General features: G+C 73.5%; 96 protein-coding genes (1 of these 96 cut by a window edge). 52 read left to right on the forward strand and 44 right to left on the reverse strand.

All coding sequences use genetic code 11. The features are described from left to right. Window positions 1-180 precede the first annotated feature (180 nt). Both AC4BDD_RS01975 and AC4BDD_RS01980 read right to left on the reverse strand, forming a co-directional pair. Window positions 181-498 carry a hypothetical protein gene (locus AC4BDD_RS01975; protein WP_490689209.1) on the reverse strand — a complete coding sequence of 106 codons (318 nt, stop codon included), beginning with the start codon at window positions 496-498 and terminating at the stop codon, window positions 181-183. Window positions 499-745: 247 nt separating this feature from the next. Beyond that, a complete protein-coding gene (locus AC4BDD_RS01980) occupies window positions 746-3,055 on the reverse strand; it encodes a SpoIIE family protein phosphatase (RefSeq protein WP_490689210.1) in 2,310 nt (769 codons plus the stop codon). Between the two features lie 252 nt (window positions 3,056-3,307). On the opposite strand from AC4BDD_RS01980, the gene AC4BDD_RS01985 reads away from it, so the two are divergent. Next, window positions 3,308-4,768: an AlkA N-terminal domain-containing protein gene (locus tag AC4BDD_RS01985; RefSeq protein ID WP_490689211.1), complete on the forward strand. Its 1,461-nt coding sequence runs from the start codon at window positions 3,308-3,310 to the stop codon at window positions 4,766-4,768. 116 nt (window positions 4,769-4,884) lie between these two features. On the opposite strand, the gene AC4BDD_RS01990 is transcribed toward AC4BDD_RS01985, so the two are convergent. After that, the gene (locus AC4BDD_RS01990; RefSeq protein ID WP_490689212.1) at window positions 4,885-6,114 is read right to left on the reverse strand and encodes an acyl-CoA dehydrogenase family protein; all 1,230 of its coding nucleotides are present in this window, start codon (window positions 6,112-6,114) and stop codon (window positions 4,885-4,887) included. 170 nt (window positions 6,115-6,284) lie between these two features. On the opposite strand from AC4BDD_RS01990, the gene AC4BDD_RS01995 reads away from it, so the two are divergent. Further along, window positions 6,285-6,941: a TetR/AcrR family transcriptional regulator gene (locus tag AC4BDD_RS01995; RefSeq protein ID WP_490689213.1), complete on the forward strand. Its 657-nt coding sequence runs from the start codon at window positions 6,285-6,287 to the stop codon at window positions 6,939-6,941. Between the two features lie 28 nt (window positions 6,942-6,969). Here the strand turns inward: AC4BDD_RS01995 and def are convergent, their stop codons facing one another. After that, complete coding sequence (gene def, locus AC4BDD_RS02000) at window positions 6,970-7,509, reverse strand: peptide deformylase (protein WP_490689214.1); 540 nt, start codon at window positions 7,507-7,509, stop codon at window positions 6,970-6,972. A gap of 231 nt (window positions 7,510-7,740) precedes the next feature. Between def and AC4BDD_RS02005 the strand changes: the two genes are divergently transcribed. From AC4BDD_RS02005 to AC4BDD_RS02025, 5 genes are all read left to right on the forward strand, one after another. Beyond that, window positions 7,741-8,979, forward strand: a complete 1,239-nt coding sequence (locus AC4BDD_RS02005) for a Mur ligase family protein (RefSeq protein WP_490689215.1) — start codon at window positions 7,741-7,743, stop codon at window positions 8,977-8,979. Window positions 8,980-9,022: 43 nt separating this feature from the next. Further along, window positions 9,023-9,751 carry a type 1 glutamine amidotransferase gene (locus AC4BDD_RS02010; protein WP_490689216.1) on the forward strand — a complete coding sequence of 243 codons (729 nt, stop codon included), beginning with the start codon at window positions 9,023-9,025 and terminating at the stop codon, window positions 9,749-9,751. A 130-nt stretch (window positions 9,752-9,881) separates the two neighbouring features. Continuing rightward, window positions 9,882-10,907 carry a 6-phosphofructokinase gene (locus tag AC4BDD_RS02015; RefSeq protein WP_490689217.1) on the forward strand — a complete coding sequence of 342 codons (1,026 nt, stop codon included), beginning with the start codon at window positions 9,882-9,884 and terminating at the stop codon, window positions 10,905-10,907. 148 nt (window positions 10,908-11,055) lie between these two features. Further along, a complete protein-coding gene (locus AC4BDD_RS02020) occupies window positions 11,056-12,024 on the forward strand; it encodes a cytochrome c oxidase assembly protein (RefSeq protein ID WP_490691619.1) in 969 nt (322 codons plus the stop codon). A gap of 89 nt (window positions 12,025-12,113) precedes the next feature. Continuing rightward, entirely contained in the window at window positions 12,114-12,269 is a 156-nt protein-coding gene (locus AC4BDD_RS02025; RefSeq protein ID WP_490689218.1) for a hypothetical protein, read from the forward strand. Window positions 12,270-12,387: 118 nt separating this feature from the next. Here the strand turns inward: AC4BDD_RS02025 and AC4BDD_RS02030 are convergent, their stop codons facing one another. The 7 genes from AC4BDD_RS02030 to AC4BDD_RS02060 form a co-directional block, all read right to left on the reverse strand. Continuing rightward, entirely contained in the window at window positions 12,388-13,965 is a 1,578-nt protein-coding gene (locus tag AC4BDD_RS02030) for an alpha/beta hydrolase (protein ID WP_490691620.1), read from the reverse strand. 125 nt (window positions 13,966-14,090) lie between these two features. After that, window positions 14,091-14,957, reverse strand: coding sequence for an urease accessory protein UreD (locus tag AC4BDD_RS02035; protein ID WP_490689219.1), 867 nt, complete (start codon window positions 14,955-14,957; stop codon window positions 14,091-14,093). Then, window positions 14,954-15,649, reverse strand: a complete 696-nt coding sequence (gene ureG, locus AC4BDD_RS02040; protein ID WP_490689220.1) for an urease accessory protein UreG — start codon at window positions 15,647-15,649, stop codon at window positions 14,954-14,956. Before ureG ends, AC4BDD_RS02035 begins: the two co-directional genes overlap by 4 nt. 54 nt (window positions 15,650-15,703) lie before the next feature. Further along, window positions 15,704-16,435: an urease accessory protein UreF gene (locus AC4BDD_RS02045; protein ID WP_490689221.1), complete on the reverse strand. Its 732-nt coding sequence runs from the start codon at window positions 16,433-16,435 to the stop codon at window positions 15,704-15,706. 8 nt (window positions 16,436-16,443) lie between these two features. Next, on the reverse strand, window positions 16,444-18,156 hold the full coding sequence (locus AC4BDD_RS02050; RefSeq protein ID WP_490691621.1) for an urease subunit alpha: 1,713 nt from the start codon (window positions 18,154-18,156) through the stop codon (window positions 16,444-16,446). Between the two features lie 5 nt (window positions 18,157-18,161). Continuing rightward, window positions 18,162-18,491 carry an urease subunit beta gene (locus tag AC4BDD_RS02055; protein ID WP_490689222.1) on the reverse strand — a complete coding sequence of 110 codons (330 nt, stop codon included), beginning with the start codon at window positions 18,489-18,491 and terminating at the stop codon, window positions 18,162-18,164. A 15-nt stretch (window positions 18,492-18,506) separates the two neighbouring features. Further along, on the reverse strand, window positions 18,507-18,809 hold the full coding sequence (locus AC4BDD_RS02060; protein WP_490689223.1) for an urease subunit gamma: 303 nt from the start codon (window positions 18,807-18,809) through the stop codon (window positions 18,507-18,509). 310 nt (window positions 18,810-19,119) lie between these two features. Here AC4BDD_RS02060 and AC4BDD_RS02065 point away from each other — a divergent pair, with 310 nt between their 5' ends. From AC4BDD_RS02065 to AC4BDD_RS02080, 4 genes are all read left to right on the forward strand, one after another. Further along, a complete protein-coding gene (locus AC4BDD_RS02065) occupies window positions 19,120-20,073 on the forward strand; it encodes a M28 family metallopeptidase (protein ID WP_490689224.1) in 954 nt (317 codons plus the stop codon). A 602-nt stretch (window positions 20,074-20,675) separates the two neighbouring features. Then, the gene (locus tag AC4BDD_RS02070; protein WP_490689225.1) at window positions 20,676-21,146 is read left to right on the forward strand and encodes a C40 family peptidase; all 471 of its coding nucleotides are present in this window, start codon (window positions 20,676-20,678) and stop codon (window positions 21,144-21,146) included. A gap of 134 nt (window positions 21,147-21,280) precedes the next feature. After that, window positions 21,281-22,486, forward strand: coding sequence for a nucleotidyl cyclase domain-containing protein (locus AC4BDD_RS02075; RefSeq protein WP_490689226.1), 1,206 nt, complete (start codon window positions 21,281-21,283; stop codon window positions 22,484-22,486). A gap of 93 nt (window positions 22,487-22,579) precedes the next feature. Beyond that, window positions 22,580-23,083 carry a DUF6328 family protein gene (locus AC4BDD_RS02080; protein ID WP_490689227.1) on the forward strand — a complete coding sequence of 168 codons (504 nt, stop codon included), beginning with the start codon at window positions 22,580-22,582 and terminating at the stop codon, window positions 23,081-23,083. Window positions 23,084-23,106: 23 nt separating this feature from the next. Here AC4BDD_RS02080 and AC4BDD_RS02085 read toward each other — a convergent pair whose 3' ends face one another. Beyond that, the gene (locus AC4BDD_RS02085) at window positions 23,107-23,535 is read right to left on the reverse strand and encodes an ATP-binding protein (RefSeq protein WP_490689228.1); all 429 of its coding nucleotides are present in this window, start codon (window positions 23,533-23,535) and stop codon (window positions 23,107-23,109) included. Between the two features lie 256 nt (window positions 23,536-23,791). After that, window positions 23,792-24,961 carry an 8-amino-7-oxononanoate synthase gene (locus tag AC4BDD_RS02090; RefSeq protein ID WP_490689229.1) on the reverse strand — a complete coding sequence of 390 codons (1,170 nt, stop codon included), beginning with the start codon at window positions 24,959-24,961 and terminating at the stop codon, window positions 23,792-23,794. A 211-nt stretch (window positions 24,962-25,172) separates the two neighbouring features. Here AC4BDD_RS02090 and bioB point away from each other — a divergent pair, with 211 nt between their 5' ends. The 3 genes from bioB (at window position 25,173) to bioD (ending at window position 28,527) form a co-directional block, all read left to right on the forward strand. After that, window positions 25,173-26,414, forward strand: a complete 1,242-nt coding sequence (gene bioB / locus AC4BDD_RS02095) for a biotin synthase BioB (protein WP_490689230.1) — start codon at window positions 25,173-25,175, stop codon at window positions 26,412-26,414. Then, the gene (locus tag AC4BDD_RS02100; RefSeq protein ID WP_490689231.1) at window positions 26,407-27,723 is read left to right on the forward strand and encodes an adenosylmethionine--8-amino-7-oxononanoate transaminase; all 1,317 of its coding nucleotides are present in this window, start codon (window positions 26,407-26,409) and stop codon (window positions 27,721-27,723) included. The genes bioB and AC4BDD_RS02100 overlap by 8 nt, the downstream gene beginning before the upstream one ends. Window positions 27,724-27,813: 90 nt before the next feature. Then, on the forward strand, window positions 27,814-28,527 hold the full coding sequence (bioD, locus tag AC4BDD_RS02105; protein WP_490689232.1) for a dethiobiotin synthase: 714 nt from the start codon (window positions 27,814-27,816) through the stop codon (window positions 28,525-28,527). Between the two features lie 166 nt (window positions 28,528-28,693). Here bioD and AC4BDD_RS02110 read toward each other — a convergent pair whose 3' ends face one another. Then, window positions 28,694-29,092: a fic family toxin-antitoxin system, toxin component gene (locus AC4BDD_RS02110; protein WP_490689233.1), complete on the reverse strand. Its 399-nt coding sequence runs from the start codon at window positions 29,090-29,092 to the stop codon at window positions 28,694-28,696. After that, window positions 29,089-29,316, reverse strand: coding sequence for an antitoxin (locus AC4BDD_RS02115; protein ID WP_490689234.1), 228 nt, complete (start codon window positions 29,314-29,316; stop codon window positions 29,089-29,091). The genes AC4BDD_RS02110 and AC4BDD_RS02115 overlap by 4 nt, the downstream gene beginning before the upstream one ends. A 158-nt stretch (window positions 29,317-29,474) precedes the next feature. Between AC4BDD_RS02115 and AC4BDD_RS02120 the strand changes: the two genes are divergently transcribed. The 5 genes from AC4BDD_RS02120 (at window position 29,475) to AC4BDD_RS02140 (ending at window position 36,331) form a co-directional block, all read left to right on the forward strand. Then, entirely contained in the window at window positions 29,475-30,308 is an 834-nt protein-coding gene (locus AC4BDD_RS02120) for an ABC transporter ATP-binding protein (protein ID WP_490689235.1), read from the forward strand. Window positions 30,309-30,318: 10 nt separating this feature from the next. After that, window positions 30,319-32,895, forward strand: coding sequence for an FtsX-like permease family protein (locus AC4BDD_RS02125; protein ID WP_490689236.1), 2,577 nt, complete (start codon window positions 30,319-30,321; stop codon window positions 32,893-32,895). A gap of 89 nt (window positions 32,896-32,984) precedes the next feature. Beyond that, on the forward strand, window positions 32,985-33,887 hold the full coding sequence (locus AC4BDD_RS02130) for an LLM class F420-dependent oxidoreductase (protein WP_490689237.1): 903 nt from the start codon (window positions 32,985-32,987) through the stop codon (window positions 33,885-33,887). Between the two features lie 99 nt (window positions 33,888-33,986). Then, window positions 33,987-35,330, forward strand: coding sequence for a hemolysin family protein (locus tag AC4BDD_RS02135; protein WP_490689238.1), 1,344 nt, complete (start codon window positions 33,987-33,989; stop codon window positions 35,328-35,330). Further along, on the forward strand, window positions 35,327-36,331 hold the full coding sequence (locus AC4BDD_RS02140; protein WP_490689239.1) for a hemolysin family protein: 1,005 nt from the start codon (window positions 35,327-35,329) through the stop codon (window positions 36,329-36,331). Before AC4BDD_RS02135 ends, AC4BDD_RS02140 begins: the two co-directional genes overlap by 4 nt. Window positions 36,332-36,349: 18 nt before the next feature. Here the strand turns inward: AC4BDD_RS02140 and AC4BDD_RS02145 are convergent, their stop codons facing one another. Further along, entirely contained in the window at window positions 36,350-36,628 is a 279-nt protein-coding gene (locus AC4BDD_RS02145) for a hypothetical protein (RefSeq protein ID WP_490689240.1), read from the reverse strand. 175 nt (window positions 36,629-36,803) lie between these two features. Beyond that, complete coding sequence (locus tag AC4BDD_RS02150) at window positions 36,804-37,058, reverse strand: hypothetical protein (RefSeq protein ID WP_490689241.1); 255 nt, start codon at window positions 37,056-37,058, stop codon at window positions 36,804-36,806. A gap of 87 nt (window positions 37,059-37,145) precedes the next feature. On the opposite strand from AC4BDD_RS02150, the gene AC4BDD_RS02155 reads away from it, so the two are divergent. Continuing rightward, complete coding sequence (locus tag AC4BDD_RS02155; RefSeq protein WP_490689242.1) at window positions 37,146-37,940, forward strand: SGNH/GDSL hydrolase family protein; 795 nt, start codon at window positions 37,146-37,148, stop codon at window positions 37,938-37,940. Window positions 37,941-37,992: 52 nt separating this feature from the next. Here AC4BDD_RS02155 and AC4BDD_RS02160 read toward each other — a convergent pair whose 3' ends face one another. Continuing rightward, on the reverse strand, window positions 37,993-38,706 hold the full coding sequence (locus AC4BDD_RS02160) for an SDR family oxidoreductase (protein ID WP_490689243.1): 714 nt from the start codon (window positions 38,704-38,706) through the stop codon (window positions 37,993-37,995). Window positions 38,707-38,818: 112 nt separating this feature from the next. On the opposite strand from AC4BDD_RS02160, the gene AC4BDD_RS02165 reads away from it, so the two are divergent. The 3 genes from AC4BDD_RS02165 (at window position 38,819) to AC4BDD_RS02175 (ending at window position 42,813) form a co-directional block, all read left to right on the forward strand. Beyond that, window positions 38,819-39,646: a helix-turn-helix transcriptional regulator gene (locus AC4BDD_RS02165; RefSeq protein WP_490691622.1), complete on the forward strand. Its 828-nt coding sequence runs from the start codon at window positions 38,819-38,821 to the stop codon at window positions 39,644-39,646. Window positions 39,647-39,835: 189 nt separating this feature from the next. After that, window positions 39,836-41,680, forward strand: coding sequence for a thiamine pyrophosphate-requiring protein (locus tag AC4BDD_RS02170; RefSeq protein ID WP_490689244.1), 1,845 nt, complete (start codon window positions 39,836-39,838; stop codon window positions 41,678-41,680). Continuing rightward, window positions 41,677-42,813 (forward strand): enolase C-terminal domain-like protein, encoded by a 1,137-nt coding sequence (locus AC4BDD_RS02175; protein WP_490689245.1) that lies wholly within the window; start codon window positions 41,677-41,679, stop codon window positions 42,811-42,813. The genes AC4BDD_RS02170 and AC4BDD_RS02175 overlap by 4 nt, the downstream gene beginning before the upstream one ends. Here the strand turns inward: AC4BDD_RS02175 and AC4BDD_RS02180 are convergent. Next, window positions 42,795-45,839 carry an FAD-binding and (Fe-S)-binding domain-containing protein gene (locus tag AC4BDD_RS02180; protein WP_490689246.1) on the reverse strand — a complete coding sequence of 1,015 codons (3,045 nt, stop codon included), beginning with the start codon at window positions 45,837-45,839 and terminating at the stop codon, window positions 42,795-42,797. The two genes, AC4BDD_RS02175 and AC4BDD_RS02180, sit on opposite strands and share 19 nt — an antisense overlap. 220 nt (window positions 45,840-46,059) lie before the next feature. Here AC4BDD_RS02180 and purB point away from each other — a divergent pair, with 220 nt between their 5' ends. Together purB and mug are read left to right on the forward strand one after the other, a co-directional pair. Then, window positions 46,060-47,493: an adenylosuccinate lyase gene (purB, locus tag AC4BDD_RS02185; RefSeq protein WP_490689247.1), complete on the forward strand. Its 1,434-nt coding sequence runs from the start codon at window positions 46,060-46,062 to the stop codon at window positions 47,491-47,493. Continuing rightward, complete coding sequence (gene mug, locus AC4BDD_RS02190; RefSeq protein WP_490691623.1) at window positions 47,490-48,023, forward strand: G/U mismatch-specific DNA glycosylase; 534 nt, start codon at window positions 47,490-47,492, stop codon at window positions 48,021-48,023. Before purB ends, mug begins: the two co-directional genes overlap by 4 nt. Before the next feature lie 18 nt (window positions 48,024-48,041). Here mug and AC4BDD_RS02195 read toward each other — a convergent pair whose 3' ends face one another. Beyond that, the gene (locus AC4BDD_RS02195) at window positions 48,042-48,482 is read right to left on the reverse strand and encodes a hypothetical protein (protein ID WP_490689248.1); all 441 of its coding nucleotides are present in this window, start codon (window positions 48,480-48,482) and stop codon (window positions 48,042-48,044) included. 171 nt (window positions 48,483-48,653) lie between these two features. Between AC4BDD_RS02195 and AC4BDD_RS02200 the strand changes: the two genes are divergently transcribed. Then, window positions 48,654-49,868 carry an ROK family protein gene (locus AC4BDD_RS02200; protein WP_490689249.1) on the forward strand — a complete coding sequence of 405 codons (1,215 nt, stop codon included), beginning with the start codon at window positions 48,654-48,656 and terminating at the stop codon, window positions 49,866-49,868. 107 nt (window positions 49,869-49,975) lie between these two features. Here the strand turns inward: AC4BDD_RS02200 and AC4BDD_RS02205 are convergent, their stop codons facing one another. Further along, entirely contained in the window at window positions 49,976-50,728 is a 753-nt protein-coding gene (locus tag AC4BDD_RS02205; protein ID WP_490689250.1) for a GntR family transcriptional regulator, read from the reverse strand. A 256-nt stretch (window positions 50,729-50,984) separates the two neighbouring features. Here AC4BDD_RS02205 and AC4BDD_RS02210 point away from each other — a divergent pair, with 256 nt between their 5' ends. The 3 genes from AC4BDD_RS02210 to AC4BDD_RS02220 all read left to right on the forward strand — a co-directional run bounded on the left by AC4BDD_RS02210 (window position 50,985) and on the right by AC4BDD_RS02220 (window position 54,280). After that, window positions 50,985-51,731 carry an SDR family oxidoreductase gene (locus tag AC4BDD_RS02210; protein ID WP_490689251.1) on the forward strand — a complete coding sequence of 249 codons (747 nt, stop codon included), beginning with the start codon at window positions 50,985-50,987 and terminating at the stop codon, window positions 51,729-51,731. Window positions 51,732-51,861: 130 nt separating this feature from the next. Continuing rightward, window positions 51,862-52,692: an alpha/beta fold hydrolase gene (locus tag AC4BDD_RS02215; protein WP_490689252.1), complete on the forward strand. Its 831-nt coding sequence runs from the start codon at window positions 51,862-51,864 to the stop codon at window positions 52,690-52,692. A gap of 142 nt (window positions 52,693-52,834) precedes the next feature. Next, a complete protein-coding gene (locus AC4BDD_RS02220) occupies window positions 52,835-54,280 on the forward strand; it encodes a glyceraldehyde-3-phosphate dehydrogenase (RefSeq protein WP_490689253.1) in 1,446 nt (481 codons plus the stop codon). A 66-nt stretch (window positions 54,281-54,346) separates the two neighbouring features. On the opposite strand, the gene AC4BDD_RS02225 is transcribed toward AC4BDD_RS02220, so the two are convergent. Both AC4BDD_RS02225 and AC4BDD_RS02230 read right to left on the reverse strand, forming a co-directional pair. Then, window positions 54,347-56,431, reverse strand: coding sequence for a HelD family protein (locus tag AC4BDD_RS02225; protein WP_490689254.1), 2,085 nt, complete (start codon window positions 56,429-56,431; stop codon window positions 54,347-54,349). Window positions 56,432-56,478: 47 nt separating this feature from the next. Continuing rightward, complete coding sequence (locus AC4BDD_RS02230; protein WP_490689255.1) at window positions 56,479-57,123, reverse strand: TetR/AcrR family transcriptional regulator; 645 nt, start codon at window positions 57,121-57,123, stop codon at window positions 56,479-56,481. A 250-nt stretch (window positions 57,124-57,373) separates the two neighbouring features. Here AC4BDD_RS02230 and AC4BDD_RS02235 point away from each other — a divergent pair, with 250 nt between their 5' ends. From AC4BDD_RS02235 to AC4BDD_RS02245, 3 genes are all read left to right on the forward strand, one after another. Next, window positions 57,374-58,954: an alkaline phosphatase D family protein gene (locus AC4BDD_RS02235; protein ID WP_490689256.1), complete on the forward strand. Its 1,581-nt coding sequence runs from the start codon at window positions 57,374-57,376 to the stop codon at window positions 58,952-58,954. A gap of 132 nt (window positions 58,955-59,086) precedes the next feature. Continuing rightward, complete coding sequence (locus AC4BDD_RS02240; RefSeq protein WP_490689257.1) at window positions 59,087-60,361, forward strand: GNAT family N-acetyltransferase; 1,275 nt, start codon at window positions 59,087-59,089, stop codon at window positions 60,359-60,361. A gap of 207 nt (window positions 60,362-60,568) precedes the next feature. After that, window positions 60,569-62,248: a DUF885 domain-containing protein gene (locus AC4BDD_RS02245; RefSeq protein ID WP_490689258.1), complete on the forward strand. Its 1,680-nt coding sequence runs from the start codon at window positions 60,569-60,571 to the stop codon at window positions 62,246-62,248. Between the two features lie 103 nt (window positions 62,249-62,351). On the opposite strand, the gene AC4BDD_RS02250 is transcribed toward AC4BDD_RS02245, so the two are convergent. From AC4BDD_RS02250 to AC4BDD_RS02260, 3 genes are all read right to left on the reverse strand, one after another. Then, window positions 62,352-62,723 carry a toxin Doc gene (locus tag AC4BDD_RS02250; protein WP_490689259.1) on the reverse strand — a complete coding sequence of 124 codons (372 nt, stop codon included), beginning with the start codon at window positions 62,721-62,723 and terminating at the stop codon, window positions 62,352-62,354. Further along, complete coding sequence (locus tag AC4BDD_RS02255) at window positions 62,723-62,956, reverse strand: hypothetical protein (RefSeq protein ID WP_490689260.1); 234 nt, start codon at window positions 62,954-62,956, stop codon at window positions 62,723-62,725. The genes AC4BDD_RS02250 and AC4BDD_RS02255 overlap by 1 nt, the downstream gene beginning before the upstream one ends. A gap of 79 nt (window positions 62,957-63,035) precedes the next feature. Further along, a complete protein-coding gene (locus tag AC4BDD_RS02260) occupies window positions 63,036-63,524 on the reverse strand; it encodes a rhodanese-like domain-containing protein (protein WP_490689261.1) in 489 nt (162 codons plus the stop codon). A 94-nt stretch (window positions 63,525-63,618) separates the two neighbouring features. Between AC4BDD_RS02260 and AC4BDD_RS02265 the strand changes: the two genes are divergently transcribed. After that, complete coding sequence (locus AC4BDD_RS02265; RefSeq protein ID WP_490689262.1) at window positions 63,619-64,065, forward strand: Lrp/AsnC family transcriptional regulator; 447 nt, start codon at window positions 63,619-63,621, stop codon at window positions 64,063-64,065. Window positions 64,066-64,089: 24 nt separating this feature from the next. On the opposite strand, the gene AC4BDD_RS02270 is transcribed toward AC4BDD_RS02265, so the two are convergent. From AC4BDD_RS02270 to AC4BDD_RS02280, 3 genes are all read right to left on the reverse strand, one after another. Continuing rightward, window positions 64,090-67,224: an AAA family ATPase gene (locus tag AC4BDD_RS02270; RefSeq protein ID WP_490689263.1), complete on the reverse strand. Its 3,135-nt coding sequence runs from the start codon at window positions 67,222-67,224 to the stop codon at window positions 64,090-64,092. Further along, window positions 67,221-68,387: an exonuclease SbcCD subunit D gene (locus AC4BDD_RS02275; RefSeq protein WP_490689264.1), complete on the reverse strand. Its 1,167-nt coding sequence runs from the start codon at window positions 68,385-68,387 to the stop codon at window positions 67,221-67,223. The genes AC4BDD_RS02270 and AC4BDD_RS02275 overlap by 4 nt, the downstream gene beginning before the upstream one ends. Before the next feature lie 180 nt (window positions 68,388-68,567). Then, window positions 68,568-69,245 (reverse strand): CBS domain-containing protein, encoded by a 678-nt coding sequence (locus AC4BDD_RS02280; protein WP_490689265.1) that lies wholly within the window; start codon window positions 69,243-69,245, stop codon window positions 68,568-68,570. A gap of 222 nt (window positions 69,246-69,467) precedes the next feature. Here AC4BDD_RS02280 and AC4BDD_RS02285 point away from each other — a divergent pair, with 222 nt between their 5' ends. Then, a complete protein-coding gene (locus AC4BDD_RS02285; protein WP_490689266.1) occupies window positions 69,468-70,148 on the forward strand; it encodes a protein-tyrosine phosphatase family protein in 681 nt (226 codons plus the stop codon). A gap of 43 nt (window positions 70,149-70,191) precedes the next feature. On the opposite strand, the gene AC4BDD_RS02290 is transcribed toward AC4BDD_RS02285, so the two are convergent. From AC4BDD_RS02290 to AC4BDD_RS02320, 7 genes are all read right to left on the reverse strand, one after another. Then, entirely contained in the window at window positions 70,192-70,737 is a 546-nt protein-coding gene (locus tag AC4BDD_RS02290; protein WP_490689267.1) for a DUF2231 domain-containing protein, read from the reverse strand. A gap of 146 nt (window positions 70,738-70,883) precedes the next feature. Then, window positions 70,884-71,510 carry a YigZ family protein gene (locus tag AC4BDD_RS02295; protein WP_490689268.1) on the reverse strand — a complete coding sequence of 209 codons (627 nt, stop codon included), beginning with the start codon at window positions 71,508-71,510 and terminating at the stop codon, window positions 70,884-70,886. An 85-nt stretch (window positions 71,511-71,595) separates the two neighbouring features. After that, on the reverse strand, window positions 71,596-72,030 hold the full coding sequence (locus tag AC4BDD_RS02300) for an ester cyclase (protein WP_490689269.1): 435 nt from the start codon (window positions 72,028-72,030) through the stop codon (window positions 71,596-71,598). Window positions 72,031-72,070: 40 nt separating this feature from the next. Continuing rightward, window positions 72,071-72,700, reverse strand: a complete 630-nt coding sequence (locus AC4BDD_RS02305) for a TetR/AcrR family transcriptional regulator (RefSeq protein WP_490689270.1) — start codon at window positions 72,698-72,700, stop codon at window positions 72,071-72,073. A gap of 75 nt (window positions 72,701-72,775) precedes the next feature. Next, complete coding sequence (locus tag AC4BDD_RS02310) at window positions 72,776-74,392, reverse strand: DHA2 family efflux MFS transporter permease subunit (RefSeq protein WP_490689271.1); 1,617 nt, start codon at window positions 74,390-74,392, stop codon at window positions 72,776-72,778. A 170-nt stretch (window positions 74,393-74,562) separates the two neighbouring features. Continuing rightward, window positions 74,563-75,933, reverse strand: a complete 1,371-nt coding sequence (locus AC4BDD_RS02315) for a salicylate synthase (protein WP_490689272.1) — start codon at window positions 75,931-75,933, stop codon at window positions 74,563-74,565. Between the two features lie 71 nt (window positions 75,934-76,004). Continuing rightward, complete coding sequence (locus AC4BDD_RS02320; protein ID WP_490691624.1) at window positions 76,005-77,636, reverse strand: (2,3-dihydroxybenzoyl)adenylate synthase; 1,632 nt, start codon at window positions 77,634-77,636, stop codon at window positions 76,005-76,007. Between the two features lie 445 nt (window positions 77,637-78,081). Between AC4BDD_RS02320 and AC4BDD_RS02325 the strand changes: the two genes are divergently transcribed. The 15 genes from AC4BDD_RS02325 to AC4BDD_RS02395 all read left to right on the forward strand — a co-directional run bounded on the left by AC4BDD_RS02325 (window position 78,082) and on the right by AC4BDD_RS02395 (window position 106,191). Beyond that, window positions 78,082-78,858 carry a thioesterase II family protein gene (locus AC4BDD_RS02325; protein WP_490689273.1) on the forward strand — a complete coding sequence of 259 codons (777 nt, stop codon included), beginning with the start codon at window positions 78,082-78,084 and terminating at the stop codon, window positions 78,856-78,858. Between the two features lie 39 nt (window positions 78,859-78,897). Further along, window positions 78,898-79,782 (forward strand): hypothetical protein, encoded by an 885-nt coding sequence (locus AC4BDD_RS02330; protein ID WP_490689274.1) that lies wholly within the window; start codon window positions 78,898-78,900, stop codon window positions 79,780-79,782. Beyond that, entirely contained in the window at window positions 79,779-80,372 is a 594-nt protein-coding gene (locus AC4BDD_RS02335) for a hypothetical protein (RefSeq protein WP_490689275.1), read from the forward strand. The genes AC4BDD_RS02330 and AC4BDD_RS02335 overlap by 4 nt, the downstream gene beginning before the upstream one ends. Continuing rightward, the gene (purF, locus tag AC4BDD_RS02340) at window positions 80,365-81,837 is read left to right on the forward strand and encodes an amidophosphoribosyltransferase (protein WP_490689276.1); all 1,473 of its coding nucleotides are present in this window, start codon (window positions 80,365-80,367) and stop codon (window positions 81,835-81,837) included. Before AC4BDD_RS02335 ends, purF begins: the two co-directional genes overlap by 8 nt. Continuing rightward, the gene (locus AC4BDD_RS02345; protein ID WP_490689277.1) at window positions 81,834-82,484 is read left to right on the forward strand and encodes a class I SAM-dependent methyltransferase; all 651 of its coding nucleotides are present in this window, start codon (window positions 81,834-81,836) and stop codon (window positions 82,482-82,484) included. Before purF ends, AC4BDD_RS02345 begins: the two co-directional genes overlap by 4 nt. A gap of 42 nt (window positions 82,485-82,526) precedes the next feature. Beyond that, window positions 82,527-84,290 (forward strand): fatty acyl-AMP ligase, encoded by a 1,764-nt coding sequence (locus tag AC4BDD_RS02350; protein WP_490689278.1) that lies wholly within the window; start codon window positions 82,527-82,529, stop codon window positions 84,288-84,290. Next, entirely contained in the window at window positions 84,287-85,930 is a 1,644-nt protein-coding gene (locus AC4BDD_RS02355) for a type I polyketide synthase (protein ID WP_490689279.1), read from the forward strand. The genes AC4BDD_RS02350 and AC4BDD_RS02355 overlap by 4 nt, the downstream gene beginning before the upstream one ends. Window positions 85,931-85,944: 14 nt before the next feature. Further along, on the forward strand, window positions 85,945-90,066 hold the full coding sequence (locus AC4BDD_RS02360) for an SDR family NAD(P)-dependent oxidoreductase (RefSeq protein ID WP_490689280.1): 4,122 nt from the start codon (window positions 85,945-85,947) through the stop codon (window positions 90,064-90,066). Beyond that, window positions 90,063-93,086, forward strand: coding sequence for a type I polyketide synthase (locus AC4BDD_RS02365; protein ID WP_490689281.1), 3,024 nt, complete (start codon window positions 90,063-90,065; stop codon window positions 93,084-93,086). The genes AC4BDD_RS02360 and AC4BDD_RS02365 overlap by 4 nt, the downstream gene beginning before the upstream one ends. A 78-nt stretch (window positions 93,087-93,164) precedes the next feature. Next, the gene (locus AC4BDD_RS02370) at window positions 93,165-94,877 is read left to right on the forward strand and encodes an MFS transporter (RefSeq protein WP_490689282.1); all 1,713 of its coding nucleotides are present in this window, start codon (window positions 93,165-93,167) and stop codon (window positions 94,875-94,877) included. 382 nt (window positions 94,878-95,259) lie between these two features. Then, window positions 95,260-95,751: a helix-turn-helix transcriptional regulator gene (locus AC4BDD_RS02375; RefSeq protein ID WP_490689283.1), complete on the forward strand. Its 492-nt coding sequence runs from the start codon at window positions 95,260-95,262 to the stop codon at window positions 95,749-95,751. 383 nt (window positions 95,752-96,134) lie between these two features. Further along, on the forward strand, window positions 96,135-99,626 hold the full coding sequence (locus AC4BDD_RS02380) for an amino acid adenylation domain-containing protein (protein WP_490689284.1): 3,492 nt from the start codon (window positions 96,135-96,137) through the stop codon (window positions 99,624-99,626). Next, window positions 99,623-103,666: a non-ribosomal peptide synthetase gene (locus AC4BDD_RS02385; RefSeq protein WP_490689285.1), complete on the forward strand. Its 4,044-nt coding sequence runs from the start codon at window positions 99,623-99,625 to the stop codon at window positions 103,664-103,666. The genes AC4BDD_RS02380 and AC4BDD_RS02385 overlap by 4 nt, the downstream gene beginning before the upstream one ends. Before the next feature lie 51 nt (window positions 103,667-103,717). After that, window positions 103,718-105,424: a condensation domain-containing protein gene (locus AC4BDD_RS02390; protein WP_490689286.1), complete on the forward strand. Its 1,707-nt coding sequence runs from the start codon at window positions 103,718-103,720 to the stop codon at window positions 105,422-105,424. Continuing rightward, the gene (locus tag AC4BDD_RS02395) at window positions 105,421-106,191 is read left to right on the forward strand and encodes a thioesterase II family protein (protein ID WP_490689287.1); all 771 of its coding nucleotides are present in this window, start codon (window positions 105,421-105,423) and stop codon (window positions 106,189-106,191) included. The genes AC4BDD_RS02390 and AC4BDD_RS02395 overlap by 4 nt, the downstream gene beginning before the upstream one ends. A 46-nt stretch (window positions 106,192-106,237) precedes the next feature. Here AC4BDD_RS02395 and AC4BDD_RS02400 read toward each other — a convergent pair whose 3' ends face one another. Together AC4BDD_RS02400 and AC4BDD_RS02405 are read right to left on the reverse strand one after the other, a co-directional pair. Further along, window positions 106,238-107,176 (reverse strand): M56 family metallopeptidase, encoded by a 939-nt coding sequence (locus AC4BDD_RS02400; protein ID WP_490689288.1) that lies wholly within the window; start codon window positions 107,174-107,176, stop codon window positions 106,238-106,240. Beyond that, a complete protein-coding gene (locus AC4BDD_RS02405; protein ID WP_490689289.1) occupies window positions 107,173-107,571 on the reverse strand; it encodes a BlaI/MecI/CopY family transcriptional regulator in 399 nt (132 codons plus the stop codon). The genes AC4BDD_RS02400 and AC4BDD_RS02405 overlap by 4 nt, the downstream gene beginning before the upstream one ends. Window positions 107,572-107,682: 111 nt before the next feature. On the opposite strand from AC4BDD_RS02405, the gene AC4BDD_RS02410 reads away from it, so the two are divergent. Both AC4BDD_RS02410 and AC4BDD_RS02415 read left to right on the forward strand, forming a co-directional pair. Continuing rightward, window positions 107,683-108,090, forward strand: coding sequence for a CoA-binding protein (locus AC4BDD_RS02410; RefSeq protein ID WP_490689290.1), 408 nt, complete (start codon window positions 107,683-107,685; stop codon window positions 108,088-108,090). A 129-nt stretch (window positions 108,091-108,219) separates the two neighbouring features. Next, complete coding sequence (locus tag AC4BDD_RS02415) at window positions 108,220-109,590, forward strand: phosphatase PAP2 family protein (protein ID WP_490689291.1); 1,371 nt, start codon at window positions 108,220-108,222, stop codon at window positions 109,588-109,590. A 58-nt stretch (window positions 109,591-109,648) separates the two neighbouring features. Here AC4BDD_RS02415 and AC4BDD_RS02420 read toward each other — a convergent pair whose 3' ends face one another. After that, window positions 109,649-110,203 (reverse strand): YbaK/EbsC family protein, encoded by a 555-nt coding sequence (locus AC4BDD_RS02420; protein WP_490689292.1) that lies wholly within the window; start codon window positions 110,201-110,203, stop codon window positions 109,649-109,651. A 43-nt stretch (window positions 110,204-110,246) separates the two neighbouring features. After that, window positions 110,247-110,819, reverse strand: coding sequence for a helix-turn-helix domain-containing protein (locus AC4BDD_RS02425; RefSeq protein WP_490689293.1), 573 nt, complete (start codon window positions 110,817-110,819; stop codon window positions 110,247-110,249). Window positions 110,820-110,934: 115 nt separating this feature from the next. Between AC4BDD_RS02425 and AC4BDD_RS02430 the strand changes: the two genes are divergently transcribed. Beyond that, entirely contained in the window at window positions 110,935-111,804 is an 870-nt protein-coding gene (locus AC4BDD_RS02430; protein ID WP_490689294.1) for an EamA family transporter, read from the forward strand. Between the two features lie 25 nt (window positions 111,805-111,829). Here AC4BDD_RS02430 and AC4BDD_RS02435 read toward each other — a convergent pair whose 3' ends face one another. The 4 genes from AC4BDD_RS02435 to AC4BDD_RS02450 form a co-directional block, all read right to left on the reverse strand. Beyond that, window positions 111,830-112,609: an acyltransferase gene (locus AC4BDD_RS02435; protein WP_490689295.1), complete on the reverse strand. Its 780-nt coding sequence runs from the start codon at window positions 112,607-112,609 to the stop codon at window positions 111,830-111,832. Between the two features lie 179 nt (window positions 112,610-112,788). Then, window positions 112,789-113,319, reverse strand: coding sequence for a gamma carbonic anhydrase family protein (locus AC4BDD_RS02440; protein WP_490691625.1), 531 nt, complete (start codon window positions 113,317-113,319; stop codon window positions 112,789-112,791). A gap of 142 nt (window positions 113,320-113,461) precedes the next feature. After that, window positions 113,462-114,139, reverse strand: coding sequence for a DedA family protein (locus AC4BDD_RS02445; RefSeq protein ID WP_490689296.1), 678 nt, complete (start codon window positions 114,137-114,139; stop codon window positions 113,462-113,464). Window positions 114,140-114,206: 67 nt separating this feature from the next. Beyond that, window positions 114,207-115,343: the end of a beta-glucosidase family protein gene (locus tag AC4BDD_RS02450; RefSeq protein ID WP_490689297.1), read on the reverse strand. 1,377 nt of this gene lie beyond the right edge of the window; the window shows 1,137 of its 2,514 coding nt (coding positions 1,378-2,514); its start codon lies off the right edge, out of view; its stop codon occupies window positions 114,207-114,209.

Genomic DNA, 115,343 nt, shown 5'->3' on the forward strand with positions numbered 1-115,343 from the left:
GGCATTGTGAACGGTGCTGCCGTCGGGGGTCGGTGCCACCGGGGCGTCTCTCCCCCAGCGCTGCCGCTGGGAGGTGCCCCCACGAACAGTGAAGAATCCTGGTCGATCGCTGCGTGCGGCTTCGTTTACCTCACTGTCCTGCGGGGAGCGCCCCGGTGTCCCCTCCCGGCGGGACGCGGCTCAGCGCCGGCGGGCGGTCCAGTGGCGCAGGCGCGCTGATGACCGGCTCAGCAGGGCGACCAGCAGGGCCCGCCGGCGGGTGCCGAGCCGGGAGGTCAGCAGCACCAGGAGCAGCGACAGCCGGAGCAGGCTCCACCAGGCGGCGCCTCCCGGCGCGAGGGGGCCCCGACCACTGACCTGGCGGCGGAGAGCGCCGCTCGGCAGCAGTGCGGTCCACCGGATCCGCCACCTGGCCGACGCCGCGTCCGCCGCCGCGCCGCACCGGTCGGCGGGGCGGGCCAGACGGCCGGGCAGGCCACGGCTCCAGCGGGTCAACACCCGTGCGGAGTACCTCAGCTGAGGGAGCGGCAGCCACCCCAGCCTCCGGCCGGGGGGACCCCCGCCTCTCCCCCGGCCTTCGGCCGGGGGGACCCCCAATCTCGCTTCGCTCGCCGCTCGCCAGGTTCTCGCCGCCAACGCCGATACCGCCCTTCCACCGCCCGGGAAGATCCGCGGTCGCCCGGGAACATCCGCGGGCCTTACCTCACCACCTCCACCGGTGCCGTGTCCCGCTCCGGCGCGCCGATCAGCGGCCGGCCGCGCGGGGGCGGCGGCGGACCAGGACGAGGGCCACGTCGTCACCGGTGCTGGCGCTCACGGCGGGGTTGATGGCCTGCTCGCCCAGCCGGTCCAGGTCCGGCACCCCGTCGGGCCCGCCTCCGGCGCCGGCCCAGTGGCCGATCCGCCGGGCGAGTTCGGCCACCCCGTCGTCGTAGTCCGTGCCGGGCTTCTCGATCAGGCCGTCGGTGTAGAGCAGCAGTGTGCCGCCCTCGGGGAGGGTGGCCTCGGTGACCGGGTAACTCTCGTCCGGGAAGATGCCCAGCGGCAGGCCGCCGGGGCCCTCCAGCACGGTGACGCTGCCGTCCGGGGCGAGCAGCAGGGGGTGCGGGTGCCCGGCGCGGACCACCTGGAGCCGGCCGGACGCCGGGTCGATGGCGACGATGCAGCAGGTGGCGAAGAGGTCGGTGTCCATGTCGTGCAGGGTGTGGTTGCCGCGCTCCATCAGCGCGGCGAGCTGGTGGCCGTCGGCGGACTGGGCGCGCATCGCGATGCGCAGCTGGCCCATCACCCCGGCTGCCCGCGCGCTGTGTCCCTGGACGTCGCCGATGATGACGCTGACCCGCCCGTCCGGCATCGGCAGGGCGTCGTACCAGTCGCCGCCGACGTCCAGGCCGTCCGAGCCCGGCCGGTAGCGCACCCGGACGTCGAGACCGGGCAGCAGGGGCAGGCTGCTGGGCAGCATCGCGCGCTGGAGTTCGGTGAGATAGCCGCGCCGCTCGTCGAAGTTCCGGGCCCTGGCCAGTGACTGGGCGAGGATGCCGGCCACCCCCGCGGCGACCAGCTGGTCGTCGGCGGTGAAGACGCGCGGGTGGTGGTAGATCACCACGCAGGCGCCGAGGATGCCGTCGGAGGTGAACAGCGGCAGCATGGCCCAGGCGTGGAGCCCGGCGAGCGGGGCCATGCGTTCGTCGGCGATGCGGTCGAGGAAGTCCTGGCGGGATTCGAAGAACATCGGCTCGCCCCGCTTGAGGTCGGACAGCGAGGACATCTCCAGGCCCATCCGGCCCATCTCGCGCAGCCGCTCCTGGTCCTCCTCCGCGTAGCCGTGGGCGCCGACCAGGTGGACTTCCCCGTCGGCGCCGAGGAGGTAGAGCACCATCCGCTGGGCGCCGAGCATCGGCAGCACCGTGGTGACCACGGTGGCCACGACGTCCTCGGTGGTGGAGGCGGCGGTGAAGGCGCGGGTGATGTTGAGTACGGAGTCCTTGCGGGCCTGCCGCTCGTCCTCGCGGTTCTGCTCCTCGGTGCAGTCCCGGCCGACGCCGATCATCCCGCGCGGTTCGCCGGAGGGGTCGTAGAGCACGCGGCTCTCGGCGTCGATCCACCGCACGGCCCGGTCGTCGCGGCGCACGATGCGGTAGCGGACGTGGTAGCGGCCGCTGACGTAGCTCTCCTTCGCGGCGGCGTCGACTTTGGGCCGGTCCTCCGGGTGCACGGCCTCGACGAAGGTCTCGATCCGCCCGTCGAACTCGGCCGGGGCGATGCCGAACAGCCGGCACAGGCGCTCGTCCCACACCAGGTGGCCGGTGGGGAAGTCCCACTCGAAGGAGCCGATGGCCGCGTTGGCCATGGCCATCTCCAGCATGGTGGCGCGGTCGCGGGCCTGGAGCGGGAGGACCTGCCGGTCCCGGCCGGGGGCACGCCCCTCTCGCGTCACTCGCCGCTTTCCGGCCCCTGCCCCGGGCGTCTCCGCGGGGCGGGGCGCGCCGCCCGGCTCCTCGTCGAGCAGTTGGTCGAAGCGGTGCGCGCACAGGGCGGCGAGGGTGAGGAAGGACCGGTGCCGGGCGAGCGAGACCGGCCCGTCGCAGCTGAGGTCCAGGGCGATCGCGCCGATGCAACGGGTGCCCACCAGCAGCGGCAGCACGGCCAGTTCGGCGGGCATCGCCTCGGTGGGCACACCGGCGTCGCAGGTGTCACCGGCGTCGCCGCGGACGGCGTCGTACTCGCCGGGCGCGGTGTAGACCGGCTCGTGCTCCCGGGTCACCTGGGCGACCGGCAGGTCGGCGTCGGCCGAGATGATCCGGTAGCGGTCCCGCAGCCCCTCGTCGCCGCCGTGCGCGGCGGCCAGGCGGAGCATGCCGTCGGCGTCGAGCCGGTAGAGCAGCCCGACGCCGCCCGCGGAGGGCAGGAACGTCCTGGCAGCCCGCAGCGCGGCGGCCAGCAGCGAGTCGGCGTCGGGCGCGGCGAGCAGCGCCAGGACGGCCTGACCCTCGAGGCTGGGTGCACCGCCGCCGTCCTGTCGGCTGCCGTCCCCCGGCCCCGGCCGTCCGGCCATCGTCCCTCCGTATCGCGTCCTCCCCCGGACGTCGTCCGCCGGGGCCCCAGGGCGGGGTCCCCGGGCGGAGTCAGGGGGAGTGCCCCAGGCCACCGCACCGCCGCACCGGGGCGCTGCCGCGGCCGTCGCGCAGGGCGCTGTCGATCTCGCGCTCCCATGGTCCCCCAGCCCGCCGGGGTGCGCATCAGCAGCGGGCCGATGTCCGAATTCCGCCAGCACCCGGCTGCCGGGATCGCGCACAGTGGAGGCGTGATGGACGAAGACAGCAGGTACGAGGCGGTGTGCAGCCGGGACGCCCGGTTCGACGGCGAGTTCTTCTTCGCGGTCGCCACGACCGGGATCTACTGCCGGCCGAGCTGCCCCGCGGTCACCCCCAAGCGGCAGAACGTCCGCTTCTATCCGACGGCGGCCGCCGCCCAGGGCTCGGGGTTCCGCGCCTGCCGCCGCTGCCGGCCGGACGCGGTGCCCGGCTCGGCGGAGTGGAACGCCCGCGCCGATGTGGTGGGGCGCGCCATGCGGCTGATCGGGGACGGCGTGGTGGACCGGGAGGGAGTGGCCGGGCTCGCGGTGCGGCTGGGCTACAGCGCCCGGCAGGTGCAGCGCCAGCTCAACGCGGAGCTGGGCGCGGGGCCGGTGGCGCTGGCTCGCGCACAGCGGGCGCACACCGCGCGGGTGCTGCTGCAGACGACCCGGCTGCAGACCGCGGACGTCGCCTTCGCGGCCGGTTTCGCCAGCGTGCGCCAGTTCAACGACACGATCCGGGAGGTCTACGCGGCGACCCCCACCGAGCTGCGGGCGACCGCCGGACGGGAGTCGAGGCCCGGCAAGGGCCAGGCGGGCGGGGTGCCGCTGCGGCTGGCCTACCGCGGGCAGTACGCGGCGGCCGGGCTCTTCGACTACCTGCAGCGGCGGGCGATCGCCGGGGTCGAGGAGGTGACCGGGGCGCGCGGGCGGCGGGTGTACCGCCGTACGCTGCGGCTGCCGCACGGGGCGGGAGTGGCCGAGGTGGCCGAGGGGCCGCGGGACCAGGGCTGGCTGGAGTGCCGGCTGCACCTGGCCGAGCTGCGGGACCTGACCTGTGCCACCCAGCGGATGCGGCGGCTGTTCGACCTGGACGCCGACCCGTACGCGGTGGCCGATCGGCTGGGCGGCAATCCTGTGCTGGGTCCGCTGGTGGCCCGTCGGCCGGGGGTACGCGCGCCCGGGGCGGCCGATCCGCAGGAGCTGGCGGTGCGGGCCGTACTGGGCCAGGACGTCTCGGTGGCCGCCGGCCGGCGGCTGGGCGAGGCCCTGGTCGCGGCGTACGGCGAGCGGCTGCCCACCGCCGACGGGGGGCTGACCCACCTGTTCCCGCGGGTGGACGTGGTGGCCGAGGCGTCGCTGGAGGAGATCGGCGTGGAGCAGGCCCGGCGCGAGGCGCTGCGGACCCTTGGCACCGCCCTCGCCGACGGCTCGGTGAGCCTGGACGCGGGGGTGGACCGGGAGGAGACCGAGCGGCAGCTGCTGGCGCTGGCCGGGATCGGCCGGTGGACGGCGGGCTACATCCGGATGCGGGCCCTGGGCGACCCGGACGTGCTGCTCGACGGGGATGCCGCGGTGCGCGCCGGGATGCGGGAGATCGGCGCGGACGCGGCGGACGCCGAGGGCTGGCGGCCCTGGCGGTCGTACGCCACGCACCTGCTGTGGGGCCGGGACGGCGAGCCGGACGCCTGAGGCAGGGCGCGGAGCCGGGGAAAGGCGGAGCCGGGGGAAGGGCGGAGCCGGGGAAAGGGTGGGGCGGACTCCGCGGCCCCCACAGCCGCGGAGTCCGCCCCACCCGCCAAGGGGGGTCAGCGGATGTGGACGCCGGAGAGGGTGCGGGCGATGACCAGCCGCTGGATCTCGCTGGTGCCTTCGAAGATCGTGTAGATCGCGGCGTCGCGGTGCATCCGCTCCACCGGGTACTCGCGGGTGTAGCCGTTGCCGCCGAGGATCTGCACGGCCTGGGCGGTGACGGACTTGGCGACCTCGCTGGCGAACAACTTGGACATGGAACCCTCGGCGGCGTCGAACCTCTTGCCGCTGACCGCCATCCAGGAGGCGCGCCACACCATCAGCCGGGCGGCGTCGATCTGCGTGCGCATGTCGGCGAGCTGGAAGGCGATGCCCTGGTTGTCGATGATCGGGCGGCCGAACTGGGTGCGCGTACTGGCGTAGTCCAGGGCCACCTCGTACGCGGCGCGGGCGGTGCCCACCGCCATCGCGCCGACCGCCGGACGGGAGGCCTCGAAGGTCGCCATCGCGGCGTTCTTCACCTTCTCACCACCGCCCGCCTTGGCCTTCTCGCGGGCGCGGGCCAGCCGCTCGTCCAGCTTCTCCTTGCCGCCGAGCAGGCAGGAGCCGGGGATCCGCACGTCCTCCAGGACGACCTCGGCGGTGTGCGAGGCACGGATGCCGTGCTTCTTGAACTTCTGCCCCTGGGACAGGCCCGGGGTGTTCGGCGGGATGATGAAGGAGGCGTGGCCCTTGGAGCCCAGCTCGGGGTCGACGACCGCCACGACGACGTGGACGCCTGCGATACCGCCGTTGGTGGCCCAGGTCTTGGTGCCGTTCAGCACCCACTCGTCCTTGGCCTGGTCGTAGACCGCCCGGGTGCGCATGGAGGCGACGTCGGAGCCGGCGTCGGGCTCGGAGGAGCAGAAGGCTGCGACCTTCACGTCGTGGACGTCGCCGTACATCTGGGGGATCCAGGTGCCGATCTGCTCCTCGGTGCCGTTGGCGAGGACGCCGACGGCGGCCAGACCGGTGCCCACGATGGACAGGGCGATGCCCGCGTCACCCCAGAACAGCTCCTCCATCGCCATCGGGATGCCCAGGCCCGTGGGGTCGAAGTACTGCTGAGCGTAGAAATCGAGCGAGTAGATGCCGATCTTGGCGGCTTCCTGGATGATCGGCCACGGCGTCTCCTCGCGCTCGTCCCACTCCGCGGCGGCCGGGCGGATGACGTCCGCGGCGAAGCCGTGGATCCAGTCGCGTACGCCCTTCTGGTCGTCGTTGAGCTCGAACGAGAACTCAGCCATGGCCCCTCCAACAAAGCTTGTTACTAGCGGTAACGTGAGTCTGTTACCGACGAGTAGTCCATGTCAACTCCCCCCGCCATCGAGCCCCTCACCTGCACAGAGGTGTTACGTTGCGCAGGCACCCCAGAAACACCGGGGGCATGGAACGTAAGGGGCGGGGAGGCCACCTCATGAACACCGGGACCAGCCAGCGCGAGGACCAGCGGCAGGCTGCGCTGACACGCCGCAGAGAGCTGCTGGAAGCGGCGGACCGCGTCGTGCTGCGGGACGGACCGAGCGCCTCGATGAACGCCATCGCCGCCGAGGCGGGCATCACCAAGCCGATCCTCTACCGCCACTTCGGCGACAAGGGCGGCCTGTACCGCGCGCTCGCCGAGCGCCACACCGACGCGCTGCTCGCCTCGCTGCGCGCGGCGCTGGACGCCCCGAGCGACCGCCGCGAGCGCGTGGAGTCCACGCTGGACACCTATCTGGCGGCGATCGAGGCGCGTCCCCAGGTGTACCGCTTCCTGATGCACCCCGCCGAGGACGGACAGCAGACCGAGTCCGAGCGCGCCTTCGAGGTCGGGCTGCACTCGGCGCCGCTGCTGCGCCGGATGGGCGAGGAACTGGCCGAGGTGATCATCGAGCGCGTCGACCTCGGAGAGGGCGGCACCGCCACGGCCCGGGCCTGGGGCCACGGGATCGTCGGCATGATGTACGCGGCGGGCGACTGGTGGCTGCGGGAGCGGCCGTGCCCGCGCGCCGAGCTTGTGCGCAATCTCACCGATCTGCTGTGGGGCCGCCTGGCCGCCGCCGGCGACCGCCAGGACGGTCCCGGCTTCTGAGCCGGCGGGCCGGGCGGCGAATCCCGGGTCAGCGGGCCCAGGAAGCCCTGCGGGCGGCCCGCAGGGCCCGGTACCGCCGCAGTCCGGTGAGCCGGTCTACGTAGAGACCGCCGTCGAGGTGATCGCACTCGTGCTGGAGGCAGCGCGCGAAGAACCCGGTGCCCTCCACCCGTATCGGCTCCCCGGTCATGGTCACCCCCTCCACGACGGCGCGGTCCAAACGCGGGGTGCCCGCCTCCAGACCGGGCAGCGACAGACAGCCCTCCGGGCCCCGGATGACGACCCCGTCCGCCTCGACCAGCCGCGGATTGACGATGTGACCCAGGTGGCGCCGGTCCTCGTCGTCCGGGCAGTCGTGGACGAAGACCCGCAAGCCCACCCCGATCTGATTCGCCGCCAGACCCACGCCCTGCGCCGCGTACATGGTGGCGAACAGGTCCTCGACCAGCCGGGCCAGCGAGGCGTCGAAGACCGTCACCTCCTCGCAGGGGGTGCGCAGCGCCGGGTCGCCGAGCAGCCGCATCGGGTGCACGGTGCCTGAGCTGCCGGGGATCGCGCTGTTTCGCATGCCCGCAAGGGTACGGGCCGTGGGATGGCGTACCTCCCACGGCCGAAGACCCGTGGGTGGGGCTCCCCCGCGGCCGGGGGCTGGTGGGGGAGGATTCGGGCCGAGGGCCGTCTCTCGATAGGCTGATCCATGACCGTTGCCTCCCGACTGGCGATGCGGCACGGAGGGACGTATCCACCCGGCGGCCCTGGGGGGAGGGCGCGGCGCTGGACGCAAGGAGGATCTAGGACGATGGCAGGCAATTCGGCGCCGCTGTCGCCGCGGGCCAAGCTGGCCGTGACGGCGGGCAAGGCCGCGGCTGCGGTATCGAAGGCCGCGGGCCGCGGCAGCGGCTCGGTGATCGGCGGCAAGGTGGCCCTCAGGCTCGACCCCGAGCTGCTGAGCCGGCTCGCTCAGCACCTGGACGTGACCCTGGTCTCAGCGACCAACGGCAAGACGACGACCACCCGGCTGATCGCCGAGGCGCTGCGGGCCGCCGGCCCGGTCGTCTCCAACGCGCTCGGTGCCAACATGCCCGCGGGCATCACCTCCGCGCTGGCCGGTGGCTCCGACGCCCGCTACGGCGTCATCGAGGTCGACGAGAAGTATCTGGCCGGTGTGGCCCGGGACACCGAGCCCAAGTGCATCGCGCTGCTGAACCTCTCCCGCGACCAGCTCGACCGGGCGGCGGAGACCCGCATGCTCGCGGAGAAGTGGCGCGAGGGCCTGAACGGCAGCAAGGCCGTGGTGGTGGCGAACGCGGACGACCCGCTGATCGTCTGGGCCGCGTCCTCCTCCCCCAACGTGGTGTGGGTCGCCGCCGGTCAGGAGTGGAAGGACGACGCGTGGTCCTGCCCGTCCTGCGGCGGGGTGCTCCAGCGTCCGGGTGACGACTGGGGCTGTGCCCAGTGCGGTTTCCGCCGCCCCACCCCCAGCTGGGCGCTGAACGGCGACTACGTGCTCGACCCGCAAGGCTCGGCCTGGCCGATCCACCTTCAGCTGCCGGGCCGCGCCAACAAGGCCAACGCCGCCACCTCGGCCGCCGTGGCCGCGGTCTTCGGGGTGCCGCCGCAGGTGGCGCTGGAGCGGATGTACCAGGTCCAGGCGGTGGCCGGCCGGTACGACGTGGTGACCTTCAACGACCGCCAGCTGCGCCTGCTGCTGGCGAAGAACCCGGCCGGCTGGCTGGAGACCTTCTCGCTCATCGACGGCCCGCCGGCCCCGGTGATCCTCTCGGTGAACGCGCGCGGCGCCGACGGCACGGACACCTCCTGGCTGTGGGACGTGGACTACACCCGGCTCGCCGGGCACCCGATCTGCGTCATCGGGGACCGCAGGCTGGACCTCGCGGTCCGGCTGGAGGTCGCCGGCCTGGACTTCCGGGTCTGCGAGAGCGTGGACGAGGCCGTCCAGCTGTGCCCGCCCGGCCGCATCGAGACCATCGCCAACTACACCGCCTTCCAGGATCTGCGTCGTCGTGTCGGCAACTGACCCCTACGGAGCCCCGTCCGCAGCACGGAGAAGGAATCGGAGCATGAGCCAGAACAGTCTGCGCCTGGTGTGGGTCTATCCCGACCTGCTCAGCACGTACGGAGACCAGGGGAACGCGCTGGTCGTGGAGCGCCGGGCGCGCCAGCGCGGGCTGGACGTCTCCCGGCTGGACGTCCGCTCCGACCAGCAGATCCCGACCTCCGGGGACATCTACCTGATCGGCGGCGGCGAGGACCGGCCGCAGCGGCTGGCCGCCGAGCGGCTGCGCCGCGACGGCGGGCTGAACCGCGCGGTGGCCAACGGCGCCATCGTCTTCTCGGTGTGCGCCGGGTACCAGATCCTGGGCCACGAGTTCATCAACGACCTGGGGCAGCGTGAGCCGGGCCTGGGGCTGCTGGACGTGGTGTCCACCCGCGGCGAGGGCGCCCGGTGCGTCGGCGACGTGCTGGCCGACATCGACGAGCGACTGGGGCTGCCGCCGCTGACCGGCTTCGAGAACCACCAGGGCGTCACCCACCTGGGCCCCACCGCCCGCCCGTTCGCCAAGGTCCGCTTCGGCAACGGCAACGGCACCGGTGACGGTTACGAGGGCGCGTACAACGACACCGTCTTCGGCACCTACATGCACGGCCCGGTGCTGGCCCGCAACCCGCAGATCGCGGACCTGCTGCTGAAGCTGGCGCTGGATGTGAACGCGCTGCCGCCGGTCAACGACCAGTGGTACGAGGCGCTGCGCGCCGAGCGCATCGCCGCGGCCTCGCAGTCGGCCTGAGTCCCCGTCGTGTCCGCCTGCCGGACGGGCTTGAGCTTCAAGCCCGTCCGGCGCTTGTATGGTTGCCTGATCCGAACCGGACGACGGGGTCCGGCCCTGTCCGTCCGAGTTGCAGAGGTATCACGGACACATGCGTATTGGTGTGCTCACTTCCGGCGGCGACTGCCCCGGTCTGAACGCCGTCATCAGGTCGGTCGTGCACCGCGCCGTCGTCGACCACCACGATGAGGTCATCGGTTTCCACGACGGCTGGAAGGGCCTGCTGGAGGGCGATTTCCGCAAGCTCGACCTGGACGCCGTCGCCGGCATCCTGGCGCGCGGCGGCACGATCCTGGGCTCCTCGCGGGTGCAGCCCGCCCATCTGCGGGACGGCGTCGAGCGGGCCCGGGGCCATGTCACCGACCTCGGTCTGGACGCCATCATCCCGATCGGTGGCGAGGGCACCCTCAAGGCCGCCCGGCTGCTGTCGGACGCCGGACTGCCGATCGTCGGCGTGCCCAAGACCATCGACAACGACATCGCCTCCACCGATGTGACCTTCGGCTTCGACACCGCCGTCGGTGTCGCCACGGAGGCGCTGGACCGGCTCAAGACCACCGCCGAATCGCACCAGCGGGTGCTGATCGTGGAGGTCATGGGGCGGCACACCGGATGGATCGCGCTGCACTCGGGCATGGCCGCGGGCGCGCACGCCATCGTGGTGCCGGAGCGCCCGTTCGACATCGAGGAGCTGACCGAGGTGGTGGGGCGGCGCTTCGAGGCGGGCAAGAAGTTCGCGATCGTGGTCGCCGCCGAGGGTGCCAAGCCGCGCGCCGGGACGATGGAGTTCGACACCGGCGGCAAGGACATCTACGGCCATGAGCGGTTCGCCGGGATCGCCCGCCAGCTCTCCGTCGAGCTGGAGCGGCGCCTGGGCAAGGAGGCGCGGCCGGTGATCCTGGGCCATGTGCAGCGCGGCGGCACGCCGACCGCGTACGACCGGGTGCTGGCCACCCGGTTCGGCTGGCACGCGGTGGAGGCCGCGCACCGGGGCGAGTTCGGGATGATGACGGCGCTGCGCGGCACGGACATCACCCTGGTGCCGCTGGCCGAGGCGGTCGAGCATCTCAAGACGGTGCCCGCCGAGCGGTACACCGAGGCCGAGTGCGTGCTGTGAGCTGACGCACCTCCCGAGGCGCACGGCCCTTCGAGGCGTACGAGAACCGCCCCCGCCCACGGCACCGATATGCGGCCCTGCCGCGTGGTCCCGGCGGGGGCGGTTCTAGTCTGGTGCGGACGCACCGGTGCGAAATGGGAGAGAGCGGATGGAGCACGGCGGCCACGGCGGCCATGGCGGGCACGACATGATGATGGATCTGCCGCCGTTCACGCTGTCGAGAGGGCTGGAGTTCAGCGGGGATCCGTTCTTCCTGATCAGCTGCTCGCTGGGGATCGCCCTGTACGGCTGGGGGGTGTTCCGGCTGTGGCGGCGTGGCGACCGCTGGCCGGTGGGCCGGGTCATCGCCTTCGTCACCGGCGTGCTGAGCGTGGCGCTGGTGATGTGCACCAAGCTCAACGACTACGGCATGGTCATGTTCAGCGTGCACATGGTGCAGCACATGGTGATCAGCATGCTGTCGCCGATCCTGATCCTGCTGGGCGCGCCGGTGACCCTGACGCTGCGCGCGCTGCCGGCGGCCAGGCGCGGGCGCAAGGGCCCGCGGGAGCTGCTGGTGGCGCTGCTGCACAGCCGCTACATGCGGGTGATCACGCATCCGGTGTTCACCATTCCGCTGTTCATCGCCAGCCTGTACGCGCTGTACTTCACCCCGCTCTTCGACACCCTGATGGGCAGCAGGACCGGGCACATCGCGATGATGGTGCACTTCCTCGCGGTCGGCCTGGTCTTCTTCTGGCCGATCATGGGCGTGGATCCGGGCCCACACCGGCCCGGCTATGTGATGCGGATGCTGGAGCTGTTCGCCGGCATGCCCTTCCACGCCTTCTTCGGCATCTCGCTGATGATGGCGTCCGAGCCCATGATCGACACGTACAAGAATCCGCCGGCGTCGCTGGGCGTCGACGCGCTGAGCGACCAGAACGCGGCCGGCGGCATCGCCTGGGCGTTCAGTGAGATCCCCTCGGTGCTGGTGCTGCTGGCGCTGGTGTACCAGTGGTACCGGTCCGAGCAGCGGCAGGCGCGGCGCACGGACCGGATGGCGGACCGGGACGGCGACGCGGAGCTGGCGGCGTACAACGCCTACCTCGCCTCGCTGCAGGCGCGCGGGCGGTAGCGCACCGGGCCATGGCCGGGGGACGATGGTCCCCTGAGCGTCAGGACCCCGGGAGGTGCGGCCGGGGCCTCGTTGAGGAGGTTACGGGGATGCCCGGATCTGCGAAGGCGATGGCGATATGCACGGTGGGGGGCCTGGTCCTGGTGACCGCCTACAGCGTGGCCCTGGGCAGCAATGGCTGGCTGTGGTTCGGCTGGTCGGTCCTGGGCCTGCTGACCTTGGGGGTGCTGGTGGCACGGGCCTGAGACCAAACAGAAGCGATCGCGCCCCGCTCCGTCTGCACGGAGCGGGGCGCGAGGCGTGTGCGGCGGGGTCGCCGCGGTGTCACAGCCCGGGTGTCACCTGGGTGTCACTGCCCGGGTGTCACTTCTTCTCGGGCTGCGGCGTGGCGTGCGGGGTGCACGTCACGTCCTTGGCGTCCACCGTGCCCTTGAGCAGGTAGGCGTCCACCCGGTCGTTGATGCAGGGGTTCACCAGACCGGTGACACCGTGCGAACCGGCGTCCTTCTCGGTGATCAGGCGCGAGCCCTTGAGGCGCTTGTGCAGCTCGACGGCGCCGTCGTAGGGGGTCGCGGCGTCACGGGTGCTCTGCACGATCAGCGTCTTCGGCAGGCCCTTGTCCGCGCCGACCTCGATCGGGGTCTGCTGCGGCGCGCCCCAGGTGGCGCACGGCAGGTTCATCCAGGCGTTGGACCAGGTCAGGAACGGGTAGTCCTTGTGCAGCCGGGTGTTGTCCCGGTTCCACTTGCTCCAGCTGGTCGGCCACTGGGCGTCGGCGCACTCCACCGCGGTGTAGACGGCGTTGCTGTTCTCCGAGGCGATGTTGCCCGCCTTGTCGGACATGTCCGGCGCGGCGGCCTCGATCAGCGGCTTCTCGTCACCGGCGAGGTAGGAGCTCCACGCCCCGGCGACCTCGGTCCACGCCGAGTCGTAGTACGGGGCGCTCTGGAAGAAGCCAAGGAGCTCGGCCGGGCCCACGACGCCGCCGATCGGCTTCTTCTTGGCGGTGGCGCGCAGGGTCTCCCACTGCTTCTGCACCTTCTGCGGCGTGTCGCCGATGTGGTAGGCGGCGTCGTTCTTCGCCACCCACGCCTTCCAGTCGTTCCAGCGCATCTCGAAGGCGACGTCCTGGTCCAGGTTGGCCTGGTACCAGATCTTCTCCTGCGCCGGGTTGACCACGCTGTCGACGATCATGCGGCGCACGTGCGTCGGGAAGAGCGTCGCGTAGACACCACCGAGGTAGGTGCCGTAGGAGACACCGAGGTAGTTGAGCTTCTTCTCACCGAGCGCGGCGCGGATCACATCGATGTCGCGAGCGGTGTTCGGCGTGGTCATGTGCGGCAGCATCCAGCCGCTGCGCTTCTTGCAGCCGTCCGCGTAGGCGCGGGCCAGCTTGCGCTGGACGCGCTTGTCGGCCTCGCTGTCCGGCACCGGGTCGAGCTTCGGGGCCTTGACGAACTCCTGCGGGTCCACGCAGGAGATCGGGGTGGAGTGGCCGACGCCGCGCGGGTCGAAGCCGACGAAGTCGTACGCCTTGGACGTCTTGGTCCACAGCGGGTTCTTGGTGGTGACCCGCTTGGGGAAGCGCATTCCCGAGCCGCCGGGGCCGCCGGGGTTGTAGATCAGGGCGCCCTGGCGCTCCTGGGGCGTGCCGGTGTTGCCGATCCGGTCGACCGCGATCTTGATCTGACGGCCGTTCGGCTTGGCGTAGTCGAGCGGGACAGTGACGAAGCCGCAGGTGATGGGCTTCTCGATGCCCCAGTCGGCGGGGCAGTCCTTCCAGTCGATGCCCGCCTTGGCGGCACGCTCCGCGGCGATCTTCACGCCGCGGGCCTCGGCGGAGCCGCCGGGCGTGCGCTGCTGACCGGCGCTGGCCGAGGGCACGGCCAGCGCCCCGGCTATGAGTGCTCCGGCGGCGACGCCACCGGCCGCGCCGATGATGGCTTTGCGTCTCACGTAGGTAACTCCCCCTGCTGTGGTCCGCCGCTTGTGACGGCGGTGGTCTGAGTGGCAGAAGGATCCTCGCTCCTGTCTCACCCATCGGTACAGGTCAAGCCGGTGTTTTTTTACCAACCCGTGAGCTGGACGGCTTCGTCGAACAATCCGCGCAGGTGGAGCGCGTTCTGTGCGACGGCGGTGACGAGCACCGCGGGTCCGGCGAGTTGGGTGGCGACCGCGGTCTCGCCGAGCGGCCCGAGCCGGGGCGGCCGGGTGGCGAAGCCGGGGTCGACGAGGAGCAGTTGGCCGACCGCCCGGTGGCCGCCGAGGACCGCGCCGCCGTCCCAGCCCGGAGCGCCCGGCCCGAAGCGCAACTCCTGGTCCAGAAGTGGCCGTCCGTCCCGGTGGACGGTGAGCCGGGTGGTGAGCGCCCCCGGCGCCTCCCCGGCACGGCCCAGGACCTGCTCCTCGCGGAGCAGCAGGCGGGCGGTGGCGGCCAGGTCGACCCGGCAGCTCTGCCGCAGATCGCTGCCGAAGGCGCAGATCAGCGGCTCCGGCAGCCAGCGCAGCGTGGCGTCGGCGCCGACCTCGAGACGGGTGTCGTAGTGGGCGGGTGCGGCGGTCCGTCCGGGCAGCGCGATGGTGGCCGCGGTGGTGGAGAAGCGCAGCGCGGCGCCGTCCGCGACCTGCGCGGTCAGGGAGAGCCGGTCGCCGCCCAGCGGGGCGCTCATGGCGCCGACCAGGGCCACCCGGGCCTCGGGGCCGCGGCCGCCGAGCCGCCGCAGCGCGAAAGGGCCCTGGCCGTCCAGGACGGGCAGCGCGGTGGAGCCGCGTCCGTCCGGCACGGCGGTGATCCGGGCCGCGGCGGTGACCCCCGCGGGCGGGTGCGGCGAGGGTGGGGCGCCGGGGTGGCGGCCGGGCGGCGCGGGCCGGTGCCGTCCGTGCGGGGTGGGCCTGGCCGGGGAGCGTGGCACGGTGTGCGCGGGGCCGCTCATGCGGCCCGGCCCGCCCAGTCCGCGAGCCGCTCGCGCACCCACTCCGCCACCGGGCGCACTCCGTCCTCGGCGACCAGGGAGGTGAACGCGACGGGCAGCGGGCCGCGCTGCGCCTCGGCGTCGCGCGCCATCCGCTCCAGGTCGGACCCGACATACGGCGCCAGGTCGGTCTTGTTGACGACGAGCAGGTCGGCGGTGGTCACGCCGGGGCCGCCCTTGCGCGGGATGTCGTCGCCGCCCGCGACGTCGATGACGAAGATCTGGGCGTCCACCAGCCCCTTGGAGAAGGTGGCGGTCAGGTTGTCCCCGCCGGACTCGACGAGGACCAGGTCCAGCGGCCCGACGCTGTCCTCCAGGTCCTCCACGGCCTCCAGGTTGGCGGAGATGTCGTCACGGATGGCGGTGTGCGGGCAGGCGCCGGTCTCGACGGCGGTGATGCGCTCGGGTGGCAGGACGGCGTTGCGCAGCAGGAATTCGGCGTCCTCGCGGGTGTAGATGTCGTTGGTGACCACCGCGATGCGCAGGTGGTCGCGGAGCGCCCGGCACAGCGCGGCCACGGTGGCGGTCTTGCCGGAGCCGACCGGTCCGCCCAGGCCGATGCGGAGCGCGCGCCGGCTGCCGTCCGGGCGCCGGACGTCGGCGGCGCTGTAGCTGTGCCGGTGCGGGTAGGTCTCCGGGTGATCGAGGTGCATGACGGCTCCGGTGCGGTGTGGGGGCTTGCGGGGATCGGTCGGTCGGGGGCTCGGTCACGAGGCGAAGAGGCGTACGGACCAGCCGGCGTGCTGTTCCGCGGTGATGTCCAGCAGCGGTGCGGAGGCGGCGGGCAGCGCCTCCGGTCCTTCGCGCAGCGCCCGCCGGGCGGCGTCGGCTCCCCGCTCCGCCACCTGGTCGAGTTCGCCGGCGAGGCGGGCGAGGACCGCGGTGGCGTCGAAGGGGTCCAGGCTCAGCAGGCGGACCACGGCGGTCGCCGGGCCGCTCACCGATTCGTACGCGGCCAGGTGTGCGGCGTCCAGCGGCCCCAGGCCCGCGGCGCGCGCGGCGAGGCCGAGGACGACGGGCTGGTGGGCGCCGCGTGGCCGGGCGGCGGCGAGCGCGTCCAGTGCCGGGGACGGCCAGCCGGCGCGTACCGCGCGGGTCAGCTGGCGGCCGAGCCGGCGGGCGGTGGCACGCAGCGCGGGGGCGGGGGTGCGGGCGTCGGCGGCCTCGTCGAGCAGCAGCGGGTCGAGGCCGGCGGCGGCCGCGGCGGCGAGTCCGGCCGCGGTGAGTCCGGCGGTGTGCAGCCGGCCGCGGCAGAACTCCTCCAACGTGCGGGCGTCATGGACCCGCCCGGAGGCGACGGCGGCCTCCGCCCCGCCGGAGTGGGCGTGGCCGCCGGCCGGGAATCTGCCGTCGGCGAGCACCAGCAGGGCGGCGCGCGCGGCGGCGCCGCCGGTCCGGCCACGACTGCCGGGCGAGGGTGCGGTGAGCTCGTCGTCCATGGCCGGGCTCAGAAGAGGAAGTAGCGTTGGGCCATGGGGAGTTCGGCAGCCGGAGCCGGTTCCACCGGTACGCCGTCGATGGTGACGGTGAAGGAGTCGGGGTCGACCTCGACCCGCGGCAGGGCGTCGTTCTCCCGCATCTCGGCCTTGGTGACCTGGCGGGTGCCGCGGATCGCGGTGAACCGCTTGCCGAGTCCGAGGCGCCCGGGCAGCCCGTCGTCCAGCGCGGTGCCGGTGACGAAGTTGAGCGAGGTGGCCGCCGGTGCGCGGCCGACGCCGCCGAACATCGGCCGTGGCAGCACCGGCTGCGGGGTGGGGATGGAGGCGTTGGCGTCGCCCATCTGCGCGTAGGCGATCTGGCCGCCCTTGATGACCAGGTGCGGTCGGACGCCGAAGAACGCCGGGTCCCACAGCACCAGGTCGGCGAGTTTGCCGCTCTCCACCGAGCCGATCTCCTGGTCCAGGCCCTGGGCCACGGCCGGATTGATGGTGTATTTGGCGACATAGCGACGGGCGCGCAGATTGTCGGCGGGCCCGTCGCCGGGCAGGGCGCCGCGCCGCCGCTTCATCACGTGCGCGGTCTGCCAGGTGCGCAGGACGACCTCGCCGACCCGCCCCATGGCCTGGGAGTCGGAGGAGATGATGGAGATCGCGCCGAGGTCGTGCAGGATGTCCTCGGCCGCGATGGTGCTGGGCCGGATCCGGGATTCGGCGAAGGCCAGGTCCTCGGGGACGGCCGGGTTGAGGTGGTGGCAGACCATCAGCATGTCGAGGTGCTCCTCGACGGTGTTGACGGTGTGCGGCCGGGTGGGATTGGTGGAGCTGGGCAGCACGTGCGGCTGGGAGACCACGCTGATGATGTCGGGTGCGTGGCCGCCGCCGGCACCCTCGGTGTGGTAGGCGTGGATGGTGCGCCCGGCGATGGCGGCCAGGGTGTCCTGGACGAAGCCCGCCTCGTTGAGGGTGTCGGTGTGGATGGCGAGCTGGGCGCCGGTGGCGTCGCAGACGGTCAGGCAGGCGTCGATGGCGGCCGGGGTCGCGCCCCAGTCCTCGTGGATCTTGAACCCGACGGCCCCGCCGCGCAGTTGCGCGTACATCGCCTCGGTGGAGACGGTGTTGCCCTTGCCCAGCAGGCCGATGTTGAGCGGGTAGGCCTCCATCGCCTCGAACATCCGGGCAAGGTGCCAGGATCCGGGGGTGATGGTGGTGGCCTTGCTGCCCTCGGCCGGTCCGGTGCCGCCGCCGACCAGGGTGGTGATGCCCGCCGACAGCGCCTCGTCGGCGATCTGCGGGCAGATGAAGTGCACATGGGCGTCGATGGCACCGGCGGTGAGGATCCTGCCGTTGCCGGCGATGATCTCGGTCTCCGGCCCGATGACGAGATCGGGGTGGACGCCGTCCATGGTGTCGGGGTTGCCGGCCTTCCCGATCCCGGTGATCCGGCCGTCGCGCAGGCCGATGTCGGCCTTGACGACGCCCCAGTGGTCGAGGACCACCGCGCCGGTGATCACCGTGTCGGGTGCCCCCTCGGCGCGGGTGGTGCGGGCCTGGCCCATGGACTCGCGGATCACCTTGCCGCCGCCGAAGACCGCCTCGTCGCCTGCCCGGCCGGGGCCGCCGCAGCGGTCCTCCTCGATCTCGATCAGCAGATCGGTGTCGGCCAGCCGGATCCGGTCGCCGGTCGTGGGGCCGAAGAGCGCCGCGTAGTCGGCGCGGCTCATCGCGGTCACCGGGCACCTCGCTCGTCCGCGTCCAGGGGCCCCGCGGTCTCGCCGCGCAGTCCGGGCACCACGCGTCCGCCCGCGATCGGGACCAGCGACACCTCGGTGGGGATGCCCGGTTCGAAGCGCACGGCGGTGCCGGCGGCGATGTGCAGCCGGCGGCCGTGGGCGGCGGCGCGGTCGAAGTCGAGCCCTGGGTTGGCCTCGGCGAAGTGGTAGTGCGAGCCGACCTGCACCGGCCGGTCGGCCGGGTTGAGCACGGTCAGCCGGATGACGGCGCGCCCTTCGTTGAGCCGCACCGGCTCGTCGGCGTGGAGGATCTCTCCGGGGATCATGGTCGGGTCCTCCGGTCAGCCGATGGGCTCGTGGACGGTGACGAGCTTGGTGCCGTCGGGGAAGGTGGCTTCCACCTGGACGTCGTGGATCATCTCGGGGATGCCCTCCATCACCTCGTCGCGGGTGAGGACCTTGCGCCCGGAGGACATCAGCTCGGCGACGGTGCGGCCGTCGCGGGCGCCTTCGAGGATGTGCGAGGTGATCAGCGCGATGGCTTCGGGGTGGTTGAGACGGACTCCGCGGGCTCGCCGCTTCTCGGCCACGTCGGCGGCCACGTGAATGAGCAACCGTTCCTGTTCGTGCGGGGTCAGTTGCACGATTCCCACCTCACCGTCGTCACTGCTGCCGATGGAGCGGGACCCTAACCGACGTCCACACGTGGTTGACCTGCGGTTGCGTCCCGTACCGCGAGGTATTGCAGATTAGAGCGGAAGCTTTTCCAACGCGTTAACTGCGCCTTTGCCCTTCCATGGCGGGCCGCCGCGCGGCGCCGCGGCCCGCTCGCACCGGTTCCCGGGGCCGGCAGTCCGATATTCGCTCTTGACGATCACCTGTTGAAGCGTCAATCCTCATGAACGCATCAATATGCATTTCCGCTCCAACCCCCCACATCAACGGAGCCCTACTGTGTCCCGAATTGCACCATGGCGCCGTGCTGCGCTCGCGGCCGGAACCTGCACCGCACTCGCCTCCGTGCTGCTCAGCGGCGCCGCCGGAGCCCAGGCGACCCCTCCCACCGCCACGGCGGCCCCCGATATCGACGTCGCGGCCGTCAAGGCCGACCTGGAGGAGCTGCAGAAGATAGCCGACGCCAACAACGGCATACGGGCGCACGGCACGCCCGGCTACAAGGCGTCGATCGACTACATCAAGGGCAAGCTGGACGCGGCCGGATTCACCACCAGCGTCCAGGAGTTCAGCAGCGGCGGCGCCACCGGCTACAACCTGATCGCGGACTGGCCCGGCGGCAGCGCGGACCAGGTCGTGATGGCCGGCTCGCACCTGGACTCGGTCGACTCCGGGCCCGGCATCAACGACAACGGCTCCGGCTCGGCCGGGATCCTGCAGACCGCGCTCGCCGTCGCCAAGGCCGACCTCAAGCCCACCAAGCATCTGCGCTTCGCCTGGTGGGGCGACGAGGAGGACGGCATGGTCGGCTCCTCCCACTACGTGGACAGCCTCGGCGACGACGAACTGTCGAAGATCGACTCGTATCTGAACTTCGACATGATCGGCTCGCCCAACCCCGGCTACTTCGTGTACGACGACGACACGGAGCTGGAGAAGGTCTTCACCGACTGGTACGCGGCGAAGAACATCGCCACCGAGAAGGAGACCGAGGGCGACGGCCGCTCGGACCACGCCCCCTTCAAGGAGCGGGGCGTCCGGGTCGGCGGCCTCTTCTCCGGTGCCGACTACATCAAGACCGAGGAGCAGGCGAAGAACTGGGGCGGCACCGCCGGCAAGGCCTTCGACCCCTGCTACCACCGCTCCTGCGACTCCGCGTCGAACATCGACGAGACGGCGCTGGACCGGAACAGCGACGCGATCGCCCACGCGATCTGGCAGCTCAGCTCCTGACGCACTCCTGGCACACTCCGGACGCGCCGTCACCTTACGCGGCCCGGACGCCGATCGCCGGCGTCCGGGCCGTGGGCGGCGCGGGCAGCGTCACCTCCGGGCGGGCCCCGGTGCCGCGACACGCGCGCCGTCCTCCGATCGGGGTCCGCTGATCGGCGCAGAACGACCGGTTCGGCGCGTTCCACCCGAGTTGCACGCCGAGGACGACCGGCGCGCCGGACAACGGGCTTCGCCGCAGGTACAGGCCCTCCATCGGCGATGACGAGACCCGCCGATGTCCAGTATCCACCCAAATAGCCTGTATGTGACGAACATCACATACCGTCGTTTCGTCTCGGTTTCCGCCGGGTCGTGCGTGACGATCCGTTGACGACAAGACCTCGCCACAGCGGTGAGGCAGCCCGGTCGGATGCCGAGTCCCGCCGCCGCCCGGGCCCTGGTCGACATCGCGGACCGGCGGGAGTGGAGGACCCAGGCAGTTCGGGGCCCGCCCGTGCGGAACGGGTGGCCCCTTGGGGTGAAGCCGCCGCGGCGGCCGGGCATTCTTCGCCTGCCCGAACCCGACAGGACTCCCTTCACAGGCAGCGGACGAAGGGGTGCGCATGACTGCGCGCACAGAGGTACCCGCCAGACCCGGCCGGGTCGGCACCGCCTCCGCGCTCACCGCGGCGGCAATCGGCGCCCTGCTGCTCCCGGCGCTGCCGACCGAGGCCGAAGCCGCGACCATCTCGGTCCGCGCACTGCGGATCGCCGCCTCGAAGAAGGGCGCCCCCTACCAGTGGGGGGCCATCGGGCCGCACCGGTTCGACTGCTCGGGGCTGACGCTCTACTCGTTCAAACGGGCCGGGAAACGGCTGCCGCGCACCGCGGCCGCCCAGTACAACCACACCCGGCACATCCGGGCGTCCGCGCGGCGCCGGGGCGACCTGGTCTTCTTCCACACCGGCGGCTACGTCTACCACGTGGGCATCTACGCCGGCCATGGCCGGATCTGGCACTCCCCCAAGACCGGGTCGGTGGTCCGGCTGGAGCGGATCTGGACCAGGTACGTGTGGTACGGACGAGTGCGCTGAGCGGTGTGCCCGGCAAAGGCGCTTCGGACACCCCCTTGAGCGCCGCCGGCCCTTCGCGCGCGTGCCGGACCGGTGCCGCCGTGCGGGGTGCGCGGGCATCATGGACGGTCCGGACACAGCTGGGGGGCCTCACCATGAGCGAGCAGTTCCAGTCCGACCGCACCTACGAGCACGTGTACCTGCTCTTCGTCGACACCGCCGGGTACTCCTCGATCGTCCTGGCCAACCCGCGCGACCAGGCGGCCCACGCCTTCGACCTGCTGCGGGACCGGATCCGGACGCGGATCGAGCAACTGGCCGGCCGGCACCGCTGTGCGCGCGGCGACCTGTGGTCCTGGCGGGGCGACGGGGGTTTCTTCGCCATCCATGACGACAGCGAGAGCGTGGCGCGGGACGTCGCCCTGGAGACGGCGCGCACCGTGGCCACGCTCGATCTGCCGCACCTGCGCGAGGAGTTCGCCCGGGCCGGCGTCCACGGCGAGCTGCACCTGCGGATCGCCGTGCACAAGGGGACGATCCGGCACACCGGCTCCGGGCGGACCGGTGCCATCCACTCCCCCGACATCAACCTGGCGGCTCATCTGGAGCGGGCCACCCCGCGGGACTGCGTGGCCGTCTCGGAGGACGTCTACCGGACCGCGGGCCCGTACGCGGAGCTGTTCGAGCCGGTCGGCAGCCATGAGGGCAAGCAGGTCTACCTGCTGGCCGCCGACGGCGGGCCGGGCGCGGCCCGCAAGGCGTGGCTGGCCGGCCGCGGCCTGACCGGCGGGATGACGCTGCACGCCTACCCGGAGCGGCCCAGCTCGGTGGAGAAGGCGCGGATGGTGGACGCGGCGACCAGCGAGGTGCTGGACATGGGCACCGCACTGCGCGCCGCCTCCAGCCGGCTGGTGACCACCGAGCGCCCGGCCCACTACCGCGACGCCGTCCTAGGCTTCCTGCGGCGGGGCGGGATCTACCGCTGCTACCTGCTGGATCCCGTCTCCGACGCGGCGGCCACCCTGGCACGTCAGCATCAGGAGGACATGACCCGGAAGATCAAGGACTCGCTGGAGCGGCTGGGCCGCTTCAAGGAGCGCTACCGCGCGGAGGCGGAGGGCCTGCGGGTCTATCAGACGGACGCGTTCCCCGGCTTCTCGGCGCTGACGGTGGACATGCGCGAGCCGAACGGGCTGATCCTCTACTCCTCGTATCTGCGGGGAACCGGCCCGTACGGGGTCATCGAGCGCGGCGACATGCCGCACTACCTGATCACCCCGCACGCCGGCCGGGTCTTCGAGCGCATCCGGGGGCTGGCGCAGGCCCGGACCACCGAGGGAACCGTCCAGCGCGTCCTGTGACCGCCCCCGCCTCGACCTGGGCGAACGGCCCACCGGTCCGCGGCGACCGGGAGTGATCCGGCGGTCACCGCTCATGACCGGCCGGGCCGCCGTATGGTGGATGACGTGCCTCGCACCCCTCGCCATGAGACACCTGTCGAGCGCGACGACCGGAACTTCGCGGAGCTGCTGCAGGAGCTGCGGGTCACCCAGACCGGGGTGCAGATCCTCTTCGCCTTCCTGCTGACCCTGGCTTTCATGCCCCGCTTCCCGGAGCTGTCCGACACACAGCGCGGCATGTACGTGACCGCGCTGCTGCTGTCCATGCTGGCGGCCGCGTTGTTCACCGCCCCGGCAGCGCTGCACCGCGCGCTCTTCCGCAAGCACGTCAAGCGTCGGCTTGTCGATATGTCATCCCGGCTGGCCAGCCTGGGGCTGGTGGTGCTGGTGCTGGCGTTCACCGCGTCCGTGCTGCTCGTGGTGGACGTGGCGCTGGGCCGGGGCGCGGCGATCGGTGCCGCCTCGGGCACCTTCCTGGTGTGCGCCGGGCTGTGGGGGGCGCTGCCCCGCTGGATGATGCCGCGCCACAAGCGCCCCCGGTCCCGGCGCACGCCCTGACCGCCGCGCCCGCACCGCGGGGTTCAGCTCACCGGCGCGCCCCAGGGCAGCGTGATCCACACCGTCTTGCCGCCCTCCGGGGTCGGGGTGACGAACAGCCGGCCCCCCGACTCGGCGGTGAGGCTGCGGATGATGACCAGCCCCCGGCCGTTGTCCTGTTGCACGGCCGCCGGAAGCCGCCGCGGCCACCTGGGGTGGCTGTCGGTGACCCCGATGCGCAGTTGCTCGGCGCGGTCGAGGTGGACGTGGACGGTGAAGGTGGGTGATGTGCCGAAGGTGTGCTGCACGGCGTTGGTGGCGAGCTCGGAGACGATCAGCCGGACGGTGTCGGCGGCCTCCGCACCGGCCGGCAGCCCCCAGTCGGCGAGGACGCCGGTCACATAGCTGCGCGCCGTGGTGACCGAGGCGGGCGCGCTCGGCAGAGTGACGGATGCTTCCTGGTGGTCTGCCATGGCGACCCTGTTCCCTTTCCCACCGGGACCGGTCTGCGATGCGGTGCCTGGGGCGGCGGAGTCGGCGGAATCGTCAGCGGTCCCCGGACGGCTGTATGCGCCAGAGTGCCATTGATGCTGCCGGTGCCGGGGGCGGCCGACCCCGATATGCGGATATCCGTCGCCCGAAGCGGTGATCTCTGCTACAGCGGAGTGGATGCGGCGACCGGAGACGGATCCGGCGGCGGGATCGCCGACCCCGCCCCGCCGGCGGTGGTTACCGGAGGTCGGAGGCGGCGGCCGGCGCGGTCCGCGAGACCACCGCTAGAGCCTGGTCGACCTGCTGGTCCGTCAGGTCCGCGCGCGCGGTCAGCCGCAGCCGCGATATCCCGTCCGGGACGGACGGCGGCCGGAAGCAGCCGACCAGCAGCCCGGCCGCCCGGCAGTCCGCCGCCCAGCGCACCGCCGCCTCCGGTGAGGGGGCGCGGACCGAGACCACCGCGGCGTCGGGCCGCACCGCGGTCAGCCCGGCGGCGGTCAGCCCTTCGTACAGCGCGGTCGCCACCGCGCGCGCCCGGCCGGCGCGCTCCGGCTCCCGGCGCAGCAGGCGCGTCGCGGCGAGCGCCGCGCCGACCGCGGCCGGGTTGAGCCCGGTGTCGAAGATGAAGGTACGGGCCGTGTTGACCAGGTGCTCGATGACCCGGGCGGGGCCGAGCACCGCGCCGCCCTGGCTGCCCAGCGACTTCGACAGGGTGACGGTGGCGACGACCTCCGGCGCGCCGGAGAGCCCGGCGGCGTGCACGGCGCCGCGGCCGCCGTCGCCGAGCACGCCGAGTCCGTGCGCGTCGTCGACCAGCAGCCCGGCCCCGCCGTCGCGGCAGGCGTCGAGCAGTCCGGCCAGCGGGGCGGCGTCGCCGTCGACGGAGAACACCGAGTCGGTGACGGCGAGCGCGGGGCCGGAGTGTCCGTCGAGCGCCTTGCGGACCGCGTCGGGGTCGGCGTGCGGCACCACGGCGGTCTCCGCGCGGGAGAGCCGGCAGCCGTCGATGAGCGAGGCGTGATTGCCCGCGTCCGAGACGACCAGGCCGCCGCGGGTGCTCAGCGCGGTGACGGCGGCGAGGTTGGCGGCGTAGCCGGAGGAGAGCACCAGGGCGGCTTCGAAACCGCAGAAGTCGGCCAGCTCCGCTTCCAGTTCGGCGTGCAGCTCGGTGCTGCCGGTGACCAGCCGGGAGCCGGTGGCGCCAGCTCCCCAGCGGTTGGCGGCGGCGGCCGCCGCCGCGGTGACCTCGGGCTGCCGGGCCAGGCCCAGATAGTCGTTGCACGCCAGGTCCAGCAGCGGCGAGTCGGCCGGGCGGGGTTGCAGGCGACGGACGAGACCGGCGCGCCTGCGGTGCTCGCGCTCCGCGTCGATCCAGTCGAACGGGCCGTCCGGGCGCTGCTGGGGCATGGGCCGTCCTTCGTCTGCGTCTCGCCACGGGCCCGTCGCCCGGACCCCCTTGGATGCACGGCGGGGCCCACGGGCGGCCCCTTGTATGCATTGGCTAGAAGTTAACCCTCCCTCGCGTCGGTCAGGGTGTGGCAATACACACACCTCGATCGCGGGTCGTTGTGCGATCTCTCCTTGGCCGAGGGCGGTCCGGTAGGACAGGATCAGCGCCATGGACCTGCTGAACACGCTGGTGGAGAAGGGGCTGCGGCGCGAATCGCCGACCCGCGAGGAGGCGCTCGCCGTACTGGCGACGTCCGACGACGAGCTGCTCGATGTGGTGGCCGCGGCCGGCAAGGTACGCCGAGCCTGGTTCGGGCGGCGGGTGAAGCTCAACTATCTGGTGAACCTCAAGTCGGGGCTGTGCCCCGAGGACTGCTCGTACTGCTCGCAGCGGCTCGGCTCCAAGGCCGAGATCCTGAAGTACACCTGGCTGAAGCCCGAGGAGGCGGCGGCCGCGGCGCGAGCGGGGGTCGCCGGCGGTGCCAAGCGGGTGTGCCTGGTCGCCAGCGGTCGCGGTCCGACCGACCGTGACGTGGACCGGGTGGCGAAGACCATCGCGGCGGTCAAGGAGGGGAACGAGGGCGTCGAGGTGTGCGCCTGCCTGGGGCTGCTCTCCGACGGTCAGGCCGCCCGGCTGAAGAACGCCGGCGCGGACGCGTACAACCACAACCTGAACACCTCGGAAGCCACGTACGGGGACATCACGACCACCCACACCTACGCGGACCGGGTGGACACCGTGCAGCAGGCGCAGGCGGTGGGCATGTCGGCCTGCTCCGGGCTGATCGCGGGCATGGGCGAGAGCGACGAGGACCTGGTGGACGTGGTCTTCTCGCTGCGCGAGCTGGACCCGGACTCGGTGCCGGTCAACTTCCTCATCCCGTTCGAGGGCACTCCGCTGGCCAAGGAGTGGAATCTGACGCCGCAGCGGGCGCTGCGCATTCTCGCCATGGTCCGCTTCGTCTGTCCGGACGTGGAGGTGCGGCTCGCCGGCGGGCGTGAGGTGCACCTGCGCTCGATGCAGCCGCTGGCGCTGCACCTGGCCAACTCGATCTTCCTCGGTGACTACCTGACCAGTGAGGGTCAGGCGGGCAAGGACGACCTGGCGATGATCGCCGACGCCGGATTCGAGGTGGAGGGGACCGACACCACGACGCTCCCCGCGCACCGGGCCGACGCTCTGGCCGCCGCCGGCTGCGGCGGACACGGCGACGGCGGCTGCGGTCCGTGCGGCGACGGCGGCGCGGCCGGCGAGGCGACCGGTCACGGCCCCTGCGGAGCCGGTGAGCCGGTCGCGGGCGAGGTGGCCGAGGAGCCGGTGCCGGTGCCGGCGGCCGCGGGCGAGCCGCGCACCGACCTGGTCGCGGTGCGCCGGCGGGGCGCGGGCACGGAGCTGCCGCCCAATGCCTGAGTCGCCGGACACCCGCCTGACCCCGGCCGAGCTGCTCGACCTGGACCGGCAGCACGTCTGGCATCCGTACGGCCCCATGCCCGGTCGCCAGGAGCCGCTGCTGGTCGAGTCGGCGTCGGGCGTGCGGCTGCGGCTCGGCGCGCCCGCGGAGGGCCGGACCGAGCTGATCGACGGCATGGCGTCGTGGTGGGCGGCCCTGCACGGCTACAACCACCCGGTGCTCAACGAGGCGGCCCGCCATCAGCTGGACCGGATGAGCCATGTGATGTTCGGCGGGCTCACCCACGAGCCGGCGATCCGGCTCGCCACCCGCCTGGTGGAGATCACCCCCGAGCCGCTTCAGCATGTCTTCCTCGCCGACTCCGGATCGGTGTCGGTCGAGGTCGCGGTGAAGATGTGCAAGCAGTACTGGCACTCGGTGGGCCGGCCGGCCAAGCAGCGGCTGCTGACCTGGCGGGGCGGCTACCACGGCGACACCTGGCAGCCCATGTCGGTGTGCGACCCGGACGGCGGGATGCACCGGCTGTGGGCGGGGTCGCTGCCCCAGCAGGTCTTCGCGGACGCGCCGCCGGCCGGTTTCGACGCCGAACCGGACCCGGCGTACGTGGCGCATCTGCGCGAGACGATGGCGCGCCACGCGGACGAGGTGGCCGCGGTCATCGTGGAACCGGTCGTGCAGAACGCCGGCGGGATGCGCTTCCACTCCCCCGGCTACCTGCGGGTGCTGCGCGAGCTGTGCGACGAGTACGACCTGCTGCTGATCTTCGATGAGATCGCCACCGGCTTCGGGCGCACCGGCACGCTGTTCGCCGCGGAGCACGCGGGGGTCTCGCCGGATGTGATGTGCGTAGGCAAGGCGCTGACCGGCGGTTACCTCACGCTGGGGGCGACGCTGTGCACGACGCGGGTCGCGGCGGGCATCTCCGGCGGCGAGGTGCCGGTGCTGGCGCACGGCCCCACGTTCATGGGCAACCCGTTGGCCACCGCGGTCGCCCTGGCCTCGATCGATCTGCTGCTGTCGCACGACTGGCAGCAGGAGGTCAAGCGGATCGAGGCCGGGCTGCGTGAGGGCCTGGCGGAGGCCGCCGGGCTGCCGGGGGTGCGGGACGTACGGGTGCTCGGCGCGATCGGCGTGGTCCAGCTGGACCACCCGGCGGACATGGCCGCCGCGACGAGGGCGGCGATCCGCGAGGGGGTCTGGATCCGGCCGTTCGGTGAGCTGCTGTACACCATGCCGCCGTTCGTGACGGGCGATCAGGACCTGGCGCGGATCTGCGCGGCGGTGCGCGCCGCGGCCCGGGTGGGCTGAGCACCCCTCGGAAATCAGACCGCGGAAGAAGTCCTCGTAAGAAGAGCTCGGAAGAGACCGAAGAAGACGGCAGAAGGGTGAGCGGGACAGATGTCGGTGCTTGTGGTCACCGGTACCAACACGGAGATCGGCAAGACGGTGGTGACGGCCGCGCTGGCGGCCGTCGCGCTGGCGAGCGGCCGGTCGGTGGCGGTGCTCAAGCCCGCGCAGACCGGGGTGGCGGCGGGTGAGCCGGGCGACGTCGCGGAGGTGGCCCGGCTCGCCGGTCCGGTGACCGGGTCCGAACTCGCCCGCTATCCCGAACCGTTGGCCCCGGACGTGGCGGCCCGGCGGGCCGGTCTGGCCGCGGTGCGTCCCGACCAGGTGGCGGCCGAGGCCGAGCGGCTGGCCGCCGAACACGACCTGGTGCTGGTCGAGGGGGCCGGCGGCCTGCTCGTCCGCTTCGACGACGAGGGCTCCACGCTCGCCGACGCGGCCCGGCTGCTGGGGGCGCCGGTTCTCGTCGTCACCCAGGCGGGGCTGGGCACGCTCAACATGACCCAGCTGACGGCGGAGGCGTTGCGCGCCCGGGGGCTGGAGTGCCCCGGGGTGGTCATCGGCCGCTGGCCGGCCGTGCCGGATCTGGCGGTGCGGTGCAATCTGTCCGACCTGCCCAAGGACGCGGGGGCGCCGCTGCTGGGCGCGGTGCCGGATGCCGCGGGCGCGCTGCCGCCGGAGGAGTTCCGCGCGGCAGCGCCGGGCTGGCTGGCTCCGGCGCTGGGCGGCAGCTGGCAGGCGGAGCGCTTCGCCGCGCTGTTCGGCTGACGGGCGCGCGCTTCAGGCCGGGCTGTCCGCCTGAGGTGCGCCTTGGGCGCGTGTCGCTCGCCCGAGCACGCAGCCCGCGGCATCCGTCCTGCCGGCGCGCCGTGGGCGCGGGCCCGTGCCCGAGCGCGCTGCCTGCTCCCCTGGACGCGCCCGCCCCGGCGGCGGCTCACTCCCGGTTGTCGTCCTGGCCGTCGGGCGGGCTCCAGCTGCGCAGCTCGTCCGCGATGGTGCGCACGTCCGCTGTGCCGTCCTTGACCAGCCGGGCCAGGTCGCGGACCTGCTCCGGCGAGATGGCGATGCGCAGCCCGCCGGCGACCAGATAGGCGTACGCCACGGCGCAGGCGAACAGGGCGTTGGACCGCTCCAGCGCGGGCACCCGCAGCAGGAGCTGGAGCAGGGCGGCGGCGCGGGCCTGCGGGTCCTGGTAGACGGGGATGCCGAAGATCTCCGCTTCATGGCGGCTCACCGCGGCCACCAGGGCGCCGTAGTCGGTGACCTGGGGATCCCCGGGAGTGCTGTGCTCGGCGATCATCAGCAGCCAGGCGAGGTCGATCCGCACGGTCAACGGCGTGCGTCGCCCTGCCGGCCGAACTCCTCGGCGAAGACGCCGCGGTACTGCTTCATGAAGTCGGCGGCGGCGTCGACGAAGGTCTGACCGACCTCGCCGGCGTCCTTGCGCACCAGCTCCTCGATGTAGCGGTTCACGCTCATCCCCCGCTGGAGGGCCCGCTCCCGCGCGGTCTCCGCGGTGGTCTCATCCACCCGCACGTTCAGCTGAGTCTTCGCCATACCTCCAAGCTAGCGGGGAACCGCTAGCACCGGCAAGACGCGCGGGGGGCGCGGGGATACCGATCGGCGCCGCCCCGGCCTAGTCTCGGCTCTGACACGCTGGTACACGCCCAGGGGGCTTGACCCATTGGACCCCCGGCTCACACGCGGGAGGCGCCTTGTCCACGACGGCGGCGGAGGCCGGCCGGGCCGGCGAGGAGCGGCGGTTCGCGGCCCGGGCCGCGGCCCTGACCAAGGCGTACGGCACCGGTGAGACGGCCGTACTGGCGCTGGACGCGGTGGATGTGGCGATCGAAAGCCGCCGCTTCACCGCCGTCATGGGGCCCTCCGGCTCCGGGAAGTCGACGCTGATGCACTGCCTGGCCGGGCTCGACACGGTCTCGGCCGGCAAGGTGTGGCTGGGCGAGACCGAGATCACCGGGCTCAGCGACCGGGAGCTGACCCGGCTGCGCCGGGACCGGGTGGGTTTCGTCTTCCAGTCGTTCAACCTGCTGCCGACGCTCACCGCGGCGGAGAACATCACCCTCCCGATGGACATCGCGGGCCGCCGGCCGGATCCGGGGTGGCTGGACCGGGTCATCGACACCCTGGGGCTGCGGGACCGGCTCAGCCACCGGCCCGCGCAGCTGTCCGGGGGGCAACAGCAGCGTGTCGCCTGTGCCCGCGCGCTGGCCTCCCGTCCGGAGCTGATCTTCGCCGACGAGCCCACCGGCAATCTGGACTCGCGGTCCGGACTGGATGTGCTGACCTTCCTGCGCGCGGCCGTGGACGAGCTGGGGCAGACGGTGGTCATGGTCACCCACGACCCCTCCGCCGCCGCCCACTCCGACCTGGTGATCTTCCTCGGTGACGGCCGGATCGTCGACGAGATGCCGGCGCCCACGGCGGAGGCGGTACTGGAGCGGATGCGGCTGTTCACCGGGGGCTTCCAGGGCGCCGACCGGCCGCCCGTCCGGCCCGCCGACGGGACCCGCACCGAGCGGAAGGGCTGAGTGGCGGCCGATGCTCCGGGCCACGCTGCGCAGCTTCCTCGCCCACAAGGGCAGGCTGCTGCTGTCGGCGCTCGCCGTCGTGCTGTCGGTCGCGTTCGTCTCCGGCAGCCTGGCCTTCTCCGACACCGTCAGCCGCACCTTCGACCAGCTGTTCAAGTCGACCGCCTCGGATGTCTCCGTGGAGCCCCGGTCGGAGTTCGACGAGAACGCCAACTACGGCACCGGGCGGACCCCGACCCTGCCGGCCTCGCTGGCGGACCGGGTGCGCCGGGTGCCGGGCGTCGCGGAGGCGCGGGCGGACATCACCGCGCGGCGCGTCACCGTGGTCGACGCGCGGAACAAGCAGGTCGGACCGACCACCAACGCGCCGACCATCGCCACCGACTGGAACCCGCGGGAACGCAGCCCGGTGCGGCTGACGCGAGGCCACGCCCCGCACGGCGACGGCCAGGCGATCATCGACGCGGACACCGCCGACCGCAGGCACGTCGGGATCGGCGACCGGCTGCGGGTCATCGCGGGGCCCGGCACCTTCCCGGTGCGGGTCGTGGGCATCGCGACCTTCACCACCACCAACCCGGGCGCGGCGCTGGTCTTCATCGACCCGTCGGTCGCCGGGTCCAGGCTGCTCGGTGATCCAAAGGCGGCGACCTCCATCGAGGCGGACGCGCGCCCTGGGGTCTCGGACGAGGAGCTCAAGCGGCGGATCGCCGCGGCCCTGGACGGCGGCGCCGACTTCGAGCTGCGCACCGGGGCGGAGCAGGCGCGCTCGGACGCGGAGACCTTCGGGAAGTTCCTGGACATCATCAAGTACGTGATGCTGGGCTTCGCCGGGGTGGCGGTGCTGGTCGGGGTGTTCCTGATCGTCAACACCTTCTCGATGCTCGTCGCCCAGCGCACCCGTGAGCTGGGGCTGCTGCGCGCGCTCGGCGCCGACCGCCGCCAGGTGCGCCGCTCGGTGCTGGTCGAGGCGCTGCTGCTGGGACTGGTCGGCGCCACGCTGGGGCTGGCGGCCGGTGTGGGGCTGGCGATCGGGCTGATCGATCTGCTGGGGCTGCTCGGGATGAACCTCGACGCCGCGGACCTGGTGTTCCGCTGGTCCACGCCGGTGGTGGGGTACGCGGTGGGCGTGGGCGTGACCTTCGTCGCCGCCTATCTGCCCTCGCGGCGCGCCGCCCAGGTCTCCCCGATGGCCGCCCTGTCGGATGTGGAGGTGACGGGTGTCGGCCGGCCGCTGCGGGTCCGCGCGGTCCTCGGGCTGCTGGCCGCTGCGGCGGGTGGTGCGGCGCTGCTCGGCTGCGCCGGCCGGGAGCGGACCGCCTCGGCCGCCGGGCTGCTGGGGCTGGGGGTGCTGCTGACCCTGATCGCCATGGTGATCGCGGGGCCGCTGCTGGTCCGTCCCCTGGTGCGGGTGCTCGGCGGCGCCTTCCCCAGGCTGTTCGGCCCGGTGGGGCGGCTCAGCCAGCGCAACGCGCTGCGCAACCCGCGCCGCACCGGTGCGACCGCCGCGGCGCTGATGGTCGGGCTGGCGCTGGTCGCCGGGATGTCGATCGCCGGGGCGTCGATGACCAAGTCCTTCGACGAGCAGATCGACAAGGCGCTCGGGGCCGACTTCGTGCTGCAGAGCAACACCTTCGGCCCGTTCCCGCACGAGGTCACCGAGGCGGTGCGGAAGGTGGACGGGCTGGGCACGCTGGTGCGCCAGCGGTATGTGCCGATGCGGGTGCGGCTGCCGGACGGGGAGACGGTGCGGACCACCGGCGGCGCCTTCGACCGGCGGTTCGACGAGGTGATCTCGCTGGACTACACCGCGGGCGGCACGGCGGCGGCGCTGGGCGAGGACCGCGTCGGGATGGAGGCGAAGTTCGCCCGGGACCACGGGATCCGGCCGGGCAGCGAGATCACGGCCACCTTCTCCACCGGGCGCACCGCCCGGCTGACCGTCGGCGCGCTCACCGAGTCGGAGTCCGGCAACGGCTTCGGTTCCGAGGGCGGCTTCATGATGGGCATCCCGACCGCCGAGAAGTACCTGCCCGGCAGCCAGGACGCCGCGCTGTACGCCAATGCCGCGTCCGGCACCGCGCCGGACGCGCTGCGCCGCTCCCTGGAGCGTGCCACGGCCCCCTATCCGCAGGTGAAGGTCCGTGACCAGGCCGACTACAAGGAGCTGGTGCACGATCAGATCGCGGTGCTGCTGTACCTGGTCTACGCGCTGCTCGGGCTGGCGATCATCATCGCGGTGATGGGTGTGGTCAACACCCTGGCGCTGGCGGTGGTGGAGCGTACCCGGGAGATCGGGCTGCTGCGCGCGATCGGACTCTCCCGCTCGCAGACCCGGCGGATGGTGCGGCTGGAGGCCGTGGTGATCGCGGTCTTCGGCGCGGTGCTGGGGCTGGCGCTGGGCCTGGTGTGGGGGGTGACGATGCATCACGTGCTGTCACTGGAGGGGATGACGGCTCTGGCCATCCCCTGGTCGACGATGGTGGCGGTGCTCATCGGGTCGGTGGTGGTGGGGCTGGTCGCGGCGCTGCTGCCCGCGCTGCGGGCCTCCCGGATGAACGTCCTGGCCGCGATCGCGCACGAATAGGACCCGTACAGGCCCCGAGGACGACCCCGCCCGCACAACCGGAGCCTGACTCCGGTACGTTCGGTCGCACAAGCGATCAAGGAGTGCGCATGACACGGCCGTTCCGATTCGGAGTCAACCTGCTCGCCGCCGCGCCCCGCGCGCAGTGGCGGGCCAAGTGCCGTCTGGCCGAGCAGCTGGGCTACGACGTACTGCTGGTCCCGGACCACATCGAACTCGGCATGCCCGCGCCGTTCCCGGCCCTGGTGGCGGCCGCCGAGGCCACCGAGCGCCCGCGCCTGGGCACCTTCGTGCTCAACGCGGGTTTCTGGAACCCCGCGCTGCTCGCCCGCGAGGTGGCGACCACCGACGCGCTCACCGGCGGACGGCTGGAGTTGGGTCTGGGGACCGGCTATGTGAAGGCGGAGCACGACTCGGCGGGGCTGCCCTTCGGCACCCCCGGCCAGCGGGTCACCCATCTGGAGCGCACCGTCACCGAGCTGGACCGGCTGCTGGGCGACCCCGACTACGTACCCCGGCCCGCGCAGACGCCGCGACCGCCGCTGCTGCTCGGCGGCAACGGCGACCGGGTACTGCGGATCACCGCGCGCCACGCCGACATAGCCGCCTTCACCGGCGCGGTGCAGGCGCCCGGCGAGCCGGAGGGCACGCTGCGGATCACCCCGCCGGACGTCCTCGCCGAGCGGGTGGCGACATACCGGCGGTTCGCGACGGAGGCGGGCCGCGCCGAGCCGGCCGAGCTGAACTACCTGGTGCAGGTGGTGACGGTGACCGACGACCGGCGCGCGGCGGCCCGTGAGTTCGCCGCCCACGCCCCCGACCTCACCGAGGACGAGCTGCTGGATCACCCGGCGCTGCTGCTGGGCACCCCGAAGCAGATGGCCGAGCAGCTGCGGGCGCACCGGGAGCGGTTCGGCTTCTCCTACTTCACCGTGCTCGACCACAACCTGGAGGCGTTCGCCCCGGTGATCGAGGAGTTGCACGGCGGCTGAGAGGGGCGGGGCCGCCGACCGGGCACCCGCCGCGGGAGGGCCGCTTCGCCGACGCGCGATCCGCCGTGCCCTGTCCGACCATGGGACGGAGGTGAACCGATGACCGAAGTGATCCTCCTGGTGGTCGCCGTGTTGCTGACGCTTGGCTGCGCGGTCTTCGTGGCGGCGGAGTTCTCCCTGACCACGGTCGAGCGCTCGGAGCTGGAGATCGCCGCCGAACGCGGTGATCGCGGCGCGGACAGCGCGCTGAGGGCGGTGCGCGGGCTCACCTTCCAGCTCTCCGGCGCCCAGCTCGGCATCACCGTCACCGGCCTGATCATCGGCATGCTCTCCGAGCCGTCGATCGCCGCGCTGCTCACCGGCCCGGCGGAAGCGCTGGGCCTGTCCCGGTCGGCGGCCTCCGGCACCGCGCTGGTGGTGGGCACCATGCTCTCCACCGTGGTGCTGATGGTGGTGGGCGAGCTGGTCCCGAAGAACTGGGCGATCTCCCGGCCGCTGCCGGTGGCCAAGAAGGTGGCCGGTCCGCAGCGCGCCTTCAGCGCCGCCTTCCGTCCCTTCATCCGGCACCTCAACAACGCCGCGAACCGGACCGTGCGCCGGTTCGGGGTGGAGCCCACCGAGGAGCTGGCCTCCGCGCGCGGCCCGCAGGAGCTGGTCGCGCTGGCCCGGCACTCGGCGAAGGAGGGCGCGCTGGAGGCGGACACCGCCGAGCTGTTCGTGCGGACGCTCAATCTCGCCGAGCTGACCGCCGAGAACGTCATGACCCCGCGGGTGCAGGTGATCGCGCTGGACGCGCAGGCCACGGCCGAGGACGTGGCCAACGCCACCCGCGCCACCGGCCTGTCCCGGTTCCCCGTCTACCGCGGCAGCCTGGACGCGGTCGTCGGTGTCGCGCACATCAGGGACGTGCTCGGGGTGCCGGCCGAGCTGCGTCCCCGCCACCCGGTGACGGAGCTGCTGCGCGAGCCGCTGCTGGTGCCGGCCTCGCTGACCGTGGACCGGCTGCTGGACCAGCTGTCCACCAGGCGGGGCATGGCCGTGGTGATCGACGAGTACGGCGGCACCGCCGGCGTGGCGACCTTGGAGGACATCGTCGAGGAGGTGGTCGGCGAGGTCCGCGACGAGCACGACCCGATGGAGACCCCCGACCTGGCCCCGGCCGGCACCGACAGCGACGGCCGGCTGCTGTACGACGCGGACGGCGCGGCCCGCACAGACCAGCTGGAGGCCATCGGCCTGCGCGTCCCGGAGGGCCCGTACGAGACGCTGGCCGGGCTGGTCGCGACCGAGCTCGGCCGCATCCCGGTGGGGGGTGACGGCCTTGAGGTGGCGGGCTGGCGGATCGAGGTCACGGACGCCTCGGGCCGTCGTGTGGCACGCGCCCGGCTGCGCGCACCGGAGCCGCGCGAGCCGGGCGGCGCTGGTGAGGGGGCCGGCCGGTGATCGTCATCCAGCTGCTGATCGGCCTGCTGACGCTGGTCGTCAACGCCTTCTTCGTCGGCGCGGAATTCGCCATGATCTCGGTGCGGCGCAGCCAGGTGGAGCCCGCCGCCCAGCGCGGGGACCGTCGGGCGAACGCCGTGATGTGGGGGCTGGAGCACGTCTCGGCGCTGCTGGCCGCCGCGCAGCTGGGCATCACGCTGTGCACCCTGGTGCTCGGCGTGGTGGCCGAGCCGGCCATCGCCCACCTGCTGGAGCCGGTCTTCCACACGGTGGGGCTGCCGGACGGGCTGATCCATCCGGTGGCGTTCGTGATCGCGCTGGCCGCGGCGACCTATCTGCACATGCTCTTCGGCGAGATGGTGCCGAAGAACATCGCGCTGGCCGACCCGGTGCGCTCCGCGCTGCTGCTCGGCCCGCCGCTGGTCACCCTGGCCCGGGCCCTGCGGCCGGTGATCTTCGGGGTGAACGCCTTCGCGAACGGCATTCTGAAGCTGCTGCGGGTGGAACCCAAGGGCGAGGTCGCGGCGACCTTCTCGGACGCCGAGCTGGCCCGGATGGTCGCGGACTCCAGCGAGGCCGGGCTGCTGGACGACCGGGCCACCGACCGGCTGCGGGAGGCCCTGGAGCTGGGCCGCAGGCCGGTGCGCGACGTGGTGCTGCCCGTGGAGCGGGTGGTCTCGGTGCCGCCGGAGGTGACCCCCGAGGAACTGGAGCGGCTGTCCGCGGAAGCCGGCTTCTCCCGCTTCCCGGTGGTCGGCGACGACGGCCGGATCCGCGGCTATCTGCATGTGAAGGACGCGCTCGACGCCCGTCCGCGGGATGTGCCGTTCCGCCCCGGGCAGATGCGGCCGATCGCCCGGGTGCGGGCCGCCACCCCGCTGGACGACGTGCTCACCGCGATGCGCGGCAGCCAGACCCACCTGGCCGCGGTGATCGGGGACGACGGGCGGCTGGTCGGCCTGGTCACCATGGAGGACGTGCTGCGCGAGCTCGTCGCCTAGGGGGTGTCCGGCGGGGGGTCAGCGCTTCTCGGGGCCCGGCCCCGGATCTTCTATGCGCCCGGCCTCGTGCGCGAGGATGCACGCCTGCCAGCGGGCCAGCGCCTCCTGCCGGCCCCCGCCCTCGGCCTCGGCGACGGCCAGCAGGGTGTCCGCGGCCATCGCCGCGAGCCGGACCGCGACCCGGCACACATCGCGTGCCGCCAGCGGTGCCAGCAGGGTGACGGCCGCCTCGCTGTCGTCGGCGAGTGCCGTGGCGACGACGGCCATGGTCGTTCGGTCACACTCATAGGCGTCCACGCCGATCAGGCTGCCCCACCAGGCACCCCGCGGAACCGCGCGGGCGCGACGGACTCGTGTACGGCCCCGCCCGGCCGGCGCCAACGACCGGCCGCGCGCCGGGTCCGGCCAGGGGCCACCCGGCAGGCCGCTCTCGGACGCCGCGTCCGGGTGCGCGCCGGCCGGCCGCGCACGGTCAGGCGCCGGGCCCGGCCCCCGGCCCGGCCTCCGGCACGCCCGTGCCGTGACCGGGCGGCATGCGCCCGGACGGGTCGTACCGGAACACGGTGAACTCGACGCCGCCGATCAGCTTGTTCCGGCCCGTCCTGCGGTACAGCTCCGGCGGCCGGAAGATGTTGTCGTCCCAGATGTCCGTGCCGGGCTCGAGATTCCACGTCACCGTCGTGCCGTTCCGCGCACCGCCCTCGAAGAAGATGTGCGTGATGGCCATGGGGCCGATGATGCTCGCGCCCGGCGCCGGGCGCACCCGGAGCCTGCTCCCGGCCGCGCGCGGGCGACCCGTTAAGATCACCGCGCCATGCAGACGAACGCCACGCACACCAGCTTTGTCGCGATCGGCGACTCCTTCACCGAGGGCATGTCCGACCTGCTCGCGGACGGCTCCTACCGGGGCTGGGCGGACCTGCTCGCCGCCCGCCTGGCGGCCCGCGCACGCGAGATGGGCGACGGGCAGCCAGGCGCATTCCGTTACGCCAATCTGGCCGTCCGCGGCAAGCTGATCGGCCAGATCGTCGGCGAGCAGTCCCGCCCGGCGGCCGCGATGGGCGCCGATCTGGTGACCATGGTGGGCGGTCTCAACGACGTGCTGCGCCCCAAGTGCGACGTCGGCCGGGTCTGCGCGCTGCTGGAGGAGGCCGTGGAGCGCCTGGCCCCCAGTTGCCGGCAGCTGGTGCTGATGCGCAGCCCCGGCCGGCGGGGCGCGGTGCTGGAGCGGTTCCGGCCGCGTATGGAAGCGCTCTTCTCGCACATCGACGCCCTCGCCGCCCGGCATGACGCGGTGGTGGTCGATCTCTTCGCCTCCGAGGTGCTCGGGGACCCCCGGATGTGGGCGGACGACCGGCTGCACCTGAACGCCGAGGGTCACCGGCGGGTGGCCGAGGCGGTGTGGCAGGCGCTCGGCTACCCGGCGGAGTACGACTGGAACGCGCCGCTGCCGCCGCCGGCGCGCCCGGGGTGGGCCACCCGGCGCGGCGCGGATCTGCGCTTCGCCCGCGAGCATCTGGCGCCGTGGATAGGGCGCCGGCTGACCGGCCGGTCCTCCGGGGACGGCCGCCCACCGAAGCGGGCCGAGCTGCTGCCCTACGAGGCGTGAGCCACCCGCGGGGAACGCCCCCTGGGGCACGGGCCGGGGGCGGGAGCCGCGGTCAGACGAGGCGGTGGCCGCCGTCCACGTGCAGCACGGTTCCGGTGACGAATCCGTTGCGCAGCACCGACAGGAATGCTTGGGCGATGTCCTCGGGGGTGCCGACGCGCCGGGCCGGGAGGCGCCCGGCCAGTTCGGCGAAGGCCGCCCGCTTGTCCATGCCGAGCTGGTCCCAGATGGGGGTGTCGACCCAGCCGGGCGAGACCACGTTCACCCGTACCGGGGCCAGTTCGACCGCGAGGCCGGACGCCAGGGAGGCGAGCGCGCCGTTGGCCGCGGCCACGATCGTGTTCGACCCGTTCGGCCGGTAGGCGTTGATCCCCGAGGTGTAGGTGATGGACTCGGTGACCCGGCCGGCCGCGTACTTGCCGATGAGCCAGGCACCGAGCAGTTTGGTGTCCACAACGGCTCGGGCGGCCGAGGTGGCGACATCCGCGCTCCTGCCGTACACCCCTGTCGCGTCCGCCGCGGTGACCACCACATGCGCCACCCGCCCCACCTTCTCGAAGAGTTCGGCCACGTCCTCCTCCCTGCCGATGTCGGCCCGCGCCGTTGCGACCCGCCCCGCCGCGGCAGGCTCCAGCTCGGCCCGGGCGGCTGCCAGCCGGTCGACGGACCGGCCGGCGATCGTCACGTTCAGGTGTTCGGCGACCAGGGTCCGGGCCAGGGCCAGGCCCATCCCGGAGCCGCCACCGATGATCAGTGCGTCAGTCATGGCCCGAGCCTGCGCCGCGGGTCCGCAGGCGAGGAAGGCCGTAGCGATCCTGGGTGTGACACGGCCACCCGGAATGCGATCCTCCGGTGGCACACTCGGCGGCGTGAACGCCATGGCGGAATATCTGCGGGCCCGGCGCGGGCGGATCGGCCCGGCCGACGTCGGGCTGCCCACCGGTCCGGGCAACCGGCGTGCCCCCGGGCTGCGCCGAGAGGAACTGGCGGCGCTGGCCGGGGTGAGCGTCGACTACTACGCCCGCATCGAGCAGGGCAGGGAGACGGCGCCCAGCGACGCGGTCCTGGACGCGCTCGGCCGGGCGCTACGGCTCACCGAGGACGAGCATGCCCACCTCTTCGCCCTCGCCGACCGGGTCGCCGGACGGTCACCGCGCCGCCGGCCCGCCGCACCCCGGCCGGTCGGCCCTGGGCTGCGCCTGCTCCTGGAGACTCTTCGGCCCGGCCCGGCGTACGTTCTCGACGAGACCAACGACGTGCTGGCGGCCAACCCGGAGGGGCTGGAGCTGATGTCCGGCCTGGGCGACTGGCCGCCCGGGCGCCGGAACACCATCCGGTACACCTTCCTGCACCCGGCCGCGCGCACGGTCTTCGCCGACTGGGAGCGGGTGGCCCGCAACTGCGTCGCCCACCTGCGCACCGTCGAGCCGTCCGCTCCCGAGCCGACCGCGGCGCTGGTCGCCGAACTCGCCGCGGCGGACGGGGAGTTCGCGGCGCTATGGGACCGGCACGAGGTGGCGGTCAAACGCGGCGGCGCCACCGCGTTCGACCACCCGGTGATCGGCCGCGTCACCCTCGCCAACGAGATCCTCACCACCGCCGACCCCGGCAGGCGCCTGCTGCTCTACCAGGCCGCGCCCGGCACGCCCGAACACGACGCGCTGGTGCTGCTGGCCATGGCGGCGCAGGGCGCGGTCGCCCCCTGAGACCGTCCGAACGCCTCCATCGGTGCGCACGGTCCTCGCGCGGCAGTGCCCGGCCCGGCGCCCGCCCCGTCTCCACATACGACGTTTCCACTCGGTCCACGTGGTTACCCGAGGAATGTCGTGCCGTCACGCACAGCGGGCGGCACGGGCAGCGTCGCGGAAGTTCTCGGGAGTGGAAACGGAGTGCCCATGGCCAGCACGAAGGTGTCCGACTACATCCTCCAGCGGCTGCGGGACTGGGACGTGGACCATGTCTTCGCCTACGCCGGCGACGGGATCAACGGCCTCCTGGCAGCCTGGGGCCGGGCTGACAACAAGCCCAAGTTCATCCAGGCCCGGCACGAGGAGATGTCGGCGTTCCAGGCGGTGGGGTACGCCAAGTTCTCCGGCAAGGTGGGGGTGTGCGCGGCCACGTCCGGGCCGGGCGCGATCCACCTGCTGAACGGGCTCTACGACGCCAAGCTCGATCACGTTCCGGTGGTGGCGCTGGTCGGGCAGACCAACCGCAGCGCGATGGGCGGCTCGTACCAGCAGGAAGTGGACCTGCAGAACCTGTACAAGGACGTCGCCTCGGAGTTCTGCGAGACGGCGATGGTGCCGGAGCAGTTGCCGAACCTGATCGACCGGGCGATGCGCACCGCGTACGCCAAGCACACCGTCACCGCGATCATCATCCCCGCCGATGTGCAGGAGCTGGACTACACCCCGCCGACCCACGCGTTCAAGATGGTTCCCTCCAGTCTGGGCCTGGGGCGCTATGCGCCGGTGCCGTCCGAGGAGGACGTCCAGCGGGCCGCGGACGTCATGAACTCCGGCGAGAAGGTCGCCGTCCTGATCGGGCAGGGTGCCCGCGGAGCACGCGCCGAGGTCGAGCACCTCGCGGACGTGCTCGGCGCCGGTGTGGCCAAGGCGCTGCTCGGCAAGGACGCGCTGCCGGACGACCTGCCCTATGTGACCGGTGCCATCGGTCTCCTGGGCACCCGCCCCTCCTATGAGCTGATGCGGGAGTGCGACACCCTGCTGGTGATCGGCTCCAGCTTCCCCTACACGCAGTTCCTGCCGGAGCTGGACCAGGCGCGGGCGGTGCAGATCGACATCGACCCCCACATGATCGGGCTGCGCTACCCCTTCGAGGTGAACCTCGTCGGCGACTCCCGCGAGACGCTGCGACGGCTGCTGCCGCGCCTGCACCGCAAGGACGACCGGAGCTGGCGGCAGCAGATCGAGAAGAACGTCTCCCGCTGGTGGGACGTCATGCAGCGGCGCGCCGCCGTCGACGCCGACCCGATCAACCCCGAGTACGTCGTGCACGCCCTGGACGGCAGGCTGCCCGACGACGCCATCATCAGCGCCGACTCCGGTTCGGCCGCCAACTGGTACGCCCGCCACCTGCGCTTCCGCGGCCGGATGCGCGGGTCGCTCTCCGGCACGCTGGCGACGATGGGGCCGGGCGTGCCGTACGCCATCGGCGCGAAGTTCGCCCACCTGGACCGGCCGGCGATCGCCCTGGTCGGCGACGGCGCGATGCAGATGAACGGCATGATGGAGATGGTCACGGCCGCCAAGTACTGGCGTGAGTGGTCCGATCCGCGGCTGATCGTGGCGGTGCTGAACAACCACGACCTCAACCAGGTCACCTGGGAGATGCGCGCCATGTCCGGTGCCCCGCAGTTCGAGGAGTCGCAGGCCATCCCGGACCTTCCGTACGCGGGGATCGCCCAGCGCATGGGCCTGGAGGGGGTGCGGGTGGAGAAGCCCAAGCAGGTCGAGGCGGCGTGGGACCGGGCCCTTGGTGCCGACCGGCCCTTCGTCATCGACTTCTGCACCGACCCGGCCGTCCCGCCGATCCCGCCGCACGCCACCTGGGACCAGATCGAGGCCGCGGCCGGCGCGATCCTGCAAGGTGACAGCGACCGGGCGGCCATGGTGAAGCAGGGCTTCAAGGCCAAGGTGCAGGAGTTCCTGCCCGGCAGCCGGCACCGCTCCGACCGGCCCGGTGCCGGTCAGCGCGACAGCGCCGAAGAGGACCGGTGACCCGGGCGGCAGCCGCCCGGGGGCTTCAGGACGGCCCCACCGTGGAGAGCCTCTCCGTCTCCACCTACCGCGTCCCCACCGATCTGCCCGGCGGCGACGCCACCTTGACCTGGGACTCCACCACCCTCGTCCTCGTGGAGCTCACCGCGGCGGGCGAGACGGGCATCGGCTTCACCTACGGGTCGGCCGCCGCCGCCCGCCTCATCCGCGGCGAACTGGCGGACCTCGTCGTCGGGCACGACGCCGGCGACGTTCCCGCCGCCAACGACCGGATGAGCCGGGCCGTGCGCAACACCGGCAGGCCCGGCGTCGCCGCGGGCGCCATCTCCGCCGTCGACACCGCGATGTGGGATCTCAAGGCCCGCCTGCTCGGCCTGCCCCTGGTGCGCCTGCTGGGCTCGGCTCGCGGACACGTCGCGGTGTACGGCAGCGGTGGCTTCACCACGTACGACGACACCCGGCTTCAGGAGCAGTTGCGCGGCTGGACCGATCAGGGCATCGACCGGGTGAAGATCAAGATCGGGGAGTCCTGGGGCCACCGCGAGGCCCGCGACCTGGAGCGCACCCGGCTGGCCCGCCAGGCCGTGGGCGACGCGGCGGAGCTGTACGTCGACGCGAACGGCGGCTACACCCGCAAGCAGGCCGTGCGCATGGCCGCCGCCACGGCGGACCTGGGCGTCACCTGGCTGGAGGAACCGGTCTCCTCCGACGACCTCACGGGACTGCGCCTGGTGCGCGAGGCGGTCACCGCGGACGTCGCCGCCGGAGAGTACGGCTACGACCTGCCGTACTTCGCCCGGATGGCGGCCTCGGAAGCCGTCGACTGCCTCCAGGCCGACGTCACCCGCTGCGGCGGCATCACCGTGTGGCTGCGCGCCGCCGCCGTCGCCGAGGGGCTCGGGCTGCACATCTCGGGGCACTGCGCCCCGCACCTGCACGCCCACGTCGCCGCGTCGGTGCCCAACACCCGCCATGTGGAGTGGTTCCACGACCACGTCCGCATCGAGAACCTGCTGTTTCACGGCACGCTCGACCCCGAGGGCGGAACCATCACACCCGGCGCGTCCGGGGAGCCCGGGCACGGGCTCACCCTGAACCGGAAGACGGCCGAGCTCTACCGCACGACACGGTGACGCCAGGCGTGGATCAGAGCGGCCACTGCCGCGGTGGCAGCGCCCGCGGCAGCAACCGGCAGCAGGGCGCGCGGTCCGGGAGGCGCGGGACGCTCGGGCTCGGCGTCCCGTCCCCGCAGCGCCGCCGCCAGTACCTCGGCCAGGTGCGACGGGGTGCGTCCGGTTTCGGCCTGCTCGACCTGCGTACGGCAGCTGAAGCCGTCCGCGATGACGAGCGTCGCCTCGTCCGCCGCCCGCACCGCGGGCAGCAGCCCGGCCTCCGCGCAGGCCATGGAGACCTCGTAGTGCCCCGCCTCGAAGCCGAAGTTGCCCGCCAGCCCGCAGCAGCCCGCGTCCAGCACGTCGGCGTCCACTCCGGCCCGTTGGAGCACTTTCCGTTCCGCGTCGAAGCCGATGACGGCGTACTGGTGGCAGTGGCGCTGGACCACGGCGCGCGCGTCGACGGCCGGCGGCCGCCAGTCGTCCGCGCGTTCCACCAGCAGTTCGGCGAGGGTGCGCGTCTGGTTCCGTAGCCGGTCCACGTCGGGGTCCTTCGGCAGCAGCTCGGCCGCGTCCGAGCGGAACACGGCGGTGCAGCTCGGTTCGAGTCCGACCACGGGTGTGCCTCGGCGCAGGTCCTCGCGCAGGACGTCGATCGTGTGGCCCAGGACCCGCTTGGCGACGCCGAGCTGCCCGGTCGAGATCCAGGTCAGCGCGCAGCACACCGCGGCGTCGGGCACCTTGACCCGGAAGCCCGCCGCTTCCAGGACCTCCACGGCCGCCCTGCCGATCGCGGGGTGGAAGTGGTCGGTGAAGGTGTCGGGCCACAGCACCACCTCGCCCCGGTGTCCGCGACCGTGCGGTCCGCCCCGCTCGCGCCACCAGTCGGTGAAGCGTTGCTCGGCGAAGAGCGGCAGGTCGCGCTCGGGCGCGATGCCGCCGGCCCTCTTGACCACCCGGGCCACCCACTCCACCGAGGTCAGCGCGTTGACGGTGCGGGGAGCCAGCGCGGCCGCCCGGGCCACCGCCGGCAGCCAGCCCATCGAGTAGTGCGCCCGGGGCCGCGGCCGGCCCGCGTAGTGGTGATGCAGGAACTCCGCCTTGTAGGTGGCCATGTCGACGTCGACCGGGCAGTCCGTCTTGCACCCCTTGCAGGCCAGGCAGAGGTCGAGGGCGTCGCGCACCTCGGGGGAACGCCAGCTCGAATCGACCGGCGAGTCTTTGCGGACCATTTCGAACAGCAGCCGGGCCCGGCCCCTGGTGGAGTGCTCCTCCTCGCGGGTGGCACGGTAGCTGGGACACATCACTCCGCCTTCCAGCGAGCGGCACTTCCCCACCCCGACACACCGGGTGGCGGCCCGGCTGAACCTGCCGTCGTCGTGGGGGAAGGAGAAGGCGGTCCCAGGCTCCCAGGGCAGGTGGTCCGCGCCGAGCCGCAGGTTCGCGTCGAGGCGGTGCGGCAGGACGACCTTCCCCGGGTTCATCCGGTTGCCGGGATCGAACAGCCCCTTCAACCGTTCGAACGCCTCGATCAGCTCCGGCCCGAACATCTTCACCAGCAGCTCGCCCCGGGACTGACCGTCCCCGTGCTCGCCGGAGAGCGATCCGCCGTACGCCACCACCAGGTCGGCGGCCTTCTCGACGAAGGCCCGCATCCGTGCGACGCCCTCCTCGGACTCCAGGTCGAAGGGGATGCGGGTGTGGACGCAGCCCTGCCCGAAATGCCCGTACACCGCCGGCTGTCCGTAGCCGAACTCCTCGTACAGCCGCTTCAGGTCACGCAGATAGCCACCGAGGCGGTGCACCGGCACGGCGGAGTCCTCCCAGCCCTCCCAGGTGTCGGGCTGCCCCGGTACGTGGGCGGTCGCGCCCAGACCGGACTCGCGCACCTGCCACAGGTCGTGCACGTGCCGGGGGTCGTCGTACCAGGTGTGGTCGACGTCGTCCGGCTTGGCGTCGATGAGGGCCGTCGCCCGCGCCTCGACTTCCTCGCGGGTGTCCCCCGCGAACCGCACGAACAGATACGCCCGGCCACCGGGCAGGATCCGCAGCGACTCCGGATTCAGATGCTTCTCCCGCTCGAAGCGGATCAGCTGGTGGTCCACGCCTTCCAGTGCCGTCGGCTCGTGCCGCAGGACCGCCGGCACGTGGTCGGCGGCCTCGCAGATGTCCCGGTAGCCGAGGACCACCAAAGCCGTCTGCGGGCGCACCGGCACCAGCTCCAGCTCCGCCCGCACGACGGTGACCAGCGTGGACTCCGAACCGGTCAGCAGCCCGGCGACGTCGAATCCGTGCTCGGGCAGGAGCGAGTCGAGGTTGTAGCCGGAGACCCGGCGCGGGATGTCGGGATAGCGCTCGCGGACCAGGTCGGCGTACCGGTCCCGCAGCGCCGCCATCCCCCGGTAGAGCTCCGCCTCCCGGCCCTCCCCCGACATCAGCCGTTCCAGCTCGGCCTCACCGGTCCGGCCGACCCACATCCGGGTCCCGTCGTAGGTCAGCACCTGAAGGCGGTGGAGGTTGTCGACGACCTTCCCGTACGCCTGGGCCGTCGCCCCGCACGAGTTGTTGCCGATCATCCCGCCGAGGGTGCAGTTCGGATGCGTGGCCGGCTTCGGCCCGTACTGCAGGCCATGCGCCGCCAGCCGCCGGTTCAGGTCGTCCAGCACGATGCCCGGCTCGACCACGCACCGCCGGTTCGCGGCGTCCACCGACACCAGCCGGTTGCAGTACTTGCTCCAGTCCAGCACCACGGCGGTGTTGCAGCAGCCGCCCGTCAGGCTGGTGCCGCCACCACGCGAGAGCAGGGGCGCCCCGTACTCCCGGCACACCGCCACCGCCTCCTCGGCGGCCTCGACGGTCCGGGGGATCACCACGCCGATGGGGGGCTGCCGGTAGTTCGAAGCGTCTGTCGAGTACGCCGCTTTCGTACCCGCGTCGAAGCGGACCTCGCCGTCGACCCGTTCCCGCAGATCCCGCTCGAGACCACCGATGTCGATCTTCTGTGACGCACGGCGGACAACGGGCATGGGGAGGTCCACCGGATCCATGCGAAAAGCTTCCTCTCACCGATGCGCTCGTATCGCTGCCCTGACCACTCTTGTTCGTGTATCCGTGACCCATTGGCGACAAACCGGACCCACGCCACGAGGGGGTGGGATCCGGACGAAGGCCCTCCGACACACCAAAGCGGTTCTGACCAGCAGATTCGCTGGTCAGAGCGACTCCCGGCTGCTGGGCCGGGCCATACCGCCAGTAGACTCTGGACACGTGACTGTGAAGCCGCGCATCCCGAACGTCCTGGCCGGCCGCTACGCCTCCGCGGAGCTGGCCGTCCTGTGGTCCCCCGAGTACAAGGTGACGCTGGAGCGGCGGCTGTGGCTCGCCGTGCTGCGCGCCCAGAAAGACCTCGGGATCGAGGTGCCGGACAGCGCCCTCGCCGACTACGAGCGGGTGCTGGAGACCGTCGACCTGGCCTCGATCGCCGAGCGCGAGAAGGTCACCCGGCATGATGTGAAGGCCCGCATCGAGGAGTTCAACGCGCTCGCCGGGCATGAGCACGTCCACAAGGGCATGACCTCCCGCGACCTCACCGAGAACGTCGAGCAGCTGCAGATCCGGCTCTCGCTGGAGCTCGTCCGGGACCGCACCGTCTCCGTCCTCGCCCGGCTCGGCAAGCTCGCCGCCGACCACGCCGAGCTGGTCATGGCGGGCCGCTCGCACAATGTCGCCGCGCAGGCCACCACGCTGGGCAAGCGCTTCGCGACCGCCGCCGACGAGCTGCTGGTGGCCTTCGGCCGGCTGGAGGACCTGCTGGACCGCTACCCGCTGCGGGGCATCAAGGGTCCGGTCGGCACCGCTCAGGACATGCTCGACCTGCTGGGCGGGGACGCCGCCAAGCTGGCCGAGCTGGAGCGGCGGATCGCCGCCCACCTGGGCTTCGGCCACGCCTTCACCTCGGTCGGCCAGGTCTACCCCCGCTCGCTGGACTACGACGTGGTGACCGCTCTGGTGCAGCTGGCCGCGGCCCCGTCCTCGCTGGCCAAGACCATCCGGCTGATGGCCGGGCACGAGCTGGTGACCGAGGGCTTCAAGCCGGGTCAGGTCGGCTCGTCCGCGATGCCGCACAAGATGAACACCCGCTCCTGCGAGCGGGTGAACGGCCTCGCGGTGATCCTGCGCGGCTACGCCTCGATGACCGGCGAGCTGGCCGGCGACCAGTGGAACGAGGGCGACGTGTCCTGCTCCGTGGTGCGCCGGGTCGCGCTGCCGGACGCCTTCTTCGCCTTCGACGGGCTGCTGGAGACCTTCCTGACGGTGCTCGACGAGTTCGGCGCCTTCCCGGCCGTGGTCTCCCGCGAGCTCGACCGCTACCTGCCCTTCCTGGCCACCACCAAGGTGCTCATGGGAGCGGTACGGGCCGGGGTGGGCCGTGAGGTCGCGCACGAGGCGATCAAGGAGAACGCCGTGGCGACCGCGCTGGCCATGCGCGAGCAGGGCGCCGAGCGCAACGACCTGCTGGACAAGCTGGCCGCCGACGACCGCCTCCCGCTGGACCGGGCGGAGCTGGACGCGCTGATGGCCGACAAGCTGTCCTTCACCGGCGCGGCGGCCGACCAGGTCCACTCCGTGGTCGCCCGGATCGAGGAGATCGCCAAGCGGCACCCGGAGGCCGCGGCCTACACGCCGGGGGCGATCCTCTGACACCCGAGGAGCTCGAGGCCTTCCGCGACCGCACCGTGCCGGATGTGGTCGCGGAGGGCTTGCACGTGCTCTTCTGCGGGATCAACCCGGGGCTGATGACGGCCGCGACCGGCCACCATTTCGCCCGGCCGGGCAACCGCTTCTGGCCGGTCCTGCATGCCTCCGGCTTCACGCCCCGCCGCCTCCAGCCGTCCGAGCAGGACCAGTTGCTCGCCTTCGGACTGGGCATCACCAATGTCGTGGCACGCCCCAGCGCACGGGCCGACGAACTCAGCGACGCCGAGTACCGCGAGGGCGGGCGGCTGCTGGCCGAGAAGGTGGAGCGGCTGCGGCCACGGTGGCTCGCGGTGGCCGGAGTCACCGCCTACCGGGTGGCCTTCGGCGACAAGCGCGCCCAGATCGGGCGGCAGGAGCGGACCATAGGCTCCACCCGCGTCTGGGCCCTGCCCAACCCCAGCGGGCTCAACGCCCACTGGACGCTGGAGCGGATGGCCGAGGAATTCGCCCGCCTGCGGGCCGCGGCCTTCTGACCACCTGCCGCCGGCAGCTCAGCGGACGTCCTCCTCCCCTATCGCGACGATCAGCTGGATCGGCAGCTCCCGATCCCCCTGGCCCATCCCGACCGCCACCCATCGGCCGTCCACCCGCCAGGCGCTCAGCGTCCCCACATAGCCGCACAGCGAGTCCAGCGGGGGCGGCACCGGCTCACCCAGCGCGGAGCGCTCCAGGTGATCGGTGAGATCGAGGTCCTCCGGCGCGCCCCAGCGGTCCGACAGCGCCTGGACGAGCGATGCCAGCTCGGCCTCGAACTCCTCCTCCACCTCGATCACCCGGCTGAGGTCCTCGTCCCAGAACGACTCGCTCACCCTCAGGTCGGCTATGTGGTAGCCGGGCCCGCTCCGCACCCGGTCCGCCCAGCCGTCCCGGTCGGGAAAGCCGCGGGCGCGCAGCGCGTCGATCACGGCCAGGTGCCGGAGATGAGTCGTCATACCGTCAGTAAAGCGCCCGGCTCTGACAGTTGGCCGATCGCGCGCGGCGGGAGGTGCCGGCACCGGCGATCCGTGACCGGCCGCCTCGCCGCGGAGCCGGCGGGGCAGCGCTCGCCGCTCCCCAGCTCAGCGGATACGATCCGGCAGACACGCACAGGTAGGGAGGCCGACGTGGCGCGGCTCACCGGCGGAGACCCGTCTCTGCTGCGGCGCATCAACTCCGCCGTGGTCCTGCACGCGCTGCGCACGGCCGCCGGCCGCGGGTCCGCGGCGCCGGCTGACACCGCCGCGGGCATGCCGGGCGCGGCCACGCTGACCGACCTGGTCCGGGTGACGGGCCTGTCCCGGCCCACCGTGGAGGGCGTCGTCGAGGGGCTGATCGGCAGCGGTCTGGTCGTGGAGGCGCCTGCCGAGGGCGGCGAGGTGCGCCGCCAGGGCCGGCCGGCGCGCAGGTTCCGGTTCCGCGCCGAGGCCGGGCATCTGCTCGGCGTGGAGATCGGCTCGCACCGGGTCGCGGCGCTGCTGTCCGATCTGGACGGGCGGGTGCTGGGCTCGGCCGTGCGGGAGGTGCCCGAGAGCGCGTCGGCGGACGAGCGGCTGGAGCGGGTGCGTGCCACCGTCGCCGAGCTGCTGCGCCGTCAGGGCGTGGCACGCGATTCGCTGCGGGCGGTCGGTGTGGGCACCCCGGGCATCGTGGAGGCCGGCGGCACCGTACGGCTGTGCACCGCCCTTCCGGGGTGGACCGGGCTGCCCCTCGGGGATCGCCTGAAGCGGTCGTTCCGCTGTCCGGTGCTGGTGGAGAACGACGCCAACGCGGCGGCCGTCGCGGAGCATTGGAAGGGCGCGGCGGTCGGATCCGAGGACGTGGTCTTCGTCCTGGCCGGGCTGAGCCCGGGGGCCGGGGCGCTGATCGCCGGCCGGCTGCACCGGGGGTTCGGCGGCGCGGCCGGGGAGATCGGCGCCCTGCATCTGCTGGGCCGGGAGGCCGCTCCGGAGCAGGTGCTGTCGACGACCGGGGAGCCGCTGCTTCCGCTGGACGAGGAGCAGGTGGCCCGGGTGTTCGCCCTCGCCCAGGAGGGGGACCGGGCGGCCCGGGAGGCGGTCGCGCGGTTCATCCGGCGGCTGGTGCACGATGTGGCGGCGCTGGTGCTGGCCCTGGATCCCGAGGTGGTGGTGGTCGGCGGCTGGGCGGCGGGGCTGGACGGCGTGCTGGACCCGCTGCGCGAGGAGCTGTCGCGGTACTGCCTGCGGCCGCCGCTGGTCGCCCAGTCGGTGCTGGGTGAGGCGGCGGTGGCGACCGGTGCGCTGCGACTCGCCCTCGATCACGTGGACGAGGAGCTGTTCGCGGTGGAGAGCACGGTCACGGCCCGCCGCCCGACCCACTGACCGGCCCGCCGGGCCCGCTGACGAACGGGCTGCCGGGCCGGCTTCGCGCTGGTTCTCGGTGGTTCGGGGTGGTTCGGGGTGGTTCGCGGTGACGGGGCTCGGGCGGGTCAGCCGGCGAGCAGGTGGACACCACCGCCGGTGTCGCCGAAGGTGAGCCGGCAGGTGTCGGCGCGGTAGGTGGCCACCGCGACGGCGGCGGTGCGGCCCTCGGCGTAATAGCGGGTGGTGACGAGGAGGACGGGCGCGCCGGGTAGCCGGTCGAGCTCCTTGGCGTCATCGGCGCGGGCGGATCCCAGCTCCACGGCCTGGTCCTGGCCTTCGAGGGCCAGGCGCTGCAGCTCGCGCAGCACCGCGCGGGCGCGGGCGGCACCGCTGGGGGTGTCGATGGAGCTGAGGCCCGGGACGGACTCGGCCGGGACATAGAGGAGTTCGGCGGCGAGCGGCTGGCTGTGCGAGGTGCGGGTGCGCCGCACCACGTGCACCGTCGCGTCCGGCGCCGTCTCCAGCAGCCGGGCCACCGCGGCGGGGGGCACCGCTTCATCGGAGTCGACGGGCTGCCAGGTGTCGGCGGTGTCGCCCGCGCCGGGCCACGCCTGCCGGGAATCGCCGACCGCGACACCCACCCGGGGCGGCGCGACGGTGGTGCCGACGCCGCGGCGGCGCTGCAGCCGCCCTTCCAGCTCGAGCTGCTCCAGCGCCTGCCGGAGCGTGGCGCGCGCCACGCCGAAGCGGGCGGCCAGCTCACGTTCGTTGGGGAGGATCTCGCCTACGGCGAACTCGGAGTCGAGCGCCTCGCTGAGCACGGTCTTCAGATGCCAGTACTTCGGCTCCGGCACCGATTCGAGCTGCGTGGTCCCCACCCTGTCCTCCGCGATCGCCTGCTGAGCTCCGCCGTACCCGACCGGTACTTGCGTCCCGGAAGAGTTATGCGCGCTTCTTTATTAAAGGTTGTTGCAGTATGTATGCCTGCGACCATAAGACGACGCACCCCCTTGGTCAAGACCAATCATCGATCCATTACCGTCGCCCGAGAGGCGGATCCGCGCGGCGTTCACAGGGTGTTCGCGTACCGGGAGTCCGCCCACCGAACAGAAGGCCGGAAGAACGGGGCGGGCGATGAAGCAGGTCACAGTGGTCACCGGTGGGAGCCGGGGCATCGGCGCGGCGGTCGCCCTCCGGCTGGCCAGGGCCGGGCATGACATCGCCCTCGGCTATGAGCGCGCCAAGGACGCGGCGCTCGAATCGGCGGCAGCGGTGCGCGCCGAGGGCGTGCGCTGCGTGGTCGTCCGGCTGGACACCAGCGTCGAGGAAGAGGTCGAGGCGCTGTTCGACGCCGCCCGCGAGGAGCTTGGGCCGGTGACCGGACTGGTCAACAACGCCGGGATCACCGGCCCGTTGGGCCGGTTCACCGAGACCTCGCCCGAGGTCATGCGCCGGGTGGTGGATGTCAACGTGACCGGCGCGCTGCTGTGCGCGCGGCGTGCGGCCCGTGAGATGTCCACCCGTCACGGCGGGCAGGGCGGAGCGATCGTCAATGTCTCGTCCGGCGCCGCGACCACGGGCAGCCCCGGGGAGTACGTGCACTACGCGGCCAGCAAGGCCGCGGTCGACGCGATGACGACCGGCCTGTCGAAGGAGCTGGCGGGCGAGGGCATCCGGGTCAACTCGGTGCAGCCCGGCATGACGCTGACCGACATCCACGCCGCGATGGGCGACCCCGAGCGGCCGTGGCGGAACCCCGCCCGGGTGCCGCTGGGCCGCCCCGCCGAGGCGGACGAGATCGCGGCGGCGATCGCCTGGCTGATGTCCCCGGAGGCGTCGTACACCACCGGCGCGGTGCTGCGGGTCGCGGGCGGGCTGTAGCCCCCACCACTCGCCGCCCGGGCGGATCCGGGCCCACGCCGCGCTGACACTTACCAATCGGTAACTCTTGCTGACATGCTGTCTCCCAAGTCCAGGAGATCCGGGAGAGCCCAGAAGCGAGGAGTCCCGCATGGCCACGACCGTCGCCGTCCCCGTCGCCACCACCGCCGGGGAGCGCACCGCCCACATCGTCTGTGAACGGCGGGGGGCCGGCGAGCCGCTGGTGCTGCTGCACGGCATCGGCCACCACTGGCAGGCGTGGGAGCCGGTGCTGGACATCCTGGCCGGGACGCGCGAGGTCATCGCCGTCGACCTGCCCGGCTTCGGAGCCTCCTCGGCGCTGCCGGACGGGGTGGACTACGACCTGACCGGTGTGCTGCCGGTGCTGTCCGGCCTCTTCGCGGAGCTGGACCTCGACCGCCCGCATGTGGCCGGCAACTCGCTCGGCGGGCTGCTGGCCCTGGCACTGGGCCGCGCCGGGCTCGTGCGCTCCGTCACCGCCCTGTCCCCCGGCGGTTTCTGGAACGAGCCCGAGCGCCGTTACGCCTACACCGTCCTGAACGGGCTGCGGGTCGGCGCGCGGCTGCTGCCCCCGCCCGTCGTGCGGGGGCTCGCCCGGAGCGTGCCCGGCCGGGCCGTGCTCACCAGCACCATCTACGCCCGGCCCGGGCGGCGGTCCCCCGAGGCGGTGGTCGCCGAGACGGCGGCGATGCGCGCCGGTACCGGCTTCGCCGCCACCCTCGCGGCCGGCCGGCATCTCCGCTTCACCGACGACCTGCCGGACCTCCCGGTCACCATCGCCTGGGGCAGCCGGGACCGGGTGCTGCTGCACCGGCAGGGCGTGCGGGCCAAGCGCGTGATCCCCGGCGCCCGGCTGATCCGGCTGCCCGGCTGCGGCCATGTGCCGATGAACGACGATCCCGCCCTGGTCGCCCGCGTCATCCTGGACGGCAGCCGCTGACCGGACGAGGCGCTCGCGGCACGGCGAGGGGGGCCGGGCCGGCTGCTCAGGGGGGCGCTATCCCGCTCAGGTGGCACCCCAGAGACGATCAGAAAAACGTGGGGTTAGCATATGAGCGCCGCCTAGCTCGAAAGATACGCCTGTGACTGTCAACGACGACTCGTTCACTAACTGGAAGAACCGCGAGGAGATCGCGGAGTCGATGATCCCGATCATCGGGAAGCTGCACCGCGAGCGGGACGTCACCGTCCTGCTGCACAGCCGCTCCTTGGTGAACAAGTCGGTGGTCAGCATCCTGAAGACCCATCGGTTCGCCCGGCAGATCGCGGGTGAGGAGCTCTCGGTCACCGAGACGCTGCCGTTCCTGCAGGCCCTCACCGCGCTCGACCTCGGCCCGTCCCAGATCGACATCGGCATGCTGGCCGCGACGTACAAGACCGACGACCGCGGTCTGTCGGTGGAGGCGTTCACCGCCGAGGCCGTCGCCGGGGCCACCGGCGCCAACAAGATCGAGCGCGGCGAGGGACGCGACGTCGTCCTCTACGGGTTCGGCCGCATCGGCCGCCTCGTCGCCCGCCTGCTGATCGAGAAGGCCGGCTCCGGCAACGGTCTGCGGCTGCGCGCCATCGTCGTGCGCGGCGGCGGGGAGGCGGACCTGGTCAAGCGCGCCTCGCTGCTGCGCCGCGACTCCATCCACGGCCAGTTCAACGGCACGATCACGGTCGACGAGGCGAACAGCACGATCGTCGCCAACGGCAACGCGATCCGGGTGATCTACGCGAACGACCCGTCGGAGGTCGACTACACCGCGTACGGCATCAAGGACGCCATCCTCATCGACAACACCGGCAAGTGGCGGGACCGCGAGGGCCTCTCCAAGCACCTGCGCCCCGGTGTCGACAAGGTCGTCCTGACCGCGCCGGGCAAGGGCGACGTGCCCAACATCGTGCACGGCGTCAACCACGACATGATCAAGCCGGACGAGCAGATCCTGTCCTGCGCCTCCTGCACCACCAACGCGATCGTCCCGCCGCTGAAGGCCATGGACGACGAGTTCGGCGTACTGCGCGGCCACGTGGAGACCGTCCACTCGTTCACCAACGACCAGAACCTGCTGGACAACTACCACAAGGCCGACCGCCGCGGCCGCTCGGCGCCGCTGAACATGGTCATCACCGAGACCGGTGCCGCCTCCGCCGTCGCCAAGGCGCTGCCGGACCTCAAGGCCCCGATCACCGGCAGCTCGATCCGCGTGCCCGTGCCGGACGTCTCGATCGCGATCCTCAGCCTGCGCCTGGGCCGCGAGACCACCCGCGAGGAGGTCCTCGACTACCTCCGTGACGTCTCGCTGCACTCGCCGCTGAAGCGCCAGATCGACTTCACCACCGCCCCCGACGCCGTCTCCATGGACTTCGTCGGCTCGCGCCACGCCTCGATCGTCGACGCCGGTGCCACCAAGGTCGACGGCGACAACGCGATCCTCTACCTGTGGTACGACAACGAGTTCGGCTACTCCTGCCAGGTCATCCGCGTCGTCCAGCACGTCTCCGGGGTGGAGTACCCGACCTACCCCGCGCCGCTGGCCTGACCGCGGCCGCTGCCGGGGCCCGTTTCACCGGCCCCGGCAGCGCACGGCGCCCCCCGGTAGCGGGCCCTAGGCTCCGGCGAGGGCCGTGGGCAGGGGGCGGGTGTGCAGGACGTCCAGCCGGGACACCGCCCTGGTGAGCACGACATACAGCCGGTGCAGTCCGCGCGGTTCGGCGTCCACGATGGCGGCCGGTTCGACCACCACCACATGGTCGTACTCCAGCCCCTTGGCGACGGACGCCGCGAGCACGGTGACCGCGCCCGCCTCCTCCGCCTCGTCCGGTGCCACGGCCCGGATCCCCTCGGCCTGTAGCGCCGCGCGGATCCGGGCCACTTCGCTGTCGGCGGCGATCACCCCGACCGACCCCGCCCGCTCCCGGGCCGCGCGCACCGTGGCGAGGAGTGCGGCCGGCAGGTGCTCGTCGGTCGCCCGGCGGATGCGCAGCTCGCCGTCGGCGCGCAGCGAACGGGCCGGCGGCACGTCGACATCGAGTGCGCCCAGCAGCCGGTTGGCGAGCGCGACGACTGCGGCGGGCACCCGGAAGCCGGTGGTCAACGGGGCTATGGTGGCCTGCGGCTTGCCGAGGTGGGTGAGGTGTTCGCGCCAGTCGCGGGCCGCCCAGGGGGTGGTGCCCTGGGCGAGGTCGCCCAGCACCGTCAGGGAGCCGAAGTCGCTGCGCCGGGCGATGGCGCGGCACTCCATCGGGGAGAGGTCCTGCGCCTCGTCGACGACGACGTGGCCGTAGCCCGCCGGACGCTCGATCAGCGCGGCGACCTCGTCGATGAGCACCAGGTCGGCGGCGGACCACCGGGCGCTCTTGGGTGACTTCGGCGGGGTGGCCCACAGCAGCGCCCGCTGCGCCTCGGCGTCCAGCAGGCCGTCCGCGGCGGCGGCCAGCGCCTGAGGCGCGCCGAGCAGTTCGGCGACGACCTCCTCCGGCCGCACGGTGGGCCACACGGCGTCCAGGAAGGCGGTGACCGGCCTGGCCCGGCCCATCCGGCGCAGCCACGCGGCGTTCGGCGGCCCCGCGCGGCGTTCGGCCTGGCTCTGGAGGAGCGAGACCACCCGTGAGCGGAGCCGTTCCCGGCCGACCGCGTAGGGCGGGGCCTCCTCGCGCACCTCGGCGACGACGCGGGCCAGTTCCTCGGTGCCGATGCGCCAGCGGTAGGAGCCGTCGGGGACGGCGACCGGCTCGCCGGGGGTGCGGACCCGGCCGTACAGCGCGCGGGCCAGCACCTCGGCCATGGGGGCGCTGTGTTTGACCGCGGCGGTGTCCGGGTCGTCGGTGGCGCGGATCTCCAGCCGGGGGCGGGCGATGAGGTCCGGCAGGGTGCACTGGCGTACGTCCACCTCGCCGAGTGCGGGCAGCACCTGCGAGATGTACCGCAGGAACGTGCGGTTGGGGCCGATGACCAGCATGCCGCCGCGGGCGATGCGCTGCGGGTGGGTGTAGAGGAGATAGGCCGCGCGGTGCAGGCCGACGGCGGTCTTCCCGGTGCCGGGCGCGCCCTGGACGCAGAGGGAGGTGGCCAGGTCGCCACGGACGAGGTCGTCCTGTTCGGGCTGGATGGTGGCGACGATGTCGCGCATCGGGCCGACCCGCGGCCGTTCGATCTCGGCGGCGACGATCCGGCCGACGGGGCCCGCCTCGTCGGGCGTGGCCGCCGCGGGCGGGTGGGCGAGCCACTCGTCCTCCAGGCTGGTGAGGTCTTCAGCGGTGCCGCTGCCCAGTGGCGCCCAGCCGAAGCGGCGGCGTACCGCGACGCCCTGCGGGGAGTGGGTGCCGGCCTGGTAGAAGGTGCGGGACACCGGCGCCCGCCAGTCGATGACCAGGGGCGGGGCCGCGGGGTGCGGAGCGATCCGGCGCCGGCCGATGTAGTAGCGCTGGCCTCGGTGGTCCCCGGCGTCCGCGTCGTGGCCGAAGTCGAGGCGGCCGAAGAAGGCGGGGCTGTCGGGCTCCTCGGCCAGCTCCTTGGCGTGGCTGCGCAGATACCGGCCGAGCACCTCGGCGTCGGCGCCGCTGCCGGAGACGTCCTCTCCGGAGATCACCCGTTCGTCGGCGGCCGTGACCATACCGGCCAGGGCCGCCCGGCAGCTGTCGACGTACCGGCGCTCGCCGGAGAGTTCGTCGACCGGGCCGTCTGCTGTCATCTGCCGTCCTTGTCAGGTGGTGGGGTCGGATGGGGCTGGGGCCGTGGTCAGCGGAAGTCGGACAGGCCGGACCGGAGCAGGCGGTGGGCGTGCTCGGCGGCGGCCAGCGCGTCGGGCCGGAGCCGGCGGGCGCTCGCGCCGGCCGCGATCCGGCGCCAGTTGTCCAGAGCCAGGACGCGCTGGGTGGTGAGGATCTGGCCGGCGGCGAGGCGGGCGGTGAGCTCCGCGTGCGGGCCGTCGTCCAGCAGCTCGCGCAGCGTGCCGGCCAGCGCCTCCTCGGCCCGGTCGGTGTAGGCGGAGAGGCGGGCGACCAGGCTGGGCGTGGAGTACACCAGCTGGTGGAAGGCGAGCACCGCCGGGTCGTCGCAGAGTCCGGTGACGGGGTCGTACCGCTCCAGGCCGGCGCGGAAGTGGTCCTGCAGCGCGGTCAGCGGCGACTGGCCGGCGGCGCGCGCCCGCACCACCCGGGCCGGCTCCTCCTGGTGGTCGGCGATGCGGTGCAGGACCAGGTCCTCCTTGCTCGGGAAGTAGCGGAAGAGGGTCGGCTTGGAGACCTCGGCGGCGGCTGCCACCTCGGCGACGGACACCTGGTCGAAACCCGATGCGAGGAAGAGGTCGATCGCGGTGTCGGAGATCGTCCGGAACATCCGCTGCCGCTTGCGGGTCCGCAGCCCTGGCTCACTGGTCGTCATGGTCCGACCCTAACAGATTTCGTTACCGGGTTAAGAATTTTACCGGGTTGCATTTCAGGGAACGGGACTCGGCCGACGAGGCCGGATGAGATGGGTCCGGGTGATGCGCGGGACGGCGTTCCGGCCGGGTACTTCCGGTGCGGCGGCACCCGTTGTTGACTGAGCGTTCGATTGCGGGACACCTCGTCCCGATAGCAACGAAACGGCACGGCGGATCACCGCCGTCGCTTTCGGCGACAGGAGGTTCCAGATGGCGCGGGGTTCGGGGGAAGCGGTCGGGCGGCGCGGGGTGCTGCGGGGCGCGGCCGGGGCGTCGGCGGCACTCGCCCTGCCGGCGGTGCCGCTGCTGTCCGGCGCGGCGCCCGCCCAGGCCCTCGCCGGGCGGCCGAGCGCCGACTGGGGTGTCCAGGTGGGCGATGTGACGACGCGTTCGGGGCTGGTCTGGGTGCGCTCCGACCGGCCGGCCCGGATGCTGGTCGAGACGTCCGCGACCGAGTCCTTCGCCCGGACCCGGCGCTGGCACGGCCCGCTGCTGGGCGCCGGCACCGACTTCACCGGCACCACGGCGCTGCACGGACTGCCGCCCGGCACCGAGGTCCACTACCGGGTGCTGCTCGCCGACCCCGACGACCCGCGGCGCACCTCGCAGCCGGTCCACGGAACGTTCCGCACCGCCCCGAGGAGCCGGCAGGGCGTGCGCTTCGTGTGGTCGGGCGATCTGGCGGGGCAGGGCTGGGGCATCAACCCGGACCGCGGCGGCTTCCGCGTCTTCGAGGAGATGCGCCGCCTGGACCCGGACTTCTTCCTGTGCAGCGGTGACACCATCTACGCCGACGGGCCGATCCTGCCGCGCGTCACCCTCCCGGACGGCACCATCTGGCGAAACGTTACGACGGAGGAGAAGTCGAAGGTCGCCGAGACCCTGGCGGAGTTCCGGGGCAACTTCCGCTACAACCTGCTCGATGAGAACCTGCGCCGGTTCAACGCCCAGCTGCCCACGATCGCCCAGTGGGACGACCACGAGGTGCACAACAACTGGTACCCGGGGCAGATCCTCACCGACGACCGCTACACCGAGAAGAGCGTGGACGTGCTGGCGGGCCGCGCGCGCCGCGCGTTCAGCGAGTACTTCCCGGTCTCCACCCTGCGGCCGGACCGCGAGGGCCGGGTCTACCGGGTGCTGCGGCACGGCCCGCTGCTGGATGTGTTCGTGCTCGACATGCGCGGCCACCGCAACGCCAACTCACCCGGCCGGCAGGCCGACGACACCCAGGGCATCCTCGGCGCCGAGCAGCTGGCCTGGCTGAAGCGGGAGCTGGCGCGGTCCCGGGCGGTGTGGAAGGTGATCGCCTCGGACATGCCGCTGGGGCTGGTCGTCACCGACGGGCCGGTGAACTTCGAGGCCGTGGCGCAGGGCGATCCCGGGGCGCCGCTGGGCCGCGAGCTCCAGATCGCCGAGCTGCTGCGGCACATCAAGCACCAGCGGATCACCGGCACGGTCTGGCTGACCGCCGATGTCCACTACACCTCCGCGCAGCACTACGACCCGGCACGGGCGGCGTTCACCGACTTCGCGCCGTTCTGGGAGTTCGTCTCCGGCCCCCTGCACGCGGGCGGCTTCCCGGCGATCAGGCTGGACGGCACCTTCGGACCCGAGCAGCCCTTCGTCAAGGCGCCGACCCGGGCCAATGTGCCGCCGAGCGAGGGCGGCCAGTACTACGGCGAGGTCGCCATCGACGGCGACAGCGGCGAGCTGACGGTCCGGCTGCGCGAGGAGGGCGGCGCGGTGCTGTTCACCAAGGTGCTCCAGCCCGGTCGGGTCGGCCAGTGAGTCCGACCCCGGAACGGCCCGCCAGATGGTTGAGCCGAGGACGAAACCGGGCAGGAGTGCACAAATGCCTCCTTTACCCATCGGACACAGTACGTTCGTGATCACGCAACACCGTTGGGCGAGGGTGTGTGTATGACTGAAAAGACTTCTGCGCACACCTCCCGCCACCACCGGCGGCGGGACCTCGTCGAACTCGCCCGCGCCTGGTGGTCCAGGCGGCACAGCCACGCACCCCCGTCGGACGCCGGGGATACCGGCGCCACAGCCGCCGCGTCGTCCGCCCCCGCCACGGCGGGGCCGGACGACGCGGGTACGACGCTGTGGCGGATGCGCACCACGGTGCGGGACGAGCCGGGCAGCCTGGCCGCGCTCTGCGGGGAGCTGGCCCACCACCGGGTCGACATCCTGACCCTCCAGACCCACCCGCTGGCGGACGGCACGGTCGACGAGTTCCTGCTGCGCGCCCCCGCCGCGCTCCAGCCCGGCGAGCTGACCCGCGCCGTCGCGGCCGGTGGCGGCCGCGACACCTGGGCGGAGCGGGCCGACACCCACGACCTGGTGGACACCCCGACCCGGATGCTGAACCTGGCGACCCGCACGGCACTGGACGCCGCCGAGCTGCCCCTCGCACTCCGCCAGTTGCTGGGCCGCTGCACCATCCACTCACTGCCCGCCACCTCGCTGCGCGGGCGGCCGCTGGGCGAGACGCTGCCGGTCGAGGGCGTGCTGGAGGGCACGGTGATGCGGCTGCGCGACCCGGCGGGCGGATCGATCAGCATCGAGCGCGCCTATCTGCCGTTCACCCCGACCGAGTTCGCGCGGGCCCGGGCCCTGGTCGAGCTGGACACCCGGCTCGGGCCGCGGATCCCGCGCCGCCGCGACGTCCTGACGCTGCCCGAGGGCAACGACATCGCCGTGCGCCGCGCCGACAGCCGCGATCTGCCCGCGGCACGCGCGATGCACGACCGGTGCTCCCCGGAGACGCTCGCCCAGCGCTACCACGGCCCGGTCGCGGACGCGGACCGCTACCTCGGCCACCTGCTGAGCCCGCGCTACGGCCGGACGCTGGCCGCCTTCACCCCCTCCGGGCGGCTGGTCGCCCTCGGCCATCTGCTGTGGGACGGCGACGAGACGGAGATCGCGCTGCTCGTCGAGGACGAGTGGCAGCGCCGCGGCATCGGCGCGGAGTTGCTGCGCCGCCTGGTGGCGATGGCCGGCCAGGCCCGCTGCGAGAGTGTCTATGTGGTGACGCGCTCGGCCAACACCGGCATGGTCGCGGCCATGCGCGGTCTCGGTCTGCCGCTGGGCTACCAGATCGAGGAGGGCACGCTGGTGATCACCGCCCGCCTGGCGGCCGCCGCCGAGCCCGCGTCCGAGCCGCTGCCGGCCCAACGCCCCGGCTGCTGAGCGAAGCTGACGCCGAGCGGGCCGAGCGCCGAACGGACCGGGGCCAAGCCGCCGCGCCGCCGCGTCCCTCGCGTGGCCCCCCGCGTGCTCCCTCGCGTGCCCAGGGGCGGTCCGGCCGCCGGGAGGCCCCGGTGCCGGTCCGCCCCGCCCGCATGGGCGCCCGAAACGGTAGTGACGGGGCGGCCCTCACCGTACGAGGATGGCCCCATGTCCGATACCGAGAAGCTGCTGCCCCGCCAGGTCGCCGACGCCTACGTCGACGCGCTCGTCCGACTCGACCCGATCACCGGCACGTATCTGGGCGTGTCGGAGTGCGCCCGGCGGCTGCCGGACTACTCCCCCGCCGGTCAGGAGGCGCTCGCCGATCTGGCTCGCGCCACCCTGGCGCGGCTCGCCGAGGCCGAGGAGCTGCCCGGTGCGGACAGCGACGCCGAGCGCCGCTGCGGGCGGTTGCTGCGGGAGCGGCTGACCGCCGAACTGGCCGTGCACGAGGCCCGGGAGCCGCTGCGGGCGGTCGGGAATCTGCACTCGCCGGTGCACTCGGTGCGTGGGGTGTTCACCGTCACCCCGACCGACACCGAGGAGGACTGGGCCGCCGTCGTGGAGCGGCTGCACGCCGTGCCCGCCGCGCTGGAGGGCTACCGCGTCTCGCTCGCCAAGGGCCTGGAGCTGGACCTGCCCGCGGGCCCGCGTCAGGTCGCCACCGTCGTCGGCCAGTTGGACGAGTGGATCGGCACCGGCCGCAGCTGGTTCCACGACTTCACCGCCGGCGGCCCCGAGGCCCTGCGCGCGGAGCTGGACGCGGCCGCATCCGTCGCGACCGGCGCCATCACCGAGCTGCGGGACTGGCTGCGCGATGTATACGGGCCCGGCGTCAAGGGTGCTCCGGAGGTCGTCGGCCGGGAGCGGTACGCCCGCTGGGCGCGCTACTGGAACGGCACCGACCTCGACCTGGACGAGGCGTACGCGTACGGCTGGTCGGAATTCCACCGGCTGCTGGGCGAGATGCGCGCCGAGGCGGCGAAGATCCTGCCCGGTGCCACGCCGTGGGAGGCGCTCCACCATCTGGAGACGCACGGCGAGGCCGTGGAGGGCGTGGAGGAGATCCGCGTCTGGTTGCAGCGGCTGATGGACGAGGCGATCGAGGCGCTGGACGGCACGCACTTCGACCTGGCCGAGCGGGTCAAGCGCGTGGAGTCGATGATCGCCCCGCCGGGCAGCGCGGCCGCGCCGTACTACACCGAGCCGTCGCTGGACTTCTCCCGGCCGGGCCGCACCTGGCTGCCGACGATGGGCCAGACCCGCTTCCCGGTCTATGACCTGGTGTCCACCTGGTACCACGAGGGCGTGCCCGGCCACCATCTGCAACTGGCCCAGTGGGCGCACGTCGCCGACCGGCTCTCCCGCTACCAGGCGACGATCGGCGGGGTGAGCGCGAACGCCGAGGGCTGGGCGCTGTACGCGGAGCGGCTCATGGACGAGCTGGGCTTCCTGACCAACGCCGAGCGGCGGCTGGGCTACCTGGACGCGCAGATGATGCGGGCGCTGCGGGTGATCGTGGACATCGGGATGCACCTGGAGCTGGAGATTCCGGCGGACTCCCCGTTCCATCCCGGTGAGCGCTGGACGCCGGAGCTGGCGCAGGAGTTCTTCGGCCTGCACTGCGGCCGGCCGGCGGACGTCATCGAGAGCGAGCTGGTGCGCTACCTCGGTCTGCCGGGGCAGGCGATCGGCTACAAGCTGGGCGAGCGGGCCTGGCTGACCGGCCGGGAGGCGGCGCGGGCGCGGCACGGCGCGGCGTTCGACCTGAAGAAGTGGCACATGGCCGCGCTCTCGCAGGGCTCGCTGGGCCTGGACGACCTGGTCGAGGAGCTCTCCGCGCTCTGAGACGGCGGCGGGGCGGGGCGCGCCGGCCGGCTCTGGGCCGGGGCCGCCCCGCCCGCCCCTCCCCTGACGAGTGAAGAGTCAAGGGGTCCGGGGCCGGCGCCGCTCAGATGCGCCAGCCGCGGATCCGGTCGGCGCACTCGTAGACGTCGACGCGGTACTCCTTGATGTCCCGGGCGAGGTCCACGATGGCTCCGTACGGCGGATCTATGCCCTCGCCGGTGGCGGCCATGTAGGCGACGACCACCATGCAGGCGTACAGGCTGCTGCGCGCGGGCAGCGGCTGCAGGCGCACCAGGGAGTGCATCAGGGCTGCCGCGCGCCAGGCCGCGTCGGGCTCGTGGTCGAACTTCGCGACGTCGAAGGCGTGCCGGGAGACGGCGGCGGCCAGCGCGGTGTAGTCGTGCACGGCGGGTTCGTCGTACAGCTTCTGCTCCTGGACTCCGAGGAGCCAGGGCAGATCGATGCGCAGGTTCATCAGGCCGCCGCGCCCCGGTCGTCGGCCGGGGGCACTTCCTCCGGGAACGCGGCGTCGAACTCGGCGATGTGCTCGTTCCAGAACTTCACGGCGTGCTGCACGAAGACCCGGCGCTGCTGTTCCCGGACGGAGAGATCGTGCACATACGCCTTGATGCTCTTGCCGTCGGCTGCCGCGGCCTCACGAATCGCCGCGAGTTCCTCGTCGGTGAACTCGATGTTGAGTGCAGGCATGCCGGTCACGGTACCGGATCGGTACCGGAAGAGGTACGGACCCGCTGGGTGCTCGTCGCCACACCACTCCGCCGGTCGATCAGCAGCCGCAGTCGTCGGAGCCGATGGGGGCGGTCAGCGGGTCGGCCGGGCGCTGCTCGGTGCCTTCCCAGGTCTCGACCGCGTACCCCTCGCGGATCCAGTACTCGATGCCGCCGAGCATCTCCTTGACCTGGTAGCCCAGTCGGGCCAGGGCGAGCGCGGCGCGGGTCGCGCCGTCGCAGCCGGGTCCCCAGCAGTAGACGACGACCGGGACGGACGGGTCGAGCAGCGCGGGCGCCTGTTCGGGGATGAGCGCGGTCGGCAGGTGCACCGCGCCGGGCACGTGGCCCTGGTCCCATGCCGGGGTGGAGCGCGAGTCGACGACGGTGAATCCGGGGTCGCCGGCCGCCAGGGAGCCATGCACATCGGCCACGTCGGTGTGGAAGGCGAGGCGGGAGGCGAAGTAGGCGACCGCGTCCGCGGGGGGTGCGGGCGGGGTGGAGAGAACCGGGCTGACGGCGCTGACCTGCGGTGATGTGCTGTTCATGGCAGAAAATCTACGGAGTGCGAGCCCCTGCGGGAAGGGAGGATCCCCGGTGCTTTTCTTGATCGACCGGGGATTCCCCTGCTAGACAGCGGGAATGACCGACTATTCCCCGGACGCCACCGACTGGCGCATTCTCGACGCTCTCCAGACCAACGGCCGGGTGGGCTTCGCCGAGCTCGCGCGGATCGTGAACATGTCCGCGAGCGCGGTGACCGAGCGGGTGCGGCGGCTGGAGGAGGCGGGGATCGTCACGGGTTACACCGCCGTGGTGGACCCCGAGCGGCTGGGCCTGCCGGTGCTCGCGTTCGTCCGGCTGCGCTATCCGAACGCCAACTACAAGCCATTCCACGATCTGATCGCCGCCTCGCCGGAGATCCTGGAGGCGCACCATGTCACCGGCGACGACTGCTTCGTCATCAAGGTGGCGGCACGTTCGATGCGCCACCTGGAGGAGGTGGCCGGGCGGATCGGCGCGCTCGGATCGGTGACCACCAGCGTGGTGTACTCCTCGCCGCTGGCCCGCCGCGCCCTCTCGCAGTGAACCGGAACCGAACGGGATCGGTCCCTACTCGGGGCTCCGGTGCCGGACCGTGGAGCCGGTGCGCCCCTTGACGACCTCCAGCTGGACCGGGACGCGTTGCCGCAGGTCCGCGACATGGCTGACGATGCCGACGGTGCGGTCGCGCTCGCGCAGTGAGTCCAGTACGTCGAGGACCTCGTCGAGCGTCTGCTCGTCCAGGCTGCCGAACCCCTCGTCGATGAAGAGGGTGTCCAGCCGGGTGCCGCCCGCCTCGTCGGTGACGACGTCGGCGAGCCCCAGGGCCAGGGCCAGGGAGGCGAAGAAGGTCTCGCCGCCGGAGAGGGTGGCGGTGTCCCGCTCGGCCCCGGTCCAGGAGTCGATGACGTGCAGGCCCAGCCCCGAACGGCGGCCGCCGGACCGCTCGTCGGAGTGGACCAGGGTGTAGCGCCCGGCGGACATGTGCGTCAGCCGGGCGCTGGCGGCGGCCGCGACCTGCTCAAGCCGGGCGGCCAGCACATAGGACTCCAGCCGCATCTTGCGGTCGTTGTCCGCGGAGGTCCCGGCCGCCAGGGAGGCCAGCCGGGCGACCCGGTCGTGGGCCACGCGCAGCGGGGCGAGGTGCCGGGCGTCCTCGACCGCCTGCCGGGAGAGCCGGTCCAGCTCGGCGCAGCGGGTCCGGGCGGCCGCGTCCCGGGCGGACGCCTCGCGCAGCGCGCGGGTGGCCGCGTCGGCCGCCGCCCGGGCGGCCGGCAGATCGGCGTCAGGGGCCTGGCCCGCGGCCGCCGTGGCGGGGTCGGCGAGCTCGGCGGCCACCGCCTTGGACTCGCTGTGCCACTGCTCCAGACGGCCTTCGAGCGCACGCTTGGGTGCCTCGGCCAGCACCGCGTCGGCCGCGGCCTGCGGGGTGGCGAATCCGGCCCGGAAGGCGGCGTCAGCGAGGCCCGCGTCGGCGTCCTTCAGCCGCTGGGCGGCGGCCTGCGCGCCGTGCGCGGCCTCGGCCGCCTCGGCGAGCAGCGCGACCCGGCGCTCGGTGACGGTGGCGCGCTCGGCCACGCTGGCGGCCCCGTCCCGGGCCTCGGCCAGCTGCTCTTCCAGGCCGGTCCGCTCCCGGACCAGCGCCTCGCGGTGGGAGGTACGGGCGGCGGTGCGGCGCTCGGCGGCCTGTGCCTGCGTGCGGCGGCGCTCGTATTCGCGCTCGGCGTGCGCGAGGGCTTCGCGGGCGGGGTGCCCGTCGGCGGCGGTGGCCCGGGCGGCGGCGCAGTCGGCCCGCAGCGCCTCCACGGCGCGGGCCAGTTCCTCGGTGGCGGCGCCGCCGGCTCCGGCCTCGGCGGCCGCGGCGGCCGCCCGCGCCTGCTGCGCGCGCTCCTCGGCGGTCTGCCATGCCGCCTCGGCCCGCTCGTAGGCGGCGAGCGCCCGCTCCTCCGCGGCCCGGTCGACGTGGCCGGTCTCCGGGCGGGCGGGGCGGGGGTGTTCGGGTGATCCGCAGACCGCGCACGGCTCGCCGGGGTGCAGCCCGGCGGCGAGTTCGGCGGCGATTCCGCGCAGCCGCCGCTCCTTGAGGTCGAGCCAGCGCTCGCGGGCGGCGGCGGACTCCTGACGGGCGTGCAGCGAGCGCTCCCCCGTCTCGCGGGTCTGCTCGGCGAGCCGGTCGCGTTCCCGGGCGGCGGCCAGCCGTGCCTCGGCCTGCTCCAGCTGGGCGGCGAGCTGCCCGGCGCGGGTGGCGGCGGCGTCCGCATCGGCGATGCGCCGCTGGTGTGCCGCCCGGGTGGGTTCCCAGCCGGCGAGCCATACGGCGGCGTCGTGGGCGGCCTCCTCGTCGGCGCGGCTCTCCCGGTCCAGGGCGGCGATCTCGGCGACGATGTCGGCGGCGCGCTGTTCGGCGCGGCGGGCCGCGGCGAGCGCTCCGAGGTCTTCCCGCAGCCGCCGCTCCAGCTCCGCGAGCCGCTCGGCGGGGGCGTCGGCGAGCTGCGGGGGCAGCTGGGCGCGGGCGCGCCGCTCGGCGGCGGTGGCGGTGTGGTGCTCTGCTGTCGCGGCCTCCCGCAGGCTCAGTGCGGGGGCGACGGCCTCGGCGGTGCGCGCCCGCTCCAGCCGGGCGGCGAGCTGCTCGAACTCGCCGCGCGTCCGGTCGAGTTCGGCGGCGCGCCGCCGGGCGTCGGCGTGCCGGCGCTGCAGCCGGGCCAGCTCCCGTACGTCGTCCAGGGCGTGGGCCGCGGCCCGGTGTGCGGCTTCCGCGGTGGACACCGCCACGGCGGCGATGTCGCGGTGTTCCCGCGCGGCGGCGCGGGCCACCGCGGCCCACTCCAGCACGGCCTCGGCCAGCCCCGGCTCACCGGGCGCCGGGGTGCCGCGGCCGGCACGGGCCGCGCCGCCGGGCCGGGCCGCGCGGGTCCGTCCGCGCGAACCGGAACGCTGGTCCGGCACGGCCGGGGCCGCGGCGGCTGCCGGGCCTGCCGGGCCTGCCGGGCCTGCCGGGGTCAGAGGTTCCAGCCGCGCGAGGCCGGCGCTGTCCCCGGCGGCCTGGGCCATCCGGTGTGCCAGCGCCAGCAGGCGCTCGTCGCCGGCCACGACCTGCTTCTCGGCATCCCGCCGCAGCTCGGCCAGGCGCTCCTCGGCGGCGGCGAACCTGCTGGTGTCGAAGAGCCGGCCCAGCAGCTTGCCGCGCGCCTCGGCGTCGGCGCGCAGGAAGCGTGCGAAGTCGCCCTGCGGCAGCAGCACCACCTGGCAGAACTGCTCCTTGCTCATGCCCAGCAGTTGGCCGATCTCCTCACCGATCTCCTGGTGGGAGCGGCTCAGCCCGCACCAGGTGCCGTCCGCGGCCCGCTCACGCAGCTCGCTGTGCGCCTTGTCGGTGGTGAAGCCGGAGCCGCGGCTCTTGGGGCGGGGCTGCTGGGGGCGGCGGGTGATCTCCAGCCGCCGCCCGGCGACGGTGAATTCCAGGACGACCTCGGTGCGGACGTGCGGCTCGGCGTGGTCGCTGCGCGGGGTGAAGCCGGTGCCCTGGCGGGCGCCGGGCAGCCCTGCGTACAGCGCGTAGCAGACCGCGTCCAGGACGGAGGTCTTGCCCGCGCCGGTCTGTCCGTGCAGCAGGAACAGGCCGGCGGTGGACAGCTCGTCGAAGTCGACCTGCTGGGTGCCGCCGAACGGCCCGAAGGCGGTGATGGTCAGCCGGTGCAGCCTCACCGCGCCACCTCGCGCAGCGTCTGGTCGACCCGGACGTCGTCCAGGGCGCCGGTGAGCACGGCGCGCTCCGCGTCGTCCGGTCCCTGGCCGCCGCGCACATGGGCGACGAAGTCCTCCGCGATCTGCTGGTCACTGCGGCCGCGCAGCCGCTGGGCGTAGCCGCCGCCCGGCTCCTCGGCGGCGCGCTCGGGGGCGAAGACGATGCTCACCACGTGCGGGAAGCGCGCGGCGAGCTTGGCCATCGGCTCCTGCGGCCGGACGGGGTCGGTGAGGGTGGCCTCCACCCAGGCGTCCTGGTGGGCGTCGAGCGCGGGGTCGGCGAGCAGCTCCTCCAGGTGCCCGCGCAGCCGGGCCAGCCGCCGCGGCACCGGGCAGTCGACCCGCTCCGCGGTCAGCTCGCCGCCGGCGCCCAGGTCGATCAGCCACATCGACTTGCGGTGGTCGGCCTCGGAGAAGGAGTACGCGAGCGGGGAGCCGGAGTAGCGCACCCGCTCGGAGATGGTCTGGCAGCCGTGCAGGTGGCCCAGCGCCACGTAGTCGACGCCGTCGAAGATCTCGGCCGGGACGGAGGCGACGCCGCCGACGGTGATGTCCCGCTCGCTGTCGCTGGGCGCGCCGCCGGTGACGAAGGCGTGGGCCAGGACGACGGAGCGGGTGCCTGTCGGGCGCGCCGCGAGATCGGCGCGCACCCGGTCCATGGCGGCCGAGAGGACGGCGGCGTGTCCTGCCCGGGCGACCGTGAACTCGGCTGCCACCAGGGCGGGTTCCAGATAGGGCAGTCCGTAGAAGGCGAGGTCGCCGTGGTCGTCGCGGAGCACCACCGGGGTGGCGCAGCCGGCGGGGTCGGTCCGCAGATGGATCCCGGCCCGCTCCATGAGTCCGGCGCCGACGCCGAGCCGGCGGGCCGAGTCGTGGTTGCCGGAGATCAGCACGGTGGGCACGCCGAGGTCGGCGAGCCGGTGCAGCGCCTCGTCGAAGAGCTCGACGGCGGACAGCGGCGGGATGGCGCGGTCGTAGACGTCGCCCGCGATCAGCACCGCGTCCACCCGGTGCTCCTGGACGGTCCGCACCAGATGGCCGACGAAGTCGCGCTGCGCCTGGTGCAGGCCGATGCGGTGGAAGGAGCGCCCCAGATGCCAGTCGGAGGTGTGCAGAATCCTCACAGCACCGCCCCGACCCGCATGTTCACCGCTCCTCTGCCTCCGCGACCAGCACGGAACCAGCACGGGCACCGCTGTCGGCACCGACCACGTTAGCGTCGTTCGGCACCGCGTCCGTCACCGACCTCGGTTTTCACGCCACCGGCTCGGCCGGGCCGTCGGCGGTACGGGGCGGTGAGCGGCTCAACCTCCGAGGGTGGAGGCCCCTGGGGTGTCGTCGGTGCGGTAGGTGAGGTGCTCGGTGACGGAGACGACTCCGTCGACGCCCTTGCACAGTCGGACGATCACCGGGATCAGGCTCCTCGCCTCCACCGAGCCGGAGAGCGAGACCTGGCCTTCGTGGACCTCGACCGTCACCTCGGACGGGGCGAAGTGCAGGGTCCGGCGCAGCAGGTCCACGGTGATCTCGTCGCGAATGCCGTCGTCCGGGCGGAGGAAGATCCTCAGCAGGTCGCCGCGGCTGATGACGCCCTGCAATCTGTCGGCCTCGTCCACCACGGGCAGCCGCTTGACGTCGTGGACCGACATCAGACGCGCCGCCTCGGTGACCGTCCACTCGGGGCGTGCGCAGATCGCGGGGGCCGTCATCAGCTCCTCGGCCGTGGCCCCCTCGGCCTCGGCGCGTTCCCACGCCTCCAGGTGCGGCAGCGGCAGCAAGCCCGCCGGATCCGCCTGCCCGGAGGACTTCCGCAGCAGATCGGCCTCCGAGACAACGCCGATCGGACGGTCCTGGTCGTCCACCACGGGTACGGCGGTGACGGCATTGTCCGAGAGCAGCTTGACGATCTCCTTGAACGGCATGCCGCGCGGGGCCCGGACGACCCCCCGGGTCATGAGCTCTCCGACCGTACGGTGATGCACGCGTGGTCACTCCCTCCAGGTCCAGCCTGGCAGGGCCCGGCCGCCCTCGCACATCGCGGTGCGGCGCCCTTCGGCTCAGCCGTCGCGGTCGTCCCCGTGTCCCGATCGGCCTCCGATTGCGCCATGAGTTCGATATTCTGGATCTACGGCAGTAGGTGCGGATTCACCGCATCGCCGCTCGGTCCTGCGCCGGTGGGACCGTCCCTCGCATGGAGCACGCCCATGCCCGTCAAACCGCGCGCGTCGAGTGTGCGGAAGATCGCCCGGCGGGCCGCCATCACCTTGCTCGTCGGTACGGCTGCCTACGTCCTGTTCTGGCTGGTGACGGTCGTCGGCATGCTCGGCGCGCACGCGTGGGCGGCCTCCCACACCGTCGGCGGCTCGGGGCTGGCGATCGCCGGGATCACCCACGTCAAACAGGTCGACAACCATGTGTGGCGCGGCTCCGCCCCCGGCGCCCGCGGGTACCGCGCGCTCGTCGCCCTGGGGGTGCACACCGTCGTCGACCTGCGCGCCGAGCACCTCTCGCCCCAGGACCGCGCCCGTCCCGCGCAGGCGGGCCTCAGGCTCGTGTCCCTGCCCGTCCGGGACGGGCAGACGCCCACCACCGCCCAGGTGGACACCTTCCTGAAGACGGTGCACGCCTCCGACACGCCGGTCTTCGTGCACTGCGGCGCCGGCGTCGGCCGCACCGGCTCGATGACCGCCGCCTACCTCCTGCGCACCCACCAGGCCACCACCGCGCAAGCCGCCATGGCCACCCTCGCAGTCGGACCCCCGTCCCTCGAGCAGATCTACTACGTGCTGACCCCGGACGACGGCCAGACCCGGCAGCCCCCGCTCGTCGTACAGATAGCCAGCCGCATCCTCGACGCCCCGCGGCGCATCGCCGCCTCCCTGTAGCCGCCCGTCGGTCCGGTCCGCGGGGTGGGACCGTGGCGGTCGCTCAGCGTCCCGGCCGGGCGGCCGGGGAGCTGCGATCGGCATCGCCCGCACCGCTGGACGAGGAGAACCCCTGCCACACCGCCTTCGCGCCCGAGTCGCCGATGCGGTACACCTGCACACCGGCCCCGATCGCCACGGCCAGCGCCAGCACCACCCCCGTGATCCGAACGCTCACCCGGTCGGCCGCGCCGCCGATGGCGGAGGGAGCGGAACCGCTGGAATCCGCCGCCCGCCGCAGCAGCCACAGCACCACGCTGAGCGCGAACAATCCGATCACCCACGGAAGCAGGCCGTCCCCCATCCCGGCATGCCGCTCGACCAGCGGATCCCGCGGCAGGCGTTCCTGCAGCCACTCACCGGCGCTCGTCGCCAGCGGGACCGCGACGAGCGCCACGAGGGCCAGACCCGGCAGCGCCACCCCCGCCCGGCGCAGCGCCACCGGCCAGGCGGCACACACCACCACCAGAAGGCCCACCAGGGGCACCAGTACGACGACGAAGTGCACGATGAGCACGTGGGACGGCAGGCCGTTGATGGTATGCGTCATGAGGGGCAGCCCCTGTCCGTAGCCGAGGCGCGAGCCACGCCATCATGGCCACCTCCCCCGGCGCGACCGCCCCGGACACACCGCGGACCGCGCCGGGATCACACCGCGAGCCCCAACCCGACCTTCGATGCCCTGCGGCAGGCCGGTCAGGCGTCGGCGTACGCCTCGCCGCCGAGCTCCAGGGCCGCTGCGCCCGCGGTCGCGTCGGCCAGCCAGGCCCGGAAGGCGTCGAGGTCGGCCTCGGGCAGCCCGACCTCGATGGTGACGGCCTCGGCGTACCGGACCTCGCGCACCGCCCGGCCGGTGGCCCGCAGGTCGTTCTCCAGCTTTCCGGCCCGCTGGTGGTCCACGGTGACCGTCGCCAGCCGGAAGCGCCGCCGGGTGACGGTGCCCACGCTGTCCAGGGCCTCGCCGACCGCGCCGCCGTAGGCGCGGATCAGCCCGCCCGCGCCCAGCTTGACCCCGCCGTAGTAGCGGGTGACGACGGCCACCACATAGCGGACGTCCCGCCGCAGCAGCATCTGGAGCATCGGCACGCCCGCCGTGCCGCCCGGTTCCCCGTCGTCGCCGGCCTTCTGCACCCGGCCGTCGGCGCCGATGACGTACGCGAAGCAGTTGTGGGTGGCCGTGGGGTGCTCCTGGCGCACCCGCTGGAGGAATTCCTGCGCCTCCCGCTCGGTCGCGGCGGGCGCGAGCGCGCAGATGAAGCGCGACTTGTTGATCTCGATCTCATGCACGCCGCTGCGCGCGATCGTCCGGTATTCCTCCTGCATCGTTCCACCTTAGGGGGTGTCCGGTGGGTCTCCGCGGCGTCGGCGGCGGAGACGGCCCGGCGGGTGGGTCACCGGGAGCGGCGGGTCACAGGGGAGGCAGCAGGCCGAACTGGCCGAGCACCCCGGCGAGGTCCCAGTAGAGGGCCTCGTGCTGGATGCGGCCGTCCGCGGAGAACCGGTAGACGGTCACCCCGCGCATGGAGAAGTGCTTCCCGGCCGCCACCGCGGCGAGTTGCTCGGGCAGTCCGTCGAGCGGGCCCTTAAGGGTTCCCGACATGGTCCACTCGCAGGTGCCGGTCCGGTCGTCCGCGACGGCGGAGCGCACCTCCATGCGGGTGTCCGGGATGGCCGCCACCCAGCCGCGCACCCCCGCCTCCAGTTCGGCGCGCCCCTTCCAGACGGAGTTCAGCGGGACGTCTTCGGAGACCGCGTCATCGGTGTAGCAGGCGAGCCAGGCGTCGGCGTCGCCCGCGCTGATCGCGGTCAGGCAGGCGCGGATGAGGGCTTCATGGGCATGCATGGGTGTCTCCCGGAAGGGACGGGACGCCTGGTTCGAGGCGTCAGGGGCTCTCCGCCGCCCGCAGGATGGAGGAGAGCGTGCGGTCGAGGATGTCGGGAACGCTTCTGGTCTTCAGGTGCCGGGCGTCGGCCTCGGCGGCCGCCGCGTGCAGCAGGCTGTAGAAGGTGGTCACCAGCCAGCTGAGCGGGAGGTCGGTGCGGAACACCCCTTCCTCCTGGCCGCGCAGCAGGATCCGCTCCACCCGGGCGAGGACCTTCTCGTGGTGCATCCGGCGGCGGGCGGGGGCGATGACGCCTTCGGAGACCGAGAGCAGGAAGGCGTGCCGCTCCAGGATGCGCCAACCGGACCGGATGAGACGGGAGAACGCCTCGTCGGCCGGGCCCTCGTCGAGCCGCTGCGCCTGCAGGGCGGTGTCGGCCTGCTCGACGGAGTGCGCCAGCACCGCGTCCAGCAGCGCCTCGCGGGAGGGGAAGTGGGCGTAGAGGGTGACGCGGCTGACTCCCGCCGCGGCGGCCACCGCCGTCATGCTCACGTTCGCGTCCTGGCGGAAGCATTCGAGGGCGGCGGTGACGATGGCGGCGATGCTGCGCTCCGCGTCGGCTCGGCGACGTGGTTCGTCCCGGCCGGCGGTGGAGCGGCGGCGTACCTTCTGGGGCGGCGGCGTGGACATGATGGGAGGGTATGTCACCTCCTTCTCGGCCTGCCAGGAGCGTTGGGCGGCCCTGGCAGGCGCGTGTCGATTCGGTCAGGTTCGGACGGCGGGGCCGGACGGCCGCGGAGTGCGGTCGGACGCGCCCGGTTCGTCCGCGGGACGGTCGCTCCCCTTGCCCTTGGGGAAGAGCAGCAGGGAGACGACGATGCCGACGGCGGCGACGGCGGCTCCGGTGAACATGGCGGGCGCCATGCCGGAGACGTAGGCGTCGCGCGCGGCCGCGGCGATCTGTTCCGCCTGGGCGGGCATGTGCTGGGCGACGGCGAGCGCCGCGCCGACGGAGTCGTCCGCGGTGTGCAGCGCCTCCGGCGGCAGGGCGGCGCCGGCCGGGCTGTCCGCCAACTCCTCGCGGTAGGTGCCGGAGAGCAGGCTGCCGAGCACCGCCACGCCGAGCGCGGAACCGAGTTGCACGGCCGCGCTGTTGGTGGCGGAGCCGACGCCGAGGTCGTCCTCGGGCAGCGAGCCGACGATGGCGTCGCTGGTCGGGCCGATGATGAAGCCGGCGCCGCAGCCGAGGAAGAGCATGGCGGCCAGCACCCGCCCGTAGCCGTCACCGCTGTCGGTGGTGGCGAGGATCAGCAGCGAGACGGCGGCGAACGCCAGGCCCATGGCGGCCAGCCAACGGGTGCCCAGGTGCTGTCCGAGGAAGGACGCCAGCGGGGCCGCGACCAGGATGACCAGGGCGGTGGGCGCGATGCGCAGTCCGGTCTCCCCGGCGTCGTAGCCGAGCACGAACTGCAGGTACTGGACGAGGACGAACAGCGCCCCCAGCAGCGACAGCAGGCCGAGGAAGACCAGGATGTTGCCGACGGCCAGGCGCCGGTGGGCGAAGATCCCCAGGGGCAGCATCGGCTCCCGCGCGGTGCGCTCGCGGCCGAGGAAGCCGGCCAGCAGCAGCGCGGAGACGGCGAAGCCGGTCAGCACCGGCGTGCTGGTCCAGCCCTTGACCGGGCCCTCGATGATCGCCCACAGCAGGGTGCCGACGCCCAGGACGGAGAGCACGGCGCCCGCCAGGTCCAGCCGCCGGGCGGCGGAGGCGCGCGAATTGGGAACGATCTTGAGGGCCACGGCCAGGGCGGCGGCCCCGATGGGCACGTTGATGAGGAAGACCGACCCCCACCAGAACCGCCCCAGCAGCCAGCCGCCGACCAGCGGGCCCATGGCCAGGCCGACGCCGATCATCGCGGACCACAGACCGATCGCCTTCATCCGCTCCGCCGGATCGGTGAAGACCGTGCCGATGATGGAGAGCGTGGCGGGCATGATCAGCGCCTCGCCGACCCCCATCACGCCGCGGGCGATCATGAGGGACGTGGTGCTGTCCGAGAACGCGGCGACGGCGGAGGCGCCGGAGAAGAGGACGAGTCCGGCCAGGAAGACCGGCTTGCGGCCGAAGCGGTCGGCGATGCTGCCCGCGAAGAGCATCAGGCCGGCGGCCATCAGGCTGTAGATGTCCACCAGCCACTGCAACTCGCTGGTGGTGGCGCCGAGTTCGTCGACCAGTGTGGGCAGGGCGACGTTGAGGACGGTGACATCGAGGCCGACGATCAGCAGGCTCAGGCACAGCACCGCCAGGATGGGCCAGCGCAGCGGATGTCCTTCCCCGCCTGACGCGGTGCCGGCTGGGGACGGGGATGGCACGGAAGGCACGGGGCGTACTCCTTAAATTGAACGCCACTGTTCGGGTTCAGAGTAGCGCCGGGCGGCTCGCAAGTCGAACAGTCTTGTAAGGATTGCGTGGCGGCCGCCGGGCCGGGGGTGCCCGGCGGCCGCCACGGTCCGGGCCGTCCGCCAGGAGAGGCCCGGACGACCCGAGGCTGTCAGGACCCGAGGACCTCAAGGGGGTCCGCCGCCGAGACCAGGGTGCGCGAGATGCTGCTCAGCTTCTCGCAGGTCTCCTCGAACTCCCGCTCCGGCGTGGACTGTTCGACGATGCCGGCGCCCGCCCTCAGCCAGGTCCGCCCCTGCTGCCGGAAGGCGGTGCGAAGGACCAGCGCGGCGTCCAGGCTGCCGTCGCTGCCGACGGTCAGCACCGCTCCGCTGTACAGGCCGCGCGGGCCGGTCTCCAGGCGGCGGATGGTCCGGTACGCGGCCGGCTTGGGGACGCCGGAGGCGGTGACCGCGGGGAAGACGGCGGCGAGGGCCGGCCACGGCCCGCGGTCCGGGAACGGCATCTCGCCGCTCACCCGGGAGGCGATGTGCTGGACACTGCCGCGCTCCTTGATGCTCATGAACTCCTCGGCCCGCACCGACCCGGGGGCGCAGACCGCCGCCATCTCGTCCCAGGCCACCTGGACGGAGATGGCGTGCTCGTAGATCTCCTTGGCGTCCGTCAGCAGTTCGGCACGGCGCGCCGCGTCCTGGGCGCGATCCCCGCTGAGCGCCCGGGTGCCGGCCAGCGGCTGGGTGGAGACCCGGCCGTCGGCGGAGACCTCCACCACCGTCTCCGGGCTGAATCCGACGGCCTCGATGCCGCCGAGGTTCAGCAGGAAGGAACGGGCGGGTGAGTTGACCGAGCGGCCGGCCAGATAGGTCGCGGGGAGGTCCAGTTCCCGCTCCACCGGCACGGTGCGCGACAGGATCACCTTCTGCAGCTCGCCGTCGCGGATCGCCTGGACGGCCCGGGCGACGGAGTCCCGGTAGGCCTCCTCGGACGCGGCATCCCGCAGCTCGACCCGGACCGGGGTGGACTCGCGCTGCCGGGCGGCCGGTTCGGGCGCCGCGAGCAGGGCCCGCAGCGCGTCCGCCTCCTCGCCGCCACCGCCGCACCGGATCTCCGCGCCGTCCGCCGACAGCCGGACCTCGACGCGCGGGATCACCAGGTGCATCAGCGGCTCGTCGCCGAGGTCCGCCGCGTCCCCGGCGAGGGCGTAACTCAGCTCGAAGGTGGCCCAGCCGTAGGCGCGCCAGTGCGGGTAGGGCAGCGAGGAGAGCACCCGGTGCACCGTCTCCAGCGGGTCGTCGCCGTGCCAGGGGGTACGGGTACGGGCGCCCTCGTGGTCGAGGGTGACGTGGGTCCGGTCGACCACCAAGGATGCCCGGACCCCGCCGGCGTACCACCAGGTGTGGTCACGTTCGTAGACCACGTGGCTCCCGTGCGGTCCGGCTTCGGCCAGCCGGACCGCGGCCTGCTGCGGGGTGCCGGTGAAAGGGACGTGGCTGGTGCCGGGCGACACGGCGGTGGTGGACATGTGCGGTCTCCTTCGGATGTGCTTCAGGTCGGGTTCGCCCGCCCTCGTGAGGCGTGGGACATCCCCTTGGGTCAGCGCTCGCGGGCGGCGGCGTCGGCCGCCCGTTGCGCGAGGGCTCGCTTGTCGACCTTCCCGACACCGGTGAAGGGCAGGGCGTCGACGTAATGGACCAGGTCCGGCTTCTTGTACGGGGCGAGGCCGCGCTCGTCGAGGAAGGTGTCGAGGCTGCCGTCGTCCAGGCCGGTGTGCCCCTCCCGCAGGACGATCCAGGCGCAGGTGCGTTCGCCGAGGTACTCGTCGGGGACGGGCACCACGGCGGCGTCCAGCACGGCCGGGTGGGCGCGCAGGTGGCCCTCGAGCTCGTCCGAGGACACCTTGTCACCGCCGCGGTTGACGAGGTCCTTCTTCCGTCCCTCGATGACGATGTCCCCGCCGGGCAGCAGCCGCACGAGGTCGCCCGTGCGGTAGAAGCCGTCGGCGGTGAAGGCGGTGCGGTTGTACTCCTCGGCCCGGTAGTAGCCCCGCAGGGTGTACGGGCCGCGGGTGAGCAGCTCACCGACCGTGCCCTCGGGTACGTCGGCGCCGTCGGCGTCGACCACCCGGATCTCGTCGTCCGGGCTCAGCGGCCGGCCCTGGGTGGTGGCGACGCGCTCCGCGTCGTCGCCGGGGCGGGTCATGCTGAGCAGTCCCTCGGCCATGCCGAAGACCTGCTGGAGTTCGCAGCCGAGGGCCGCGCGCACCCGCCGGGCGGCTTCGGGACCGAGCCGGGCCCCGCCCACCTGGAGCAGGGTGAGGCTGCCGAGGTCGTCGGGGGACCACTCGGCGGCCTGCGACCACAGGGCCGCGAGGGGCGGCACCACGGCGGTCACGGTCACCCGGTGACGTTCGATCAGGGGGAAGGCGGTGTCCGGGTCGGGGGACGCGCTGAGCACCACGGTCCCGCCGGCGGCGAGGGTGCCGAGCGCGCCGGGGCAGGCGAGAGCGAAGTTGTGGGCGGCGGGCAGCGCGGCGAGGTAGACGGTGCCGGGGCCGAACCCGCAGAGTTCGGCGCTGGCCCGGACGTTGTAGGCGTAGTCGTCGTGGGTCCTCGGGATGAGCTTGGGCAGGCCGGTGGTGCCGCCGGAGACCAGGAGCACGGCGGGGTCCTGCGGGTCGGGCGCGGCGAAGGCGTACGGGCCGCCGGCCTCGCGCCCGGCGCGCTCGACGTCGGCGAGCGCGGTGTGCGGGCCGGGGTCGCCGGCCACCAGGACATGGCGCAGCTCCGGCGCCTCCTTAAGCACCTCCCCGGCGAGCCGGCGGTAGTCGAAGCCCGAGGTGGGGTCGGTGTCGGGGATGACATAGGCCACGGCCCCGCTGTGGCGGGAGAGGTGGACCGCCTCGCTGCGGCGGTACGCGGGCAGGCCGAGCACCGGGACCGCGCCGAGCCGGAGCGCGGCGAAGAGCAGCACGAAGAAGTCGGGGGTGTTGGGGAGCTGGACGGTGATCCGGTCCCCGGCCCGGATGCCGAGGCTCGCGAGGCCGGCGGCGAGATGGCCGGCGCGGCGGTCCAGTTCCGCGTAAGTGAGTTGCCGTCCTTCGGCGATGAGGGCGGTGGAGGCGCCGATCGTGCCGGCGTGCCCGGCGAGGAAGTCCCCCAGCGGCCGGCCCTGCCAGTAGCCGGCCTTCCGATACCGCTCCACGGCCGCGTCGGGCCATCGAACCATGTCCACGGAAAATCTCGCTCCTCATCCCGGAGGAATCCCGGGGGAAGTATTCGGGGAGTATTAACAACGTTAACGCCGCCGCAAAGACTGTCCTGCGGGAAAAGGCGGAGGCAATCTCAAAATGATCACCGTTTGGCAAAATCGAACGGCTCTACGACGTGAACTACCGCCGAAAAATTTGGACATGTCCCACCACAGTCGTCATGCCGTGGGCGGGTATTGCCCCTTCGTGCACCTCCCTTTTCTCTGCCCTGTCTTTCCCGTAGGTTGACGGAGGTTTCGTCGGCGGAGAGCACCGCGATCGGCCCTCTCAATTACCGCCGGCCCATCGAATTCCATCCCGTGGTTCTTCCGGAGGTATTCATTCCGCCAATCGGCGGTCTCCTCCCGCTCGACTTACGGGCACGCTGTGAAAGGTCGGATCCCCTTGGGCAGGTACGGGCTGATGCCGCAGGCAGGGGCGGCGGGCCGCGCGCACTCCTGGCTGCGGACGCCGCGGCCCCGGCACCGCCCCGGGCTGCGTCTGGTGTGCTTCCCGCACGCGGGCGGCTCGGCCCGCTTCTTCCGGAGCTGGCCGGAGCATCTGCCCGATTCCGTGGAGCTGGCCGCCGTGCAGTACCCGGGGCGCGAGGACCGCGCCGGGGAGCCGCTGCCCGGCCGCCTCGGCGACCTGGCCCGGCCGGTCGCCGAGGAGCTGGCCGCGTCGGCGGACGTACCGCTGGTGCTCTTCGGGCACGGCATGGGCGCGGCCCTCGCCTTCGAGACGGCCCGGTCGCTGACCGCCGATCGGCTCTCCCCGCACGCGCTGTTCGTCTCCGCCCATCCCGCCCCCATGGACAGCCGGCACCGCGAGCCGCGGCGGCGCCACCACGAGCCCCTCACCGCGCCGCGCCACCTCACCGGTGCCGGCGGGGAGGACCGCCCGGTGCCGCCGGCCACCGCCCACGCCGATCTGCGGCTCGCCGAGGGCTACCGCTACCTGCCCGGTCCGCCGCTGGACTGCCCCGTCACCGCGCTCGTCGGCACCCGCGACACCGAGGTCACCGCGCGGCACGCCGAGGGCTGGCGCTACTGCACGACCGGTCCCTTCACGCTGCGGGCCATGCCGGGCGACCACTTCTACCTCGTGGCGCGCCGCACCGAACTGGTGGCCTTCCTGCTCACCAGCCTCGGCGCGCGTGCGGGGCTCGCCGCCGGCCGCGGCCGTGCCGCTCCCCGCTGACCCGCCTCCTTCGACCGCCCACCTTCCCAAGGACACCCCATGACGGCTCCCTCCCCCGGCACCGCCCTGGACCCCCGGGTACTCCAGGACATCCACACCGAGGTGCTCACCGAAGTCCCGTACAACAGCGCCGCGCAGTACCACCTGCACTACGGGAGCGGGGCGTCCCCCGAGCGGTTCGGCACGGCCTGCGCCTGGCAGACCTTCGACGCCGGCGAGCGGGTGGCGCGCCGCACCGGCGCGCGGGCCGTGTACCGGGTCGGCGGACGGCACGTCTGCGCGCTCTACGACGACGGCGAGACCCTCACCATCCTCGACCCCTACCTGCTGCACCGCGCGCCGCTGCGGCTGAGCCGGGCGGAGGCGGTGGACGGCGCGGTGCGGGTCGAGGGCGACGCCTACCCGCTGCGGCGCCGCCGCGACGGCTCGCCCGCCCCGTCCGTGCTGCGTGCGGTGTGGCGGCCGGGCGACGGGGTGCTGCGGCTGCAGTACCTGCGCTACAGCCCGCGGCTGGACGAGACCGTCACCCACCGCGCGTACACCATGCGCCCCGAGGAGACCGTCGGCGAACTCCCCGTCCCGGCCCCGCTCGTGCGCGAGCTGCTGCTGCACCCCGAGCAGAACAACCTGTCGATACGGGCCGTGCACCCGGGCGACGACGCCCTCACCGAGGTCGCCCTCCCCTTCTTCGGACGCCCGCGCGGCCAACTCGCCGACCCGCGGGCGCTGATCGCCCGGGACAACCAGGGCGCGGTGAGCCGCTGGGGCAGCGCCGCCTTCGAGCGCGAACTGGCACGCGTGGCGGAAGCCGTGCGCGCCACCGGCCAGGAGGTCGTGGCCCATCTGACCGAGGCCGCCGCCCTCTGGGACGCGGCCGCGCCGGCCGGCATCGTGGTGCCCGAGTACTCGCTGGAGGACGCGTGACCGGCCCGCGCCCCGCGCGCCCCCGCTCGTACTTCCTGGCCGGCGTCATGCAGGGCGCTCGGCCCGGCGCCCACCTCGCCGACCAGGGGTACCGCGACCGCCTGCGGCGGACCATCCTGGACCACCGCCCCGACGCCCTGGTGCACGACCCCGACCTGCTGATGCGGGAGTGGATCGGCGAGCACGAGCAGGCCATCCGGGCGGGCCACGCCGCGCTCGCGGACACCCCCGAGGTGCACCGGGCCGCGCTGGACCCCGCGGTCTCGCTGCTCACCGGCACCTTCCACCGGCTCACCCGGCTGGCGGCCGCCTGCGATGTGTGCGTGGCCTGGCTGCCGGGCCACGAGCCCAGCATGGGCACCGCGGCCGAGATGCTCAGCGCGCACCGGGGCGGCGCCACCGTCGTCGCCATCACCGCGATGCGGCAGAACCTCGCGGTGCTGTCCTGTTCCGACGTCATCCTGCCCGACCTCGCCGCCTTCGAGCGCTGGCTGAAGGAGACGGACGCGCGGGAGACCGGCGGGCCGGCGCCAGGCGCCGGCGGGGACGTTTCCGGGCCCGACGGGCCCGTGGCGGCACCGCATGAGTGATCCGGCCGCCAAGCCGCGCGAGGCCTGCGGGGTCGCCGGGGTGTGGGGAGCGGCGGGCGATGCCGCGCCGCTGGTCCGCACCATGCTGACGGCCCTTCAGCACCGGGGCCGGCAGAGCGCGGGCATGGTCGCCTGCCGCGAGGGCCGCATGGAGCGCCGGGCCGGTGCGGGCCGGGTCGCGGAGGTCTTCCCCGACCCGGGGAGCCTGCCCGCCGGGCCCGGCGCGATCGGCCACGTCCGGTACGCCACTTCCGGATCCGGCACCGATCCCGGAGCCGGGGCCTTGGGGCCCGGGTCGGGCGCGGAGCTCGCCCAGCCGGTCACCGTCGGCGGCCAGGCTGGGAGCCCCTCGCTCGCCGTCGCGCACAACGGCACCCTGGTCGACGCCGAGGCGATCGCCGCCGCGCACGCGGTGCCCCGCGGACCGGGCGGCTCCGACACCGCGCTGCTGACCCGGCTGCTGCACACCGTGATGGAGCGCCGGGGACTGTCGGTGCCCGCCGCCCTGCACGAGGTGCTGCCCTCGGTCACCGGCGCGTACGCCCTCGTCCTCACCGACGGTCTGCGGATGTACGGCGTGCGGGACCCGCACGCGTTCCGGCCGCTGTGCCTGGGCCGCCTGGGCGACGCCTGGCTGCTGGCATCGGAGTCGGCGGCACTGGCCGCCGTCGGCGCGGACCTGGTGAGGGAGCTGGAGCCGGGCGAGGTCCTGGAGGTGCGCGCCGACGGGATCCGCAGCAGCCGGCTCGCGGTCCCCGGCGCGCGGCGCGCCTCCTGCCTCTTCGAGTACGTCTACTTCGCGCGGCCCGACTCGGTCCTCGGCGCCCAGAGCGTCCACCACACCCGGTACGCGGCGGGCGTCGCGCTCGCCGAGCAGGCCCCGCCCCCGCCGGGCGCGGTGGATCCGGTGGTGGTCGCCGTGCCGGAGACGGCGCGGGTGGCGGCGGACGGCTACGCCTGGCGGTCCCGGCTGCCCACCGTCCAGGGGCTGCTGCGCCACGACGGGATCGGCAGGTCCTTCATCGGCGGCACCGCCGAGGACCGCGCGGCGGCGGTGCGGGCCAAGCTGTCGGCCGTACCCGCCGCGGTGGCGGGCCGGCCGGTGGTGCTGGTGGACGACTCGCTGGTGCGCGGCACCACCATGGCGGCGGTCGCCGCGCTGCTGCGCGCCGCCGGCGCGCGGGAGATCCATCTGCGCATCGCCTCGCCGCCGCACCGCTGGCCCTGCTTCTACGGCATCGACACCGGGCGCGGCGACGCGCTGCTCGCCGCCGGCCTGTCCGACGACCGGCTGGCGGACCGGCTCGGCTGCGACAGCGCGGAGTTCCTCACCCTGGACCTGCTGCTCGGCGCGGTGGGCAAGGACCCCGCCGACCTCTGCACCGCCTGCCTGGACGGCCGGTACCCCACGGCGGTGCCCGCCGACCGCCCCATCACCCTCACCCACAGGAGGCCCCTGCCATGACGACCGCGGAAGCAAACCCGCAGCTGGAGAGCCGCAGCGGGAAGTTCTTCGCCCGCTACTACGACGCGATGACCCGGCGCGCGGAGGAGAAGTGGGGCCGGCCGCTGCGCACGCTGATGTTCAGCGAGCTGACCGGGGACATCCTGGAGGTCGGCGCCGGCTCCGGGGCCAATCTCCCCTATTTCGCCAAGGCCGACTCGCTGGTGGCCGTGGAGCCGGCGAGCGAGATGCGCAAGCAGCTGGCCCGGCGCGCCGAGGAGGTGCCGCTGGAGGTGAAGGTGGTGGACGCCTGGGCCGAGCGGCTGCCGCTGCCCGACGACGCCTTCGACACGGTGGTGTGCACCCTGGTGCTCTGCACGGTCGTCGATCTGCCCGCCGCGCTGGCCGAGATCCGCCGGGTGCTCAAGCCCGGCGGGCAACTGGTCTTCTTCGAGCACGTCCGCTGCCCCGGCGCGGTCGGCCTGCTCCAGGACGTCCTGGCGCCGCTGTGGCGGCGGGTGGCCGGCGGCTGCCACGCCAACCGCCGGCTGCTCACCGCGCTCCGCGACGCCGGGTACCAGGTGCGGGTCCACGAGGTGGTGCGCCCCTGGCCCCGCTACCCCACCAACACGCCCTACGTACGCGGCACCGCCCTGCCGCTGAACTGAGCTGAGCTGAGCCACCCGCGACTGATCGGAAGAAACGTGTCTGTGAACAGCTCGCCCGAGCCGCTCGGGCTGGTCGCGGCGGTCCGCGATGCCGCCCAGCGCCACCCGGAGGCCACGGCGATGACCTTCGTTGACTACTCGGCCGACCGGGCCGGCACCGCGACCGGGCTGACCTACGGTCAACTCGACGCCCGTGCCCGCGCGGTGGCGGGGGCGCTGAGCCGGGTCGTCGCTCCGGGTGAGCGGGCCGCGATCCTGTGCCCGCACACCGCGGACTACGTCGCCGCGCTGCTCGGTTGCCTGTACACCGGGGTGCTCGCGGTGCCGCTGTACGCCCCGGAGGCGTTCCGTACCGACGAGCGGCTGCTGCTCGCCATGGCCGACTGCGCGCCCGGCGCCGTGCTGACGACCACGGCCCACCAGGAGCCGGTGCGTCAGCTGCTGGCCGGCGCCCCGGAGCTGGGCAAGCCGGAGCTGCTCTGTGTGGACGCGGTGGACCCCGCACTGGCGCGGGAGGTCCTGCTGCCGGTGGCGGAGCGGGCGGACGACATCGCGTACCTGCAGTACACCTCGGGTTCCACCCGTCACCCGGCGGGCGTGGAGGTCACCCACCGCAATCTCGCCGTGGGCGCGGCCCAGCTCTGCGCGGGGCTGGGCATCGACGCCGACGCGCGGATCGCCGGATGGCTGCCGTTCTTCCACGACATGGGGCTGCTGCTGATGATCGCGGTGCCGCTGATCACCCGGACCCCGGTGGTCCTCATGGCGCCGTTCGCCTTCATCCAGCAGCCCGCCCGCTGGCTGCGCGCGATCAGCGACCACCGGGCCACCCACACGGTGTCGCCCAACTTCGGCCTGGAGCTGTGTGCCGACCGGGTCCAGGGGCGCGCCCGGGCGGGTCTGGACCTGTCCTCGCTGCGGGTCCTGGTCAACGGCTCCGAGCCGGTGCGCGCCGGCACGCTGGACCGCTTCACCGCCGAGTTCGGCCCGCACGGCTTCCGGCACGCGGCGCACTGCCCCAGCTACGGCCTGGCGGAGGCGACCCTCGCGGTCACCCTGGGCCGGCCCGAGGAGCCGCGGGTGCTCACCCTGGACCGCGCCGAACTGGCCCGCGACCGGGTCCGCGTGCTGCCGGAGGGGGACGCCGACGGCTACCGGGTGGTGGGCTGCGGGATCCCGGCCGACCAGGAGGTCCGCGTCGTCGACCCGGACACCGCACGGCCGGTGCCCGAGGAGCGCACCGGCGAGGTGTGGGTGCGCGGGGCGAACGTGTGCGCCGGCTACTGGCACCGTCCGGACCGCACCGCCGAGGTCTTCGGCGCGCGGCTTGCCGGTGACGCCGAACCGACGGACGGCTCCGGGCCCTGGCTGCGCACCGGGGACCTGGGGTTCCTCCGGGACGGGGAGCTCTATCTGACCGGCCGTCTGAAGGACCTGATCGTGGTGGACGGACGCAACCACCACCCGGCCGACCTGGAGATGACCGTCCAGGAGGCCGACCTGGGCGTCCGCCGGGGCCATGTCGCCGCCTTCCCGGCCGGGCTGCTGGACGAGACCGGGGAGCGGGCCGTGGTCGTCGCCGAGCTCGACCGGGGTCAGGAGGGCGCGGACCTGACGGCGATCCGTGCCGCGATACGCAAGGCCGTGGCTGCCAGGCACTCGCTGGACCTGGGGGACGTGGTGCTGATCCGGCGCGGGACGATGCCCAAGACGACGAGCGGGAAGATCCGCCGCGCCGCCTGCCGCGAGCTGTATCTGGCCGCCGCGCTGGCCGCCCCCGCCACCGACGAGGTGCCGGGCCGGTGAGCGAGGAGCTGCGCCGTCTGCTGATCGGTCGCGTCGCCCGGCGTGGTGGGCTGCCCGAGGACCGTGTCGACCTTGATCAGCCGTTCAGCGCCTACGGATTCACCTCGCGCGAGGCGGTGGCGCTCTCCGGCGAGCTGGAGGAGCTGCTCGACCGCGCCCTGCCGCCGACCGTGCTGTGGGAGCACCCCACCATCCGGAAGCTGGTCGCCCATCTGACCGGCGGCTCCGCCGGGGAGCCGGCCGCGGCCCCGGCCTCACCCGCCGCGGACGCGGGGAACGCCGCCGCGGGTGAGGGGGATCTCGCGATCACCGGGCTGGGCTGCCGGCTGCCGGGCGGGATCGACTCACCGGCCGGGCTCTGGGAGCTGCTGCGCTCCGGCCAGGACGCCGTCTCCACCGTCCCCGCCGGCCGGTGGGACGCCTACCGCCAGGTCTCACCCGGGCACGCCGCCGCCGTCGACCGGGCCAACCGGCACGGGGCCTTCCTGCCGGACGTGGACGGCTTCGACGCCGAGTTCTTCGGGATCTCCCCGGCGGAGGCCGCCGAGATGGACCCGCAGCAGCGGATCCTGCTGGAGGTCGCCTGGGAGGCCCTGGAGCACGCGGGGCTGCCGGCCGACGGCCTGGCCACCACCCGCACCGGCGTGTACGTGGGCGCCTGCGGCGACGACCACGGGCGGGCCGCCCTGGAGGACCTGCCGTCGATCACCGCGCGCACCGGGACCGGCTCCGCCCCGAGCATCATCGCCAACCGGCTGTCGTACGCGCTCGATCTGCGCGGTCCGAGCATGACCGTGGACACCGCCTGCTCCTCCTCGCTGGTGGCGCTGCACCTGGCCCGGCGCGGGCTGCTGGCCGGGGAGTGCGACACGGCCCTGGTCGGCGGGGTCAATCTGCTGCTCTCCCCCGGTGTGACGCTGAACTTCGGCGAGAGCGGCGCGCTGTCGCCGGGCGGCCGGTGCAAGCCCTTCGCGGCGGCGGCCGACGGCTATGTGCGCGGCGAGGGCGCTCTGGTCGTCGTGGTCCGCCGGCTCGAGGACGCGCTGCGCGACGGCGACCGGATCCTGGCCGTGGTGCGCTCGACCGGCACCAACCAGGACGGCCGGTCCAACGGCCTGATGGCGCCGAACCCGGTCGCGCAGGAGGCGCTGGTCCGCGAGGTGTGGGACCGCTCGGGACTGGACCCGGCCGGGGCCGGATACCTGGAGGCGCACGGCACCGGCACCCCGCTGGGCGACCCGATCGAGGCGGCCGCGCTCGGCGCGGCCCTGGGCCGTCGCAGGCCCCGCGGGTCCCGGCTGCGGATCGGCTCGGTCAAGTCCAACCTGGGCCATCTGGAGGGGGCGGCCGGGCTCGCCGGGCTGGCCAAGTGCGTGCTGGCCCTGCACCACGAGCTGATCCCCGCGACCTTGCACCAGGACGCCCCCAACCCCCGTATCCCGCTGGACGAGCTGGGCCTGACCGTGGTGGACCGGCCCATCCCCTGGCCGCGCGGCGAGGAACCGCGGACCGCCGGTGTCAGCTCCTTCGGGTTCGGCGGGACCAACGCACACGCGGTGCTCGTCGAAGCCCCTGCCCCTGCCACCGCGCCCGGCTCGGTACCGGGTTCAGGCCTCGCGCCCGCGACGACCAACGAGTGAGGGTGGACTACCGGATGAACCACTCCGACATGCTCTTCGCGCTCTCCGCCCGTACGCCCGCCGCCCTGCGCGCCTACGCCGCACGGCTCGCCGAGTGGCTGGCCGGGGACGGCGCCGACACCCCGCTGGCCGATGTGGCGCACACCCTCGGGGCGCGCCGTACCCATCTCGCGGAGCGCCTGGTCATCCGGGCCGCGGACCGCCCGGCCCTGACCGGCATGCTGCGCACCGTCGCGGCGGGCGGGGAGCCGGGGCCGCTCGCGGTGCGCGGCAGTGTGCCGGACGTGCGGGCCGCGGCGCCGGTGTTCGTCTTCTCCGGCCACGGTTCGCAGTGGGACGGCATGGGCGCCCAGCTCCTGGCGGAGGAACCGGTCTTTGCCGCGGTCATCGACGCTCTGGAACCGGTCGTCCGGGAGGAGAGCGGAGTGTCCCTGCGGGCTCTGGTCACCGAGGACGGCCTGGCCGGCTCGGGCATGGACCGGGTGCAGCCCGCCGTCTACGCACTGCAGATCGGCCTCGCCGCGGTGTGGCGCGGCCGGGGCGTCGAGCCGGCGGCCGTGATCGGGCATTCGATGGGCGAGGTCGCCGCCGCCGTGGTGGCGGGCGCGCTCACCGCCGAGGACGGGGCGCGGGTGGTCTGCCGCCGGTCCCGGCTGATGGAGGAGCGGCTCGCCGGCACCGGCGCCACCGCGCTGGTGGAGCTGGACGCCGCCGAGGCGCGCCGCCGTCTGGACGGCCGGCCCGGCATCTCGGTCGCCGTCCACTCCTCCCCGCGCGCCTGCGTGGTCGCGGGGGTTCCGGGGGCCGTGGAGCGGTTCGTGGCCGAGTGCCGGGATCAGGGACTGCTCGCCCGGCTGGTGCCGGGGGTGCGCATCGGCGCGCACAGCCCGCTGGTCGACCCGCTGCTGGACGAACTCGCCGGGAGCCTGCCGGAGCTGGTGCCGGGTGAGCTCCGGCTCCCCTATTACAGCTGCACCTCCCCGGATCCCCGGGAGCGCCCGGCCCTCGACGCCGCCTACTGGACGGCGAACCTGCGGCGCCCGGTCCGGCTGACCGAGGCGGTGCGGGCGGCGGCCCAGGACGGCCTGCGGGTCTTCCTTGAGGTCTCGCCCCATCCGGTCGTGGCCCAGTCGGTGCTGGAGACCGTCATGGAGGCGGACGGCGAGCGTCCCGGCCACAGCACCGTGCTGGGCACCCTCAGCCGGGGCGTGCCGAGCCACACCGCGCTCGCCGACGCCCTGGCGGCCCTGCACTGCGCGGGCGTGCCGCTGCCCCGCTCGGCGGTCCCCGCCGGCCGGATCGCCGAACTCCCGGCGTACGCCTGGCAGCGCCAGGTCTTCCCCCGCCCGCGCCGCACCGCGGTGGACTCCCCGGCCCATCCGCTGCTGGGCCACCGGATCACGCTGCCCGGAAGCCCGGTCCGCCATGTGTGGCAGAGCCGCGTGGGGCTCGACCGGCTGCCCTGGCTCGGCGACCACCGGGTGCTGGGCACCCCGGTGCTGCCCGGCACCGCCTACGCCGAGGTGGCGCTGGCCGCCGCCTGCGAGGCGCTCGGGGCCGCGCCGGAGGCGGTGGAGATCGGCGATCTGGCCTTCGCGCGGATGCTGCCGCTGTCGGAGCCGGTCACCGTGACCACGACCCTGGAGGAGGACGCCGAGGCGGCGGGCGGCACGCTCACCGTCGTCGCCGGCTCCGGCGCCGACACCACCCCGCTGGCCACCGCCCGGGTGTCCGTCGGCCCGCCCGCCACACCCGGCGGCGGGCCGGACGCCCCACCCGTCCCGCCCGCCGCCGGACCGGAAGACTCGCCCGCCGCCGGGCCGGACGAGCCGCTGGACCTCGTCCCCCGCGACCCCGCCGACGTCTACACGGCGCTGCGGGCCCTCGGCCAGGAGCACGGGCCGGCCTTCGCCGCGCTCACCGAGGTACGGGTGGCCGGGGAGGTGGCCGTCGGCCGGGTGTCCCGGCCCTCCGCGCTGCCGCCGGACGGCCGGTTCCGCTTCCACCCGGCGCTGCTCGACGCCTGTCTGCACACCGTCGGCGCCCTGCTGCCGGACGGCACCGAGGGCACGTATCTGCCCACCGGCGTGGCGCGGCTGCGCCTGACCGGGCAGCCGGGCGGCGCGCTGGTCTGCCGGGCGCGGCTGCGCCCGGCGCCGGCCGGCGGCGCGCTCTGCGCCGACGTGGAGATCCGGGACGAACAGGGCGCGCCGGTCGGCGAGCTGACCGGGGTTCGGCTGAGCCCGGTCGGCGAGGAGGCGCTGCCGGTCGATGTGGCGCCGCTGTTCCACCGGGTGCGGTGGGAGTCGGTGCCCGCGCCGGAGCCGGGGCGGGCGGACGGGCGCCGGGTGCTGCTGGTGGGCGGCGGTCTCGCGGACGCGCTCCATGGGGAGCTGGTCGCCGCGCTGTCGGCGGCCGGCGCCACCTGCCGGACCGCGGGCTGGGACGAGCCATGGGATGCCCAGTGGCGGCCGAACGCGGTCGTCCTGGCGGGCTGGACGGCACCGGCCGGGCCGGCGGACGTGGCGGACTCGGCCGAGCGGCGTGTGCGATCGGCACTGCGGCTCGTGGCCGGGCTGCTGCGCGCGCAGGACGAACCTGGCACCCCCGGGACCCCTGGCGCCGCGCCGCCCGCGCTGACGGTACTCACCGTGGGCGCCCAGCGGGTGCGCGAGGGTGAGGAGCCGGACGTCGGCCAGGCCGCGCTGCGCGGAGTGGTCCGCACGCTGCGTCAGGAGCGCCCCGAACTCTCCGCCCGCCTCGTCGATCTGGACGACGGCGCGCCCTGGGCCGCGCGGATCGTGGCGGCCGAGGTCCTGTCGCCGGACGGCCCGGACGAGGTGGCCTGGCGGGGCGGCGAGCGCCAGGTGGCGAGGCTGGTGGCCGAGGCGCCGGCGGCCCCGGAGCGCGCCCGGGTGATCGTGCGGCCCGGCGGCGGCTATCTCGTCACCGGCGGCACCCGCGGGATCGGGCTGGCCACCGCGCGCTGGCTCGCCGAGCGCGGCGCCGGCGCGGTGGTGCTGGGCGGCAGGGGCGTCATCGGCCCGGAGGCCGCCGCGGAGCTGGAGCGCGTCCGGGCGCTGGGCACCCGGGTGGAGCTGGTGGCCGGCGACGTGGCGCTTCCCGGGACGGCGACGCGCATGGTGGCGGCGCTGGAGGAGGCGGGGGTGCCGCTGCGTGGCGTGGTGCACGCCGCCGCGGTGCTGGAGGACGCCCTGGTGACCGAGGCCGACGAGGAGCGGCTGCACCGCGTCTGGGCGCCGAAGGCGGCCGGGGCGTGGCGGCTGCACCAGGCCACCGCGGGCGCCGGGCTCGACTGGTGGATCGGCTACTCCTCGCTGGCCTCACTGGTCGGCTCGCCGGGGCAGGCCGAGTACGCGGCGGCCAACGCATTCCTGGACGCCGTGATCGCGCTGCGCCGCGCGGCGGGGCTGCCCGCGCTGGCGGTCAACTGGGGCCCGTGGGGCGAGATCGGCGCGGTGCGCGGGCGGGACATCCCGGGCCTGGGCACGCTGACCGCCGCGGAGGGCTTCGCCGCGCTGGAGGCCCTGATCGCCCGGGGCGCCGGGCAGGCCGGTGTGGCCCGACTGACACCCGGTGACTTCGCCCGCGCCTATCCGCAGATCCGCGGCTCGTCCTTCTTCGCCACGCTGCTGCGGGCGGAGGGGGCCGACGGTGCCGAGGGGACGGACCACGGCGTGGACCGGGCGGCGCTGGCGGGGATGACCGCCGAGGCCCGCCGGGAGCTGGTCCGGGCCAGGACGCTGCGCTGCGTCGGACAGGTGCTCGGTTTCCCCGATCCCGCCCGGATCGCGGACCGCCCGCTGGTCCATCTGGGTCTGGACTCGCTGGCCGCGGTGCGGATCAAGAGTGCGCTGCGGGAGGACTTCGCGGTGGACATTCCGGTCGCGCGGCTGCTCCAGGGAGCCAGCGCCACCGAACTGGCCGAGCAGGTGGCCAAGGCCCTGGCCGGGGGCGACGCTCCGCGTCCGGGCACCGCGGGCGTGGTGCGGGACGCGGCGCGGCGGGGCGCCGCCCGGACGGCCAGGGCCGCTGCCGCCCGGCCCCGGCGACGGGATGGACAAGGGCCGCGGGACCTGCGGGGACCGCGGGAAGCGAAGGGGGAGCACGCGTGAGCGGTGGGGGTCCGATGGACGAGGACGGCGGCGAGGCGGTGGCGGTCGTCGGGCTCGCCGGCCGCTTCCCCCAGGGGCGGGATCCGGCGGAGTTCTGGGCCAACCTGTGCGCGGGCCGGGACTGTCTGGAGGACCTCGACGACGAGGAGCTGCTGGGCGCCGGGGTGCCGAAGTCGGTGCTGGCGCACCCGGGTTATGTGCGCCGGGCCGCGGTCGTGGACGGATACCAGGAGTTCGACGCGGAGTTCTTCCAGATCCCGCCCGGGATGGCGGCGGCGATGGACCCGCAGCAGCGGCTCTTCCTGCAGAGCTGCTGGCACGCCCTGGAGGACGCCGGGCATGATCCGGCCCGCCGCCAGGGGGCGGTCGGGGTGTTCGCGGCGCCCTCGTTCAGCGGCTACTTCGGCTACAACCTCCTCTCGCACCGGGACGTGCGGGAGTTCCTGGGGGCGGGCACCTCCCCCGCGCTGGTCCACGCCCTGACCCTGACCGACCCCAACTTCTTCGCCACCCGGGTCGCGCACGCCCTGGACCTGCACGGCCCGGCACTGACCGTGCAGACGGCCTGCTCCAGTTCCCTGGTGGCGGTGCATCTGGCCTGCCAGAGCCTGCTCTGCCAGGAGAGCGACCTGGCGCTGGCGGGCGGTATGACGGTGAAGGTGCCGCACCGGGTGGGCTATCTGCACGAGCCCGGCTCGATGATGTCGGCCGACGGCATCTGCCGGCCGTTCGACGCGGCGGCGGGCGGCACGGTCTTCGGCAGCGGCGGCGGGGTGGTCGCCCTGAAGCGGCTCTCCGACGCGCTCGCCGACGGGGACCGGATCCGGGCCGTCATCCGGGGCACCGCCGTCAACAACGACGGTTCGCTGAAGATGGGCTTCACCGCGCCCAGCGTGGAGATGCAGGCGGCGGTGGTCGCCGAGGCGCTGGCGGTGGCCGGCGTCGATCCGCACCAGGTCGGCTATGTGGAGGCGCACGGCACCGGCACCGCCCTGGGCGACCCGGTCGAGATGGCCGCGCTCCGGCAGGCCCTGGACCCCGACGGCGACCGCACCGCACCCTGCCTGATCGGATCGGCCAAGGGGAACATCGGGCACCTGGAGGCCGCCTCCGGCGTCGCCGGACTGATCAAGGCGGTGCTCGCCCTGGAGCACCGCAGGCTGCCCGGCACGGCCCACTTCGCCGAGCCCAACCCCGAACTCCACCTGGCCGACACGCCGTTCGAGATCGTCGCCGGGACGCGGGAGTGGACCGGAGACGGACCGCTGGTGGCCGGTGTCAGCTCGCTGGGCGTCGGCGGCACCAACGCCCATGTGGTGCTCGCCGAGGCGCCGGCCCGCCCGGCCCACCAGACGCGGCTCCGGTCCGCCGCGGCCCCGGTGCTGCTGGTCAGCGCCCGTACGCCCGAGGCGCTGCGGGACGCCCGCCGGCGGCTGGCCGACGCCCTGGCCCCGGCCGGCGATCCGGCTCCGCACACCGATCCGGCCTCGGCCACCGATCCTGCCTTTGACACCGCTCCCGCCTCGGACGCCGATCTTTCGGACGTGGCCCACACCCTGGCCCAGGGGCGCAGGCGTTTCGACCACCGCGCCGCGGTGGCCGCCGACGATGCCGAGCGGGCGGCGGAGTTGCTGCGCGCGGACCGCGTCCTGGCGCCGGTGCCGCGGACCCCGCCGGCACCCGTGCTGCTGCTGCCGGGACAGGGCGCCCAGTATCCGGGGATGGGGGCCGGGCTGTACCGGCGCGGAGGGGTCTTCCGCCGCCGTCTGGACGACTGCGCCGAACTCTTCGCGGTGCACACCGGCCGGGACCTGCGGGACGCGCTGTTCGGTGACGACGAGGCGGCGCTGCGGCGTACCGATGTCGCCCAGCCCGCGCTGTTCGCCGTCGAGTACGCGCTGGCCGGCGCCCTGGAGGAGTTCGGGGTACGCCCGGTGGCGCTCGGCGGGCACAGCGTCGGCGAGTTCGCCGCGGCGGTACTGGCCGGTGTGATGGCGCTGGAGGACGCCGTCCGGCTGGTGGCCGCCCGGGGCCGGCTGATGCACGCCGCGCCGGCCGGGACGATGCTCGCGGTACGGCTGGCGGAGGACCGGGTCCGGGAGCTGCTGGACGGCACCGGGCTGGAGGTGGCCGCGGTCAACGAGCCCGGGGCGTGCGTGGTCGCCGGCCCGTCGGCCGAGGCCGCGGAGTTCTCCGCCCGGCTGGTGTCCTCGGGTGTCGAGGTGTCGGCGCTGCGCACCGCGCACGCCTTCCATACCGCGGCCATGGACGAGGCCGCCGGGCGCTTCGCCGAACTGGCCGCCACCGCCACGCTGTCCGCCCCCGTGGTGCCGCTGGTGTCGAATGTGACCGGCGGCTGGATGACCGACGCGGAGGCCACCGACCCCGAGCGCTGGGCCCGGCAGATGCGCCGGCCGGTGCGCTGGGCGGAGTGCGTGGCGACCCTGCTCCAGCAGCCGGGGCGGGTGCTGATCGAGGCCGGGCCCGGGCGGTCCCTGGGCTCGGCGGCCCGGCGCAGCGCGGCGTGGTCGGACGGGCATCGGGCGGTGAGCGCCATGCGGCACGCCCAGGAGACGCTGGAGGACGGCGAGGCGCTGTCCCGGGCCCTGGGGCTGCTGTGGGAGGCGGGCGTGGAGGTCGACTGGTCGGCGGCCCGGCACGGCCGGGAGCGCCTGGTGTCACTGCCGGGCTATCCGTTCCGGCGGGCGCGGCACTGGATCGAGCCGGCGCACACGGCCGCGTCCTCGACCGAGCCGGCCCCGGACGGTGTGTCAGCCCTCGAAGGGGCCGACGCGGCCGATGTGGCCGCCGTACTGGCGGGGATCTGGTCGGAGGTCCTGGGTGTCGTGCCGGTCCGTCCGGACGACGACTTCTTCGAGTTGGGGGGCGACTCCGTTCTGGCGTCGCGGATCGCGGCACAGGCCGGGACGCGGGGGCTGACGTTCACCCCCAGGGCCGTCTTCGAGAACCCCACGGTCTCCCGGCTGGCGGCCAGGATCACCCCGCCGACCGCCGAATAACCTGAACAGCACTGTTCAAAATCACCGCGCCGTGGCGTAAGGTAAGTCTGACAGTGCTGTTCAAGTTAAGGAGCTGCGGTGAACCCGGACAGTCACACCCATGCCGATGCGGCCGGGGCGGGGCCTCACCATGCGACGAGCGCACAGCGGCACCCGACCGAGAGCGCCGGGCACGGCCACCCCGGTGCGCACGGCGGCGAACACGGGCATGGCCACGGGCACGGCGACGGACACCACGGGCCCGGCGACGGACACGGCCATGGGTCGGGGCAGACGCATGGCCACGGCCACGGCCCGGAGGGCCATCACGGTCATCACCACGGGCACCAGGGCCACCACGGCCACCACGGCGGCGCCCCCGCCGGGCCGCCGGACCCGCGCCGGTGGCTGGTCCTGGCGCTGCTGTGCATGGCGCAGTTCATGCTCATCGTCGACGTGACCGTGGTGAACGTCGCGCTCCCCACGGTCGGGGACGAACTCGGCCTCGGCGCCGGGACGCTGACCTGGGTCGTCACCGCGTACACGCTGTTCTTCGGCAGCCTGCTGCTGCTCGGCGGCCGGATCGGCGACCTGCTCGGCCGGCGGCGGATGTTCCTGGCGGGGCTGGCGGTCTTCACCGCCGCCTCACTGGTCTCCGGCCTCGCCGAGAGCGGCGGGGTGCTGATCAGCGCCCGCGCCGCCCAGGGCGTCGGCGCCGCCATGATGTCGCCGGCGGCGATGGCCCTGCTGATGTCGGTCTTCCACGGCCCGGAGCTCAACCGCGCGCTCGGTGTCTGGGCGGCGATCGGCGGCACCGGCGCCGCCTTCGGCGTGCTGCTGGGCGGCGTGCTGGTGTCCGGGCCCGGCTGGGAGTGGATCTTCTTCGTCAACGTGCCGATCGGCCTGCTGGTGCTCTTCACCGTCCCCGCGCTGGTCAAGGAGCCGGCCCATGGCCACGGTCATGGCCACGGGCACGGCCAGGCCCCGTCCGGGATCGACCTGCCGGGCGCGCTGACCATGACGGCCACCCCCGCCCTGCTCATCTACGGCCTGGTGCAGGCGCGGGACCACGGGTTCGGCGACGTCTCCGCATGGCTGCCGCTGCTGGCCGCGCCGGTCGGCGCCGTCCTGTTCGTGGCGGCGGAGCGGTCCGCGGCCGCGCCGCTGGTGCGGCTGCCCTTCCTCGCCCGACGCTCGCTGGTGGGCGGCTGCCTGGTGATGCTCGCCGCCTCCGGCGTACTGATCTCGGCGTTCTTCCTCTGCTCCTTCTACCTCCAGCACGTGCGGGGATTCAGCGCGCTCCGCACCGGCCTGGCCTTCCTGCCGGTCGCCGTGGCCACCACCATCGGCGCCCATCTGGGCTCCCAGGCCGTCGCCCGGCTGGGGTGGCGGGCGACCGCCGCCGGCGGGCTGGGCATCGCGGCGGCCGGGGCACTCCTGCTCACCGGCCTGGACGACGACGGCAACGTCTGGCTCCAGGTGCTGCCCGGCTTCGTCCTGCTGGCCTTCGGACTGGGCGCCGGCTTCGTCTGCGCCATCACCAGCGCCATGCACGGCGTGGAGCACGCCGACGCGGGCCTGGGCTCCGGCCTGGTGAACACCTGCCACGAGCTGGGCTCCGCACTGGGGATCGCGGTGGTCGCCGCGGTCGCGGGGGCCAGCCTGGAGGGTGGCGCGTCGCCCTCGGTGGACGGCCTCGGCAGCGCGTTCGCCACCTGCGCGGGCATCGCGGCCGTGGCGGCCGTGGCCGGCCTGACGCTGCTGCCCAAGGGGCGGCCCGACCCCTCGGCCGGCCCCGTCTTCGCCCACTGAACACCAGCTGAGCCGCCCTGCCGGAGAGCCTCTTCCGGCAGGGCGTTCCGCCGCCCGGCGACCCGCCTGACGACCTTTTCGCTCCGCAAACCTCTTATAGAGAAGAGGACTTGACTCCCCGACTGCTATGACCAATAGTAGTTTCCGTTGTTGGCTGAAAAATTGCCGATGCGGGGGAGGAAACGTGCAAGGTGAACAGCAAGGCACGGACGGGGACTGTTGTAGCATCCTGGTGGTCGATCCCGACCCGGTTTCGCGTGCCCTACTACGACAGTTCGCGGAATCCGGCACCCGAGCCGAATCCGTGATATCGGTGGCCTGTGCCGCCGACATTCCGCTCGATCACACGGCCCGGCCGCCGACCGTTGTCCTGTCGTCGGCCGTGGGAGTGCGCGACCTCTCCCTGCTCGGCCCACTGCTCGCCGACCCGGCCACCCATGTGGTGCTGGTCGTACGGTCCCTGATGCAGGACCAGCTGGATACCGCCCAGTGGGTGCTCGCCGATGTGGTGCTGCGCCTGGAGGACCTTCCCGGCTCCAGAGCGGACGATGTCCTCACCCCGCAGCGGCGCGGCACGGTCGCCGTCTCGGCCGAGGCGCTGCGCCAGGTCATCCAGCTCGCCTCGGCGGCCGCGAAGCACGAAACCCGACGTCCCAGGCTCACCGAGCGGGAGACGGAGACCCTCTGGGGAGTGGCCCAGGGGATGAGCAACCGCCAGATCGCGCGCGGCATGGGCATCACCGAGCACGGCGTCAAGCGCCACCTCGCCAATGTCATGTCCAAGCTGAACTGCCAGAACCGCACCTCCGCGGTGGCCGTCGCGCTGCGCAGCGGGCTGCTGCGCCTCAGCGACGTGGGAAGCGGCGTCTCCTGAGCGCCGCCCGGCGCCCGTCAGACCCCTGAAGTGCCGCCCGGCGCCCCTCGCGCCGGAGAGCCGGCACCGCGCACCTCATCGCACCACGGCATGCCGGACACGCGTCATTCCACCCGTGCTGCCCGAATCGAGCCGCTCCACATCCAGCGATGACCGCTGCCTAAAAACAAGCAACGTCAGGCGCACCACCGGAATAGCAAGGGCAGATTCTAGAAATGGCACAGAACCGACCCGCCGAAATACTCGGCGACGGAATCCAGCTTCGACTGCCGAGCCTGGCTCCCGCACCGGAAATACCCGTGGTGCCGCAGTCGGAACACCTCGCGAATACCGCCCCGGTCCGACACACGACGCAGTTGCCAAAGGACGACTGGTCTACCCTTGTGCAAATCGCAAACGAACGATGTCTCAGCCCGGCCGCGGTCGGGCTGACAGCCGTCGCCGAGGTGCTGCGCCTGTGGTCCAAGCAGCCTGACTTCTCACTCGAGATGCTGACGCCCGGCCCCGGCCCGGCACGTCCGCTCGCCTTCGAGGTGCGCCCCGGCGACTCGTTCGCGGCCCGCGCCGAGCGGACCCACCGGCAGCTCCTCCAGGACTCCGGCCAGGCCCCGGGCGAGGCGGCCGCGCCGCCCCCGGCCACCGCCGATGCCTCTCCCCGGCCCGCCCCGTGCGCACTGGCCTGCCGGCTCGCCGAGGAGGCCGGCGGCCTCACGCTGACCTGGGAGATCCCGGAGGCCCAGCTGCCGCCAGGACTGCCGGAGGACCTCGCCGCGGTGGCGGCCGACCTGCTGGACCTGCTGGTAGGGGACGCGGCGGCCTGGGACGCCCAGGACCGGCTGACCTCGCTGCCGCGCTGGCAGACCGCGGAGCGCGACAGCGCCAACAGCACCGCCGCGGACATCCCCGCGGCGACCCTGAGCGGCCTGGTCGAGGCGCGGGCGGCCGAGTCCCCGGACGCCGTCGCGGTGCTCGCGGAGGACGGACGGCTCACCTACCGCGAGGTCGTGGCGGATGCCCGCCGACTCGCCCGCCGGCTGGTCGCACTCGGCGCGATGCCCGGTCAGCTCGTCGGCGTCGTCGTCGACAAGGGCCTCGCCCAGGTCCCGGCCGTCCTCGGCGTCACCCTCTCCCGGGCCGCCTACCTGCCCATCGACCCGCAGTGGCCCGCCGCCCGGCGCGCCCAGCTGGTGGAGCAGGGCGGCGTGCGGATCGTGGTCACCACCCCGCGGCTGCGGGAGGAGTTCGAGTGGCCGGCCGGCATCCACCTGGTGACCCTGGACGACGCCGAGGTGCGCGAGGCCGAGTCGACCCCGCTGGAGACGGCGCCCGCCCCCGAGGACCTGGCCTATGTGATCTTCACTTCCGGCTCCACCGGCCAGCCCAAGGGTGTGGTCATCGATCACCGGGGCGCGGCCAACACCGTGCGGGACATCAACCAGCGGTTCGGTGTCGGACCCGATGACCGCGTGCTCGCGCTCTCCTCCCTCAGCTTCGACCTCTCCGTCTACGACGTCTTCGGCTCCCTCGCGGCCGGAGCCGCGGTGGTGCTGCCCGCCCCCGGCCGGTCGCACGACCCCGCGCACTGGTCGGAGCTGGTGGAGCGGCACGGCGTGACGGTGTGGAACTCGGTGCCGGCGCTGATGCGCGTCTGGCTGGACGCCCCCACCCCGGTGCCCGCCGCGGCCCCGCTGCGCCTGGTGCTGCTCAGCGGTGACTGGATCCCGGTGGCGCTGCCGGACGCGATCCGCACGCCGTATCCCGACGCCCAGGTCATCAGCCTCGGTGGGGCCACCGAGGCGTCCATCTGGTCCGTCCACTTCCCCATCGGCGAGGTTCCGGCCGAGTGGACCCGGATCCCCTACGGCAAGCCGCTGGCCAACCAGACCCTCCATGTGCTCGACCACCGGCTCGACCCCTGCCCGGTGTGGACGACCGGCGAGATCTTCATCGGCGGCATCGGCGTGGCCAAGGGCTACTGGGCGGACCCGGTCAGGACCGCCGAGCGGTTCATCGTCCACCCCGCCTCCGGCGAGACGCTCTACCGCACCGGCGACCTGGGCCGCTATCTGCCCGGCGGCGACATCGAGTTCCTGGGCCGGGAGGACACCCAGGTCAAGGTGAACGGCTTCCGCATCGAGCTCGACGAGATCGCCGCGGTGATGCGCCGCCAGCCGGGTGTGCGGGAGGCCCTCCTCACCGTCGACACCAACCCCGCGACCGACCGCGGGCAGCTCGTCGCCTACCTGGTGCCCGAGGACGGCCCGGCCCAGACCGAGACCTCGGCGCCGGCCTCCCCGGACGCCGCCGCCGGCTGGGCTTCGGTGCGCGAGGCCGCCGAGACCGAGCTGCGGCAGGCGGCCGGTGAACTCGCCCCCGCCATCGAGACGTTCCGCGGCCTGTGGCACCGGCTGGAGACCCTCGCCCCCACGGTCATGGCCCGCAGCCTCGCCCAGCTCGGCGTCTTCACCACCCGGGGCGAGACGGCCACGGCGGAAGAGATCACCGGCCGCTGCGGTATCCGGCCCCACTACCGCGGCCTGGTCAACCAGTGGATGGCGGTCCTGGCGGACCGGGGCGCGCTGAGCGCCACCGGGCAGCCGGGCGAGTACCGCGCCCCGCGGGGATTCGACGCCGCCGCATTGGACGAGGAGATCCGAACCGTACTCGGCAACCTCACCGCCGACGGGCCCGACCGGGTGCTGCTGGACTACTTCACCGACTGCGTGAACCGCCAGCTCGCGCTGCTGGGGGGCACCGTGCGGCCGCTCCAGCTGCTGCTCCCCGACGGCGACTGGCGGGTGACCGAGGCGCTGTACGCGACCAACCCGGCCGCCGAGCTGCAGAACCGGATCACCGCGCGGGCCGTCCGCCGCTTCGTGGAGCACTTCCCGGCCGACCGCAGGGTCCGGATCCTCGAGGTCGGCGCGGGGACCGGCTCGACCGCGGACCGGGTGCTGCCCGCACTCCCGGCCGACCGGGTCGAGTACCACTTCACCGACCTGTCGACCGCCTTCACCGAGTCGGCGAAACGGCGCTACGACGACGCCTACCCCTTCGTCAGCTACGGCCTGTTCGACATCGACGACGACCCGGCAACGCAGGGCCTGACGCCCGGCGCCGCCGATGTCATCGTCGCGGCGAACGTCATGCATGACGCCAAGGACCTGACCAAGAGCCTGCGGAACCTGCGGCGGCTGCTCGCCGCGGACGGGATCCTGGTCCTGGTCGAGGGCACCGTCAACTCCCCGCTGAACATGATCAGTTTCGCCTTCCTCGAAGGCTTCGGGAACTACCAGGACCAGCGCGAGGCCACCTTGCTGTCGGTGCCCGAATGGCGCGAGCAGCTCACCGCCGCGGGCTTCACCCGCTTCGCCTCCGTCCCCGAGGGCGACCCGGCGGTGGACGCGCTGATCCAGCACGTGCTGATCGCGGGAACCTCCACGGGCCACGAGCCGCTGGACGCCGCCGCGCTGGGCAAGGTGCTCGGCGACCTGCTGCCCGACTACATGGTCCCGCACCACTACGTGGTCATCGACGAGATTCCGCTGAGCGCCAACGGCAAGGTCGACCGCTCCGCCCTGCCCTCCCCCTGGCGCGTCCTGGAGCCGGAGGAGCGGACCGGGCCGCGGACCGAGCTGGAGCGGCGGCTGCTGGAGATCTGGGCCGACGCGCTGGGCCGCGACGACTTCGGCGTCGAGGACAACTTCTTCGACCTGGGCGGCGATTCGCTGCACGCGGTCCGGATGGTCGGCCGGTTCCGCACCGAGCTGGGCATCGAGCAGACCGGTGACGAGGCCATCGACCTGCTCTTCACGGCTCCCACGGTCAGGGAGCTGGCCGCGGCCCTGTCCGGTGGCCCGGAGGCACGCGGATGACCACCCACGCGCCGTTTCCGCTGACCCCTCTGCAAGAGGCCTACCTCGTCGGCATGTCGCGCATGGTCGAGCTCGGCGGATTCCTCCCCGGCTACTACGTCGAGCTCGACATGGTGAACCTGGACCCGGCCCGCGCGCGACGCGCCGTGGAGCAACTGCTGCGCCGGCACGACCACCTGCGGACCGTGATCGACCCCACCGGCACCCAGCGCGTCCTCGACGAGGCCGAGCTGCCGCCCTTCCACCTGCCGCTGAAGGATCTGACCGGTCTGGACGACGACCGGTGCCAGGCGGAGATCCTGGCCACCCGGGAGCGCATGTGCGGGCAGGGCGTCGACCCCGCCCGCTGGCCGCTCTTCGAGATCGCCGTCCACCGCGTACGGCCCCGGCGGTACCGGGTGCACCTCGCTATGAGTCTGCTGCTGCTCGACGGACGCGGGATCCGCCAGGTGATCGACGAATGGCGGAGCTGCTACCACGACCCGGCCGCGGAGCTGCCCCCGGTGCCGCGCACCTACCGCGACTGCCGGATGGAGCTGCTCGCACACGAGTCCACCGAGGAGTACCAGGCGCAGTGGCGGTACTGGGAGGACCGTCTGGAGACCCTCCCGGACGCCCCCCGGCTGCCGCTGGCGGTACAGCCCTCGGCCATCGGGACGGTCCGGTTCACCCGGCGCATCCACCACCTGGACCCCGAGCGGTGGCGGCGGCTGAGCGCCGCGTTCCGCCGGCACCGCGTCCTGCCGACCACCGCGCTCCTGCATGTCTTCGCCGAGGTGCTCGGCGCCTGGGCGGAATCCCCCCGCTTCTGCCTCAACATGCTCCACCAGAACTGGGCCACCTCCCGCCCCGAGATGACCGGGGTGGTGGGCCAGTTCGGCGCCACGCTGCCGCTGGAGGTGGACCTGCGGCAGTCCGGGGACTTCTGGGAGCGCGCCCGGACGCTGCAGAAGCAGGTGATGCGCGATCTGCGCCACGCCGACGTGGCCGGAGTGCGGATCACCCGCGAACTGGCCGCGCGCCGCGGCTGGACCTCGCGCGCCGCGCTGCCGTACGTCTTCACCAGCATGCTGAAGCCGGGCGGGCAGACGCCGGCCCCGCCCGGGCCGGACCGGCTGGCCTGCCGCGAGGTCACCAGTGATCTGCGCACTCCCCAGGTGCTGATCGACAACCAGCTCCACGACGGCCCGGGCGGCGGAGTCAACTGCGTGTGGGACGTGGTCGACGAGGCGTTCCCGCCCGGTCTGGTGGACCTGATGTTCCAGGCGTACGGGCGGATGCTTGACGCGCTCGCCGGGCCGGACGGGGCCGAGGCGGCGCCCGACCCGGTCCCCGCCGGGCACCGGGCCACCGTCGCCGCGCTCAACGCGGACATCGCGCCGCCGCCGGCGACGCGCCTGGAGGACGGCTTCCTGCGCCAGGCCGCCGAGCGCCCCGACGCGGTCGCCGTGCTGACCTCCGGGCGGACCCTGACTTACCGGGAGCTGGAGGCCCGTTCGCGGGCGGTGGCCTGCTGGCTGGCCGGCCAGGGGGCGGGCCGCGGCGACGTCGTGCCCGTGGTCATGGCCAAGGGCTGGGAGCAGATCGTCGGGGTGCTCGGGGTGCTGCGGGCCGGGGCGGCGTACTGCCCGATCGACGCCGGACTGCCGGCCGAACGGATCCAGCACCTGCTGGACGCCTGCTCCGCGCGGGCGGCCCTGGTCCAGTCGCACCGCCGGCCCGGCGCCGAGGCCCTGGGCAGCCGGCCCGTCCTGGCGGTGGACGAGGCGGAGCCCATCTCCGCGGCGCTCACCGCCCCGCCCGGCGATCCGGCCGACCTCGCCTACATCATCTACACCTCCGGCTCGACCGGGCAGCCCAAGGGCGTGATGATCGAGCATCAGGCCGCGGTGAACACCGTGGTGGACATCAACGAACGTCTCGGGCTGGTCCCCACCGACCGGGTCTTCGGCATCTCCTCGCTCAGCTTCGACCTGTCCGTCTGGGACGTCTTCGGGGCGCTCGCCGCCGGTGCCGCCCTCGTCCTGCCGGAGGCGACGTCCCGTCCCGACCCGGTGGGCTGGGCCGAGGCGGCGGTCACCCACGGCGCGACGGTGTGGAACTCCGTGCCCGCGCTCGCGCAGATGCTCGCCGAGGTCGTCGAGGAGCGCCCGGCGACCGGCGTCCCGCCGCTGCGCGCCTTCCTGATGAGCGGTGACTGGATCCCGCTCACGCTGCCGGACCGGCTGCGCGCGCTCTGGACGGACGCCCGGCTCGTCGCGATGGGCGGTGCCACCGAGGCGTCCATCTGGTCGAACATCTTCGAGATCGACCGCGTCGACCCCGACTGGCAGAGCGTGCCCTACGGCGTCCCGCTGCGGAACCAGACGATGCGGGTGCTCGACCACCGGCTGGGCCTGCGCCCGCCGTGGGCGGTCGGCCGCATCCACATCGGCGGCGTGGGGCTCAGCAAGGGCTACTGGCGGGATGAGCGGCGCACCACCGAGCGCTTCTTCGACCACCCCGAGACCGGTGAGCGCCTGTACTGGACCGGGGATCTGGGCTGCTACCGGCCGGACGGCACCATCGAGTTCCTGGGCCGTGAGGACCGCCAGCTGAAGATCCAGGGGTTCCGGGTCGAGCCGGGAGAGGTCGAGGCGGCCGTCCGGGAGCATCCCGGGGTGCGCGAGTGCGTGGTCAACGGCGTGCAGGCGCCCGGCGGGCAGCGGCGCCTGGTCGCGCTCGTCGTGCCCGGGCAGGGCGAGCATCTCGACAGTCGCACGATTCTCGGCCATCTCCAGGCGCGGCTGCCGCACTACCTGATCCCCGGCCAGATCCATGTGCTGGACCGGCTGCCGCTCACGCCCAACGGCAAGGTGGACGTGGCGGGGGCGCTGGCCGCGCTCGAGGCGCGGCAGCCCGGACCGGCAGAGGCCGCCCCGGCCGGAGCGGACGGCTCGGACGCTTCGGCGAGCGAGCTGGTGAAGCGGCTGAGCGCGCTCTGGGCGGAGCTCCTGGAGCTCCCCGCCGTCGAGCCGGACGGCAACTTCTTCGCGCTGGGCGGCAACTCCCTGCTCGCGCTCCGGTTGATCAACCGCGTCCAGGCGGAGCTCGGCGTCGAGCTGCAGTTCGGCCAGGTCTTCGAGGCGCCGACGGTGCGGGCCCTCGCCGAGCGCATCGAGGAGCGCGACCGGATCTCCACCTGCCGCGTCACCCTCTCCGACACCACCGCCGCCTCCGGAGCCGGCAGCCGCACGGGCAACGCCGGTGGATCCGGTTCCTCTGACGCCTCCGGGCCGGAACTCTTCCTCTTCCACCCGGTGGGCGGCTCGGTCACCAGCTACACCGCGCTGGCGCGCTGCTGGCCCGGGCCGGTGCACGCCTTCCAGAGCCGGGCCCTCGCCGAGGGCACGACGGCAGCCCTCGCCCCGGACCTGGTGACGATGGCGGCGGCCTACCGCGAGGAGCTCCAGCGGGTGCGGCCGGAAGGCCCGTATGTGCTGGGCGGCTGGTCGATGGGCGGCATCCTCGCCCACGAGGTCGCCGGGCAACTGGCCGGGCAGGGCCACCAGGTCAGCGTGTTCATGATCGACAGCGATCCGACCGAGGCCCGGGCACCGGGCACCGAGGCCGACCGGCACCTGGAGTTCCTCGGTGACCTCGCCGGCGGACGGCTGCCCGTAAGCGCGCGAGACGCCGTACTCGACGCCTCCCCGGACACACTGACGGAGACCGGGGCGGAGGTGGCCAGAGGCCACGGGTGGCTGCCCGCGGAGGCCGATGTGCGCCAGTACGAGCTGCTGATGCGGGTACACGCCCACAACCTGGCGATCCTCGGCTCCCACCGGCCGGCCCCGTCCGAGGTGCCCACCCTCCTGCTGGTCGCAGGCGCGGTCCAGCGCCCGGATCCGCTGCCCGCCTGGCACGCCGTCTGCTCCGACCTGGAGACGGACGTCTGGCCGCACGACCACTACTCGATCGTCGGGGCGGACCGGCTGCCGGCCGTCGCCGAGCGCGTCACCGCCTGGCTGGACGGGCTGCGGACCCGGCACACCTCGTAGGCGCGACGCGCTTCCATCACGCACAACGCACGCACAACGTAGGGATTGGCTATGCAGGAACTGTCGAAGGACGACATCCGGCGCGCGGCGGCCGATGTGCTCGGAGTGGATGCCGACACGCTCTCCGATTCGGCGAACCTGATCGGGCACGGGATGGACTCGATCAGGATGATGAAGCTGTCCGGCGGCTGGCGGCGCGCCGGAGCGGCCGTGACCTTCCGCGAGCTGGCGGAGCACCCGACGGTGGAACGGTGGCACGCGCTGCTGACGGCCCACCAGGGCGCGCCCGCCTCCGCGACCGCCGCCTCCGGGGCCGCCGGGAAGGAGGCGCGGCGGCTGGTCGACGCCGAGGCGCCCTTCGACCTCACGCCGGTCCAGCGGGCCTACTGGATCGGGCGCCGTGAGGGGATGACCCTCGGGGGCGTCGGGTGCCACGCCTACCTGGAGCTGGACGGCGCCGGCATCCGCCCGGACCGGCTTGAGGCCGCGGTGCGTCAGGTGCTGGCCCGGCACGACATGCTGCGCGCGCGGTTCCTGGAGGACGGGCGGCAGCAGATCCTGCCGCGGAGCGCCTGGGCCGGGCTCCGGGTCCACGATTTCACCGGCAACGAAACCAGGGAGGAAACCGCGAACGAAGCCGGGGACGGATTCGGGGACGGTTTCGGGGACGACGGCGGGGGCGGAGGGGAGAAGGTGGCGCGCGGCCTCGACGAACTGCGGGCCACGCTCTCCCACCGGCTCCTGGACGTCGCCGCCGGCGAGGTGTTCGACGTGCAGCTGTCACTGCTGCCCGGCGGCCGGACCCGGATCCACGTCAACATCGATCTGCTGGTGGCCGATGTGGCCAGCATCGAACTGGTACTCGCGGATCTCGCCACCACCTACCAGGACCCCGAGCGGCTCGCACCGCCGCCGGCCTATGGATTCGCGCAGTACCTGGAGGACTACCGGGCCTGGTGCGGCGCCCCGGGCGAGGCGGGCAGCCCCCTGGCGGTCGCCCGGGAGTACTGGCGCGGCCGGCTCGCCGAACTCCCCACGTCCGGCCCGCGCCTTCCGCTGGCAGCGCCCCCGGAGCAGGTCACCGCGCCGAGGTTCTCGCGGCGCGACTTCCTGCTCGGCTCCGCGGAGTGGGAGCGCATCACCGGGCGGGCGCGCGAACACGGGCTGACCGCGGCCATGGTGCTCGCGACCGCCTACGCGGAGGTGCTGGCGGCGTGGAGCGAGGACCGGCATTTCCTGCTCAACGTGCCGCTGTTCGACCGGCAGCCGCTGGATCCGTCGGTGGGCGACCTGGTCGCCGACTTCACCAACCTGGTGCTGCTCAGCGTGGACGCCCGGCAGCCGGCTCCCTTCGCGCGGCGCGTCCGGGACCTGCAACGCCAGCTCCAGGAAAACGTCTCGCACGCCCAGTACTCCACGCTGAACGTCCTTCAGGACCTGCGCCGCGCCCACGGCGGGAAGCGTGTCGGTGCCCCGGTGGTGTTCGCGTGCAACCTCGGCTCCCCCTTCGTCCGCCCCGAGGTCCAGGCGGAGCTGGGCGAGTGGAGCTGGATGCTCTCCCAGACCCCGCAGGTCTGGCTCGACCACCAGGTGTACCGGCTTGAGGACGGGTCGGTGCGGCTGGCCTGGGACGCCGTGGACGAGCTGTTCCCCGAGGGGTTGATGGACGACATGCTCCGCTCCTACGAGGACCTGCTCCACCGGCTGGCCGACCCGGGCGACGACTGGTCGGGCCCCGCCGCGGTGAGCGGCCCATGAGCGGACGCGTTCCGACCGACACCCGGTGGATCCGGCGCTTCCGCACCGGGGAGCACTCGCCGGTGCGCCTGCTGTGCTTTCCGCACGCCGGCGGGGCGGCCGGCTTCTACTTCCCGCTGGCCCAGGCGCTCGCCCCGGCGGTGGAGGTGCTGGCGGTGCAGTACCCGGGCCGCCAGGACCGCAGGAGTGAGCCGGGAATCGACGATATCGCCGAGCTGACGCGCCGGTTCGTCCAGGCCCTGGTACCGCTGCTGGACGAGCGGCCGCTGGCGCTGTTCGGCCACAGCATGGGCGCGGTGGTCGCCTATGAGGTGGCCAGGCACCTGGAGCACGAGGCCGCCTCGCCTCCGGTCCTGCTCTTCGCCTCGGGCCGCAGAGCGCCCTGCCGCCACCGCGAGGAGTACACCCATCTGAAGGACGACGAGGGGCTGGCGGCCGATCTGCGGCTGCTGGGCGGCACCGAGCCGGAACTGCTCGCCGATCCGGGCCTGCGGCGCATGTTCCTGCCCGCGGTGCGCGTCGACTACCGGGCGATCGAGACCTACCGGCACCGGGCGGGGCCCGAACCGAGCTGCCCGATCGCCGTACTGACGGGTGCGGACGACCCCAGGGTGAGCATCGAGGAGGCGGCCGCCTGGCGCCGCCACACCACCGGCGACTGCACCCTGGACGTCTTCCCCGGCGGGCACTTCTTCCTGACCGAGGCCGGCCAGGACATCGCCGGCCTCGTCGCGGACCTCCTCACCGACCGCCTGCGTCACCGCTGACCGGCCAGGTCACCGGTGACCGCCCGGGGCCCCGGTAGAACCGGGGTCACCGGTAGAAGAAGCAGCACGCCGTGGCCAGCGGGACCACCGTGCACACCGCGAGCCCCACGGTCAGCACACCGTGCAGGACGGGATGGCCACCGCTGCGCCGGGTGAGAAGTCGCCGGATGCGGATGGCCGTGGACGGCCCGCCGGCGGCGAACGCCGTCTTGACCGTGGGGCGGGCGGCCGCCATGGAGTACAGCGCCGTGGCCAGTTCATCGCGCGAGCAGTGGCGCAGCGCGTGGTCGTCGGCGGTCATCTCCAGCAGCAACGGGACCTGGGAGCGCGCCAGCCGGGTCAGCGGGAGCCGGCGGAAGACCCGTCCGAACCCCTCGACGGCCGCGATGACCACATGGTGGCGGCCGGTGATGTGCGCCTGCTCGTGCCGGAGCGCGGCGGACAGCTGCGCCTGGGTGAGGGTGTGCAGCGCCCCGGTGGTCACGACGACCTGGGGGGCGCGCCCGGGAAGGCAGTAGACGACCGGCACCTCGTGCTCCACCACGGTCGCCCGCAGACCGGCGTCCGGCCGGCCGACCAGCCGGAGCCCTCGCGCGTGCTCGACGCGCCGCCTCCGGGCGCGTAGCAGCTCCTGGCAGAACATCACACCCGGCACCAGCAGCACTCCGGCCGCGGCCGCCACCGCGGACAACTCCGCTAGTGACAGTGCCGGCAGCTCGGGCCGGCCCGGGACCCGGCATCCCTGCCCGTCCCAGGGGACGCAGCTCTCGACGCGTTGCGCCAGCCGGTGACCGCTGCCGTGCGGCAGCAGCAACTGCAGAAGGCTCAGGGCGAGACCGGTGGTGAAGGCGAGCCCCAGGACTCCCCAGGTGCCGACGGCGAGACGCGGTGCCCAGTGGACCCAGCCGGCCCGGGCCAGCAGAACGGGGAAGACCAGCCCGGCGAGGAGGGCGATGGCCAGCGGCGGAACGATGTGATGGCTCACCGGCGTCCGCCGCCACGGCCGGCCGTCTCGTCCGTCCCCGGCAGACCGACCGTGCGCAGTGCGGCGTCCAGCGCCTGGAAGTCCTCCGCGGACATGTGCTCCACGAAGCGCAGCAGGGCTGCCGGACGGTCCTCACTGCGGCCGAGGGCGTCCTGCATGAGGCCGGCGGTGTAGTCCTCGCGGCTGCGCACCGGCTCGTACGCCCAGGCGCGGCCGGTCTTGTGACGTCTCAGCCAGCCCTTGCGGTACAGGATGTCCGCCACCGTCATCACCGTGGTGTAGGCCACCGGACGAGTCTTGTTGATGTCGTCGACCACCTCGCGCACCGTGGTGGGCCGCTGCCAACGCCACAACCGGTCCATTATCTCGGCTTCCAGATCGCCCAGCCGTCGCATGGTCCTCCCCTCCTCGTGCGCATATCGTAGGCCGGAGGGGAGGGGAATCCCGGGGAGCCGACGCCTGTTGTGCAGGACACAAACGCTTTTCGGCACGCCCAGGAGGCAGACATGTACGGCGATCCGGCGACGGTGCGCAGGATCCTCACCGAGCTCGGCGACACCTGGGCGATCGTGGGTCTCTCCTCCAACCAGCGGCGCGCGGCGTACGGCGTGGCCCAGGTCCTCCAGCGGTACGGCAAGCGGATCGTGCCGGTGCACCCGAAGGCCGAGACGGTGCATGGCGAGAAGGGCTACGCGTCGCTGTCCGAGATCCCCTTCGACGTCGACGTCGTGGACGTCTTCGTCAATTCCCACCTGGCCGGCGGCGTCGCCGACGAGGCCGTGGCGATCGGGGCCGAGGCGGTGTGGTTCCAGCTCGGGGTGATCGACGAGGAGGCGTGGCGGCGCACCCGCGAGGCGGGCCTGGAGATGGTGATGGACCGCTGCCCGGCCATCGAGATACCCCGGCTCGGCTGAGCCGGTCGAGATCCGCCGCCGACGTCCGCGGAGCGCGGTGGTACGCCTGCCCTTCGCCGGAGAAACCGCACCATGCGGCATAAAAGCGGGCTTCTTTAACTAAGACCCCGCAAATCGATCAAGCAATTGATGCCTATAGTATCGGGGGTGTCTTTGCGAATAATCAGCAGAATCAATTTCGCCGCGTGGCGTCAGCCACGGGCGATCCTGTGGGCCACGGCGGGTGTGGCGACCCTCGGATTCCTCATCGCTCTGGAGCTCGTCGCGCGACACTCCGGCGTACCGGGGCCGGTGACCACCCAGGCGGAAGAGCTGATATTCGCACCCAAACCGGGCCCGCTGTACGCCGGCATGGCGTTGATGATGGTGGTGCTCACCTGGCGGCAGCGGTTCATCGCGGCTGGTGTCGCGATCGGCATCGACGTCGTCTTCGCCCTGGTGCGGTGGGCGGTCGACGCCAAGGCGCCCGACGGCCACACCTTCGGCAATGGCGCGCTGTGGGTGATGCTGGGCTGTGCGGTCATCGCTGTCACGCGCCGCACCGGCGCCGAACGTGCCCTGCTGCTGAAGGGCGTGGGGCTGGGCCTGCTGCTGTGGACCGGCCGCAAGACCGGCGATGCCTGGCTGCTCATCACCGCGAAGACCCACCCGACGGTCCTCGACCCGTATGTGGCGACCGCCGATCACGCGCTGGGCAACCCATCGTGGGTGGCGGGCCGGATCCTCGAGGCGACCGCCCCGGTCGGCACCCATCTCCTCGACTGGGTCTACGCCGAACTCGCGGTGGCCGCGGTCGTCGTCGCGCTGTACCAGCTGCGCAACGTGGCGAGCGAGCGCCGCTTCCCGCGCCACCATCTGGTGCGCACGTTCCTGGTCATCGGCCTCCTCGGCCCGGCCATCTACATGATCTTCCCCGTGGTCGGACCGATCTTCGCCTACGGCCCGGGCACCTCCGGCACCGGCGGCGTGCAGTGGGCGGTGAGCAACCTGTGGCCGCACACACCGCCGGCGCTCACCACCCCGCACCCGGTGCCCTACGACGCGCTCACCCCGCGCAACTGCATGCCCAGCCTGCACACCGCCTGGGCCATCGCGATCTTCATCCACACCCGCACCGGCCCGCGCGTGCTGCGCTACGCGGGGACGTTCTGGCTGACGGCCACGCTCGGCGCGACGCTGGGGTTCGGTTACCACTACGGCGTGGATCTCGTTGCCGGAGTGGTCTTCGCGCTCACGATCGAGGCGGCTCTGCGCTCGTTCGACCGCGGCTGGGACAAGTCCGGAATCCAGCTGGTCGCCTACGGCACAGCGGTCTTCGCCGCGCTGCTGGCGTCCTATCGCTATCTCCCGATGGAAATGGCCGAACAGCCGTGGCTGTTCGGGCCCCTCCTCATTCTGGCGATGGCTTCGGTGATCTACGGCTACATGCGGCTGACCAGGATGTGGGAACCGAAGGCCGCGCCGGCGCGGCAGCCGGAACCGCAACCCGAACCGGTGTGAGTCGTCCGGAACCGCAACCCGAACCGGTGTGAGCCGTGAGGCACCGGCTCCCGGGCGCTCAGCCGCCGAGCCCCTCCAGCACGGTGGCACCCGGGAGTTCGGCCAGCGCCTTGCCGGGCACGATCAGCTTCCCCCGGCGGCTGCCGCTGCCGATGAGCACGTACGGTGTGTCGGCGACGGCGGCGTCCACCAGCAGCGGCCACTCGGCGGGCAGACCGATCGGGGTGATGCCGCCGAACTCCATGCCGCTGCCCTCGATCGCCGTCTCCCGCGGAGCGAAGGACGCCTTGCGCGCTCCCAGTTGGCGGCGGACCACGCCGTTGACGTCGAGCCGGGTGTGCGCGAGGACCAAACAGGCGACCAGGCTGACCTCACCGCCGCGCTTGCCCGCGACCACGACGCAGTTGGCGGACTGCTCCAGCAGCCAGGGGCCGTAGTTCTCGACCAGGACGGCCGTGTCGGCCTTGTCGGGGTCGGTGTCCGCGTACAGCACCTGCTCCACGGGCACCGAGCCGCGCCAGTCGCGGAGCGCGGCGGCCACCGGCGCCGCCAGCAGGTCGAGGTGTTCGATGGCGGGCCGTACGTCCTCGAAGGCATCCATGGGCGTGCTCATGACCGACAAGCTAACAGCCCGCCGGGCAGGGCAGGGGGGCGTCTCAGCGTGCGGGCGGGACGGAGACGGTCATGGTCATCTCCACCGTCTCGGTGCCGTCGTTGCGGTAGGCGTGCGGCGCGCCCGCTTCGAAGCTCGCCGAGGCCCCGGCCGGGATGGTGTACTCCTCGCCGTCCACGACGAGGGTCAGCTCGCCCGCCGTGACGTGGAGCATCTCGACCGTGCCGGCGGGGTGCGGGTCCGAGGCGCTGCCGTCGCCGGGCATCAGCCGCCAGCGCCACATCTCCAGCGGGCCGTGCGCTTCGGCGCCGACGAGCAGGGTGGTGGAGCTGCCCGCCTCGGTGGACCACAGCCGCACCGCCTGATCGGCGGGCACCAGCTGGACGCGCGGGCCCTTCTCGTAGTCGAGGAGGGTGGTGATGCTCACGCCGAGCGCGTCGGCGAGCTTGACCGTGGTGCCGACGCTCGGGTTGGTCCTGGCCTGCTCGATCTGGATGATCATGCCGCGGCTGACTCCGGAGCGAGCGGCGAGGGCGTCAAGGGTGTAGCCGCGCTCGGCCCGCCAGTGCTTGAGGTTGCGGGCGAGCGACTGGGTGAGCTGATCGAGGTCCGTCACGATCCGGAATCCTTAGCCGATCTGTCGTCGAATATATTGAATGGCGGAGTTCATTTGACTGCACTACGGTGTGCTGGACTCCAGCGTCCATCACACTGTACGGCGAGGTTCTCCCATGACAGCACTCTTCGCTCTGGCCACCAGCCTCCTTTGGGGGCTGGCCGACTTCGGTGGCGGGCTGCTGACACGCCGTACCCCGGCGCTCACCGTGGTGGTGGTCTCGCAGACCCTGGCGGTCGTGGTGCTCGGCGCCATCGTCGTGGCCACCGGTGGCTGGACCGAGGCCGGCCCCGAGCTGGGGTTCGCGGTACTGGCGGGCGTGGTGGGCCCGGCGGCGATGCTCGCCTTCTACCGCGCGCTCTCGCTCGGCCCGATGGGGGTCGTCTCGCCGGTCGCGTCGCTGGGCACGGTCGCGGTCCCGGTGGGGGTCGGGCTGGTCGCCGGAGAGCGCCTGGGGATGCTCCAGGGCGCGGGCATGGCGGTCGCGGTCGCCGGCGTGCTGATGGCGGGCGGGGCCAAGTTCGGCGGAGCCCCGGTGCAGCGGGAGACCATGCTCCTGACCATCGGATCCGCCCTCGGCTTCGGCGCGGTGATCTCCCTGATCGCCGAGGCGTCCTCCACGGTGACCGGGCTGTTCCTCGCCCTGTTCGTGCAGCGGCTGTGCAATGTGGCCATCGGCGGGGCGGCGCTGTACGCCTCCGTGCGGCGCGGTGCCCCGGCGCTGCCCGAGGGGGGCACCGCGGCGCTGCGGAGCGCCATACCGGCACTCGCCTTCGTCGGGCTCGCGGACGTCGCGGCCAACGGCACGTACTCCATAGCCGCCCAGCACGGCCCGGTGACCGTGGCGGCGGTGCTGGCCTCGCTCTACCCGGTGGTGACGGCGCTCGCCGCGCGCGGGGTGCTCCAGGAGCGGTTGCGCGCCCTGCAGACCGCGGGTGCCGGGCTGGCACTGGTCGGCACGGTGCTTCTCGCCTCCGGCGGCTGAGAGCTCAGTCCGGGTCACGCCCGGGTCATGCCCGAGTCATGCCCGGGTCGCCCGCGCCGTCCGGCTCGGCGAGATCGTCGAGATCGCCGAGGGCCAGCAGCTGCTGCGGGGTGACCCCTTCCGGTATCGGTACCGGCGCCGGGGTGCGCAGCGGCGGCTGCCAGCCCGTCCGCGCGTCCCAGCGGCGCACCACCTTGGCCGGCGCGCCGGCCACCACCGCGTGGTCGGGCACCTCGCCGCGGACCACGGCACCGGCCGCGACCACGACGTTCCGGCCCAGGCGGGCGCCGGGCAGTATCACCGCGCCCGCGCCCAGCCAGCTGCCGGCGCCGATGGTCACCGGGGCGCTGCGCGGCCACTGCTTGCCGACCGGCTGCTCGGGGTCGTCGTAGGAGTGGTTGTCGGAGGTGATGTAGACGTACGGGCCGCAGAACACCTCGCGCTCGATCACCACCGGGCGGGAGGCCACCACATGGCTGCCACGGCCCAGCACCACCCCGTCGCCCAGGCGCAGCACCGGCTCCGGGCCGAGGTCGAGACCGGGCATCATGCCCGCGGTGAGGGTGACCTGCTCGGCGATGATGCAGTGCTCGCCCAGCTCCATCCACGGCTCGCCGAAGACGGTGCCCAGCGGGAAGGCGAGCCGGGTGCCCGCTCCGATCCGGCCGAAGCGGTACGGGCCCGGGCGCTCGGCGGTCACCGCGCCGGCGTCACGCATCCACTGCCAGCCGCGATGCACCGCACGGGAGACGGCCCGGCGGCGCGCGGCGGCGAGCGATGAGAACACGTTCCGGTTTTTCGGCACCCGCACACCGTATCCCCACCTGCGGCGGCGCGCGGCGGCGGGCAGGGGAAACGAGGGATGGGCCGAGCAGGGAAAACCCCAGCCGGATACAGGCGGGGAGACCGGGCGCCGGAGGCGCGCGGGGAGGCCGGGCCCGGGGGCACGCGGGAGAATCCGGCCCGGCGGCGGGCGGCGCGGGCTCAGTCCTGGTGGGCTTCGCGGTGGTCCTTGGCCAGGCCCAGGTACATCGCGGCGTTGAGCGAGATCATCTCGCGCTCCTCATCGGTCAGCTCCCGCTTGACCCGGGCGGGCACCCCGGCGACCAGCGAACCGGGCGGCACCCGCATCCCCTGCGGGACCAGGGCCTGCGCCGCGATCAGAGAGCCGGCCCCGATGTGCGCGCCGTTGAGGACGGTGGCGCCCATGCCGATCAGTACGTCGTCCTCGACCGTGCAGCCGTGCAGCACGGCGTTGTGCCCGACCGAGACGCGCTCCCCCACGGTGACCGGGTAGCCCGGGTCCACGTGCACGGTGCAGTTGTCCTGGATGTTGCTGTCGGCACCGAGGACGATCGGGCCGCAGTCGGCGCGCAGCACGGCGTGGTACCAGACACTCGATCCGGCGGCCATGGTGACCTCGCCGATGACCACCGACGTGGGCGCGGTGAACGCCTCCGGGGCGATCTCCGGTTCCTTGCCACCCACGCCCGAAATCAGCGCACGCTGTGCCATCTCGATCCCCCGTTCCCACGCCGCGGTGCGGTGCGGCGCGTTCGATGGAGCCATTCTCCTGCCGCCGCGACCCGATGCGGCCGCCGCGACCCGATGCGGCCGGTGTGGCCGGTGTGGCCGGTTCGGTGGGTGCGGTCGCCGGTCAGTCGCCGGCGGCGACCGGCGCCGGTCCGGCCGGCTCGTCGCCCTCCGCCACCGTGGCCTCCGCCTGCGCCTCGGCGGCCTTCTTCGCCCGCCGCTTCATCACCAGGAAGGACCCGAGACCGAAGAGCACGGCGGCCACCAGGCCGATCCAGGAGAAGCGCTTGAGCCAGTCCTCGGCGACCTTGCCGACCGAGTAGATGACGGCCACGGTGCCGCCGGCCCAGACGATGCCGCCGAGCACGTTGGCGATGGCGAACTTCCAGTACGGCATGCGCAGCACGCCGGCGAGCGGGCCCGCGAAGATCCGCAGCAGCGCGATGAAACGGCCGACGAAGACCGCCCACATGCCCCACTTCTGGAAGGAGCGTTCGGCGGTCGCGACGTGGTGGGGGCTGAAGTGCTTGGGGAATTTGCGGCCCAGCCAGTTGAGCAGCGGCTGGCCTCCCTTGCGGCCGATGAGATAGCCGATGGAGTCGCCGATGACCGCGCCCGCGATCGCGGCGCCGCCGAGGATGTAGGGGTTGATGTGGTCCTGGGAGGCCGCCAGCAGCGTCGCTGTGACCAGGATGATCTCACCGGGCAGCGGGATGCCGAGGCTCTCCAGACCGATGACCAGACCCACGATCAGATACACGCTTACCGCGGGTACGGTCTCCAGCCACGCTTCGATGTCCACGCCGGTTCCTCCCCTTGACGATCTTCTGCCCCCGTGCACGCCGGCCGTAGGCACACGGTGGGGAAGCCTACTCGATGCCGGCGGGCACTCGGACGGTGCCGAGCAGCCGCAGGTCGCGCGCGGAGGCTCCGACCTCGACCCTGCGCCGCCCGGTGCCGAGCACCCAGGCGTGCCTGCCATCGTCCCAGGAGGACAGCGACCGCGGTGTGACGCGGATCCGGATCCGGCGTGCCTCACCGGGCCGCAGCTCGACGCGCCGGTAGCCGGCCAGGGCGCGGACCGGCTGGTCCAGGTCGAGGTGCGCGGAGGGTCCGAGGTAGACCTGGGCCACCTCCACGCCCGTGCGCCGGCCGGTGTTGCGGATGGTGAAGCTCACATCGAGCCCGCGGTCCCGCGCGGCCAGCCGCAGCCCGGAGTAGCCGAAGGTGGTGTACGACAGGCCGTGGCCGAAGGGGAAGAGCGGCTCGGCGTCCTCGGCGTCGTACCAGCGGTAGCCGAGGTGGATGCCCTCGGTGTACTCCTGGCGTCCGGCGACGCCGGGATAGCGCAGCCGGTCCCCGGCGAGCGGGTGCCGGCGGTCGGAGACCGGGAAGGTCTGGGTGAGCTTGCCGCCGGGGTCGGCGTCGCCGAAGAGCAGCGCGGCGGTGGCCGCCGCTCCCTCCTGCCCCGGGTAGTACATCTGGAGCACCGCGCCGGTGCGGGCCAGCCAGGGCATCGAGGTGCAGGAAGAGGTGTTCAGGACCACGGTGGTGCGCGGATTGACCGCGGTGACCGCCTCGATCAGGGCCTCCTGGTGGCCGGGGAGCGCGAGGGTGGTGCGGTCCTGTCCCTCGGTCGCGTCCTCGTAGGCGAAGAGCACCACGGCGTGCGCGGCCCGGGCGGCGCGCACCGCCTCGTCGAGGTCGGCGGCCCGGGTGGCGGTGGTGATGCGGCGCAGCCGGAAGGTCTGGCCCCGGGCCCCGCCGCGGGCGGTGATCCGCAGCCGGTGCGGGCCGGCCGCGAGCCGGGGGAGGGTCCTGCGGCGCACGGTCAGGCCGTCGGGGGTATGGCTGGTCAGGCCGCCGGTGAACTGCTCCCGCACGCCGGGCAGCACGGGGAAGAGTTCGGCTCCGTCGAGCTGGACCTGGGGGCGTTGGCCGGAGTAGTGGATGACGAAGATCCATTCCTCGGCGCGGGGGACGGTGAGGGTGCCCTCGTAGCTCCA

It is taken from the genome of Streptomyces sp. JLBT605, from assembly GCF_058215555.1.

Coding starts and splice junctions, on each gene's coding strand:
- purF (WP_490689276.1), top strand. CDS start 80,365: ATGAGTGATCCGGCCGCCAAGCCGCGCGAGGCCTGCGGGGTCGCCGGG.
- ureG (WP_490689220.1), bottom strand. CDS start 15,649: ATGCACCTCGATCACCCGGAGACCTACCCGCACCGGCACAGCTACAGC.
- AC4BDD_RS02295 (WP_490689268.1), bottom strand. CDS start 71,510: ATGCAGGAGGAATACCGGACGATCGCGCGCAGCGGCGTGCATGAGATC.
- AC4BDD_RS02050 (WP_490691621.1), bottom strand. CDS start 18,156: ATGAGCCGCGCCGACTACGCGGCGCTCTTCGGCCCCACGACCGGCGAC.
- AC4BDD_RS02440 (WP_490691625.1), bottom strand. CDS start 113,319: ATGGCACAGCGTGCGCTGATTTCGGGCGTGGGTGGCAAGGAACCGGAG.
- AC4BDD_RS02045 (WP_490689221.1), bottom strand. CDS start 16,435: ATGGACGACGAGCTCACCGCACCCTCGCCCGGCAGTCGTGGCCGGACC.
- AC4BDD_RS02035 (WP_490689219.1), bottom strand. CDS start 14,957: ATGAGCGGCCCCGCGCACACCGTGCCACGCTCCCCGGCCAGGCCCACC.
- AC4BDD_RS02090 (WP_490689229.1), bottom strand. CDS start 24,961: ATGCCCCAGCAGCGCCCGGACGGCCCGTTCGACTGGATCGACGCGGAG.
- AC4BDD_RS01985 (WP_490689211.1), top strand. CDS start 3,308: ATGGACGAAGACAGCAGGTACGAGGCGGTGTGCAGCCGGGACGCCCGG.
- bioB (WP_490689230.1), top strand. CDS start 25,173: ATGGACCTGCTGAACACGCTGGTGGAGAAGGGGCTGCGGCGCGAATCG.
- AC4BDD_RS02255 (WP_490689260.1), bottom strand. CDS start 62,956: ATGCCTGCACTCAACATCGAGTTCACCGACGAGGAACTCGCGGCGATT.
- AC4BDD_RS01990 (WP_490689212.1), bottom strand. CDS start 6,114: ATGGCTGAGTTCTCGTTCGAGCTCAACGACGACCAGAAGGGCGTACGC.
- AC4BDD_RS02080 (WP_490689227.1), top strand. CDS start 22,580: ATGGTGGATGACGTGCCTCGCACCCCTCGCCATGAGACACCTGTCGAG.
- AC4BDD_RS02320 (WP_490691624.1), bottom strand. CDS start 77,636: ATGGTTCGATGGCCCGACGCGGCCGTGGAGCGGTATCGGAAGGCCGGC.
- AC4BDD_RS02025 (WP_490689218.1), top strand. CDS start 12,114: ATGCCCGGATCTGCGAAGGCGATGGCGATATGCACGGTGGGGGGCCTG.
- AC4BDD_RS02195 (WP_490689248.1), bottom strand. CDS start 48,482: ATGACGACTCATCTCCGGCACCTGGCCGTGATCGACGCGCTGCGCGCC.
- AC4BDD_RS02075 (WP_490689226.1), top strand. CDS start 21,281: ATGAGCGAGCAGTTCCAGTCCGACCGCACCTACGAGCACGTGTACCTG.
- AC4BDD_RS02225 (WP_490689254.1), bottom strand. CDS start 56,431: ATGACAGCAGACGGCCCGGTCGACGAACTCTCCGGCGAGCGCCGGTAC.
- AC4BDD_RS02215 (WP_490689252.1), top strand. CDS start 51,862: ATGGCCACGACCGTCGCCGTCCCCGTCGCCACCACCGCCGGGGAGCGC.
- AC4BDD_RS02005 (WP_490689215.1), top strand. CDS start 7,741: ATGGCAGGCAATTCGGCGCCGCTGTCGCCGCGGGCCAAGCTGGCCGTG.
- AC4BDD_RS02390 (WP_490689286.1), top strand. CDS start 103,718: ATGCAGGAACTGTCGAAGGACGACATCCGGCGCGCGGCGGCCGATGTG.
- bioD (WP_490689232.1), top strand. CDS start 27,814: ATGTCGGTGCTTGTGGTCACCGGTACCAACACGGAGATCGGCAAGACG.
- AC4BDD_RS02210 (WP_490689251.1), top strand. CDS start 50,985: ATGAAGCAGGTCACAGTGGTCACCGGTGGGAGCCGGGGCATCGGCGCG.
- AC4BDD_RS02100 (WP_490689231.1), top strand. CDS start 26,407: ATGCCTGAGTCGCCGGACACCCGCCTGACCCCGGCCGAGCTGCTCGAC.
- AC4BDD_RS02430 (WP_490689294.1), top strand. CDS start 110,935: ATGACAGCACTCTTCGCTCTGGCCACCAGCCTCCTTTGGGGGCTGGCC.
- AC4BDD_RS02305 (WP_490689270.1), bottom strand. CDS start 72,700: ATGTCCACGCCGCCGCCCCAGAAGGTACGCCGCCGCTCCACCGCCGGC.
- AC4BDD_RS02160 (WP_490689243.1), bottom strand. CDS start 38,706: ATGACTGACGCACTGATCATCGGTGGCGGCTCCGGGATGGGCCTGGCC.
- AC4BDD_RS02315 (WP_490689272.1), bottom strand. CDS start 75,933: ATGTCCACCACCGCCGTGTCGCCCGGCACCAGCCACGTCCCTTTCACC.
- def (WP_490689214.1), bottom strand. CDS start 7,509: ATGCGAAACAGCGCGATCCCCGGCAGCTCAGGCACCGTGCACCCGATG.
- AC4BDD_RS02265 (WP_490689262.1), top strand. CDS start 63,619: ATGACCGACTATTCCCCGGACGCCACCGACTGGCGCATTCTCGACGCT.
- AC4BDD_RS02290 (WP_490689267.1), bottom strand. CDS start 70,737: ATGACGCATACCATCAACGGCCTGCCGTCCCACGTGCTCATCGTGCAC.
- AC4BDD_RS02260 (WP_490689261.1), bottom strand. CDS start 63,524: ATGAACAGCACATCACCGCAGGTCAGCGCCGTCAGCCCGGTTCTCTCC.
- AC4BDD_RS02415 (WP_490689291.1), top strand. CDS start 108,220: ATGCCTATAGTATCGGGGGTGTCTTTGCGAATAATCAGCAGAATCAAT.
- AC4BDD_RS02010 (WP_490689216.1), top strand. CDS start 9,023: ATGAGCCAGAACAGTCTGCGCCTGGTGTGGGTCTATCCCGACCTGCTC.
- AC4BDD_RS02170 (WP_490689244.1), top strand. CDS start 39,836: ATGGCCAGCACGAAGGTGTCCGACTACATCCTCCAGCGGCTGCGGGAC.
- AC4BDD_RS02245 (WP_490689258.1), top strand. CDS start 60,569: ATGTCCGATACCGAGAAGCTGCTGCCCCGCCAGGTCGCCGACGCCTAC.
- AC4BDD_RS02020 (WP_490691619.1), top strand. CDS start 11,056: ATGGAGCACGGCGGCCACGGCGGCCATGGCGGGCACGACATGATGATG.
- AC4BDD_RS02130 (WP_490689237.1), top strand. CDS start 32,985: ATGACACGGCCGTTCCGATTCGGAGTCAACCTGCTCGCCGCCGCGCCC.
- AC4BDD_RS02345 (WP_490689277.1), top strand. CDS start 81,834: ATGACGACCGCGGAAGCAAACCCGCAGCTGGAGAGCCGCAGCGGGAAG.
- AC4BDD_RS02055 (WP_490689222.1), bottom strand. CDS start 18,491: ATGATCCCCGGAGAGATCCTCCACGCCGACGAGCCGGTGCGGCTCAAC.
- AC4BDD_RS02180 (WP_490689246.1), bottom strand. CDS start 45,839: ATGGATCCGGTGGACCTCCCCATGCCCGTTGTCCGCCGTGCGTCACAG.
- AC4BDD_RS02300 (WP_490689269.1), bottom strand. CDS start 72,030: ATGCATGCCCATGAAGCCCTCATCCGCGCCTGCCTGACCGCGATCAGC.
- AC4BDD_RS02420 (WP_490689292.1), bottom strand. CDS start 110,203: ATGAGCACGCCCATGGATGCCTTCGAGGACGTACGGCCCGCCATCGAA.
- AC4BDD_RS02230 (WP_490689255.1), bottom strand. CDS start 57,123: ATGACGACCAGTGAGCCAGGGCTGCGGACCCGCAAGCGGCAGCGGATG.
- AC4BDD_RS02395 (WP_490689287.1), top strand. CDS start 105,421: ATGAGCGGACGCGTTCCGACCGACACCCGGTGGATCCGGCGCTTCCGC.
- AC4BDD_RS02015 (WP_490689217.1), top strand. CDS start 9,882: ATGCGTATTGGTGTGCTCACTTCCGGCGGCGACTGCCCCGGTCTGAAC.
- AC4BDD_RS02240 (WP_490689257.1), top strand. CDS start 59,087: ATGACTGAAAAGACTTCTGCGCACACCTCCCGCCACCACCGGCGGCGG.
- AC4BDD_RS02155 (WP_490689242.1), top strand. CDS start 37,146: ATGCAGACGAACGCCACGCACACCAGCTTTGTCGCGATCGGCGACTCC.
- AC4BDD_RS02405 (WP_490689289.1), bottom strand. CDS start 107,571: ATGCGACGGCTGGGCGATCTGGAAGCCGAGATAATGGACCGGTTGTGG.
- AC4BDD_RS02360 (WP_490689280.1), top strand. CDS start 85,945: ATGAACCACTCCGACATGCTCTTCGCGCTCTCCGCCCGTACGCCCGCC.
- AC4BDD_RS02115 (WP_490689234.1), bottom strand. CDS start 29,316: ATGGCGAAGACTCAGCTGAACGTGCGGGTGGATGAGACCACCGCGGAG.
- AC4BDD_RS01995 (WP_490689213.1), top strand. CDS start 6,285: ATGAACACCGGGACCAGCCAGCGCGAGGACCAGCGGCAGGCTGCGCTG.
- AC4BDD_RS02085 (WP_490689228.1), bottom strand. CDS start 23,535: ATGGCAGACCACCAGGAAGCATCCGTCACTCTGCCGAGCGCGCCCGCC.
- AC4BDD_RS02125 (WP_490689236.1), top strand. CDS start 30,319: ATGCTCCGGGCCACGCTGCGCAGCTTCCTCGCCCACAAGGGCAGGCTG.
- AC4BDD_RS02250 (WP_490689259.1), bottom strand. CDS start 62,723: ATGAACCTGCGCATCGATCTGCCCTGGCTCCTCGGAGTCCAGGAGCAG.
- AC4BDD_RS02165 (WP_490691622.1), top strand. CDS start 38,819: ATGGCGGAATATCTGCGGGCCCGGCGCGGGCGGATCGGCCCGGCCGAC.
- AC4BDD_RS02325 (WP_490689273.1), top strand. CDS start 78,082: ATGCCGCAGGCAGGGGCGGCGGGCCGCGCGCACTCCTGGCTGCGGACG.
- AC4BDD_RS02410 (WP_490689290.1), top strand. CDS start 107,683: ATGTACGGCGATCCGGCGACGGTGCGCAGGATCCTCACCGAGCTCGGC.
- AC4BDD_RS02135 (WP_490689238.1), top strand. CDS start 33,987: ATGACCGAAGTGATCCTCCTGGTGGTCGCCGTGTTGCTGACGCTTGGC.
- AC4BDD_RS02385 (WP_490689285.1), top strand. CDS start 99,623: ATGACCACCCACGCGCCGTTTCCGCTGACCCCTCTGCAAGAGGCCTAC.
- AC4BDD_RS01980 (WP_490689210.1), bottom strand. CDS start 3,055: ATGGCCGGACGGCCGGGGCCGGGGGACGGCAGCCGACAGGACGGCGGC.
- AC4BDD_RS02150 (WP_490689241.1), bottom strand. CDS start 37,058: ATGGCCATCACGCACATCTTCTTCGAGGGCGGTGCGCGGAACGGCACG.
- AC4BDD_RS02285 (WP_490689266.1), top strand. CDS start 69,468: ATGCCCGTCAAACCGCGCGCGTCGAGTGTGCGGAAGATCGCCCGGCGG.
- AC4BDD_RS02070 (WP_490689225.1), top strand. CDS start 20,676: ATGACTGCGCGCACAGAGGTACCCGCCAGACCCGGCCGGGTCGGCACC.
- AC4BDD_RS02235 (WP_490689256.1), top strand. CDS start 57,374: ATGGCGCGGGGTTCGGGGGAAGCGGTCGGGCGGCGCGGGGTGCTGCGG.
- AC4BDD_RS02330 (WP_490689274.1), top strand. CDS start 78,898: ATGACGGCTCCCTCCCCCGGCACCGCCCTGGACCCCCGGGTACTCCAG.